Below are 115,343 nucleotides of genomic sequence, written 5' to 3' on the forward strand. Positions count from 1 at the left end.
CGCAGCACGCGGTGAAGAACCGCCGGGCCCGGTGACCATCGCCCGGCCCCGACCCTGACCCAGCCCTGGCCCGGAATGTATGGATGAACCACCCGACAGCCCTCTGCATGGTTGTTTGAATCATCCGCCGATGCCAGGATGGGGCTCCCCCGAGCACGAGCACTCGTAGGAGCCCCATGCGCGTCACCTCTGTCGAGTCGACCGAGCTGTTCGTCGGCACCCCCGAGCAGCCGCATCAGGTGGTGGCGGCCCGGATCGAGCACCTCCCGGGCCGCACGGTCCGCCTCACCGTCGAAGGACCGGGCGTCCGCAGCGTCGGGGAGACGGTCGTCACCGTCGGCGACGACGGCACCGTACGCGCCGAGATACCGGTCGCGGGCGACAGCGGCCCCATGACGGTCATCGCAGCCGACGGTGACCAAGTCGCCGTCCGGACCGGCGAGTTCACCGCCGCCGAGCCCGGCTGGACCATGTTCATGGTCAGCCACTTCCATTACGACCCCGTCTGGTGGAACACCCAGGCCGCCTACACCGAGACCTGGGACGTCGCGGACGACCCCGCCACGACCGGCCTGCCCGCCCGCACCTTCGACTCGCGGGGCCGGTCCGGCATGAGCCTGGTGCGCGCCCACTGCGATCTGGCCCGCCGCGATCCGGCGTACACCTTCGTGCTCGCGGAGGTCGACTACCTCAAGCCCTACTGGGACGCCTTCCCGGAGGAGCGCGCCTTCCTGCGCCAGCTGATCCGCACCGGCCGCGTCGAGATCATGGGCGGCACCTACAACGAGCCCAACACCAACCTGACCGGCGCCGAGGCGACCGTACGCAACGCGCTGTACGGCGACGGCTTCCAGCGCGGGATCATCGGAGCGTCACCGGAGACGGCCTGGCAGCTGGACGCGTTCGGGCACGATCCGCAGTTCCCGGGGCTGATGGCGGACGCGGGGGTCAGCTCCAGTTCGTGGGCGCGCGGCCCCTTCCACCAGTGGGGGCCGACCCTCTCCGTGTTCGGCGAGGAGCCGCGCGACCCGAACCGGATGCAGTTCCCGGCAGAGTTCAGCTGGATCGCCCCGTCCGGGCGCGGGCTGCTGACCGCCTATATGGTCAACCACTACGGCGCCGGCTGGGCGATCGACAACGCGCCGACCCTGCCCGAGGCGGAGGCGGCCGCGTTCAAGCTGTTCAAGGGGCTGAGGCAGGTCGCCCTCACCCGCAATGTGCTGCTGCCGGTCGGCGGTGACTACGCGCCGCCCTGCCGCTGGGTGATGGACATCCACCGGGACTGGAACGCCCGGTACGTCTGGCCGCGCTTCATCAGCGGCATCCCCCGGGACTTCTTCGCCGCCGTGCGAGCGGAGCTGGAGTCCGAGGGCCGCACGGCGTCTCCGCAGACGCGGGACATGAACCCCGTCTACACCGGCAAGGACGTCTCCTACATCGACACCAAGCAGGCCCAGCGCCACGGCGAGACGCTGCTCGCCGACGCGGAGGCCTGGGCGACGCTCGCCTCGCTGGTGACCGGGCACCCGTATCCGGACGCGGCGCTCGACAAGGCCTGGCGGCAGCTGATCTACAGCGCCCATCACGACGCCATCACCGGCTCGGAGTCCGACCAGGTCTACATCGACCTGCTCACCGGCTGGCGCGAGCTGTACGACCTCGCCGAGGCCGTGCACGCCGACGCGACCGACGCCCTGGCCGGCCGGGTCGCCCGACTCCCCGGCGGTACACCGGACCTGGTGGTCTTCAACGCGGCGACCTGGGAGCGCCGGGACGTGCTGGCGGTCGAGGACCCCGGGCTGGTCCCGCTGGACGACACCGGGCTGCCCCTGCCCGCCGTACGGGAGGACGGCGAACTCCGGGTCGTCGTGCCGGAGGTGCCGGGCATGGGTCTCAAGGCACTCCCGCTCGCCGGGGGCACGGTCCCCGAGTGGACGCGCGGCGAGGGCGCCACCATCCGCAACGAGTTCTACGAGGTGACGGTCGACCCCGCGCGCGGAGGCGCCGTCCGCAGTCTGCGAGCGCTGAGCGAAGGCGAGGGCGGCCGGGAACTGCTGCGCCCCGGCGACATCGGCAACGAACTCGTGGTCCAGGAGGAGTACCCGAGGCACCCGCGCTTCGGCGAGGGCCCCTGGCACCTCACCCCCACCGGCACCACGGCCGCCCGCAGCCGGGACGTCACGGCCGACATCGATGTCGAGCACTCCCCCGCCGGATCGCGGATCACCGTCCGCGCGGATCTCGGGTTGTTCCGATACACCCAACAGCTGACCCTCTGGAGGGGCGTCGACCGCCTCGACCTCACCACCACCCTCGACGGCTACGACGGCGCCGACCGCCTCATCCGGGTCCGCTGGCCCTCCGACGTGCGCGGCGGGCTGCCGGTGCACGAGGTGGCCGACGCGGTGATCGGGCGCGGGTTCGGGTTCGTGGAGGTGGACAGCGAGCGGTTCCCGTGGACGCTGGACAATCCGGCCAACACCTGGTTCGGGCTGGGGTCCACCGCGCGGGTCGCGGTGGCCGACGCCTCCGGGCAGCCCCTCGGCGAACGGTCCATCGGTGTCGCCGAGTTGGTGTACGCGTCCTGGGACGACGCCGGTGAACTGGGCACCGCGCTCGCGGCGGCCCTGGTGCGCGTGGGCGTGACGGCGACCTCGACGATCGCCGGGGGCCCGCGCTACGGCGATCTGGAGGTCGACTCCAATCTGCCCGACATCCGGATCGCGGTCGGGGCGCCCGAACACAACTCCGTGGTCGCCGAGGCCCTCGGCTGGGACCCGGCGGCCGGCCGCGAACTGCGCCGGCAGCTCGCCGAACGAGGGGTGGCCGCCGTCTGGGTCGCCCCGCGCGCCTCCCTGCGGGAGGAGTGGGTGCCCGGCGCCGACCTGCGCGACCTGGAGCGGCTGCCGCTGCTGGTGGTGGCGGGCGCCCGCCCCGAGGACGACGCCAAGGCCGTCGACGCGCTGATCGCCGACCTGGACGACGCGGTCCTGCGGGCCACGGCGGCGGGCGGCGGCGAGGCCCTGCCGCCCGGGGACGCGTGGGACGGGCGCAGCTTCGCCGTCCTGAACCGCGGGACGCCGGGCTGTGTGGTGACGTCGTCGGGCGACCTCTACATGTCCCTGATGCGCTCCTGCACGGGCTGGCCCTCCGGCATCTGGGTCGATCCGCCCCGGCGTACCGCGCCCGACGGGTCCGCCTTCCAACTCCAGCGCTGGTCCCACACCTTCGCGTACGCGGTGGTCGCGGGCTCGGGCGACTGGCGGGAGCTGCGGCTGCCGCAGGCCGGGCATGCCTTCAACCATCCGCTGACGGCCCGGCTGCGGCAGACGGCCGCCGAGGATGCCGTACTGCCCCGGAAGGCGGTGCTGCTGGGTCTCGAACCTGCCGGCGAGGTGCTGCTCGACGCGCTCAAGCCGGCCGGGTCGCCGCTCGCTCGGGGCAGCGTGGCAGCGGCGGATCCGGGGAGCGGGGTCGTCGTGCGGATGCACGAGGTGAACGGGCGGCCGGTGCGGGCGCGGGTGCGCGGGCCGCGGGAGTGGACGGACGGGGCGCGGGCGGACGTGCTGGAGAGGCGGGGGGAGCCGCTGACGCCGGACGGGCAGGGGGTGCTGGCGGCCGGGCTGACCGGCTTCGAGGTGGCCACGGTGCCGGCCACGCCCGCCGAGGGCCCGAAGACCTCGCCCGGCGCCGGCATCTGCGCCCACGAACCGGCCCAGCCCGTCCCCACCCGCTACTGGCTCCACAACTCCGGCCCCGCCCCGCGCGGCAACATGCCGGTAGCGGTCTACGTCTCCCCCACCACCCTCACCGTCGCCGACGGCCCCGTCACGGCGACGGTCCGGGTCAGCTCGGAACTGACCGACGCGTCGGCCTCCGGCACGGTCACCCTGCACGTCCCGCCCGCCTGGTCCGTGACGCCCTCCGAACTGCCGTACGCGCTGGGCCCCGGCGGGTTCACGGTCGCCGAGATCACGGTGGCACCCCCGCCCGACGCCGAGCCCGGCCGGCACTGGCTCGCCGCACGACTGGCGTACGGCGGGCAGACGTACGAGGACGTCGTGGCGCTGGACGTAGCGCACGGGCACACCGGTCCCACGCTCGTCACGGCACTCGGAGTCGAGCGGATCAGCGTACGCCGGGGTGAACGGGCCCGAATCCCGGTGACCCTCCGCAACCGGACCCGGGGGCCGGTGAGCGGCGCCCTGTGGGCCGTCTCCTCGTGGGGAACCTGGGCGGGCGTGGCCCCCGGCTGCCAGGGATTCACCGTGGGCGGCGGGGAGCAGACGGAGTGCGCGATCGAGGTGGACGGCGGGTCGGTGCCGCCGGGGTCGTACTGGCTGATGGTCAAGGTCGGCTGGCACGGCTGCGTGGCGTACACGGAGGCCGTGGAGCTGGAGGTGACGCCGTGACGGGGAAATACGCGGCTCGAGTGCTCGGTGAGGTGGTCCCCAGGGAACGTGTGGACGCCTTCCTGGATGCGGTTCCGCCCCGCGACCGCGACACCCGTCCGGAGGCGCTTGCCCGGGCCGAGCGGCAGCGACGCCGTTGGGGGACACAAGTCGTGGTGACCGACGAACTCGCGCGGCGGGCCTGTGCGGAGCGTGGGCTGATCGGACGCGGTCCGGCGACGCCCTCAAGGGGCGCGGGGAACTGCGCGACCAGCCACGACGGCGGCGCACCCGATCGACGGCATATCGCGGCACCCCCCGCGGAGCGCGACGTCGCGGACCTCGGCAGCATCGTCGCCGCCGCCCTCGCCCACTCCCCCGCCGCGCGCCTGCTGCTCGCCGAGCTGGAGAGCGAGCAGCACGTCCCCGAGGCGGCCGTACACGACTACTACGACCGCAACCGCGACCGCTTCCTGACCCCCGACGCACTCAGGCGCGGTGTCGACCCCTTCGGCGCCATCGCCGCGCCCGCGGACTTCCTGCCGTACGAGCACGTCCGCGAGGACATCACGGGCGAGCTGCGCAGGGCGGCCGGGCGGCGGGCCTTCTTCGACTGGCTGGACCGGGCACGGACCGGGGTCGAGTACGCCCCGGGGCACGAGCACCCCGGCGACCCCTCGCACCCGGATCACGAGCACCGGCACTGAGCGCCCCGCACAGGCCCGCGGGACCCAAACGCAACACGGCAAACCATTGACCTCCGATGAATTCTGGTCCACATTTTCATCAATCCGATTCCAAGTTGGTGATTTGAACCAGCCAGGAGGGCAGCACATGCGCGCGAGAAGACTGACCGGATCCCTTGCCTGTCTCGTGGTCCTGACTCTGACGGCCGCGGGATGCGGCCTGTCCGGCGGTTCCGGCAACGGGGAGGCCATGGCCGGCGGCTGCAAGGTGGACAAGGGCAACGTCGGGTCCGGCAGACTCACCGGGGACGTCAAGGGCAAGATCACCTTCCAGACGACCAACTTGAAGAAAGACTTCGGCGGGTTCTTCAACGGGGTGATCAAGTCCTTCGAGAAGGCCCACCCCGGCACCGAGGTCAAGTGGATCGACGACCCGGGCGACAACACCTTCACCACGCGCACCGTCGCCGACGCCCAGGCCTGCACGATGGCGGACGTCATCAACGTCAACGCACCGACGGCGACGGCCCTCACCAAGGCCGGCTACCTGCTCGACGTCGGCACCAAGGACCCCGACGCGTACAAGCCCTTCGTCCCGTCGTTCTGGAAGTCCGGCACCTTCAAGGACGCCTCCGGCAAGTCGGTCCACACCACGCTGCCCTGGTACACCGGAGGGGTCGTCCTGACGTACAACAAGGACCTGCTGAAGAAGGCCGGAATAGACCCGCGGAAGCCGCCGACGAGCATCTTCGGGCTGTTCGCCGACTACGAGAAGATCGCCAAGGCCTCCGACGGAACGTTCTACGCCACGATGGCCAACCCGATCTGGCGCATCCCGTCCGACTTCGACCAGATGGGCATCAAGGTCCTCTCCGCCGACGGCAAGTCCGCCGTCTTCGCCGACGACCCGCGCACCACCCAGTGGGTCGCCTGGATGGCGAAGCTGTACAAGGCGGGCGCGATGCCGAAGGACTCGCTGTCCTCCAGCAACGACCCGTCCACGCTCTACAGCCAGGGCAAGGTCGCGTACGGCTCGACGAACCCGAGCTTCGTGCGGTTCGTCAAGCAGAACAGCCCGTCGGTCTACGACAGGACGGCCGTGGGCCAGCAGCCCTACGACGCGCTCGGCCGCGCCTCCGCCGGTGCCCCGCAGTACATCTCGGTCGCCGCGACCAGCAAGAACGCGTCCACGGCGCTGTCGTTCGCGGAATTCCTCACCAACGCCGAGAACCAGACGGCCTGGTGCCAGGACCCCAACGTGGTGATCTTCCCGACCACCACCCGGTCGCTCAACGACCCGTTCTTCCAGAACGTCACCGGAGACGACCCGTTCTCCCGGGCCCGCAAGCTCGTCGCCGACCAGCTCAAGACGGCCGACACCAACCAGACCAACCTCTCCCCGGCCGTGCAGAACGCCATCGTCTCCCAGGTGCAGCTGGCCATGCAGGGCAAGAAGAGCGCCGCGGACGCGGTGAAGGACGCCCAGGCGAAGGCGGACGAGCTGCTGAAGCAGGGCAGCTGACGGTGACGGCACAGATCACGAAGCCGGTGCCCCTGCCCGGCGCGGAGCGCACAGCCTCCGCGCCGGGCGCGCGCCCCTCCCGCCTGCGCGTACTGCTGCCGGGGCCCGCCGCCGACGCCAACGGGGCGGCCATGTACCGCCGTTGGTGGCTGCCCTGGCTGTGGACCGCGCCCGCGATCGGGTGCGCGGTGGTGTTCGGGGTGTACCCGTTCATCAACACCGTGCTGCTGTCGTTCACCGACGCCAAGCCGCTGGGCGGTGCCGCGGGTTTCGTCGGACTCGACAACTACACGCGGATGCTCCAGGACGACGACTTCTGGCTCGCGACCCGCAACAGCATCCTGTACGCACTGATCGTCGTCCCGCTGATGGTGCTGCTGCCGCTGCTGCTGGCCGTCCTGGTGGAGAAGAACCTGCCCGGCATCGGCTTCTTCCGCTCCGCCTTCTACACGCCGGTGCTGGCCTCCAGCGTCGTCGTCGGCCTGAGCTGGCAGTGGCTGCTCGCGGACGACGGCCTGGTCAACACCTGGCTGGAAAAAGCCCACTTGATCAGGTCGGCGATCCCGTTCCTGTCGGACTCCTGGCTGATCCTGCTGTCCGCGATGGGCCTGACCCTGTGGAAGGGCCTCGGCTGGTACATGGTCTTCTACCTGGCCGCACTCGGGAACGTGCCCAAGGAGCTGCACGAGGCGGCGGCCATGGACGGCGCCGGCGCCGTGCGCCGCTTCTGGCACATCACGGTGCCCGGCGTGCGGCAGGCCATGATGCTCGTCGGCACGCTCACCGGCATCGGCTCGCTGAGGGTGTTCACCGAGATCTACATGCTCGGCAGCTCCACCGGCGGCCCCGGCGGCGCCGACCGCACCCTGCCCTTCTACATCCGGGACGTCGGCCTGGACCCGATCACCGGCAACGCCGGTTACGGCTCGGCCGTCAGCGTGGCCCTGTTCCTGCTGACGCTGGGGCTGACCCTACTGGCGCAGCGCCTGACGAAGGAGGACGAGGCATGACGACGACCGCCGTCGCGCCCAAGGGCCGCCGCCTCATGCCCCGTTGGCGGGACTACGGCCGCCCCCGCGAACTGATCGTCCGCTATCTGCTGCTGTTCCTCGTCCTCGGCCTCACCGTCGGCCCGTTGCTGTGGCAGCTGCTGGCCTCGCTCAAGAGCACGAGCGAGGACGTCTTCGGCGCGAACGCCACCCTGCTCCCGCACGACCCGACCCTGCGCGCCTACCGGACGGTCTTCGACCAGGTGCCGGTGGCCACGTACATCAGGAACAGCCTGATCGTGGTCGTCCTGTCGATCACCAGCCAGCTGGTCTTCTCCACCACGGCCGGCTACATGCTCTCCAAGCCCGGCTGGAAGGGCCGCAAGGCGGTATGGGTGGTCCTGGTCGCCTCCATGATGTTCCCCTTCGAGTCGATCATGGTGTCGCTGTTCCTCAGCGTCCGCGACCTGGGCCTGGTGGACAGCCTGGCCGGCGTGTGGCTGCCCGGCTTCGTCGGCGCCATCAACGTCCTGCTCATGCGCGCCGCGTTCCTCGCGGTCCCGCGTGAGATCGAGGACTCGGCCATGCTCGACGGCGCGAACGAGTGGCAGCGCTTCCGGCACCTCTATCTGCCGTCCGCGTGGGGCGCCGTCCTGGTCGTCGTCATCAACACCTTCATCAGCGCCTGGGACGACTTCCTGTGGCCGCTGATCGTGCTGCGCTCCGAAGGCAACATGACCCTGACGCTCGGTCTGTCGCGGCTGCAGAGCTCGTCGTTCGGCTACGACCAGCGGATGGTGATGGCCGGTTCGGTGATCTCCGTGATCCCGGTGCTGGTGCTGTTCGTGATCACCCAGCGGTGGTTCTACAAGGGCGTGTCGGCGGGGGCCGTCAAGCTCTGAGGTCCAGCGGCAGCGGTACGGCGGTCAGCGCGTCCCGCGACGACCGAGCCACCCTGATCTCCACGACGTCGGCGCCGGCCGGCCGGTCGGCGCCGAGGCGTACCGCGACCGTCCGGCGCTCGCCCGGTGCCAGGCCGACACCCTCGAACGCACACAGTTCGAGGGTGCGCGGCCAGGTGGTCGTGATCAGCCTGCGCAGATACACCTGGACGACGCAACGCCCGTACCGCTCCCCGGTGTTGGCGACGTCGACCTCGACCGTGCGCCCCCGTGCACGTGGCTCGCCGAATGCGAAGCTCGTGTACGACAGCCCGTGCCCGAAGGAGAACTGCGGCTCGGCGCTCTCGTCCACGTATCCGCCGTACTCGGTGTCCTTGTGGTTGTAGTAGACGGGAAGTTGGGACGCCGAGCGCGGGACCGAGAGGGGGAGACGTCCGGTGGGCTCGGCGAGCCCCCACAGCACCTCGGCGATCGCCTCCCCGCCCCACGGGCCGGGATACCAGGCGGTGAGCAGGGCTCCCGCCGTGTCGGGCACGACGTGCGGGCGCCCCTGGATCAGCACGACGGCCGTGGGAGTGCCGGTCGCGACGACCGCATCGAGCAGTGCGTACTGGGCGGCGCCCAGCCGCAGCCCCGCCAGGTCGGCACCCTCGCCGCAGGTCATCTCGGAAACGGTGCTCAGGGCCGCCCCGTTGGCATCGAACTCGGTCTCGGGCGTACGAGCGCTGCTGCCCCCCAGGACGAGCACGGCCAGATCGGAGGCGGCGGCCGCGGCGACCGCCTCGGGGATGTCGGAGAGGTCGCCGCCGGTCAGGGCGCAGCCCCGGGCGTGCCGGATGCCGACGCCGGGCGGGGCGAGTCGCCGCAGGGATTCGAGCACGCTCACACCCTCGCGCTGGGGTGCCGTGTAGTCGCCCGACTGGTGGGCGGTGGTGCCGGATTGGGGGCCGATCACCGCGATGCGGGAGACATGCTCGCCGATGGGCAGCGTTCCGTCGTTGCTCAGGAGCGTGACGGCGGCACGGGCGAGTTCCTTGCTGAGGTCCTTGCCGACGGTCGGCGCGGGTGCGGTGGCCGTCCGCTGCGGGTCGAACAGCCCCAGGCGGAACTTGAGGCGCAGGACGCGGGCGACGGCGGCGTCGAGAGCCGTCTCGCTGACCAGCCCCCGTTCGACCGCCTCCGCCAGGTGCGTGAACCCCTCGTCCCAAAGGCTCAGATCCACACCTGCGTTGAGCGCGAGGGCGCCCGCGGACATCCTGTCGCCGGTGATGCGGGCCAGCCGGTCCACGGCGAGGCCGTCCGCCATGACGATGCCGTCGAAAGCCCACTGCTCGCGCAGCAGTCCCGTGAGGAGGTCACGGTTGCCGGAGCAGGGCATGCCGTCCACCTCGTTGTACGCGGCCATGACGGCGGCGGCTCCGGCACGGATCCCGGCGCGGGCGGCGGGGAGGTGGATCTCGTGCAGCTCCCGCAGGCCGAGTTCGGACTCGGCGGAATTGCGGCCGCCGACGGTGGCGCCCTGTCCGGCGAAGTGCTTGAGGACGACGGGGGCCCTGTCCGGGGCGAAGGAGGCGTCCGCAGGTCCCTGCATTCCCCGGACCAGCGCCTCCGTCAGCCGCGCCGCCAGATGGGGATCCTCGCCGAAGCACTCCTCCGTACGTCCCCATCGGGGGTCGCGGACGATGTCGAGGGCGGAAACGAGGGCGACATGGCCGCCGCGGGCCCGCAGCTCGGCGGCGGCATGCGCGGCGGCACGCTCGTACAGCTCGGGGTCCCAGGTGGCGCCCACGGCCAGGTTGACGGGCAGGACAGTGCCGTCGAGGGCCATGTGGCCGTGCGGCACCTCCTCGACGAAGAGCGCCGGTATGCCGAGCCGGCTGCGCTCGACGACATGCCGCTGCACCAGCTCGGCGAGGGCCGCGCCGTCCTCGGCGCCGGGTCCGTCGGGGTGGTCGACGCCGGACCAGGCGTCGGCGCGCTGGAGTCCGTAGAGGGCGCCGAGCCCTTCGAAGCGGTCGGTCTCGGCGTACAGGGCCTCGGTGAGTTCGAAGCCGCCGTCGGGGGTGCGGCGGTAGGCGTGCCAGCCGTACATCCGCTGGTTGAGCTGGCCGGCCTTCTCACGCAGGGTCATGCGGGGCAGCAGGTCGCGGACGCGGGCGTCCACGGGGGCGGTGGGATCGCGGTAGAGCGGGGTCGGCGGGAGGTCGGCCGGGTGCCGCCGCGCGGCGAGCCCGCTCATCCCTCGTACCCCAGACGGGCCAGGGCGACGGCGCCCCGGCAGCCGTCGGCCACCCGGTCGAGCGTCAGCCCGAGGGGGTGCAGCCGGGCGGTGAGCCGTGCGTTCAGCGGTCCGTCCGGGCCGAGCAGGCCGCCGGTCGCGACGATCCGCTCGCCGGAGCGCGGCTCCAGGGCGCGGAGCGTGGTGGTGAGGTGATCGGCCGCCGCGTCGAGGATCCCGGCGGCGATGACGTCCTTGTCCCGGGCGGCCTCGGTCACCAAGGGCGCGAGGCGGGCGAGGTGGACCGGCGGCTCGGCCATGACGGCCGGGAGCACGTGCATGCGGTAGGCCTCGCGCCGGGCCCGCGTCCAGGACCTCTCGTGGTGCGACGTGCGGGGGCCTTCGGCGTACGACGCGCGAGGGCCTTCGGCGTACGGCCTCGGAGCCTCGCCCGGCAGGACGTCCTCGGGCACGCCCAGCGCCCGCCCGACCGACGCGGCCAGTGCCGTCGGCCCGCCCCGCCCGTCCGCCATACGCAGCGCCACCCGTACCGCCTCGCGTCCGATCCAGAAGCCGCCGCCGTCGTCGCCGAGCAGCCAGCCGTCGCCGCCGGCGGTCGTGGTGCACGCGCGTGCGGTGATGCGCGCCGCGACGGCGCCGGTGCCCGCCACCAGGGCGAGGCCGTCGGCGGGGTGGCCCGGCGCGGAGGCGAACGCGGCCTCGATGTCGCTGTGGATCTCCACCGAGGCGGCGTCGATGCCCAGCCGGCTCAGCGCCACGGTGAGCGCGGCGTGCGCCTTGACGCGGCCCGGCTCGTCCGGAGCGGTCCGCGAGGCGCCGGCGAACCCGCCCGCGACGGCCACGACACGGCTGCGCAGCGCTTCCGGGACGGCGTGGGCGAGAGCCTCGGCGAGGTGCTCGGTGAGCTGGGCGCCGGGCACGGTCAGGGCGTTGCCCGGGCCGCCGACGCCTTCGCCCTCGGGACCGCCGTCGCGCAGCGGCGCCAGGACGGCGCGGGTGCGGGTGCCGCCGGCGTCCAGGCCGACGACGTACAGCGCCGAGGTTTGGTTCAAATCACTATTCATTGGCGCCCATGGTGGTTGATACATTCGCGAAGGACAAGGACCGGACAAGGACCGGACAAGGACCGGACCCGAGGAGGATCCCATCCACACGCTCCGCTTCGGCGTCAACTACACGCCCCGCCACGGCTGGTTCCACTCCTGGCACGACTTCGACCCGGCACGCGCGCGTGCCGACCTCGACCAGATAGCGGGCCTGGGCCTCGACCACGTCCGTGTCTTCCACCTCTGGCCGCTGCTCCAGCCCAACCGCACCCTCGTCCGCACCACCGCCGTCGACCAGCTCGTGCGCCTGGTCGACCTGGCCGGCGAGGCCGGTCTCGACGTCCTCGTGGACGGCGTGCAGGGCCATCTGTCGAGCTTCGACTTCTACCCGGAGTGGACGCGCAGCTGGCACCACCGCAACGTGTTCACCGACCCGGAGGCCATCGACGCCCAGGCCACCCTCCTGCGCACCCTCGGCCGCACCCTCGCGGGCCGCCCCCATCTCATCGGCCTCCAGCTCGGCAACGAGCTCAACAACCTGGTCGAGCACAACCCGGTGACGGCGGACCAGGTCGACCACTACCTCGACACACTGCTGGCCGCCGCCCGGGACGGGCTCGGCGCGGGCCGCGGCCTGGTCACGCACTCGGCGTACGACGCCGCCTGGTACGGCGACGACCACCCCTTCACTCCCGAGGCCTCGGCCCGCAAGGGCGACCTGACCACCGTCCACCCGTGGGTGTTCTCCGGTGACTGCGCCCGCCGCTACGGCCCCCGCTCGCCGCAGGTCCACCATCTCGCCGAGTACGGCACCGAACTGGCCAAGGCGTACGCCACCGACCCCGCACGCCCCGTCTGGGTCCAGGAGACGGGCGCGCCCGAACCGCACATCCCGGCCGCCGACGCGCCGGACTTCGCCCGCGCCACCGTGCGCAACGCGGCCGAGTGCGCCGGGCTGTGGGGCGTGACCTGGTGGTGCTCCCACGACGTGGACCGGTCGCTGGCCGACTTCCCGGAACTGGAGTACACCCTGGGCCTGTTCGACTCCTCCGGCCGGCCCAAGCCGATCGCGGAGGCACTCGCCGAGACCGTCGCCGACCTGCGCGAGGCGAACCGCTCCGCGCCGCCGCGCGAGACCGCCCTGGTCCTGGACTGCACGCCGGGCACCCGGTCGGTGTCCGGTCCGGGCGGGGCGTACTTCGAGGCATGGATGCGATTGCGGGCGGAAGGGGTTCGCCCGGCGGTGGTCCTGGCGGAGCGGGCGCAGGACGCGGAGTACCTGGCGGCGCGAGGAATCAAGGAGGTCGTACGACCGTCCTGAGCGCCGTAGGAACGAGGGCCTCCGGCCTCAGACGCCCGCCAGCGCCTCGGCGACCGCCCGCAGGTTGACGCGCCCGCGCCCGTACGAGCACAGGGCGCCGCCCTCCGGCAGCCCGGTGTCCACCCGGACCGCGTCCGGCCGCCGGGCCAGCAGGCCGTCCCGCAGCCGCGCCTGCCAGGGATGAAGCCCCGCGTCGCAGGTGGCGACGACCAGGGGTGCGGTGCCGCAGTGGCGCAGGATTCCGTCGACGAGGGCGTCCGGATCCGCGCCGCACTCCCCGGTCACCGCCGTCCCCGTCGCCGTGGGGTCGACGGCGCGGACCTCGGTCAGCAGGTCCTCGCCGCCCCAGTTGAGCGCGGGGTGCGGCGGCGGGAAGAGGTCGACGACATGGGCTCCGCGCACGGCGGGCGGCACCCCCCGACTGCGCACGGCGCGCCGCGCGGCCGTGAGACCGGCCTTCGCGTCCCACGCGGCCACCTCGGCGGGCGGCGTCGCATAGCGGGCGGCGAGCCGCCGCACCCGCCCGGCGGCCTCCTCGATGCGCTCCTGGGCGAGCAGCCCACTGCGCAGCGCGTCGAGCACCGCGTCCCGGCAGGCCAGCGTGACCTCCAGGTCGCCCACCGCGACGATGACCTGGTCGGCCCCGGCGGCGAGGGCGATGCGCGCGCCGGCCGCCTCGCCGTACGCGTCGGCGATCGCCTTCATCTCCAGCGCGTCACTGACGAGGACGCCGTCGAAGCCGAGGTCGTGGCGGAGCAGGTCGCCCAGGATGCGGCGGCTGAGGGTGGCGGGACGATTCGGGTCGAGCGCCGGGAAGACGACATGGGCGCTCATCAGCATCGGCACGCCCGCGGCGACGGCCGCGCGGAAGGGTTCGAGGTCGGCGCGGAGCTCGTCGTACGTCCGCGGGTCGACCGCCATGCCGTGATGGCTGTCGGTGACGGTGCCGCCGTGGCCGGGGAAGTGCTTGGCGCACGAGGCTATGCCGCGGGCCTCGGTGGCGGTGATCCAGGCGCGCAGATGGCGGGCGGCGAGCTCGGGGTCGGCGCCGAAGGAGCGGGTGCGCACGATCGGGTTGTCCGGGCGGTGCTGGAGGTCGGCCACGGGGGCGTAGGAGGCGGTGATGCCGAGGGTGGCGAGATGCCCGGCGAGGGCGTCGGCGCAGCGGGCGGTGAGGTTGGGATCGTCGACGACACCGAGGGCGTAGGAGCCGGGGACCTCGGGGGCGCCGGCGCTCACCAGGTGGCCGATGCCGCCGCCCTCGTTGTCGATGGCGACCAGGAGGTCGGGGCGTAGGGAACGCAGCTCGTCCGTGAGACGGCGCACCTGCTCCGCGTCGCGCACGTTGCGCGTGAACAGGATGACCCCGCCCAGGCCGCGGTCGATGAGCTCCTTGAGGGCGTCCGGCACGCTCGCGGCCCCGTCGAACCCGGCGACGAGACAGCGGTGGGCGGCTTCGTCCAGGTCGGCGGGGAGTGCCGCGGTCGCCCGGAGAGAGGCGTGCTCGAAGTGACTCACCCCGGCAATGCTCTGGCTCGGTCAGCCTAAAGTCAACCTTCCGATGGTTGGATGATTCACCACAGGGAAAATCCTTGACCCGCGGACAGCGCATCGAAGCCTGTGCCAGGTTGTGCGCATGACGAACCGGTTGCTCCCCGTTCGCGTGGGTGACGTCGAACTGCTGGTCGAGACCGTGGCCGTGCCCGGCTCCGAGCCCACCTCGAGGATGCGGGACGCGGGACGGCAGGTCGTGGACTCCTTCGACCACGCCCGCGACGCGGTCGTGGAGATCGCGACCTCCGCAGCGCAGGCCGTCGGACGGCTCAGGGAGCGGGCGGCCGCGCCCGAACAGGTCGAGGTCGAGTTCGGGTTGAAGTTTTCGGCCCAGGGGAATGTCATCGTGGCCGGCACCTCTGGAGAGGCCTCGCTGCTGGTGCGCATGACCTACCGCGCTCAGACCGAGGACGCACAGCCGTAGCGCGCCGCAGAACCGAGTCCCGGCCGGGGGTGGGATGAGCCGTTTGTCCAGTCGCTCACGCGTCCCCGGATGCCTGGGGCGGGTCCTCACGCCGGACGGGGCACCCATGGGCACCTGCTTCCAAGTGGCTCCGGCCGTTCTCGTCACCGCCTGGCACGTGCTCGCGGACCTCGGATGCGAGCGAGTCGGCTGCGAGGTGCTGACGGACGCCCTCGACGGTTCGTCGGTCCAGGCTCCTTCGCAGGTCGTGGCCGCCGATGCCGTACGGGATCTGGCAGTGCTGCGCCGTGCCGAGCCCCTGCGGGAGTCCGTCGGCGGGTGGGCTACGTCGGACACCGTGACACCGCTCACCAAGGTGGTGGTCACCGGCGTCGCCGAGGTGGACGACCCCGGGCACGATTACGAGTTCCTGCAGGCCATGGGCGAGTGGCGGGGCGGGACGGTGCGCGACGGCGTGGCCCTGGGCAGACTGGCGTCCCCGGACGTGATGCGCGGCATGAGCGGCGCGCCGGTGGCCCGCTTGGACGACGGGCTCGTACTCGGCGTGGTCTCTGCGCGCTACAACAGCGCGGACAACTGGCTGCGGGACTCGGTCTGGGTCGCCAGGACCGAGGATCTCACCCGGCTGCTCGAGGACCGCGCGGTGGTCCCGGTACGGCGCCGGCTCGTGCTCGGCGACGAGGTCGGCGTCGTCCGGTACGCGGGCAGTGCCGCCGCAGTGCCCGTCGGGCGCACGCCGTCGGGGACGGTCGGTCCCGTGGAAGCGGCCCATGAGGCCCGCCTCGTTCTCAGAGCACTCGACGACTCCTGTCGTGGTGCGGGTGGGCTCGACGATGCCGTGGAGCATCTTGTCTCCCGTGCGTGCGGCACCGGTTGGAACGGGCGCCGGGTCGAGGAGCTGCACCGCAGACTCCGCCTGCGCGGCCTGGAGCCGAGGGTGCTGCTGCCGCGCCTCGCCGGCCACGAGGAGGCCGTCCACCGCTGGTCGGCGCCGCTGCCCGGCACGGACCCGGACCGTGAGGTGTCGGAGGACGCGGCTCGTGTCTTCCTGACCCGCCTGCGCCAGGTCCTCGCGGAGGAGCTGGAGGACGGCGTCCTCGCCGGCCTCTCCCACTCCTGCCGGACCTTTCTGCGCGAGGCCGTCACGGACGGGGACACGATCCCCCTGTCGGGCTTCCTGCACGCGCTGTCGGACCACCTGACACCGCTGCGCTCCGCGTCGGTCGAAGCCGTACCGCTCGCTCCCGCGACCGTCGCGGCACCCACCGGTGGCGAGCGCGAGGACGGCGAGGACCGGAGCTCGTCCCCTCCCAGACCTGTTCCGGGCCGGCCCGAACTCGCCGCCGTCGCCCGGCAGATGTGCCGGTTGCCCGCGGCCGATCCGTGCGTCGCGGGACGCGAGCGGGTCGTCTCGGGCGTCGTCGCCGCCATCGACCGGCACATGACGCGGCACGGCGCGGCGACCGCGTTCCTGTGCGGGCAGCCCGGAGTGGGCACGTCCGTCGTCGCCGTCGAGGCGGCCCGTGCGCTCACGCCCGCCTTCCCCGGGGGAGTCCTGTACGTGGATCTCCACGGCCTGGTCCCGGACTCCTGCCTGAACGCCCGGACAGTGGTACGGGTGGTCTCCGAAGCCCTCGGTCTCGACCTGGGCGCGCAGCCCATGGACGACGCCCGGATGATCGCCTCGCTCAACGCCCTCCTGCACGACCGGCAGGTGCTGCTCGTGCTGGACAACGCCCGGGACGCCGCCCACGTAAGACCGTTCGTCAAGGCTCCGGCGGGCTGCGGCGTCATCGTGACCTCGCGCGACCGCGCCCAGGACTATGCGGACCGAGGACTCGTCTTCGAGGTCGGGCCGCTGGAACGCGGCGCGTCGGTCGAGGTCCTCACCCGCTGCTCCGAAGGGCGCGACCACGCGGCCACGGACGACGGTTTCACGACCGCCCTGCACCGGATGGCGCACCTGTGCGCAGACCTGCCCCTGGCGCTGCGCATCGTCGGGGCGCGCCTCGCACAGCCTTCCGGCCCTCAGCCGTCGTACCTCGTCCAGCTCCTGGAGGAAGAGTCGGCGCGACTGGACGCCCTCTCCTACGGGGATCGCGCCGTCCGGCTGGCGATCCGGCTCAGCCACGACGCCCTGGAGCCGGCCGCGCGCCGGATCCTCCGACTGGTCACCGCGGCGCCGGGGGCTGCGGTGACCGGGGCCGAACTCGGACACTGTCTCAGTGCTCCCGCCCTGCGCCAGGAGCTCCTGCTCAACCGGCTGGTGGACCGCAGCCTTGCCCTCCGGGACATGGTCCGCATGCCGGCCGGGGAGCTGCTCGCGACCTTTCGCCTGTTCGACCTCGTACGACTGTTCGCCCTGGAGAGACTGGACGAGGACGAACCGCCGGACGTCGTGCGCGAGTTCCAGCGCGCCTCGGTGTCGTATCTGTGCGCCCGGCTGACGGAGATCACCAATCTGGAACACGGGGCGCAGCTGTCCGGCGAACTCGATCCCACACGCTTCCACGCCGCCCAGCGGCTCGCGCAGGACAACGAATGGCTGGACCTGGCCGCGGACCTGGCGATCGGCCTGCACGTCCTCTACACGGCGCGCGGCGAACTGGACGCCATCGTCGGTGTCAACGACGACCGCATCGCGCTGCATCTGCGGCAGGGCCGGCCGGAGGAGGCCGTGAAGGCCTGTCTGCTCAACGCCGAGACGCTGCGTTCGGCCCAGGCCGCGGCCCAGGCGGCGGACGCCGCACGCCAAGCCGCCGGGATCGCCCGGGAGTACGGGCTGACCGACCGGGTCGCCGAGGCGGAGTTCATGCTCAGCCTCATCCTGTGGGACGAGGAGAAGTGGGTCGAGTCCCTCGCCGCGGGTGAAAGGGCGGTCACGCTGCTCGCCTCGGCCGGGCAGTCGGCGGCGGCCGTTCCCGTCGCGATCAACAACTGCCGTACTGCTCGCCGGATGGAGGACGTCGCTGCCGCCGTGCGGTGGGGCCGTACGGCCACGGACCTGGCGGAGCACCGGAGCACTCCCGAGGTGCGCGCCATGGCGCTCAACGCACACGGCCTCGCCGAGGAGGAGGCGGGCAACGACGAGACGGCTCTCGTCCTCTACCGCCGCGCCGCGGCCCTGTGGGAAGCGATCGGCAACCACAACAACGCGGCCCTCGATCACGCCAACGCCGCCTACCGGGCCCAGAGCCTCGACGATCCGGCCACCGTGGTCCACCTGTTGCAGCATGCCGCGGAACTGTGGCAGCGGGCAGAGAACCATCCCAGAGCCTTGGAAGCCCTCGTCGATCTGAGTTCCGTGTACGCCGCCGAGGGCTCCCACGAACAGGCCGCACAGGTACTCGCCCGCGCCGAACGCCTCGCCCTGGGCGCCGCCTCGGAGGCCCCCGCCCTCCTGCGCTGCGAAGTCCTCGTACGCAACGCGGCGGTCCTCCTGTACGTGGACGACACGCCCGGAAACGAACTGTCGAGGGCGGACGGCGCGGACGGGGACGTCTCCGTGCTGTCGGAGGTGACGAAGGACGACGAACTGGCCAGGGTCCACGGCGTTCTCGGCCGCCACCGGACGGGCGACGTCACCGTCCGCGAGGCCCGCAAGGAGGTTCTTTCCCTGCTCACCACCCGTGCCCGCCACCAGGCACCGCGCAACGATCCCTGGGTGTACGAGCACCTGGGCGAGGAAGCCCGGGAACGCCCCGCGCTGGGCACCTGAGCGGCGGCACGCGCTTCGCGAGGGCCACTGGATGCGGGGCCGATCCCAGGCGTTCCGGAACGCATGACATCGGTGCGGAAACCCATGCCGGACGCGTGACCTACCGGCCTGGCACGTCGCCCGCCCGCCGACGCCGCTTCCGTTCCCGGACACCACGGCGTCACGTCGACCGGGCACGTTTCCGTCGTCCCCTCCTGCCTCGCCCTCTAGGGGGTGTCTTCTGGATCATGCCGGCGTCGCGGGCCCCGGCACGCACACCTACCGCGTTGTCGTCACTCTCCCCCACGCTCGAACCGAGCTCGCGCCGGGGGGACCCCCATCGCTCCGCGTCGCCTCCCCCCCTCCGCCGCGCAGCTGCACGCACCAGACCCCGCTCGGCCTGGCCACAAGGAGCCGTTCCTTGCAGCCGATCCGATCCAGAAGACACCCCTAGCCGTCCGCCCCGCGTCCGCGCGGGTGGTACGCGGAAGGACGACCGCGCTGTGTCCTCGCTCCCGCTCAGCGATCTCCCCGGACCGCTGCCCGCCACGGCCGCCCCCGCTCCGGCCCACTCCCCCCTCTCGCCCACGCACTGCACCCGCTTCTCCCGCGCCCACCTCACCCGCCACGCGCTGATCCTGCTGCCGCTCCTGCTGGTCGGGGCGTGGGCGGCGGCCGACTGGCGCACCTTCCAGGGCGGGGCCGCGCGGCTCGCCTCCGCCGACCCGTGGTGGCTGCTCGCCGGTCTCTTCTTCACCTGCATGGGCTGGGCGGCCGCCGCGTGCGTCCGCCAAGGGGCCCTCCCGGAACGGCTGCCACCGGGCCTGCTGCTCGCGTCGCAGTTCGCGGCCGGCGCCGCCAACCAGGTGCTGCCGGCGAGCATCGGCGCCCACGCCGTCACCCTGCGCTTTCTCCAGGGCCAGGGCATATCCCTGGCCCGGGGCACCGCCTCACTCGCCCTGTACTCACTGGTCAAGCCGATCGCGAAGACGCTCGTCCTGCTCGGCTTCCTGGTGGCCTTCCCCGACCTGCTGCACCTGGGCGAACTCGTCCCGGACGGGCGGACGTCGCTCCTGGTCGCCGTGGGTGTGGCGGCCACCCTCGGCACGGCGGGCGTCCTCGCGGCGGCCGTACGACCGCTGCGGCGCCCTCTGGTCTGCTTCGTCCGCACCGCCCTGACCGACGCGCGGGCCCTGCACAGCCGGCCCAGCCGCGTCCTCGCCCTGTGGGGCGGGGCCGCCGCCACCCCGCTGCTCCAGGCGAGCGTGATCGCCTCGGTCGGTTTCGCCCTCGGCCTGCCGCTGTCCTGGACGCAGGTGACCCTCGCACTCCTCCTCGCCGGCACCGCGGTGGGCGCCGTGCCGGCACCCGGCGGCATCGGCCCCGTGGACGCGGCCCTGGTCTTCACGATGGTCACCTTCGGTGCCCCGACGGGCCTCGCCGCGGCCACCGTCATCGGCTACCGCGTCCTGACCGTCTGGGTGCCCCTGCTGCCCGGCGCGCTCGTGCTGTCGGTCCTGGTCCAGCGCAAGATCCTCTGACGGGTTCCAACCCCGATCTACGATGAGCTCACGGCCGTTTCCGCCCACCGCGTCGACAACGCTCCTCCCGTGAGTACCGTGAGCTCCGCCCCCAGGGATCCAGCGGACCTCGTGCGGGCCCTCAGCACCGCCGGGATCCGGGACGCACGGCTGCTCGAAGCCGTACGGACCACACCGCGGGCGGCCTTCGTGCCGGCCGAGCACGTCACCGACGCCTACCGGGACGTGCCGGTGGCCATCGGGCAGGGGCAGGTCACCACACAGCCGTCGCTGTCCGCGGTGATGATCGAGAGTCTCGGCCTGACGGGCGGCGAGCACGTCCTGGAGGTCGGCACCGGTCTCGGCTTCCAGACCGCACTGCTGGCCCGCCTGGCCGCCGACGTGGTCAGCATCGAGATACGGCCCGGCATAGCCCGCCGGGCACACGCCAACCTCGCGCGACAACGCATACGGAACGTGGAGCTGCGGGTCGGCGACGGCAGCGGCGGGGTACCGGACCGGGCGCCGTACGACGCGGTCGTCGTGTCGGCCGCGTTCCCCGAGGTGCCCGCCCCGCTGGTCGCGCAGGTCCGGCCGTCCGGCCGCCTGGTGCAGCCGATCGGCCCGGGCGGGCACGAGCGGGTCGTCTGCTTCCTGCGCACCGGGTCGGGGCTGGAACCGTGGCGGACGCTGACGGCGGCCCGGTTCGTCCGGCTGCACGGCCGGCACGGATATCCGCAGGACGAATATCCGCAGGACGAAGACGATCTCCCTTGAGGGACAGGCGCGATCGCGGGACCGGGGATTCCAGGGGGTCACTCGTCGGAGACGCGGACGACCGCCACCGTGATGTTGTCGGGCCCGCCCGCCTCGATGGCGGCCTTCCACAGCTCGAAGGCCGCACGGCCGTCGTCGTGCTCCCGCAGGATTTTGTCCAGTACGTCCGTGGGAACCGGGTCCGTCAGCCCGTCCGAGCAGATCAGGTAGCGCTCCCCCGGTGCCCTGGGCTCGGCGGCGACATGGGGCTCGACGGGGCGGTAGCCGAGCGAGCCGCCCAGGCACTGGGTGACGAGGGACGTGACCTGCCCGGCCGGGTGCGGCGGGCTGTCGTCGACGCTGAGCTGGCGCAGTCCGTCGCCCGGGGACGCGGCGAAGACCCGGCTGTCGCCCACGTTGAACACCAGCACCGAGTCCGGCAGTACGACGACGCCGGCGACCGTCGAGCCCATGCCGGCGAGGTCGCCTCCCTGCTCCCCGCCCGCCGCCTGGTACACGGCGCGGTTGCAGAGGTTCAGGGCGTCACGGACGGCGACCTCGCTGCTCAGGGCGGGACCGAGCGCCGCGAGCCGGCGGACGACGAGGGCACTGGCCACATCACCGCCGGGATGCCCGCCGAGCCCGTCGGCGACGGCGACGGCCAGCGGCGTGCCGAGCGGGAAGATCAGGCTCTGCGGATTCTCGGTCACGGTGGCGCACAGCGTCCACGGCCCGGCGACGAGGCTGTCCTCGTTCCGCTCGCGCAGCAGCCCGGGATGACTGATCGCACTCACTGCGACGTACGGCATGCGGCGCCACCGCCTTCCCGCACCGGGCAGACCACCGGGGCCGGAGCTCCCCTACGAGTCTAGGAACACCGGCATCCGGCATGCCAACGCGGCCGGACCCCGCTCCCGCGGGGCCCCGCCCGGGTCAGCCCTCGTCCGGCGTCAGCCGCAGGGAGATGCTGTTGATGCAGTACCGCTGATCGGTGGGCGTCGGATACCCCTCGCCCTCAAACACGTGACCGAGATGCGACCCGCACCGCGCACACCGCACCTCGGTGCGCACCATGCCGTGCGAGCGGTCCTCGACGAGCTCCACCGCGTCGGTGTCCTTCGGGTCGTAGAAGGACGGCCAGCCGCAGTGCGACTCGAACTTGGTGGTGGAGGTGAAGAGTTCGGCACCGCAGGCACGGCAGGAGTAGACGCCCGTCGTCTTGGTGTTGGTGTACTCACCGGTGAAGGCCGGCTCGGTGGCGGCCTCCCGGAGGACGGCGTACTCGGCCGGGGTCAGCTCCGCGCGCCACTGCTCGTCCGGCTTTTCGACGTCGTACGACATGAGTCCTTGCCCCTCACTTCGCCAGGCGGTCCAGGATGAGCGGGCCGAGGTCGGTGACATCGCCCGCGCCCATGGTGAGAACGAGATCACCGGGCTTCGCCATTCCCGCGATCAGCGAGGGCACCTCGGACTTGTCGTGCACCGCCGTCACCTCCGCGCCCGCCGCCCGCGCCGCCTCGATGACCAGGTCGCTGGTGATCCCGGGGATCGGGTCCTCGCGGGCCGGGTAGATGTCGAGGACCAGGGAGGCGTCCGCGAGCGCGAGGGACTCGCCCATCTCCTTGCCCAGTTCCTGCGTGCGGGAGAAGAGGTGGGGCTGGTAGGCGACCAGGATCCGGGCGTCACCGGCGGCCGCGCGCATGGCCTCCAGGTCGGCCGTCATCTCGGTCGGGTGGTGGGCGTAGGAGTCGATCACCTGGACGCCCGCGGCCTCGCCCTTCAGCTGAAGGCGCCGCTTGACGCCGGTGTAGGCCGCCAGCGCGGGGGCGAGTTCGGCGGCCGGCACACCCAGTGCCGCGCCCGCGGCGAGCGCGGCCACGGCGTTGAGCGCGTAGTGGCGGCCGGGGACCGAGACCGCGAAGGTGAGCTCCTGGCCGTCCAGAACGACGGTGACCTGGCTCTTCAGCCCCTGCGCCAGCACGGACAGGACGCGTACGTCGGCGTCCTGAGCCTCGCCGTACGTCACCGTCCGGACGGTGCCGGCCACCCGGCGGGTCAGTTCCCGCGCGCCCGCCTGGTCCGCCGAGATCACCAGGGTGCCGCCCTCGGTGATGCGGTCCGCGAACTTCTCGAAGGACTCGTAGATCTCGTCCATCGAGGCGTAGTTGGCATGGTGGTCGAGCTCGACGTTCAGGACGATGGCGACGTCCGGTGCGTACTTGTGGAAGCTGCGGTCCGATTCGTCCGCCTCGGCGACGAAGATGTCGCCCTCGCCGTGCAGGGCGTTCGAGCCGGGGGCGTCGAGGTCACCGCCGATGGCGTACGACGGCTCCAGTCCCAGTTCGGTCAGCGAGACCGCCAGCATCGACGTCGTGGTCGTCTTGCCGTGCGTACCGGCGACGGCGATCGGGCGCAGCCCGTTCATCAGCGCGGCCAGCGCGTCGGACCGGTGCACCACGGGGATGCCCAGCTCGGCGGCGCGGACCAGCTCCGGGTTGTCCTTCCGGATCGCCGACGACACGACGACGCAGCTGGCGTCGTCGGCGAGGTGCTCCGCCGCGTGCCCGATGTGCACGGTCGCACCCAGCGCCCGCAACGCCTGAGCGGTCGCGGACTCCTTGGCGTCGCTCCCGGCGACCTTGGCCCCACGCTGAGCCAGGATCTTCGCGATGCCCGACATTCCGGCCCCGCCGATGCCGATGAAGTGCGGTCGGTCCATGGCGGTGGGGATGCCGGGTGCCATGTGTGTCTCCCTGTGCGTGCTGGTGCGGCGGACGTTCGATGCCGACCCTAGTACTTTCCGGCACCCTCTTCGGCACCGCCGGCCGGCTAGGCCTTGCTGTGCGAGAACAGCTTCAGCACGGGCACCCCCACCTTGTGCCGCGCCCTCGACGCCCAGTCCCGGTGGAAGAACTCCTCCACGTAGTGCGGGTCGGTCAGCACGATCACCTCGTCCGCGCCCACCTCGTCGACCACGGCCCTCAGCGCGTCCAGTGGATGATCCTCGATCAGCCGCCCCTGCGCCTCGCCGCCGGAGGAACGCAGCGCGGTCAGCGACACCTCCAGCGCCCGCTGCCCGGTGCTCAGCGCCTCCTCGCCCTCGGGGGTCTTCCCCTCCCGCACCGCCTCGTCCAGCTCGCCCAGCGCGATGTCGTCGATGGCGCGCAACAGCCGGTCGGCCTGCTCACCCCGCGGCTGGAGCAGCACGTGGAAGGAGACCTGCTCGTCCCCGTGCAAAGTGGTGACGAACTCCACGTCGGCGGAGGTCAGGGCCTTCTCGATCATCAGAACGCTTGTGAACACGGGAGCCCCTTCTGCGGAAACCATCCTGCCCCGTGCTCGCACGGGGCTGCGAGATTCAGTGTGCCCGGCGGAAGCCAAGCGGAACGGTTGATTCCGCCGTTTACCGGACCAGCGCCCTCACGACCGCTGGTACCGCCCGAACAGGAAACCGCCCTCCTCCAGCAGGGACACCAGCTGAAACCGTTTCGGGACCGCCACCGAGGGCCCTCCGGCGATGCGCTGGGCGTCGCCGGCGGTGAGCATCGGGGAGATCGTCAGACAGAGCTCGTCGAGCACCCCGGCGGCCACCAGCTGCCCGAGCAGCCGTGGCCCGCCCTCGGTCAGCAGCCGGGTGTGGCCGAGTTCGGCAAGGGCCTGGACGGCACGCACGGGGTCCACGCCGACGCCGTCACCGGCGATCACCACCTGCGCACCGGCCTTCTCGGCGGCCGCGATCCGGTCCGGCGCCGCGGCTGCGCCCGTGAGGATCAGGGTGGGGACGGTGGGCGAGGTGAAGAGCGGAAGGCTGTAGTCCAGCTCCAGGCTCGCGCTCACCACCGCGATGGCCGGCGCGGGCCCCTGCCCGGCGGCCTCGCGCGCCTTTGCGAACTCGGCACGCGCGCGTGCCGGACGGTACCCCTCCAGACGTACCGTTTCGGCACCGACGATCACGACGTCCGCCAGCCCCCGCAGCGTCCCGAAGATCCGCATGTCGGCGGCGCAGGAGATGGGCTGCGAACGCCCGTCGTGCTGGGCGGCCCCGTCCAGCGTGGACACCATGTTGGCCCGCAACCAGGGCTGCCGTCCGTCGGGCCCGGCCTCGGGGTACGCGTAGGCGGCGGCGAGCTCGGCGAGGCTCCACTCCCGGTCGACCAGATCGGCCCCGGGGAACGCGCCCGCCCGCTCGGCCTCCCGTCGTTCGCCACCGGCGCCGGACGGGCCGGAGACGCCGGACGCGCCGACAGTCGGAAGCCCGATCGCCTCGAAGCCGGGAGCACCGGACACAGGCATCGCGGCCCCTTCCTCGGCGCCCACCGGCCCGCCGACCTCGGCCGCCCCGCCCGCCGGCGCGGTCCCGGACGTGGCGGGAGCGGCGCCGCTCGGACGACCGTCCGCCGTGGCCGTCCCGGCGTCCCCGGCATCCCCGGCTCCCTCCCGACGGCCGCCGGCCCGTTCGGCCCGTCCGGCGTCGGGGCCCGCCCCGCGGATTCCCGCACCTGGTTCCCCAGCTGCTTCGCCGGGCCCACCCGGCACGGAGGCTTCACCGGAATCCGCACGCTCCGACTCTCCGCCGGAGGCACGGGCCCCCGGCGCCCCGCGCCCTCGATCAGCGCCCCCCTCCGCCGCATCACCGGCCCCCGGGAAGGCCCCGGCCCCAGAAGGCCCACCATCGGACCCACCGGCCACAAGACCCTCTTCGACAGCTCCCACCCCCTCTTCCCCGGCCGGCCCGCCGGAGGCCCTCGCTGCTGTTTCATCGGTCACAGGGAACAGGCGTCGCATGTCATGGAGTGTGGCACGGCACCCGGGGCCTACCCGGCAGGCCCGACAGGGGTCGCGGGCCCCTGGCACGCCCATCTGCGGCGTTGTCGTCAGTCGCCGGCTCCCCCGTCGGCCCCGGCTCGCCTGCGCTGTGAGGGGAACCGCATCCCTCGGTCCGGTCGGACTGCCGGGCAGGCCCTAGCATGGTGAACCGTGTCGTCCTCCTCCGCCGCGTCCAAGTCGAGCCCGATAGCCGAAGCGAGCCCGCTGTCCCTGTGCGCCCGCGAGCCGCACGTCCCCGCGGACCGGCTGGTCGCCGAGATGGTGCCGCCGCCGCGCTTCGACTCGGTCCGCTTCAGCACCTACATCCCGGACCCGAACCAGCCCAGCCAGACCGAGGCGGTCCGCGTCCTGGAGGGCTTCGCCGGCGGGCTCGGCGGTGCGCACGCCAGCGGTGCCGGGAAGACGGGCCGGCGCGGCTTCCTCGGTTTCGGCAGGTCCAGGGCGCCCAAGGCCCCGGCAGGGCCCCGCGGTGTCTACCTCGACGGCGGCTACGGCGTCGGGAAGACCCACCTGCTGGCCTCCCTCTGGCACGCCACCCCGGCCGAGCCGTCCCTCAAGGCGTTCGGCACCTTTGTGGAGCTGACGAACCTCGTCGGCGCCCTCGGCTTCCAGCAGACGGTGCAGACCCTCTCCGGTCACCGCCTGCTGTGCATCGACGAGTTCGAGCTGGACGACCCGGGCGACACCGTCCTCGTGTCGACGCTGCTCGGCAAGCTCGTCGACGCGGGCGTCGCGCTCGCCGCCACCTCCAACACCCTCCCCGGCAAGCTCGGCGAGGGCCGCTTCGCGGCGGCCGACTTCCTGCGCGAGATCCAGGGCCTGTCGGCGCACTTCCGCCCGCTGCGCATCGACGGCGAGGACTACCGCCACCGCGGCCTGCCCGAGGCGCCGGCGCCGTACTCCGACGAACAGGTGACCAAGGCGGCGTACGCCACCGAGGGCGCCTCGCTCGACGACTTCCCGCACCTGCTGGACCATCTGGCCCGCGTCCACCCCAGCCGCTACGGCGCGCTGACCGACGGCCTGAAAGCGGTGTGCCTCACCGACGTACAGCCCGTTCCGGACCAGTCGACCGCCCTGCGGCTCGTCGTGCTCGCCGACCGGCTCTACGACCGTGAAGTCCCCGTCCTGGCCTCGGGGCTGCCCTTCGACAAGCTCTTCAGCGAGGAGATGCTGAAGGGCGGATACCGCAAGAAGTACTTCCGCGCCATCTCGCGCCTCACCGCCCTGGCCCGCGACGCCAAGGGCCTCGTCACCGCCTGACACCGCCCGCTTGTCAACTCCCCCAGGTCAAGGGGGAGTTCAAGCCATGCCACCCGCGCATTTCAGGCTCTCTTCAGCTCGAAACGCTAAGTTAACCCTGCAAACAACTTTGCCGGGCTAATGTGTTTCTTGACCAACGGTTGACCAAGCGTTGGCTCGCGCAAAAGGTGTGGACTGTCTGGAGGGAGGCGCATGTTCCGAGGTACGACGGCCCGGACCGTGGTTTCGCTCCTCGCCGCCGTCCTGCTCGCCCTCCAGTTCTTCGCACCCACCGCATCCTTCGCACACGCGCACACGGCCAGTCAGGCAGAGGCCAAGGCCTCGCCCGGAATCAAGCTCTCCGGGAAGGCGCTGCGCGACGAAACCCTGACGTCACGTCACTGCATACGGTCGGGCGATGGGGACCCGACCGGTCCACTGCGCACCCGTGACCGTCAGCGCTCTGCCGACTCCGGGACAGCGGCGCCCTACCGGCCCCTGCTCACCCGGGACCCCGCGTCCGGGCACGAGCCGGCCACAGCCGGCGCCTCGCAGGAACGCACGTCGAGACCCCCGGCGTCCCGCACTCCGGCCGCGCTTCAGGTCTTCCGCTGCTGAGAAGCACAGCCTGAGAAGCACAGCAGTTCCCCCCACCTGTCATGTAAACCCCGACGCGCCACAGCCGCGCGCCAGGAGGAGTCACCACACATGCAGCCCCTCATCGACAACGCCCGTACCTTCGGACAGCGCCCTGAGGAGTTCGCCGAACTGGCCGAAGGGCAGTCCCCGCAGGTCCTGTTCATCACCTGCTCCGACTCCCGGGTCGTCCCGGCCCTGATCACGGGCGCCCGCCCCGGCGAGCTCTTCGAGCTGCGCACCGCGGGCAACATCGTCCCGCCGTACGCCTCCGAGCACCCCACCAGCGAGGCGGCCACCATCGAGTACGCCGTGGAGGTCCTCGGCGTCGACGACATCGTGGTCTGCGGCCACTCGCACTGCGGTGCCATCGGTGCGCTGGTGCGCGGCGACGACCTGACCGCCGTACCGGCCGTGCGCGACTGGCTGACGAACGCCGCCGACGAGCCCAAGTGCTCCGACACCGCCGACCCGACCGTCGCCGAAGCCGTCCAGAACCACGTCCTCGCCCAGTTGCTGCGACTGCGGTCGTACCCGTGCATCGACAAGCGCCTGGAGTCGGGCGAACTCCGGCTGCACGGCTGGTACTACGAGGTCCACACCGGGATCGTGCGCACGCACCGCGCGCAGTCCGACACGTTCGAGACGCTCTGAGGGGACCGACGACCATGCTGTCCAAGTTCCCTTATCTGAGGCAGGACTTCCTCGCCTCCATAGTCGTCTTCCTGGTCGCCGTGCCGCTGTGCGTCGGCGTGGCGGTCGCCTCCGGGGTCCCGGCCGAACTCGGCCTGGTCACCGGCATCGTGGGCGGCCTCGTCACCGGATTCATGCGAGGCAGCAGCCTTCAGGTGTCGGGGCCGGCCGCCGGTCTGACCGTGCTGGTCTTCGAGGCCGTCAGCGAGTTCGGGGTGGCCACGCTCGGCCTGATCGTGCTGTGCGCCGGTCTGCTCCAGCTCGCCATGGGCTTCTCGGGGATAGGCCGCTGGTTCCGGGCGATATCCGTCTCCGTCGTCGAGGGCATGCTCTGCGGTATCGGCCTGGTGATCATCGCCGGCCAGATCTACGCGGCGGCGGGCCTGAAGGCGCCGGAGACCGGCATCGGCAAGCTCGCGGGGCTGCCCGGGGCGTTCGCCGACGCGCTCGGCAGCACCGAGGCGCTGACCTCCCTCGCGATCGGCGCGGGCACCATCGCCGTGATCGTGCTGTGGAAGAGGCTGCCGAAGGCCGTGCAGTCCGTGCCCGGCGCCCTCGCGGCGGTGGTCCTGGCCACGATCGTCTCCCTGGCCTTCGGTCTGCCGGTCGCCACCGTCCAGGTGGAGGGCCTGCTCGGCGTCATCCAGCCGCCCGGCGCCGAGGCCTTCGGTGAGCTGGCCAACCCCGCCATCTGGGGGACCATCGTCGCCTTCGCGCTGATCGCCTCCGCGGAGAGCCTGTTCAGCGCCGCGGCCGTGGACCGGCTGCACGACGGTCCGCGCACCGAGTACAACAAGGAGATGATCGCCCAGGGCGTCGGCAACACGGTGTGCGGTGCGCTCGGCGCACTGCCGATGACCGCGGTGATCGTGCGCAGCTCCGCCAACGTGGGCGCGGGCGCGAAGACCAAGGCCTCCCGGGTGCTGCACGGCGTGTGGCTGTTGCTGTTCGCCGTCGCGATGCCGTGGGCTCTGGCGCTGATCCCGATTCCCGCGCTCGCCGGCATCCTGGTGCACGCGGGCTGGAAACTGATCCCGTTCCAGCAGATCACGGCGCTGTGGCGGGCCCACAAGGGCGAGGCGCTGATCCTCGTCGTCACCGCCGCCGCGATCGTCGCGGTGAACATGTTCGAGGGCGTGCTCATCGGCCTGGCCCTGTCGGTCGCCAAGACCGCCTGGGAGGCCTCGCACGTGAAGCTGGAGGTCATCGACAAGGGCGCCGGACCGATCCAGGCGTACCTGTCGGGCAACGCGACCTTCCTCAGGCTGCCGAAGATCCTCGACAGCCTGGAGGCCCTGCCCCAGGACCGTCCGGTGGAGCTGGACCTGTCCGGACTGCACCACCTCGACCACGCCTGCCGTACGGCCCTGGAGAACTGGGCCGAGCGGCACAGTACGGCGGGCACGGAGCCGGTGCGAGTCATGGCGCCCTGACGGGTGTATGACCTGGTCCGGGGCCGGCGTGGCCCCGGACCGGATACCGGGCATATCGTTACAGGAGCATACGCAACGGGCCTCTCCGCGAGGAGGTCGTCATGGTCGAGGAGCTGGTCGGCGCGGCTGTCGGTGTCGGCGTGGCGGGGCTGGTGTATCTCGCGGCCGCCGCACGGGTCGTCAAGCAGTACGAACGCGGTGTGATCCTCCGGCTCGGACGTCTGCGCGGGCAGGTGCGTCAGCCGGGCTTCACCATGATCGTGCCCGCCGTGGACCGGCTCCACAAGGTCAACATGCAGATCGTGACGATGCCCGTGCCGGCCCAGGAGGGCATCACCCGCGACAACGTGACCGTGCGGGTCGACGCGGTCGTGTACTTCAAGGTCGTGGACGCGTCGGCCGCGATCATCAACGTCGAGGACTACCGTTTCGCGGTCTCCCAGATGGCGCAGACGTCGCTGCGCTCGATCATCGGCAAGAGCGACCTGGACGATCTGCTGTCCAACCGCGAGAAGCTCAACCAGGGCCTGGAGCTGATGATCGACAGTCCGGCGGTCGGCTGGGGCGTGCAGATCGACCGCGTCGAGATCAAGGACGTGTCCCTGCCGGAATCGATGAAGCGCTCGATGGCCCGGCAGGCGGAGGCCGACCGCGAGCGGCGGGCCCGGGTCATCAACGCCGACGCCGAGCTCCAGGCCTCCAAGAAGCTGGCCGAGGCCGCGCACCAGATGGCCGACGCGCCCTCCGCCCTCCAGCTGCGCCTGCTGCAGACCGTGATGGCGGTGGCGGCGGAGAAGAACTCCACGCTGGTGCTGCCGATCCCGGTGGAGCTGCTGCGGTTCCTGGAGAGGGGCGCGCAGCACCCTGACTACCGGGCCGTCGATCCGTCCCCGGAACAGCCCGGACTCTCGGAACCCTCCGAACCGTCCGAGCTCCCCGAACCCTCCGAACCCTCCGAGCTCCCCGAACCCTCCGAACCCTCCGAGTTCCCCGAACCCTCCGAGCTCTCCGCCAAGAGCACTGCCGAGAGCGCCGCCGAGGACACCGCGGAGAAGTGACACGTGCTACGCGCGTGGTTCCCGCGACTCGCAGCAGGTGATAGACACAGCGGGGTCACAGTTCCTGTCCGCCAGCAGGAAGGTTGCCTCATGTCCGAGAACATGACCGATGACCGTACGACGCGCCGTCAGGTCCTGGCCCGCACCGGCGCGTTGGGCGTCTCGATCGCCTTCGCCGGAAACCTCACCGAACTCTTCGCGGGCACCGCCGCCGCACAGAACCTCGGCCACACCGGATACGGCCCGCTGGTCCCCGACCCGAAGGGCCTGCTCGACCTGCCGAAAGGTTTCCGCTATCAGGTCCTCTCCCGCGAGGGCGACCGGCTGCGCTCCGGGGAGGGCCTGGTCCCCTCCAACCACGACGGCATGACCGCCATCGTCGGCAGAAAAGGCCGCGTCCACCTGGTACGCAACCACGAGAACCGCACCACCGCGAAGCTGCCCGTGCCAACCGTCGACGGACTCACCTACGACCCGGCGGGCAAGGGCGGCTGTACGGCACTGACGCTGGACTCCGGCAACCGCGTCCTGTCCGAGCGCGTCGCCATCGCCGGTACCGCCGTCAACTGCGCGGGCGGACGGACACCTTGGGGCACCTGGCTGACCTGCGAGGAGACCGAGGACAGGGCGGGCACCAACGGCTACACCAAGGACCACGGCTTCATCTTCGAGGTCGACCCCGAGAACCCGTACCGCTCCGGCGCCGTTGCGCTGACCGCGATGGGGCGCTTCCAGCACGAGGCGATCGCGGTGGACCCGAGAAACGGCATCGTCTACGAGACCGAGGACGCCTTCCTGAAGCCCTTCGGCCTCTTCTACCGCTTCCTCCCCCACGCGCCGCTCGGCGGCCTCGGTTCCCTGCGCGCGGGCGGCCGTCTCCAGGCGATGCGGGTGCCGGGCGTCCCCGACCTCTCCTCCATCCAGGAGCCGGGTGCGACCTTCGAGCACATCGAGTGGGTCGACGTACCGGACCCGTCGGCCGCCCAAACCCCCGTCCGCCTCCAGGACTTCGGCCCCAAGGGCATCACGCACGCCCAGAAACTGGAGGGCTGCTACTGGGGCGGCCGCAACGTCTACTTCGTCTCCTCCTTCGCCCGCAGCGCGGACGGTTCGGCGGCGGACCACTACGGCCAGATCTGGCGCTACGACCCCGCCGCGCGCCGCCTCACCCTGGTGATCGTCTTCGGCCCCGACACGGACGTCCAGCTCCCCGGCGAGTCCCCGGACAACATCTGCCTCGCCCCCAGCGGCGGCCTGATGGTGTGCGAGGACGGCAACGGCGCCCAGCACGTCTTCGGCGTCACCCGACACGGCGAGGTCTACGCGATGGCCCGCGGCCGCCAGAACATCGGCACCCCACAGGAGCCGGAGTGGGGCGAGTTCGCCGGGGTGACCTTCGCGCCCGACGGCGAGACGATGTACGTCAACTGCTACACGCCGGGCACGACGTTCGCGGTGACGGGGCCCTGGCGCAGGTAGCGATCCGGCCCCGCCGGGCGGGTGACACCTGCCCGGCACACCCGCCGACGTGCCGGAACGGCCTGGTGACACCCATACCTTCATGCGGTGATCACTCGTGTACGTATCGTCAGCGCTGTCTGTGTTCTGGCCGCGGCGCTCAGTGCGCTCGCGGCGTGTGCGGGGCCCGAGGAGCCCGCAGTGACCCGCGCTCCGCGGCCGGCGCCCTCGGCCTCCGCCGCCTCGCCCGTCCCGGCGGTCACCAGGCCCCCGACCCTCGCACCCGGGCCCGCCGGACTGACCCCCGTCTTCGAGCACGGTCGCCGGACCGGGGGCAAGGCCGTCGCCCTCACCTTCGATGCGGACATGACCGCCGCTCAGGGGGCGCGGGCGCGGCGGGGGGAGCGGTTCGACAATCCGGGGCTTGTCGCGGCGCTGCGGGCCTTGAAGGTGCCGGCGACCGTGTTCATGACGGGGCGGTGGGCGGAGGAGTATCCGCAGCAGGCCCGGGCCATCGGGCGGGACCCGCTGTTCGAGGTCGCCAACCACTCGTACAGCCACTACGCCTTCACCGACGACTGCTACGGGCTGCCGACCCTCCCGGAGAAGCGGATGCGGGGGGATGTGGAGCGGGCGTACGCCGTGTTCCGGAAGGTGGGGGTGCGGGCTCCGATGCCGTACTTCCGGTTTCCCGGCGGCTGCTACGACCACCGCGCTCTGAAGGCGCTGACGCCGGTCGGTGTCACGGCCGTGCAGTGGGACGTGGTGAGCGCGGACGCGTTCGCGACGGATGCCGGGGCGGTCGCCCGGGAGGTGCTGGACGGGGTCCGGGCGGGGTCCGTGGTCGTCATGCACTGCACGCGCAGCGCCGCTCCGACGACCGAGCGGGCGGTCAGGAGGATCGTGCCCGAGCTGCGCGAGAAGGGCTTCCGGTTCGTGAAGGTGTCCGAGCTGATCGGGGCCGCGGGCGGCCGGGCCTGAGCGGCCTACGCTGGGGGTATGAGCGAGGACTACTGCACGATCGCCGACGCGGTGAAGCCGCCCAAGACCGACGGGCCGCCGTATGCGACGGGGGTCCCCCCGCTCGAGCGCAGTCGAGAGTGGGGGAGTGTGCTGTGCCGGGAGCCGACGGAGTACGCGGAGGCGTACAAGGGGATCACGCTCTGTCCGGTGTGCGAGTGGCAGGAGGCGCAGCGTACGGCCTGTTCGGGGTGACCCGGTGTTCAGGGTGATCTGCGGGACGTGAGCGCGCAGGCCGCGGCGATCGCCGCCGTGGTGAGCAGGGCTGCCGCCGTCAGGGGCAGGACGGGCAGGGGAACCGTGCCGGAGCGGGAGCCCGTGACCAGGCCGCTGACCGCCGCGTGGGCCGGGGAGCCCGTCACCACCACGGACAGCAGCGCCGCGAGCAGCATGGCCGGGACGGCCCGGCCGGTCGAGCGCAGCACCGGCCAGGCGGTGAGCGCGCCGACGGCCGTACCGAGCAGGGCGCAGGCGAGCGTGGCGAGCAGCCCGGCCGCGCCCGCCGGAAGCCGCGGTACCCGCGTCTCGTGGCTCGCGCTCGCCGGGTCACTGATCAGTGTCACGACGACGGTCGCGACCGTGCCCAGCGCTGTCGCGGCGGCGAGGGCCACCAGCAGCGCGGCGAGGTGCGCCCGCCCCGGTCCGACGGCCGCGGCGACGCAACTGCGGGCGGCGGGCGGCTCGTTGGAGACGCAGATCCGCACCAGCCAGGCGGCCACGGGCAGCAGGGCCGCGGCGGCGAAACCCAGTGAGTCGAGGATGGGCTGGCCGCCCTGCACGCCGATGCCGAGGACGGCCGCGTACAGGATGAACGGCGGCAGCCAGCGCTGCGAGCGGACCAGCAGGGCGGCCTGGTAGCGGAGAAGGGCGGTCATCGAAGTCATCGGCGGCTTTCGGCTTCGGCGGCTTCAGAGGATGCGGGGGCTTCGGGGGCTTCAAGGGGTTCGGAAGGGGTGGGGGGTTCCTGGCTCACGCTCACCACGTGCCAAGGCGGTCGGGCGGCCAGGAGGGCGCGCAGCACGACGTCCGAGTGGGAGGCGGGGACTATGAGGCGGTGGGTGCCGGGGGTGGTCTCGTCCGCTGTCGTGGCGACACGGGTCGCCTCGGCGGGCAGGCTCGCGCCGCTCGGGCCGTGGACGACGACGGTCGTGTGCGGGCCGGTGGGCGGTGGAGTCCCCTGGTCGGTACGGAGGTTGAGGCCGCCGTCCCGCACGGTGTACGTCGCGTCGGGTGCCCCGGCCAGGCGGCGCGGGTCGTGGTCGACGAAGACCACCGCGGTGCCGGCGGCGGTGAGTTCGGCGACGGCGCGCTCCAACTCGCCGCGGGCGGCGGCGTCCAGGCCGGTCCACGCCTCGTCGAGGACGAGCAGCTCCGGGTCGGCGAGCAGGGCCTGTGCGACGGCGACCTTCTGGCTGCTGCCCTTGGAGAGCTGTGCCATGGGGGTGCGGGCGTGGGCGGCGGCGCCGAAACGGTCCAGGTACTCGCCTGCGGCGCGGATGGCCGCCGGGCGGGAGAGGCCGTGGACCGTGCCGAGGTGGGTGAGGTAGCCGAGGGCGGTGAAGGGGAGGGCCGTGGGGAAGCGTTCGGGGACGTAGGCGGTTCGGAGACGGCCGGTGATCTTGCCTTCGGTGGGGGCGTCTATGCGGGCCAGGAGGCGGAGGAGGGTGGATTTGCCGGTGCCGTTCGGCCCCTCGATGCGGGTGAGTGTGCCGGGGGGCACGGTGAGGTGGACGCCGCGTAAGACCCATGGGCCGCGTAGGCCGTAGCGGCGGCCCACGTTGTCCAGACGAAGATCGCGATGCATGGGGGACATCTTGTCGTATCGCGGCTGCGGGACCGTGGGGCCGGCCGCGCCCAGGCGGCGGAGCCGCATGTCGACACAGTCGGGCGCCCCTTAGGGTTGGCTGGTGTGAGCCATGATTCGACGTCCTCCGGCGAAAGTCCCTTCCGGTCCGAGCCCAGTGCTCGTGATCACGCTCCGCAGTACGTCCTGCCGCTCGTCGTGCGCATCGAGCGGGACGCTCCTCCGGCCCGCACCGATGCCCTCGAAACCGCCGCCCGCGCTGTACTGATCATGCTCAGCGACGAGCGGTCCCTCGGCGACGGTGAGTGGGCGCAGGCCCTGCGGGACTGGGAGGACGGCCGTATCCGCAAGGTCGTGCGGCGGGCTCGCGGGGCCGAGTGGCGGCGGGCGGAGGGGTTGCCGGGGATCACCGTCACGGGCCGGTCGGCCGAGGTGCGGGTGTTCCCGCCCGTGCGGTTGGACGGGTGGCCCAAGGAGCTGGCGAAGCTCCAGGTGTCGGGCACGCATCTCGGCGATCCGGAGCCGCCCGGGGACGCCGATCCGGCGGCGCCGGTGCTCTGGGTGAATCCGGACCTCGACATGTCGGCCGGCAAGACGATGGCGCAGGCGGGGCACGCGGCGCAGATCGCCTGGTGGGAGTTGTCGGACGAGGAGCGGGGTGCCTGGCGCGAGGCGGGGTTTCCGCTCGCCGTGCGGACGGCGGATCCGGGGCAGTGGCGTGAACTGACCGCCGCCGGGCTGCCGTTGGTGCGTGATGCCGGGTTCACGGAGATCGCGCCCGGGACGACTCTGGTGGTCGAGGGGCATCACCGGGTGAAATCGCTGCCCTCGCAGGTACGACGGCCCCTGAGCTACCGCTGAGCCAGCTGCGCGGAGTTGCCCCGGGGGCCGCTCAGACGCCGGCCGGCCGCCCCGTACACGCGGTCCACGGGAAGCCTGACGACCAGGCGCCGTTCGGTGACCATGGCGCCTCGGAAGCCCTCCCAGTCGGGGTGTTCGCCCCGGAAACCGCGGAAGACCTCGACGAGTTCGTCGGCGACCGCGTCGTGCGGGTCCGTCGTGATGGGCGTCAGTTCCGCCTGGCCCTCGGCGATCATGTAGGCGTAGCCGTTGGGGCTGGTGACGAGGAAGCTGGCGCGCGGATCGCGGCGCAGGTTGCGGGTCTTGGCGCGGTTGTAGGTGACCATGAGCCGGATGAGGCGCGCCGCCGGGTCGTAGGCGTAGCCGACGTTCGACAACTGGGGGCGGCCGTCCCGCTTGAGGGTCACGAGCGTGCCGATCTTTTGCTGACCGAGCAGGTGGAAGAGGGCTTCGTCGCCGGCCTTTTCTGCGGGCTCTGTCATGCGGCGAGCGTACGGGAGCAAGCGGCTGTCCAGGGGAGACGCCGACCTGCGCGCGGGCACGGCTGAGCGGTGCCCTCGCCGCCGACGGGGGATGGAGGCGGCGGGGGCACCGCGGTACCGGGGCCCGGGGTCAGGTGGTCGCCAGCGCCTCCGTGGGCGGCAGCCGGGCGGCACGTACGGCGGGGTAGAACCCGGCGAGGCCGCCGATGACGAGGGTCGCGCCGACGCCGCCCGCCATCGCCCAGGTCGGCACGACCGACGGCCAGCCCTGGTAGGCGGCGTATCCGGAGGTGACGGCGATGCCGAGGACGACGCCGCCCAGCCCGCCGAGCGCGGACAACAGCAGGGCCTCGCACAGGAACTGGGTGCGGATCTGCCCGCGCGTCGCGCCGAGGGAACGGCGCAGGCCGATCTCGGAGCGGCGCTCCAGCACGGAGATCACCATCGTGTTGGCCACGCCCACCCCGCCGACGAGCAGGGCGACCGCGCCGAGCCCGAGGAGCAGGCCGCTCAGCGTGTCGTCGGTGGCCTGCTTCGCCTCCAGGGCGTCCGAGGGCCGCGACACGTTGGCCTCGCTGGGGTTCTCCGGGTTGGCGGTGGGGCCGAGGACGGACTGGACGTCGGTGACGGCCGCTTCCTCGGTGCGGGTGTAGACGGTCGTCGGATGACCGTCGAAGCCCAGTTCCTCCTCCGCGACCGGCCAGCCGACCAGCGCGGCGGAGTCCAGCTCGGGCACCAGGTCGTTGGGCGCGAGCAGGCCCACGACGGTGAACCACTGCTCGCCGAGCCACACCCGGGTGTCGGGGCCGGCCCGGAAGACGCCGAGCTGCTCGGCGGCCTTGGGGCCGAGGACGACGGCGGGGTACCGCGCGTTGGCGGCGTTCAGCCAGCGGCCGTCGACGACCTCGACGCCCGCGCTGCGCGGCAGGTCGGTGCGGGCCGCGGACACCGTGAGCCCGCCGGTCTCCTGCTTGGGGACATGGTCGTTGCGGTAGACCTTGGCGTCGGTCCTGCCGATGGCGGAGACCGCCGTGACGCCGTCGATGTTGCCGATCATGTCGACGGACTCGTCCGGCAGATGGGCGGTGCCGCCCGTGAACGACTGGCCCGCGGTGACCGTGAGCAGGTTGGTGCCCAGCGCCGCGAGCCGCCGGTCGAGGTCCTCGGTGCTGGAGGTGGAGATGCCGACCACGCCGACCATGGCGGCGATGCCGATCGCGATGCCGAGCGCCGACAGGAACACCCGCAGCGGCCTCGACCGCAGCCCCGATCCGCCGACCCGCAGCACGTCGGCGGGGCCCAGCCGGGCGGGCTTCGGGCGGGGGCGCGCGGCGGTGCCCGGCCGGCCCTGTGGCGGGCGCTGAGTCGTCAGGCTCATCGCGTGGCCTCCTCGAGGACCGCGGTCGCGGGCAGTGCGGTGTGCCGGCCGGTGTGTCCGCGTGCGGTGTCGTACTCGATGCCGCCGTCCTTGATGCGCACCTCGCGCGGCAGGGAGGCGGCGATGTCCCGGTCGTGGGTGATCACGACGACCGTGGTGCCCGCCCGGTGCAGTTCGTGGAGCAGGTCGAGCACCACGGCGCCGGAGCGCGAGTCGAGCGCGCCGGTGGGCTCGTCGGCGAGCAGCAGCGGCGGGTCGCCGAGCACCGCGCGGGCGATGGCCACCCGCTGCTTCTCGCCGCCGGAGAGCTGGTGCGGCTCGTGGTAGAGGCGGTGGCCCAACCCCACTCGGCGCAGTGCGCGTTCGGCCAGCCGGCGCCGTTCGCCGCGGGAACGGCCGCTGTAGAGAAGGCCGTCCGCGACGGAGTCCAGCGCCGGTATGCCGGGGGCGAGGTGGAACTGCTGGAAGACGAACCCGATCGTCTGGGCGCGCAGTGCGGACAGTTCCCGGTCGGAGAGGCGGGCCACGTCGTGTCCGTCGATCCGGACGGTGCCGGCGGAGGGTCTGTCGAGGGTGCCCATGATGTTGAGCATCGTGGACTTGCCGGAGCCGGACGGGCCCACGACGGCGAGCAGTTCGCCGCGGTGGATGACGAGGTCGGCGTCCTTCAGGGCGCGGACGTCGCCGTACGCCTTGGAGACCCCGGCGAGTTCGACCACCGGGGCCGGCGTCCCGGTCACCTGGGCACCCCCACGACCGTGCCGTCGGTGAGGCCCTTGCCGGAGATCTCGACCATGCTGTCCGCGAACATGCCGACCTCGACCGGTGTGCGCCGCACCTCGCCGTCGGGCCGGACGACGTCCACGGCGTAGCCTCCGCCCTGGCGTGCCACCAGGGCGTTGATGGGCACGACGAGGACGTTCTCGCGGGTCTCCGCCTTGAGCGAGACGTCGACGGAGGCGGCCTGGTAGCTGCCGAGTTTCTTCTGCTCGGCCACCTTCAACTCGACGGGCAGGGTGGCCTTGTCGTTGCCGCCGGAGCCTCCGTTGCCCGAGCCTTTGCCGGAGGCGCCGGCGTCCTGGCCGGTGGTCGGGGTGCCGACCTCGGTGACCTCGGCCTGCACGGTGGTGTCGTCGGGCAGGGTGACCGTGGCCTTGGTGCCCTTGTGGACCAAGTCCTCGTACTGGGCGTCGAGGTCGACGCTGACGACGCGTTCGGTGCCGGTCCAGGTGAGCACGGCACCGCTGAGGGGCGCCCCGGGCACCGCCCGTACGTCGGCGACGCGCCGGGCGCCTTCGGCGATCACGGCGTCGCCGGGCCGTACCGTGCCGGTCTCCTCGCGGCCGAGGTCGTCCTGCCAGTCGCGTACGGCGTCGGCCGTGCCGGAGGTGTACTCGTCGTCGACGGTGAAGCCCGTGTAGCCGAGCGCGGAGAGGTTCTTCTCCAGCATCTTCACGTCGGCGCCCTCGGTGCCCTCCCGCATCTGCCGGTAGAGGGGGATCGAGCCGTACAGGAGCGGGACCTCCTGCTCGGCGACCCGGTAGACGGCGTCGCCCCGCTCGAGGACGTCGCCCTCGGCGGGCACCCACGTGACGACTCCCCCGCCGCCGCCCTGCGGGCCGGGCGGGGCCTGTACGGCCGACACGTCGCCGTGACCCAGGGTGCCGTCCACGGTCTCGCTGCGGGTGAGCGTCGTGCGCTTCACCTCCGTGGTGCTCGGCGGGGCGTCGGGCGCGGCCGCGTCCGTGCCGCCGCCGTCGCCGCCGAGGACCCCGGCGCTCGCGGCGCCGGCTCCGGCGACGACCGCGATCGCGAGGGCGACCAGTCCCGCGGTGCGCCAGGGGCGGCGCCGGCGGGAGACCGTGCGCGCCGACGCGTCGTCACCGCCGGTCGCTGCGGGTGCGGTGTCCGGTACGGCGGGGTCGGGCTCCGTCCCGGGGCGCGTGGCCACGTCCGGCGTGGTCGAGGACCTCGCCTCCAGGTCCCCGGTGCTCGACGGCGACACCTCGCCCGGCTTGCGCAGTTCCAGCGCCAGGGTGGAGTCCGGGGCGCCGCCGTTGCCCGCTGGGCCGGGCGGGCCGGAGGCGTCGCCGGACGGGCGCGGGACCTCGGTGTCCGCCTCGTGTTCCCGCTCGCGGGTCTCGTCGGGTGCGGTCACTGGCCACCGCCACTGCCGGTCAGACCACCGCCGGGCCACTTGTCCTGGCAGGCCATCCTCGCCTTCTGGAACTCCTCGCCGCCGGGGTTGATGCCGCTGCCCCCGAAGTCGATGCTCATGTTGCCGCCGTTGATCTCCGGGTCGGGGAGGTTCGGCAGGCCGTTCTCCCGCATGCACTTCGCCCAGGCGGCGACCTTCGTGGAGTCGAGCGCGCCGCCGCCTCCCCCGCCGCCGCCGACCTGGCCCTGGGGCATCTTGTCGCGGCAGGCCTGCAACGCCTGCTGGAACTCGGCCGAGTTGGGGTCGATGCCGCTGTCGGGGCTGAGCGCCAGACCGCCGCCGGGCTCCGGGTCGGGGAAGGCGGCCACGCCGTTGTCCCGCATGCACTTCGAGAAGGCCAGGGCCTGGTCCTCGGGGCTGGTCGGTGACGCCTGGGCACCGCCGGACGCCTTCGCCTCGTTCGTCGACGATCCCTCGTCGGAGCAGCCGGCCAGGAGCGCGCCGGTGAGCAGCGCGGATATCGCGAGCACGGTGGAAGCGGTTCGCTTGTGAGTAGTGGACATGGGGCCAAGTTCTACGCGGACGCCGGTCACAGCGCGGACACAACAAACGCCCCGGATACAGGCTCCTGACGCAGGCGTGCACACCGACGGGCGTCTCCGACGGCGCGGCGGCGGACCCGCGTCGCGCCTCCCGGCGACCACCTGGACACGCCGTCGCCCGGGGGCGGCTACGGGCACCGTCCTCCCTTGCGGGCAGGGGCGTCGACGCCGGGTCCACGACACCGGCCTCCCGGTCATGGCCGACCGGCGGCGCGGAGGTGCTGCGGGCAGGCGACGGATGTAGAGGTGCGGCAATGCGGTACCCGCCCACCGCCGCCCCACGGCGGCGCCTCGCGGGCAGACACGACGGGCCCGTTGCCCCGTGCCGCCTACGAGCCGGAGCCTCCCGCGGTCGGCGGGATCGTCGGCGCCGGGGCCACGACACCGGCCTCCCGGTCATGGCCGACCGGCGCCACGGCGGGCGCGGAGTTGCTGCGGGCGCGCGGAGTCGACGTTCGGCAGTGTCGTCCCCGCCACCACCCGGGCATGCCACCACCCCACGGCGACACCTCGCGGGCAGACACGACGGGCCCGTTGCCCCGTGCCGCCTACGAGCCGGAGCCTCCCGCGGTCGGCGGGATCGTCAGCGCCGGGGCCACGACACCGGTCTCCCGGTCATGACCGACCGGCGCCACGGCGGGCGCGGAGTTGCTGCGGGCGCGCGGAGTCGACGTTCGACAGCGCCGTCCCCGCCACCACCCGGGCACGCCACCACCCCACGGCGACACCTCGCGGGCAGACACGACGGACCCGTTGCCCCACGACGATCACGAATGCGGCACCGGGCCGGCAGGGTCGGTGCCGAGCCCGCGGCGCCGGTCTCCCGACGTGGGTGGGCGGTGGGGAAGCTCGCCCGGCGGCCGGGAGGCCGGTCATCGCGGTCCGGCGTGGTCAGGGGGCCGTGCCGTCGGGGCGGTCGTCGGAGAGTTCGCCCACGCCGGCTATGCCCCGTTCGAGGAGGTCGACCAGGGTGTGCCTGCTCTTGCCGCGGGTCTCCGGGCCCGGGCCGTCGCCGTCCGGCTCGGCGAGGTCGTACAGGGCGGTCAGCACGCCGGCGAGCTCTTCGTGGAGCCGGGTGAGGACGTCGGCGACGGCCGCGGCGTTGGACTCCACGATGTCGCCCCACAGCCGTGAGTCGCCGCGGGCGATGCGGGTGACGTCGCGCAGCCCTTGACCGGCGAGGCGGGCCGCCGGCACCGGGCCGTCCCGCAGTCGCGCCGCCATCAGGCTGGCCAGCAGGTGCGGGGCGTGGGAGGTCAGGGCGACCGCGTCGTCGTGCGCGCGGGCCCGCATGACCCGGGGGATGCCGCCGCACAGGGTGATCAGCCCGAGGGCCCGGTCGAAGGCGGGTTTCGTGGTGAACCGCGTGGGCGTGAGCACCCAGGGACGGTCCCGGAACAGCTCCGCGCGGGCCGCGAGGGGGCCCGACCGCTCACGGCCGGCCATGGGATGGCCGCCGACATAGGAGGACGGATCAGGGGCGGTGGCGAGGATCTCGCGCTCCGGGCGGGCCTTCACGCTCGCCACGTCGGTGTAGGTGCGGGCGAGTCCCCGTGCCTGCTGCTGCGCGAGGACCGGGGCTATCTGGCTGGGCGGCACCGCGAGGACCGCCAGGTCGACGGGGTGGGGAGGGAGTTCGGGCCGGCCGGCGCCGCGGGCGGCCGCGGCGCGCAGGGCGGACTCGTCCCGGTCCGCGAGGTAGACGGTCACGCGGTGTCTGCTCGCCGCGAGCGCCACGGAGGTGCCGATGAGGCCGGTGCCGACCACGGCCAGGGTGCGGATGGTCACGGCGCACCACCGGGGAGGGTCTCCCCCGCTCCGTCGTGCCCGGCGATCCGCTCGCCCATCAGCGCGGCCAGCCGGTCCAGCCCCTCCTCGATCCGTTCGGGCGTCAAGGTACTGATGGACAGGCGCAGTTGCCGGTGGCCCGCGGTGGAGCCGTAGAAGTGGTGCATGGGCGTGAAGAGCACGCCGTGCCGGCGGGCCGCGTGGGCGAGCAGGTCGTCGTCGACGGTGAAGGGGACGGTGAGGACGACGAAGAAGCCGCCCGTCGGGGCGTTCCAGGAGATGTCGGTGCGCCCGCCGAAGCGCCGGTCGAGGCCGTCGAGGACCTGGCGCAGGTTGCGGTGGTAGACCTCCGTCTCCCGGCCGTTGGCCTCGGCCATGCTGCAGCCGTGGGCGAGCAGCTTGCCGCCGACGACCGCTTGGGCGATGGGCGCCGTGTTGACCGTGAGCATGCTCTTGAGCTTCGACAGCTCGTCGGCGAGCAGCGAGTCGCCACCGGTCGCTCCGCTGACCCGCTGCGGGGCCACGACGTAGCCGACGCGGGCGCCGGGCATGCCGGTCTTGGCGAACGACCCGAGGTAGACGACGCGTTCGTGCCGGTCGAGCGCCTTCAGGGTGGGCGGCCGCTCGGCTGCGCTGTTCAGCAGTCCGTAGGCGTTGTCCTCCAGCAGTAACAGGTCCTCGGCGACGGCGAGTTCGAGGAGCCGGTGGCGGTCGGCGAGCGACATGCTGACACCGACCGGGTTGGCGAAGTCCGGCGTGACGTAGCAGGCGCGCACGCGGCGGCCCGCGGCCCGTGCCTCGCGCAGCCGGTCCGCGAGGTCGTCGAGGTCGATGCCGTCCGGTCCGGTCCGCACGGGCAGGACGGGCAGGTCGGCGAGGAGCGCGGCCCCGGTCAGGCCGACGTAGGTCGGGCTCGGCGCGAGCAGCATGTCCCGGTCGCCGGCCCGCAGAGCGCGCAGGACCAGGAACATCGCCTCCTGGCAGCCGACGGTGACGACCACGGACGCGGGATCGGCGTCGATGCCCTCATCCGTGGCGAGGCCGCGTGCCACGAGGTCGCGGATGATCCCCTTGGTGTCGCCGTACTGGAAGAGCGTACGCGCGACCTCCGTTTCGCTCATGCCTCGTTCGGTGCTCAGATACCGGCAGAAGATCCGCAGGTATTCGTGGAGCAGGGACACGTCGTAGAAGCCCTCGTAGGGGCGGCCCGCCGCGAAGGAGATCGCATTCGGATAGGTGCCCGCGACCTCGTTGAGCAGGGTCATGGACGCCATCGACACATCACCGAGCGAGGCGTGCAGGGTGGCCGCGGACAACTCGGCCCGGACGATCTCGGATTTCAGGACTTCCATCACCTGAGTCCTTCATCGGGAATTTTTGACAGATGCGGTAATCGGCCGACCTCCGTACGATCGGGGCCGCATCAGAAGTATTCGACCTCGCCGTCCGGCGGTAAAGACGCCCACGGAAATGGAACAGCCAAGTCCGCGTGGCGCATTCGGGCGGTGGTCCGAGGAATTCGAATCCGCACCCTCTCCCCGCACGAGGACTCTCATGACGGATTTACTGACCGATCTCGCCATCGATTACGTCGAGTTGTATGTCGACGACCTCGACCGGGCGGTGTCCGCCTGGGTCGACGGCTATGCCTTCACGGTCGTCGGCACCGGCTCCTTCACCGGCCACCGCGGCATCGCCCTGCGCCAGGGACGCACGACCCTCGTGCTCACCGCGGCGACCTCGGCACAGCACCCCGCGTCCGCCTACGTCGCCACGCACGGCGACGGCGTCGCCGACATCGCCCTGCGCACCGCCGACGTGTCCGCGGCCTTCGCCGCCGCGCTGGCGGGCGGTGCGCAGCCGGTGCGCCGGCCCACCCGGCACGACGGCGACGGGCCGCGTGTCACGGCCGCCGTCTCGGGGTTCGGCGACGTGGTGCACACGCTCGTCGAGCGGGCCCCCGGTGAAGGTCCGGGGCTGCCGGCCGGGTTCGTGCCGGTCCCGGGCGACGCACCGGACACGTCCGGCGGCGAGGTGGGGCTCCTGGACGTCGACCACCTCGCGGTGTGCCTCGACGCGGGCGAGCTCGACACGACGGCCCGGTTCTACCAACGGGCCCTCGGCTTCCGGGAGATCTACCGGGAGCGCATCGTCGTCGGCGCCCAGGCGATGGAGTCCAAGGTGGTGCAGAGCGCCGTCTCCGAGGCCGTCACCCTGACGCTCATCGAGCCCGACCCCGAGGCGCAGCCGGGGCAGATCGACGAGTTCCTGAAGAGCCATCACGGGCCGGGCGTCCAGCACCTGGCGTTCTCCAGCGACGACGCCGTCCGCTCGGTGCGGGCGCTCGGGGTGCGCGGCGTGAAGTTCCTGAGCACTCCGGGGACGTACTACGACCTGCTGGCCGAGCGGATCGGTCTCAAGGCGCACACGCTCGAGGACCTGCGGTCGACGAACCTCCTGGTCGACGAGGACCACGGCGGCCAACTGTTCCAGGTCTTCACCGCCTCCACGCACCCGCGCCGCACCCTCTTCCACGAGGTCATCGAGCGCCAGGGCGCGCAGACCTTCGGCAGCTCCAACATCAAGGCCCTGTACGAGGCCGTGGAGCTGGAACGGGCGGGACGGCGTGCCGCCGACTGAGCGGGGCGGGCCGGGCGAGGCGCGGGGGCCGGGGACCTCCCGGGCCCTCGACGCGGCGCCCGGCCCGCGGGAGTGGCACGACCTGGACGACGTCGAACGCGCCGCGGCGGCCGTGCTGCCCCGCGAGGTGTGGGACTTCGTCGCCGGCGGCAGCGGTCGCGAGCTGACCCTCGCGGCCAACCGCGCGGCCTTCGACCGGGTCTTCGTCACGCCACGGGTGCTGCGGGACGTCTCCGGGTGCACGACGGACACGACGCTGCTCGGGCGGCCGGCGCGGGTGCCGGTGGTGGTCGCGCCGGTCGCCTACCAGCGACTGGTGCACCCCGACGGGGAGTCGGCCACCGCCCGGGCCGCCCGGGACACGGGTGTGCCCTTCACGGTCGCGACGCTGAGCAGCGTGCCCGTGGAGGAGGTGACGGCGGCCGGGGGGCGGGTGTGGTTCCAGCTGTACTGGCTGCGCGAGCGCGGCCGCTCCCTGGACCTGGCCCGCCGGGCCGAGGACGCGGGCTGCGAGGCGCTGGTGCTCACCGTGGACGTGCCGTGGATGGGGCGCCGGCAACGCGATGTGCGCAACCGGTTCGCCCTGCCCGGTCATGTGCGCGCCGCGCATCTGGCCTCCGGCGGGTCCTCGACGGCGCACCGCAGCGCGGGGGACGGTTCCGCGGTCGCCGTGCACACGGCGGAGGCCTTCTCCCCCGGGCTGACCTGGCGTTGCGTGGAGGAGGTGCGGTCGGTGACACGGCTGCCGATCGTCCTGAAGGGGATCCTCGCCCCGGAGGACGCGCTGCGGGCGGCCCGCCTCGGTGTCGACGCCGTGGTGGTGTCCAACCACGGCGGGCGCCAGCTCGACGGCGCGCTGCCCGGTGTCGAGGCGCTGCCCGCGGTGGCCGAGGCGGTCGGGGAATCCTGCGAGGTGCTGCTGGACGGCGGGGTCCGCGGCGGCACGGACGTACTCAAGGCGCTGGCCCTGGGCGCGTCGGGAGTGCTGGTGGGACGGCCGCCGGTGTGGGGGCTCGCAGTGGGCGGTGAGCCCGGGGTACGGCGGGTGCTCGACCTGCTGGCCGAGGAGCTGCGCGATGCGCTGGGGCTCGCCGGGTGTGCCTCGGTGGCCGGTGCGCGGGAGCTGCGGGCGGTGCGGTTGCCCTGAGCCAATACCTCATCCGCGAGTCAATACATCATCCGCGGGTCGGTGTAGTGCTTGAACTCCAGGAGGTTGCCGGTCGGGTCGATCAGGACCAGCGTGCGGTGTTCCTCTACGGTTCCCTCGAAGCGGGACCGCACCTCCTGGAAGACCGGCACCTTCCGCACCTCGACCAGGCGCAGCAGCGCGTCGAAGTCGTCGGGCGAGCGGAACGTCACCCCGAAATGCCGCGGGTACAGCCGGGGCCGGGCCGCGACGGGTTCGTCCGGTGAGTAATGGCAGACGAGTTGGTCGCCGAAGAAGTCGAATGTCACGCGGTCGGCATAGCGGCGGGCGAGCGGACAGCCGAGCAGCTGATTGTAGAACCGTGCGGCGGCGTCCAGATCGTGGGCCGGGACGGCGATGTGAAAGGCGTCTGCGGAATTCCTCACGGGTTCACCCCGCATTCCTCGGTATCCAGCAGCGTGTCGGCGCGCAGGCCGAGCCGTAGTGTTTCCACGGCGATGACGTCGGACAGGGCTACGTTGCCGAGATTGACGTCGCCGCCGACCCGTTTCACGAAATACGTCTGCAGCTTTTTCGTGGGCGCCTCGAAGATGAGCAGATCCGTGGGCACACCGGCGTCGAGCACGTCCTCGACGAGTCCGAACCGCAGCTCTCCGTCGGCCCGGCAGATGCCGCTGGTGCCGCTCTCGCGCGCCTCCAGGATCACCGAGCGTGCCCCCGCGTCCAGGTCGCGCCGTATCCCGGCGATCCACTGGCTCGGCGCGAACAGCTCGGAGCGGTGCGGGTCCTTGAAGCCCACTTCGGAGATCACCTCGAAGTCCGCGGCAAGCCGGGTGATGAACCGGGACTTGTCCTCGGGGGCCAGGTCGATGGTGCCGTCGGACACTTCCACGCGGTCGCAGCCGTGCTCCAGGCACAGGCCGCGGTAGTCCTCGAACCGGCCCCGCAGCACGTACTTCTCGAACAGGGTGCCGCCGAACATGTAGGAGATGCCGTGCTCACGCAGCACCTCCGTCTTGTGTTTGATGCCCGCGGTGACGAGCGCCGTCCCCCAGCCGAACTTGACCAGGTCGATGAGGTCTCCGGCGCTCTCCACGACGTCCTCGAACCAGCGCAGCGGTGCCCCCGGGTCGATGACCATCGTCCGCCCGCGGGTGCGGGGCTTGGGCTCGCGCGCCGGGAGCTCCAGCGGGCGGTGCGCGGCCGGCGGGGTGAGGGGCTGCGAGGTGAAGGACTGCGGTGTGCGGGACTGCGGCATGATCTGCCAACTCCCTTGAGTGGTCTCGGACTTATCGACATCGGAACTCTGCCGCGAGCCGGCTCTTGTGGACCTTGCCCAGAGCGGTGCGCGGCAGGGCCTCGACGACGTGGATCTCCTGCGGCAGCTTGTACGGGGCGAGGCGCCCGGCGAGGAAGGAGACCAGGCCGGCGCGGTCCGGGTCGTCCGCGACGATCCACGCGGCGACGCGCTGCCCGAGCCGGTCGTCGGGCACGCCGACCACCGCCGCCTCCAGCACGGCCGGATGGGCGAGCAGCGCGTCCTCGACCTCGCCCGCGCCGACCCGGTAGCCGCCGCTCTTGATCAGGTCGGTGTCCTTGCGGCCGAGCAGCCGCAGCGATCCGTCCGGCAGCCACTCGCCCAGGTCTCCGGTGCCGAACCAGCCGTCGGCGTCGACCGCGGGGCCGCGCCCCAGGTAGCCGGAGAACAGCCCGCTGCCGCGCACATGGACCTCGCCGCCTACGCCCGGCCCGTCCGTGCCGCCGGTCCCGTCGGTGTCGTCCAGCCGTACCTGCATCCCCGGGACCGGGTGTCCCACCGAGCCCGCCGGCAGGTCCGTGCGCAGGTCCGCCGGGCGCGGGGAGGCGATGACGAGGGTCTCCGTCATGGCGTACCGGTTGAGGATCCGGTGCCCGGAGAGCCGCAGGACGCGCTCCGCGACGGCGCTGGGCAGCCGGTCCGCGCCGGACACCAGCAGCCGGGCCGGACGCAGGTCCGTCAGGTCGGCCGCGCCCAGGGACCCCCACAGGGCCGGCACGCCGAAGTAGATCGTGGCGTGCGGCACGGGGGTGAGGTAGCGGCCGGTGTGCACGAGCGGGGAGCCGATGCGCAGGGGGCCGAGACCGCCGAACACGAGGCCGTGCACATGGGACAGCGGCAGCGCGTGCGTGAGTACGTCGTCCGGGGTCCACTGCCAGAGTGCGGCGAGGGCGTCGAGGCTCGCGGCGATCGCGCGGCGCGGGAGGACGACGCCTTTGGGCGGTCCGGTGGAACCGGAGGTGTACAGGATGAGCGCGGGCGTCCCGTCGGGGGGCGGTTCGGGCGGCAGCGCGTCGCGGCCGGTGAGGTCGGGTTCGTCCAGGACGAGGTCGACCCGGGCGTCACCCAGGACGTGCGCGCGTTCGTGGGCCCCGGCCGTCGGGTGCAGCGGGACCGCGGCGGCCCCGGCCGTCAGGACGCCGGCGACGGCGACGACGGTGGCGACGCTCGGGCGGGCCACCACCGCCACCCTGCGGGCCCCGGCCACGGACCGCGCGAGCGCGCCGACGGCGCCCGTGAGCTCGTCCCCTTCGAGGCGCTGCCCGGCCACGTCGATGCGGGCCCGGCCCTCGCGCAGCGCGGGCAGCAGTCCCGCTGTGCCCGCGCCCGCCATGTCCTCCCCCCGCACGGCCACGGCCTACTCGACGGGGCCGGTGACGAGCGCCGCGACCGCCGCGACGAACTCACCGAAGGTCGGGTTCTCCCAGATGTCGCGCACGCCGCCCAGCTCCACCTGGTACGTCTGCTCGATCGTGGTCATCACGTGCAGCGCCGCCAGCGAATGGCCGCCGAGGGCGAAGAAGTCGTCCTCGTCGGCCACTTCGGGCACCTGCAGGGCCTCGCACCACAGGGGCGCCACGACATCCCGTACGGCCGTCAGGGTCGCCTCCCGCGTACCCGCAGCACCTTGCTCCATCACGCCTCCTCCAAGTCGTCGTCGCCCGGCCGGCCGGGCTCGTGCAGGGTGATCGCGCCGGACGGGCAGCGGTCCGCGGCCGCCCGCACCGCCGGCACCAGGCCGGCCCGGGGTGCGGGGTCGACGAGCAGGACCCGGCCGTCCCGGTCCGACTGGTCGAAGACGGCGGGGACGTGGGCCAGGCACATGCCGGAGCCCACACACCGGTTGCGGTCGACCTCGACGCGCGGTCCGGCCGTTCGGATGTCCGTCTCGCCGAACTCCGTCCTCTCCCCCATCTGCTGCCTCTCTCCGTGTCGTCGCGCCGAATGGTGTGCCGCGCCGCCGCTCATGTGGCCTCCTCCCGCCCGTCGTTCACCAGATGACCGGCAGCCGGTCCACTCCGTGGGCGAGCGCGTGCACCCGGAACGGCACCGTGGCCGCGGGCTCGGCGAGCCGGAGCCCCGGGAAGCGCCCGAACAGGGCCGGATAGCCGACGCCCAGCAGCATGCGGGCGAGGGGCGCGCCCAGGCAGTGGTGGATGCCGTGGCCGAAGCTGACGTGGGCGGTGGGCTCCCGGGTGATGTCGAAGCGGTCCGGTTCGGACAGCAGGGCGGGGTCCCGGTTGGCCATCGGCAGCGAGCACAGGACGTACTCGCCTTCCTTGATCAGCTGCCCGCCGACGGTGACGTCCTCGCGGGCGATGCGGGGGGTCGGTGCGTGCGGCACCGTGAGATGGCGGAGCAGTTCGTCGACCGCGCGGTCCACCGCTCCGGGGTCGTCCCGGACGGCCGCCAGCTGCTCGGGGTGTTCGAGCAGCAGCAGCGTCCCGAGGCCCAGCATGCCGGAGAGGTTGTCGAGGCTGGCCAGCACCAACAGGACGCACACGCCGCGCAGTTCCTTGTCGGTGACGTCGTCGCCGTGCTCGCGCACCAGCATGCCGAGGAAGCCGTCGTCCGGGGCGCGGCGCTGCCGGGCCACCATCGCGGCGATGTACCGGGAGAGGAGTTCGCCCACCGCCGCTCGCCGGCCGCGTCCCTGGCCGGCGGCGAGGAAGCCGTGGGCGCGGCGCAGGAACTCGTCGCGGTCGTCGCGGGGCACCCCGATGAGCTCGCACAGCACGGCGCCGGGTACGGGCAGCGCGAACGCCGGCACCAGGTCGGCGGGCGGGCCGGCCGCCGCCAGCGCGTCGAGGCGTTCACCGACGATCGTGTCGATGCGCGGCCGGAGCCTGCGGATCCTGCGCAGGGTGAACTCCGGGGTGAGGATCTGCCGCAGCCGGGTGTGCTCGGGCGGGTCGTAGTCCATGAGCTGGCCGATCATCGGGTCGGGCCGCACACCGGCGTCACGGCCGGTCACGGTCCTCGACCCGAAGCGGCGCCGGGTGGAGAAGCGCACATGGTCGCCGAGGACCTGCCGGACCTCGGCATAGCCGGTGACCAGCCAGACGGACTTCCCGTCGGTGCCCGGCCCCACCTCGACCCGGGTGACGGGGCCGCGGGCGGCGAGGTCGCGCAGGGCGGCCGCCGGGGCGAACCGGTCCCGGCGCGCGTAGACGAGCTGGGGCTCGGCCGCGCCACGGCCGGCCGCCCGGGGTGCGGCCGGTGTGTTCGCGCCGGGCGTGGCTGCCTGGGACATGGCTCCTCCTGCCAGGTGACGGGCTACCAGGTGACGGGCAGTGTTTCCACGCCGTACGGGGCCTGCGGCCGGAACTGGATCTCCTCCGCGGGGACGGCCAGTTGCAGCGCGGGGAAGCGGCGCAGCACCGCCGGATAGGCGCTGCGCAGTTCCATCCGGACGAGGGACGCGCCGATGCAGTAGTGGATGCCGTGGCCGAGCGCCACGTGGGAGGTGGCGTCCCGGGTGATGTCGAGGCCGTCCGCGGTGCCCTCCGGGGTGCCGCGGTTGGCCGCGATCAGGGAACAGGCCACCCGGTCACCGGCCTTGATCACCTGGCCGCCGAGGGTCACGTCCTCGCGTGCCGTGCGCGGCGTCGCGGTCGGGATCACCGAGAGGTAGCGGATCAGCTCCTCCACCGCGTGGTCGGTCAGCTCCGGCCGGGCGCGGAGCTGTTCGAGCTGGCCCGGGTGTTCCAGGAGGGCGAGGACGCCGAGTCCCAGCATCGCCGCCACGTTCTCGACCCCCGAGCCCATGACGAACGCGCCGAGCCCGACGAGTTCCTCGTCGCTGACGTCCGCGCCGTGCTCGCGCACCACCCTGCCGAGGAGGTCGTCGCCGGGGTCGCGGCGCTTGCGTGCCACGAGCCGGGCCATGTACGCCAGGTAGGCGCCGCCCGCGGTCACCTGCGTGCGCCGGCCGCGGAACGCGGGGCGGCCCACCTTGAGCAGCCGCGCCAGGTCGGCCCGGTCGTCGCGCGGCACACCGAACAGCTCGCACATCACCAGGCCCGGAACGGACCAGGCGACGTGGCGCATGAAGTCGGCGGGCCGCCCGGCCTTCTCCAGGGAGTCCAGGCAGTCCTCGACGATCCGGTCCACGGCGGGTTCGAGGCCCCGCATCCGGCGGACGGTGAACTCGGGGGCGAGCAGTTGCCGCAGCCGGGTGTGCTCGGGCGGGTCGTACTGCACGAGGTTGCCCACCTGGGCGGGCCGCCCGCTGTCGCCGGGCAGCCGGGTGCTGAACCGTTCCGTGTCGCCCAGGACCGCGCGCACCTCGTCGTGCCCGGTGACGAGCCAGCCGGTGCCGGCCGACGGGTCGTCGGAGAGCCGGGTCCGGGTCAGCGGCGCCCGTGCGCTCAGCCGGGTGAGCTCGGGCAGGGGGTCCAGACGGTCACGCCGGTTGTGCATCGAGAGGTCGGTCGGCCGCGCCATGCCCGCATCCCCTCACTCGCCCGCGCCATCGCCGGTGCGCGCCGCCCGGCCCGTCTCCTGCCAGAACATGCCGTCCGCGGACGGCACCAGGCCCCCGCTGAACAGGGGCGCCTCCGGTTCGGCGTCCGCGCCGAGCAGGGCGCGCATCTGGACCTGGCCGCCCTCCTGCATCACCTCGCGCACGACCGACGACTTCATCAGCGGCACCATGCTGTCGTCGGCGTCCCCGGCGAGCGTGCCGACCGCGTCGGCGAACTCCGCGGAGCCCGCCGCGAGCCGCTTGGCGACGACGTCGGCGTCGGTGAGGACCTGGTCGCCCGAGGAGACCCCGCCGATCAGTTCGACGAAGGACTGCAGCTCGGGCCGGTCGGTCCGGGTGACCTTCTTGGCCTGCCAGAAGTAGGAGTCCTCGTCGTGGTGCATCTCGTAGAACGACAGCAGGAACTCGTAGAAGACGCCGTACTCGCGCCGGTAGCGGGCCTCGAACTCCCGCATCGCGCGCGGCTCGTCGACCAGCCCGGCGAGCACGCTGTTGATGGAGCGGGCCGCGAGCAGCGCGCTGTACGTGGCGAGGTGGACGCCGGAGGAGAACACCGGGTCGACGAAGCAGGCGGCGTCGCCGACCAGCACCATGCCGGGGCGGGAGAACGTCGTGTGGTGGTACGAGTAGTCCTTGCGGACGCGCAGTTCGCCGTACGGTCCGCTCGTCACCCGCTGGGCGTCCGCGAGGTACTCGGCGATGAGCGGGCACTCGTCGACCAGCGCCATGAGCGCCTTGTGCCGGTCGCCCTGGATCTTCTCCGCCATCTCGCGGCGTACGACCGCGCCGACGCTGGTGAGGGTGTCGCTGAGGGGGATGTACCAGAACCAGCCGCTCGGGAAGGCGACGGACAGGATGTTGCCGGAGTTGGGTTCGGGCAGCCGCTTGCCGCCCTCGAAGTAGCCGTACAGGGCGAGGCTGCGGAAGAACTCCGAGTACTCGCGGGTGCCGCCCACCCGCTGGTACACGCGGCTCTTGTTGCCGGAGGCGTCGACGACGAACCGGGCGAGCGCCCGGCGTTCGGCTCCGTCGGCGTCGGTGTACCGCACCCCGCGGACCCGCTCGTCGCCGTCGACGACATCGACGACGGCGCAGCCCTCGCGGACGTCGGCGCCCACGCGGCGGGCGTTGTTCAGCAGGATCTCGTCGAAGCGGGCGCGCTCCACCTGGTACGCGTAGGACGTCGGCCCGGACATGCGCGGGGAGACGGAGAAGGAGAAGGTCCACGGCTCCGGGTTGGCGCCCCAGCGGAAGGTGCCGCCGCGCTTGCGCGGGAAGCCCGCCTTCGCCAGCTCCTCCGCTACCCCGGTCATCCGGCACACGCCGTGCACGGTGGACGGCAGCAGCGACTCACCGATCTGGTGGCGGGGGAAGAACTCCTTCTCCAGGACCAGCACCCGGTGTCCCTGCATGGCCACCAGCGCGGCCAGGGTCGATCCGGCAGGTCCTCCGCCGACGACCACCACGTCGAATTCCTCGGATTCCGGCAAGGTCATCCCCCTTCAGCTTTGTTGGCTTTTTCCCGCACCGGGGATTCACCCCTCCCGGCCGTGGAATTCCGACTGCTTGTGCGAGTCTCGTAATGACGGTGTCCGACCGTCAAGCGTGTCCATTTCCGGTGGGACGGCCCGACGGTGGGACCGTTCGACGAGCGAAATCAGCGGCCCGGTGAGGAACGTGGTCACCAGCGCCATCAGCACGAGAATGGTGAAGAGTTCCCGGCCGATGATCCCGGCGTCCAGTGCGACATTGAGGACGATCAGTTCCGTCAGGCCGCGGGTGTTCACCAGGGCGGCGACGAGCGTCGACGCGTGCCGGTCCATGCCGCTGATCCGTGCCGCGCCGTAGGCGGGCAGGACCTTGCCGAGGACGGCCACGGCGAGGACGAGGGCCAGCAGGGCGCCGCCGTCGCCGTCGACGGAGCCGATGTTGAAGGACAGGCCCGTCGTGACGAAGAACAGCGGCAGCAGCAGGCCGGCGCTCTCCTCCATGGGCCGGAGCACGTCGGCGTCGGGCACGCCGTCCCTGCGGGGCATCGCGATGCCGGCGAGCAGGCCGCCGAAGACGGCGTGCAGGCCGAGTTCCGCGGTGGCCCAGCCGCTGCCGAGAGCGAGTGCCAGGGCGAGCGTGCGCTGGTTGGCCCGCAGCGTGCCCGACCGTTCCAGCCACCGCGCCAGCAGCGGCCGTACGACGAGGAAGAGCGCCGCCACGAACACCGCGCTCAGCAGCAGCGTCATCGGCCAGGCGAGCCGCGTCGCGTGGCCGGTGCCGACCAGTGCGACGGCGAGCACGAGCCACGCCACCACGTCCATGAGTCCCGCGGCCGCGGTGGCCACGCTGCCCGCCGGGGTGCCCGCCAGGCCGCGCTCACGCACGATGGCGGCCAGCACGGGCAGCGCGGTGACGGACAGGGCGACCGCCATGAACAGCACGAACGACCGGCCGGCCGCGTCGTCCGGCCGGACCGCGGCGAAGAGCCCCGGAAAGCCTCCCGCCAGCCCGGCCCCGAGGCCCGCCGGGACCAGGAACGCGCACAGCGCCACCGTCGCCGAGGCTCTGCCGCCCCGGCGCAGCTGCCGTGGGTCCATCTCGTACCCCACCACGAACATGAAGAGCACGATGGCGACCTGGGACAGGACGGTGAGGTACGGCAGGACGTCCGGCGGGAAGAGACGGTCGGTCAGGTCGCCGGGCAGCCGCCCGAGCAGGGTGGGCCCGAGGGCGATCCCGGCGACGATCTGCCCGATGACCACGGGCTGCCCCAGGCGGCGTGCCAGGCCGCCGAGGAGCCGCGAGGCGACGACGATGAGAGCGACGTCGCCGATGGCGACGGCCGCGATGGACTCGGTGTCCATCCGCCTCAGCGCATTTCCTCGACCAGGCTCTTGGGCCGCATGTCGGTCCAGTTCTCCTCGATGAACTCAAGGCATTCCCGGCGGCCGGCCTCGCCGTGGGCGACGGTCCAGCCCTCGGGTATTTCCGCGAAATTCGGCCAGAGCGAGTACTGGTTCTCGTCGTTCACCAGGACGACGAATGTGCCGTTCTCGTTGTCGAAGGGATTCGTCATTTCATGAGTCCTTCCTGAGTTTCTCCGTGACGACGCGCACGATCTGCGCCAAGGGCGCGGGCTGCAGCATGTCGTAGTGGTTGACGGCGATCTCGTGCGACTCGATCCGTCCGCCGACGAAGGGCCGCCAGGCGGCGGCCGCGTCCGTCACCGGCAGGTCCTCGGGGCGGTCCTCGGTGGCGACGAAGAGCAGCAGGTCACCGCCGTAGGTCCGCGGGGTGTGCTCGGGCGTGAAGCCGGCCATGTTCCGCAGCACCTTCTCCAGGTTGGCCAGGGACTGCTCGCTCAGGCCGGTCGAGCGGTACAGGTCGGCGATGCCGCCCTCGTCCTGCCGGAGCACGGCGTAGCCGTCCTCGGGTCCGCCCTTCTCGCCGCGCATCCGCGAGCGGGCGGAGCTGCTGGGATAGGCGTCGAGCAGGGCCAGCAGCGCCACCTCTTCGCCCAGTTCCTCCAGCCGGGCGGCCACGGCCTGGGCGAGGGTGCCGCCGATGGACCAGCCGAGCAGCTGGTAGGGGCCGGTGGGCTGTGCGGCACGGATCTCGTCCGCGTAGTCGGCGGCCATCTCCTCGATGCTGCCGGGCAGCGACTCGGGGCGGGCGAGGCCGCGGGCCTGGATGCCGTACACCGGCACGTCCCCCGGGAGGTACGGCAGGAGCGCGGCGTATCCCCAGCTGAGCCCCATGCCGGGGTGGATGCAGAACAGGGGCGGGCGGCTGCCCTCGGGGCGCAGCGGCAGCACCACGTTCAGGTCGCCGCGTCCCGTGCCGGGGCCCCGGCCCGCCCGTCCGCGACGCGTGCCGGGTTCGGCACCGGCCCGCACGGTGAGCCCACCCGTCGCGTCCCACCGCGCCCGGTGCCCGGTACGGAACATCCGCTCCCCCGGCGCCCCGAAGGGACTGGCGACGAACCGCTCACCGGTCAGCCCCGGCCGGCCGAGGTAGCCACGGGCGAGTGATGCACCCGCGAGGTACAGGTCACCGAGGGCGCCGGGGGGCACCGGGCGCAGGAAGTCGTCCAGCACGTAGGCACGGGTGTTGGCCACCTGACGTCCCGCGGGGGCCTTTCCACCGGACACGGGGGAAGACTGCTCGCCGGTCGCGGGAGAGGGCTGCCCACCAGTTGTGGGGGAAGGCTGCCCACCGGTCGCGGGGGAAGGCTGCCCACCGGTCGCGGGGGAAGGCTGCCCACCGGTCGCGGGAGAGAGCTGCCCACCAGTTGTGGGGGAAGGCTGCCCACCGGTCGCGGGAGATGGCTGCTCGCCGCTCACGACGAAGGGGTTGTCGCCGGGCGCGACGGAAGCCTCCAAGCCGCTCACGGAGGAGGGCTGGTCGCCTGGCACGACGGAAAGCTCCTCGCCGGGTGCAACCGAAGTCCCCCCGCCAGGCACGCCGGGAAGGTCCTCGCCCAGCGCAACCGAAGTCCCCCCGCCGGGCACGGCCGAAAGCTCCTCACCCAGCGCAACCGAAGAGTCCTCGCCGGACACGACGGAAAGCTCCTCACCCAGCGCAACCGAAGTCCCCCCGCCAGGCACGACGGAAAGCTCCTCACCCAGCGCAACCGAAGTCCCCCCGCCAGGCACGACGGAAAGCTCCTCACCCAGCGCAACCGAAGACTCCTCGCCGGACACGACGGAAAGCTCCTCACCCAGCGCAACCGAAGTCCCCCCGCCAGGCACGACGGAAAGCTCCTCACCCAGCGCAGCCGAAGACTCCTCGCCGGGCGCGACGGAAAGCTCCTCGCCGGTCGTGGACGTTTCGGGGTCGCCGTCGTGTTCCAGCCACAGGCCGCCCAGTTCCGCGGCGGTCTGGCCGGTGCCGGGCGGTGTCGTCCGTGCCGTGCCCAGGGTCACCTGGCCTCCCGAGCACAGCGTCGCGAGCAGCGGTGTCACGAGGTCGGCGGCCGGGGCGCGGCTGTCCAGCCGCAGCAGGTCCGCGGCCGGTGCGGTCCGCGCTCGGTGCGTCAGTTGGTTGACCAGGGCGCGGTGGGAGACGACCGCCGCGGCGCCGGGGTGTGTGGCACTGTCCAGCACCATGGCGGGGTGGTCCGGGCGCAGGAGCCGTTCGGTGCCGTTCGGGTCCGTCCGACTCCCTTGGTGGGAGAGGGAGTCGGGCTCGTTCGACGGCGGCCGGTCCTCGTCCGTCCCGTCCGTCACCGGGTCGTCCATGAGGACGACGGGGACGCCCGCGTCCTCCGGTACGGGTCCGGCGGCGTCGCACAGCAGGGCGGCGGGCCGGTCGTGGTCGTCGCCCTCCCAGGGCCGGGACGGGTCGGCGAAGCGGCAGGCGGCCCCCGACTTCAGGACCCCGAGCAGCGCGATCACCAGCATGAGGGTGGGCGGTATCGCCACGACGACGACGCGCTCGGGTCCCGCTCCGGCCGCCACCAGACGCGCGGCCACCTCGTCGGAGAGGGCGTCCAGCGTCTCGTACGTCATGGACGCCTCGTACATGCCGGGGATCCGCTGGTCGAGGACGGCCAGGGCGGCCGGGGTGCGTGCGGCCTGCGCGGTGAACAGCTCCACCGCGGTGGTCTCGGGGAGCGGCGCCGCGGTCGCGTTGCCGAGGTCCAGCGCACGCCGGCGCTCGTCCTCGTCGAGGAAGACGTCCAGCCCGCTCAGCCGCACCTGCGGGTCGGCGGCGGCCTGTTCCAGGACGCGGGTCAGTCGGTGGGCGAGAGCCGCGACGGTGGATTCGTCGAACAGGTCTGCCGCGTAGCGGACCTGGCCGTCGATGCCGCCGAAGTCGCCGTCGGCCAGATAGCGTTCCGCGAGGTCGAGCGAGAGGTCGGTCTCGATGGCCCGGGGTCCCGTCTCCAGGCGGACGGTGCGCAGACCCGGCAGCTCCCAGGGGTCCCAGGCGTCGGCGATGTCGTCCCGGACGTCGAGCATGACCTGGAAGACCGGGTGGCGGGCCAGCGAGGGCGGCAGGCCGAGGACGTCGACCAGCCGCTCGAAGGGCACGTCCCGGTGCGCGGCCGCCTCCTGGTACGTCTCCCGGGCCCGGGCGAGCAGATCCGTGAAGGTGGGGTCGCCCGAGGCGTCGCCGCGCAGGGCGAGGGGGCCGGCGAAGGGGCCGACCACCCCTTCGAGGGCCGGGTCGTCGCGGCGCGGGATCAGCGTGCCGACGGTGATGTCGTCGCCGGCGCCGAGCCGGGCGAGCAGGGCCACGAGCGCGGCGTGCAGCACGGTGAACGGCGTCGCGCCTGCGGATTCGGCGAGGTCGGCGAGGCGGGCGTGCAGGTCGGCGTCGAGGCTCAGCGGGACGGCGCCCGTGCGGTGGGAGGCGACCTGCGGGCGCGGCCGGTCGGCGGGCAGCGCCAGTTCGGCGTCGATGCCGGCGAGGGTGTTCTTCCAGTAGTCGAGCTGGTCGCCGGCCAGGCTTTCCCTGGCCTGCTCGCCCTGGAGCAGTTCCCGTTCCCAGCGGGCGTGGTCGGCGAACTGGGCGGGCAGCGGGGCCCGTTCGGGCACGCGGCCCTCGCGGCGGGCGGTGTAGGCGGTGGCCAGGTCGCGCAGCAGGACCTCCACCGAGGCCTCGTCGGCCGCGATCCGGTGCACGACGAGGAGCAGCACATGGTCGGTGTCCGAGAGGGCGAACAGGTGCCGGGTCCAGGGGATGTGGCGGGAGAGGTCGAAGGGGCGGCGCGTGCGTTCGGCGAGGACTGCGGCCAACTCCTTCTCGTCGACCGGTTCCTCGGCCAGAGAGTCGGTGGGCAGGGCTTCTTCGACGGTGAGGATGCGCTGGTGCAGGTCTGTGCCGCGGGTGCCGGGGAAGACCGTGCGCAGGACGGCGTGGCGGGCGGCGAGGTCGGTCAGGGACGAGCGCAGCGCCTGCTTGTCGAGGTCGCCGGTGAGCCGTAGGGCCACCGGGATGCGGTCCACGCCCGCCTCGTCGTCGAGCGCGGACGTCAGCCAGGTCTGCAGCTGGCCTGCGGTGACGGGCACGTTCGTGCCGTCCGCCCCGTCGGCGTCGGGTCCCGCGGCGCCGAGGACGGGGCGGGCGCGGGTGGCGAGGAGGCGGGCGACCCCGGCGGGAGTGGGCGAGCCGAAGAACTGCCGGATGGGCAGTTCGGCGTCGAACTCCTCACGGATCCGGCCGGCGAGCCGCATGGCGAGGCCGGAGTCCCCGCCCAGCTCGAAGAAGTTGTCGTCGGAACCCACGCGTTCCAGGTCGAGCACCTCGGCGAAGAGGCGGCACAGCCGCTCCTCGGCCGCCGTGCGCGGCCCGCGTCCGGTGACGCGGGCGGCGAAGTCCGGGGCGGGCAGCGCCTTGTGGTCGACCTTGCCGTTGCGGGTCACCGGAAGGGCGCCCAGGGCGAGGACGGCGGCCGGAACCATGTAGTCGGGCAGGCGCCGGGCGACGTACTCCCGTATCGCGTCGGGGTCCACGGCCTCCGCGGCGGCCGGGACGACGTAGCCGACGAGGCGCCGGCCGCCGGGACCGTCGTCGCGGGCGACGGCCACGGCCTGGGCGACGGACGGGTGGGCGGTCAGGGCGGCCTCGACCTCGCCGAGTTCCACGCGGAAGCCGCGGATCTTCACCTGCGCGTCCGCGCGGCCGGCGAACTCCAGCTCGCCGTCGTCCGTCCAGCGGGCCAGGTCGCCCGTACGGTACATCCGTTCGCCGGGCAGGAACGGGCACGCCACGAACCGCTCAGCGGTCCGCCCGGGGGCGGCCCAGTAGCCGTGGGCCAGGGCCGCGCCCGCCAGGTACAGCTCACCGGTCGCCCCGGGCGGCACCGGCTGGAGGAAGGCGTCGAGCACGTACGCCCGGCGGCCGGGCAGCGGACGGCCCACCGGCAGCACGGCGAGGTCCTCGTCCCCGGGCCGCACGGGGTGCCAGGTGAAGCACAGGGTGGTCTCCGTGGGCCCGTACAGATGCCGTACGGCCACCTCGGGGCACTCGGCGCGCACCCGCGCCACGGCGTCGACGGGCACCACGTCACCGCCGGTCAGGACTTCCCGCAGCCCGGTGAAGCACTGGGGTGTCTCAGCGGCGAGCACCCGGAAGGTGCCCGCGGTGAGGTGCAGCGTCGTGACGCCGTCGGCCACATACCGGCGCACCTCCCGGGCGTCGACCACACCGGGCCCGGCGACGACGACGCGGGCGCCCACGGTGAGCGGCACCCACGCCTCGAACAGGAAGGCGTCGAAGGCGTGCGGGGCGTGCAGCAGCACCGCGTCGTCCGGCCCGAGCCGCCAGCCGGGTTCACCGACCAGCGCGGCCACACTCCCGTGCGGGACCGCGACACCCTTGGGCTCCCCGGTCGAGCCGGAGGTGTACATCACGTACGCCACGTCGTGCGCGGTGACGGGGAGGACGGCCGGGGCGGCCCCGTGCGCGGGCACGCCCTCCCGCACCGCCGACTCGGCCTCATGCGCAAGCACGCCATCGCGCACGGCCGACGCGGCCCCGCGCGCGAGCACACGCTCCTGCACCGCCGGGTCGTCGAGCGCCACGACACCCGTCGCGCTCTCCGGCACCACCGCGCGGGTCGCGTCCGTGCACAGCACCGCCGAGGCGCCGCAGTCCGCGAGGACCGCCGCCACCCGCTCCGCGGGGTTCCCGGGGTCCACCGGTACCTGGACGGCCCCGGCCCGCCACAGGGCCAGCAGTGCCACCACGACGTCCGCGGACCGTTCGAGCACCACCGCGACGCGGTCGCCCCGGGCCACGCCCGCGTCCGCCAGGCAGGCCGCGAGCCGTCCTGCGGCGGCCCACAACTCGCCGTAGGTGAGGGTCTGTTCCCCGGCCACGAGGGCGACGGTGTCCGGGGCGGCGGCGACGCGCTCGGCGATCAGTTCGGGCACCGTGCGGGCCGGTGTGGTGCCGGGCTCGGCGCTTGCGTCGGGGAGCGCCGGTGGGGTGACGCGGATGCGGCCCACCGGTACGGCCGGGTCGGCCACCAACTGCTCCAGGATCCCGGTCAGGGAGGTGAGGAGGGACTCGGCGGCGGCTCGGTCGAACAGGTCGGGCCGGTACTCGAGCCTGAACCGGGTGCGCTCGCCCGGGGCGACCACGAGGGTCAGCGGGTAGTGCGCTGCCTCGCGGGCGAAGCCCTCGGGCCGGATCACCGGGGTGTCGGACGCGGTGGCGGTCCGGCCCGCGCGGCCGGCGGACTGCCGGGGGAAGTTCTCGTAGATCACGAGCGTGTCGAACATCGCGCCCGGACCGGCGAGTTGCTGCACCGCCGGCAGGCCGAGGTGCTGGTGGCTCATCAGTGCGGACTGCCGCTTCTGCAGGTCCCGCAGCAGATCGGCGGCCGGCCGGTCGCCGTCGAGCCGCACCCGCACCGGCAGGGTGTTGATGAGCAGCCCGACCATCGTCTCCACGCCGGGCAGCTCCGCGGGACGCCCGGCCGCCGTGGCGCCGAACACGACGTCCGTGCGCCCGGCCAGGCGGGCGAGGATCAGCGCCCAGGCGCCCTGGACCACGGTGTTGACGGTCAGTTCGCGGGTGCGGGCCAGCTCGGTCAACGCGCGGCCGAGCGGGTCGGGCAGGTCGCGGTCGACGTGGTCGGGGAAGACGGGCTGGCGGTCGGGGGCGGCCGGTGCGACCAGGGTCGGCTCGTCGGCCCCGGCCAGCTCCTCCCGCCATGCGGTCCGTGCCGCTTCCTTGTCCTGCTTGCCCAGCCACAGCAGGTAGTCCCGGTACGACGTCGTACGGGGCAGCAGCGAGGCGTCGCCCCCGTTCGCGTACAGGGCGGCGAGCTCGCCGATCAGCACGGGTGCGGACCAGCCGTCCATGAGGATGTGGTGGCTGGTGATCACCAGGCGGTGGCGGTGCTCGGCGAGCCGGACGAGCAGGACCCGCAGCAGCGGTGCGGCCGCCAGGTCGAAGCGCTCGGCGCGCTCACGCTCGGCGAGGCGCTCCGCGGCGGCGCCGGCCTCGGGCTCGGGCAGGTGCGAGACGTCCTCGGTGCGCCAGGGCAGGGTCACGGTGCGCGCGATGACCTGCACCATCTGCGCTCCGCTGACCTGCCGGAAGCAGGCGCGCAACGCGGCGTGCCGGTCCAGCAGCGCCGTCCAGGACGCGCGAAGGCGTGCTTCGTCCAGAGGACCGTCGACGGCGAGAGCCGACTGCACGGTGTAGACGTCGGGCCCCTGGTCGTCGAAGGCGGCGTGGAAGAGCAGGCCTTCCTGCAGCGGCGACAGCGGCCACACGTCCTCGACTGCGGATCGGGTCATCGCTTCTCTCCTCGGCAGGGCGGGGGTACTGGTCCAGGGCCAGGCCTTCGGCCGGCTACGGCTGGTCGTCGGCGAATCCGGCTTCGAGTTCCTCGATCTGGCTCTGTGCCAGGTCCAGGAGGGGGAAGTCGGACGGGGTGTGCCCACCGGCGGCGGGGCCGGCGGTGTGGGCGGCAAGACCGCGGAGCATGTCCAGCCAGGTCTGCCCGAGCCGTCGGGCGGCGGCGTCGTCGAGCACGCCGGAGGGCCAGCCGAGGGACAGGGTGAGCTCGGGTCCGTCAGCAGTGTCCACCACGACGGCGCCGGCCTCCAGCGTGTGCGTGGACGGCATGTCCGGGTCGGCGCCGCCGCCGATCTCTCCGGTCAACTGCCAGTCCGTGGACAGCCCTTGGCGGTTTCCCGCGGTGAAGCGGCCGAGGTAGTTGAAGCCGATCTGGGGTGCCGGCAGGGCGGCCAGGGACGGTCCGGTGTCCGGGTTGAGGTGTCGCAGCAGTCCGTGGCCGAGCCCGTCGCCGGGCACGGTCCGCGCCTGCTCCTTCACCGCCTTGAGCAGGGATCCGCCGGCCGGGCCTCCGGTGCGGGCGTCGTCCAGGTCGATGCCGCCGATGTCGAGGCGCACCGGGTGGGTACGGGTGAACCAGCCCACCGTGCGGGACAGGTCGACGCCGTCGACCGGTTCCCGGCCGTGGCCCTCGACGTCGACCAGCAGGAGGCGGTCGCCGTCCGCCCGGCCGGATGCCACGGCCGCCGCGAGTCCGGCGAGCAGCACCTCGTGCACACCGCAGTGGAACAGGACGGGTGTGGTGGCGGTCAGGGTGGCCGCCTCCGGGGCGGGCACCGTCCACGAGGCGTGGTGCACGGTGGCCCCCGTGTCGACCGCCGGGTCCAGAGCGCGCTCACCGATGAGCGGTTCGGCGACGTCGAGGAGCCGCGTCCACTGCGGCAGTTCAGCGGTCCGGGCGGGGGTGACGGCCTGCTCGGCCAGCAGGGTCGCCCAGCGCCGGAACGAGGTGACCGCCGGGTCGAGCACGGGCTCCCCTCCGGCCGCGGCGGTCCGACAGGCCTGGGCGAGGTCGGGGACGAGCACCCGCCAGGACACCCCGTCGACGGCGAGGTGGTGGACGGCGAGCACGACACGTCCGCTCCGCCCGGGCCCGGCTTCCAGCCACACCGCCTGGAGCATCACGCCGACGGCGGGATCGAGCCGCCCCACGGCCTCGCGTGCCGCGCGGGCCGCGAGCGCGTCGAGGCCGTCCGTCGCCGCGTCCCGTGCGTCGACCCGGACGACGAGGGCCTCCGGGTCCACGGACCCGGCCTCGCCGACCACGAGCCGGCCGCCCTCGGCGACCCGGGCCCGCAGCATGGCGTGTGTGGTCAGCAGGGCTCCGGTACCGGCCACGAGGACCTCGTGGGTGAGGTCCGGCGGGGCCCCGAGGACCACCCATTGGGCGAACCGGGGGCTGACGACGCGCTCGCCGAGTTCCCGCATGACCGGGGTCCACGGCACCTCGCCGACGGCGACGTCCTCGGCGTCGGATCCGGCCGGGCCGGTCGCGTCGGCGACGACGGCGAGGCGTTCGGGGGTCTTCTCCTCGAAGACCTGCCGTGGTGTCACCCCCAGTCCGGCCTGCCGGGCGCGGGAGGACAGCTGCATCGACGAGATGGAGTCGCCGCCCAGCTCGAAGAAGCTGTCGTCGGCCCCGACCCGGTCCAGGCCGAGGACATCGGCGAACAGTTCGCACAGGATCGTCTCGGCGGGCGTACGCGGCTCGCGTCCCCGTGCCCGTCCGGCGTAGTCCGGGGCGGGCAGCGCGGCGCGGTCGAGCTTCCCGTTCGCGGTGCGGGGCAGGTCGCCGAGCGGCACGAAGGCGGTCGGCAGCATGTACTCCGGCAGCCGCGCTGCGGCGAAGTCCCGCACCTCGGTGGCAAGTTCATCGGTCCAGGGCACGCTCCGGCCGGTGCCGCCCGGCTGGGAACTCTGCCCGGTGCCGCCCGGCTCGGCGCCGGGAGCCCCGCCTTCCGCGCCGGGCGCCCGCGTGACGACGTAGGCGACGAGACGCTGGTCGCCCGGGCGGTCCGCGCGGGCCACCACCACCGCCTGCGCGACGGCGGGGTGCGCGGTCAGGGCGCTCTCCACCTCCGCGGGTTCGATGCGGTGGCCGCGCACCTTCACCTGGCCGTCCGCGCGCCCCACGAAGACCAGCTCACCGGTGTCGGTCCAGCGGACGAGGTCCCCGGTGCGGTACATGCGCGCGCCCGGTGCGAAGGGGCAGGCGACGAAGCGCTCCGCGGTCGGTCCGGGACGCCCGCCGTACCCGCGGGCCAGTCCCGGGCCCGCGACGTACAGTTCGCCGACCGCTCCCGGGGGCAGCGGCTGGAGGAAGGCGTCCAGGACGTAGACGCGTACGTTCGCCGGGGGGCCGCCGATGGGGACGGTGGCGGCGCCGGGGGTGAGCGGTCGGCTCATCGCCGCGCACACGGTCACCTCCGTGGGGCCGTACGCGTTCACCATCCGCCGGTCGGCGGCCCACCGGTCCACGAGTGCCGGCGGGCAGGGCTCGCCGGCCACCACCAGCGTCCTGAGGGAGGCGGGCAGGCGCTCCTCGGTGGCGAGCACGCTGGGCGGCACGGTGACGTGGGTGGCGCCCCACTCCCGCACGGCCTCGGCGAGCGTCACGTGCGGTGGCAGTCCGTCCTGGTCCGGCACCACGAGCGCGGCGCCGGACAGCAGGGTCATGCACAGTTCGGACACGGCGGCGTCGAAGCTCGGCGAAGCGAACTGCAGGACCCGTGCGTCCGGTCGCACCGCGAACCGCTCGATCTGCGCCCGGGCGAGGTGGGCGAGTCCGGTGTGGGTGACGACCACGCCCTTCGGTGTGCCGGTCGACCCGGAGGTGTAGATCACGTACGCGGCGTTCTCCGGGCGCAGGGCCGCGCGCCGCTCCCCGTCGTCGAGGGGACCGCCCGCCCGGCGGGCCACGCCCGCGGTGACGTCCGGGTCGTCGAGGACGACGATCCGTCCCCGGAACCCGTCGGGCACCGCGGCCCGGGTCCGCCGGGTGCACACCACGGCCGCGGGGTCGGCGTCCCGCAGCAGGAACGCCACCCGGTCCGCGGGGTGCCCGGCATCCACCGGGACGAAGGCCCCGCCCGCCATGGACACGGCGAGCACGGACACGACCATCGTCTCCGAGCGGGGCACCAGCACCGCGACGCGGACCTCCGGCCCCACGCCCGCGTCGACGAGGTAGCGGGCCAGACGGCCGGCGGCCGTCTCCAGCTGCGTGTACGTCAGGGTCCGGTGGCCGGCATCGCGGTCACCCGTAGTGCCCGGCGCGGCCGTCACGGCAGCGGCGGCCGCCTCGCCGTCGCGCGACACCAACGCCACCGCGTCCGGGGAGCGCCGTACCTGACGCCGGAACAGGTCCGGCAGCGGGGCGGCCTCGACCGGCTCTCGCGTGCCGCTCCACGTGTCCACCACCAGCGCGCGCCGGGCCGGGCCCAGCACGCCGACCTGCGCGACAGGGGCCTGCGGATCCGCCGTCAGCTGTTCGAGGACGTGACCGAGCGAGGCGGTCACCTGCTCCGCCCAGTCGGGTCCGAACACCTCGGGCCGGTAGATGAGTTCGCCGTGCAGCCGGTCCCCGGGCACCGCGATCAGGGTGAGCGGATAGTGGCCGGTGTCCTCCGGCCTGCCTCCTGGGCGGATGACCAGGGTGTCGGGCGAGGGCTCGGCCAGGCGGGGGCGGGGATAGTTCTCGTACACGAAGAGCGCGTCGAAGACCGCGCCCGGACCGGCGAGCTGCCTGATCTCGGGCATCCCGATGTGCTGGTGCGCCATCAGCGCGACCTGCCGCCGCTGGAGGTCCTGGAGGAGTTCGGCGACCGGCCGGTCACCGCCCAGCCGCACCCGCACCGGCAGCGTGTTGATGAAGAGCCCGATCATGGACTCCACGCGCGGCAGCTCGGCCGGCCGTCCCGCGACCGTCGCACCGAACACCACGTCGGTCCTACCGGCGAGCCGGGCGAGGAGCAGGGCCCAGGCGCCCTGCACCACGGTGTTCACGGTCAGCCCGCGATCACGCGCCAACTCGGCCACCGCGGCGGTGAGTTCCTCCGTGAACTCGAAGGCCACCCGGGCCGGAACCGTGGGCACCCTGCCCTGTTCCTCCGGTGCGACGAGCGTCGGTCCGTCCGCGCCCGCGAACTCGGCCCGCCAGGCCTCCCGTGCCGCTTCCTTGTCCTGTGTGCCGAGCCAGGCCAGGTACTCCCGGTACGACGTCGCCGGGGGCAGCGCCCTGGCGTCACCGCCCGCCGCGTAGATCGCGGACACCTCGCCGATGAGGACGGGCAGGGACCAGCCGTCGGTGACGATGTGGTGGCTGGTGACGATCTGGACGTGGCGCCGCTCGCCGAGCCGGACGAGGGTCAGGCGCAGCAGCGGGGCCTGTGTCACGTCGAGGCGGCGCGACCGCTCGTCCTGCACGAGCCGGTCGAGCCCGGCCCGCTCCTCGGCCTCGGACAGTCCCGTCAAGTCGGCTTCGTGCCACGGGAGTTGCACATCCCGGGCGACGACCTGGACGGCCCCGCCGGAGTCCTGCTGGTGGAAGCTCGCCCGCAGGACCGGGTGCCGGTGCAGCAGGGCGCGCCACGAGGCCCGCAGCCGCTCCACGTCCAGGGGCCCGTCCAGAGCCAGGATGCGCTGCCCTTCGTAGAGGTCGGGGCCCTGGTCGTCGTATGCCGCGTGGAACAGCAGCCCCTGCTGCAGCGGTGACAGCGGCCAGACGTCCACCAGGCCGGGCACCCGGGCTTCCAGGTCCTCCACGCTCCGCTGGGTCAGGGCGAGGAGGGGGAAGTCGGAGGGGGTGTGCCCGCCGACGGCCGTCTCACCGGCAGATGTCTCGCCGGCCGCCGTGCCGCCGAGCGGCGCGCTCGGTGAGACGTGGGTGGCGAGACCGACGAGGGTCTCCCGCCAGATCCGGCCCAGCCCCTCCGCCGCCGTCTCGTCCAGGAGCGCCGCCGGCCAGCTGAGCGTGATGGTCAACTCGGGTCCGTCGGCGCGGTCCTGGACGGTCGCGGCCGCTTCCAGGGGGTGCAGGGCGGGCATGTCCGGGCCGGCGGAGCCGCCGATCGCGGTCTGTCCGCTCAGCTGCCAGGGCGTCACCTCCTCGGTGGAGGTCCCCGTGGTGAAGCGGCCCAGGTAGTTGAAGCCGATCTGCGCGGCGGGGAGTGCGGACAGAGTGGTGCTCGTCCGCGGGTTGAGGTACCGCAGCAGCCCATAGCCCAGGCCGCCGTCACCGCCGGGCACCGACCGCACCTGCTCCTTGACCGCCTTCAGCAGGGCACCGGCCGCCGCACCGCCCTCCAGGACCTCGTCCAGGTCCACGCCGGTGGCATCCAGGCGCAGCGGGTGGCTGCTGGTGAACCAGCCGACCGTGCGCGACAGATCCGTACCGGCAAGAGGCTCACGGCCGTGTCCCTCCACGTCCACGAGCACCCCGCCCGCGATCTCCGGCCGCCAGCGTGCCACCGCACCCGCCAGCGCGGCGAGCAGCACCTCGTGCACACCACAGTGGAAGAGTGCCGGCGCCGTGTTCACCAGCTGGGCGGCGGCCCGTGCCGGGAGCGTCCAGGACCGTTGCGTCATGGTGGCCGCGGTGTCGATCGACGGGTCCAACGGCCGCTTGCCGAGGGCCACTTCGGGGACGCGCATCAGCTCGGCCCAGGCGTCCGGTTCCCCGGTCAGCGCCGGATCACCCGCCCGTTCCGCGAGCAGCCCGGCCCAGCCCCGGAACGACGTGGCCACGGGGTCGAGTTCAGGTGTCCGGCCTGCGGCGACGGCCTCGCAGGCGGCCTGCAGATCCGGCAGCAGGATCCGCCACGACACCCCGTCCACCACCAGGTGATGCACGACCAGCGCCAACCGGCCCATCCGCTCCGGACCGGCGTCCACCCACACCGCCTGCACCATCACACCGGCCGACGGATCCAGCCGCCGCACCGCCTCACGCGCCACCCGGCCCGCAACCTCGTCCAGCTCACCCGCCGCCGCATCCAGGGCATCCACCCGCACGACCAGCGCCCGCACGTCCACCGAACCGGGCTCACCGACCACCAAGGTGGACTGCTCCCCCACCCGCGCCCGCAACACCGCATGCGCATCCAGTACGGCGCCCAGACCGGCGGCCAGCACCTCCACCCCGAGCCCGGGCGGCGCACCCACCACCGCCCACTGCGCAAACTCGGGAGAAACCGCATGCTCCCCCAGCGTCCGCATCACCGGCGTCCACGGCACCACACCCACACCCGCGTCGGACTCGACCGCGTCCGCGTCGTCGTCGGCCGTCCCTGCCAGTGCCGCAAGGCCTGCCGGGGTCGCCTGGGCGAAGACGTCCTGCACCTTCAGCACCAGACCCGCGCGCCGGGCGCGTGCCACCAGCTGCATCGACATGATCGAGTCGCCGCCCAGCTCGAAGAAGCTGTCGTCGACCCCGACCCGCTCCAACCCCAGCAACTCCGCGAACACCCCGCACAGGACCGCCTCCGCCTCCGTCTGCGGCTCGCGTCCGGGTGCCTTCCCGGCGGCTTCGGGGGCGGGCAGGGCCGCGCGGTCGAGCTTCCCGTTCCTTGTCACCGGGAAGGCGTCGAGCGCGAGGACGGCGGTGGGGACCATGTAGTCCGGCAGCCGTGTGGCGACGTGCGCGCGCACCTGGTCGGGGTCAACGGCGTTCGGGCCGTCGGGGATGACGTATCCGGTCAGGCGGAGCTCTCCCGTGTGATCGCTCCGCGCCGTCACCACGGCCTGGGTCACCGTCGGATGCGCGGCGAGGGCCGCCTCCACCTCGCCCAACTCCACCCGGAACCCGCGGATCTTCACCTGCGCGTCCGCACGGCCGACGAACTCCAGCGTCCCGTCATCGGTCCACCGGACCAGGTCGCCCGTCCGGTACATCCGCTCGCCCGGCACGAACGGACACGCCACGAACCGCTCCGCCGACAGACCCGGCTGCGCCCAGTACCCGAGAGCCAGCCCCTCACCGCCTGCGTAGAGCTCGCCGGTCACGCCCGTCGGCACCGGCTGGAGGAAGGGGTCCAGCACATAGGTACGACGGCCCGGCATGGGCCCGCCGATGGGCAGCGCGGAGAGCGGCGGCTCGTCGGGGCGCACCTGGTGCCAGGTCACGCACATGGTCACCTCGGTCGGGCCGTAGCAGTTGCGGACCGCCACCTCCGGGCAGGCCTGCCGCACCCTGGCAACCGACGCGGCGGGCACCACGTCGCCGCCGCTCAGCACCTCGCGCAGGCCCGAAAAGCACTCCGGAGCCTCTTCGGCCAGGGCCCGGAACAGGCCCGCCGTGACGAAGGCGGCGGTGACGCCGTCGGCCACGTACGCCTGCATCCGCGTGCCGTCCAGGATGCCGGGCTCGGCGATCAGCACCCGGCCGCCCGCGGCCAACGGCACCCACAACTCGTACAGGGAGGCGTCGAAGGCGTGCGGCGCGTACATGAGCACCGTGTCGTCGGGGCCCACGTGCCACTCGGGCTCACCGACCAGCGCGGCGGCACTCCCGTGCGGCACCGCCACGCCCTTCGGGACTCCCGTCGACCCCGACGTGTACATCACGTACGCCACATCGGCCGGACCGACGCGCACCGTCGGCGCGTCTCCGCAGGCGGCCGGCTCGTCCACGACGCCGGGCTCGTCCACGACCACGACCCGCACGCCGGTGCCGTCGGACACCACGGCACGCGTCGCCTCCGAGCACACCACCACCGCCGGAGCACAGTCCGCCAACACCAGCGCCACCCGCTCCACCGGAGAGCCGACATCCACGGGAACGTAGGCCGCCCCCGCACGCCACACCCCCAACAGCGCCACGACCAGATCCGCGGACCGCTCCATCACCACCGCGACCCGATCACCGCGGACCACCCCGGCGCCCACCAGGTACGACGCCACACGCCCCGACGCGACCCACAACTCCCCGTACGACAGCGACCGGTTGCCCTCCTTCAGCGCGACGGCACCCGGCGCCACCCGCACGCGCTCGGCGATCATCTCCGGCACGGAAAGCGCAGAAGGCACGGACGGCGCGGAAGGCACCGACGGCATGGAACCGTTCCAGGCGCCGCTCGCCGCCGCGCTCGAACCGGCCAGCACGGCCGCACGTTCCGCCGCGCCCAGCACACCCACCCGGCCCAGCGGCGCGAGCGGGTTCCGCAGCATCTCCTCCAGGACCCACACCACGCGCCGGGCGATCAGGCCGGCCTGCTCCCGGTCGAACAGGTCCGGCCGGTAGGTCACCACCACGCGGAGCCGGTCGGTGGGGACGACGCCCACCGCCAGGGGGTAGTGGGTGCCCGCCACGGTGTGCAGGCGGGTGATCGTCACCTCGTCGGCCGACCGGTCGGAACCGGAGAGCGCGACGGAACCGCGCGGGTAGTTCTCGAACATGAGCATGGTGTCGAACGTCGCGCCGGGCCCGGCGAGTTGCTGGATGCCCGGCAGACCGAGGTGCTGGTGGGCGATCAGTGCCGCCTGCCGTTCCTGGAGGTCGGTGAGCATCCGCACGACGGGCTGGTCGGCGTCGAGTCGTACGCGTACGGGGAGGGTGTTGATGAACAGGCCGACCATCGACTCGACGCCCGGCAGCTCGGCCGGGCGGCCCGCCACCGTGCCGCCGAAGACGACATCCGTACGGCCGGCCAGCCGGGACAGCACCAGCGCCCAGGCGCCCTGCACCACCGTGTTCACGGTCAGGCCCCGAGAGCGCGCCCACTCGGTGAGCTCCGCGGTCCGCTCCAGGGACCACTCCTCCCAGACCACGTCCGACGTCACCGGCGAGCTGCCCGCGGCGGCGGGGGCGACCAGCGTCGGCTCGTCCGCACCGGCCAGTTCCCGCTGCCATGCGGCGCGCGCGGCCTCCTTGTCCTGACGGCCGAGCCACACCAGGTAGTCCCGGTAGGAAGCCGCCCGCTTCAGGGTCGGGGTGTCACGGCCCTCCGCGTAGACGGCCGACACCTCGTTCAGCACGACCGGCATCGACCAGCCGTCCAGCAGGATGTGGTGACAGGTGATGGCGAGGCGGTGCCGGTTGTCGCCCAGGCGGACCAGCAGCAGCCGCACAAGCGGTGGCCGCGTCAGGTCGAAGCGCCGCGTCAGGTCGCGCCGGGCCAGCCGCTCGGCCTCGGCGAGGGCCTCGGGCTCCGGAAGCCCGGAGAGGTCGGCCTCGTGCCACGGGAGTGCCACGTTCCGGGCGACGACCTGGACCGCACCGCCGGAGTCCGGCTCGTGGAAGCCGGCCCGCAGGGCGGGGTGCCGGGCAAGGACCGCTTCCCAGGACGCGCGCAGGCGTGCCGCGTCGAGCGGGCCGTCGAGGGCCAGCAGGCGCTGTGTCTGATAGACGTCCGGCCCCTCGTCGTCGAAGGCGGCGTGGAAGAGCATGCCTTCGTGCAGCGGCGACAGCGGCCAGATGTCGGCCAGGTCGGGCACCCTGGCTTCCAGTTCCGCCACGCTGTGCGGGGTGAGGCGGACGAGGGGGAAGTCGGAGGGGGTGTGGCCGCCTGCCGCGGGGCTGGTCGTGTGCGCGGCCAGCGCGCCGAGCACGCGTGTCCAGGCCTCGCCCAGCTCCTGCGCGGCCGCCTCGTCGAGCAGGCCGACCGGCCAGCTGAGCGTGATGGTCAACGCGGGTCCGTCGGCGCGGTCCTGGACGGTCGCGGCCGCTTCGAGGGTGTGCTGGGCGGGTGTCCGCGGTGCGATCGAGCCGCCGATCGCGGTCTGCCCGCTCAGCTGCCAGGGCGTCACCTCCTCGGTGGACGTCCGCGTGGTGAAGCGGCCCAGGTAGTTGAAGCCGATCTGCGCGGCGGGGAGTGCGGACAGAGTGGTGCTCGTCCGCGGGTTGAGGTACCGCAGCAGGCCGTATCCCAGGCCGCCGTCACCGCCGGGCACCGACCGCACCTGCTCCTTGACCGTCTTCAGCAGGGCACCGGCCGCCGCACCACCCTCCAGGACCTCGTCCAGGGCTATGTCGGTGACATCCAGGCGCACCGGGTGGCTGCTGGTGAACCAGCCGACCGTGCGCGACAGATCCGTACCGGCAAGAGGCTCACGGCCGTGTCCCTCCACGTCCACGAGCACCCCGCCCGCGATCTCCGGCCGCCAGGACACCACCGCACCGGCCAGACCCGCCAACAGCACCTCGTGCACACCACAGTGGAAGAGCGTCGGCGCCGCGTTCACCAACTGGGCCGCGTCCCGCGCCGGAACGGTCCACGACCGGTGCGTCATGGTCCCGGCCGTGTCCGCCTCCGGGTCCAACTCGCGCTCGCCCAGCAGGACATCGGGGACCTGCGACAGTTCTGCCCAGGCGTCCGACTCTGCGACTCGGCTGTCTTGGGCGGCCTGGTCGGTCAGGAGGTTGGCCCAATGCTTGAACGACGTGGCCACGGGGTCGAGTTCAGGTGTCCGGCCTGCGGCGACGGCCTCGCAGGCGGCCTGCAGATCCGGCAGCAGGATCCGCCACGACACCCCGTCCACCACCAGGTGATGCACGACCAGCGCCAACCGGCCCACCCGCTCCGGACCGGCGTCCACCCACACCGCCTGCACCATCACACCGGCCGACGGATCCAGCCGCCGCACCGCCTCACGCGCCACCCGGCCCGCAACCTCGTCCAGCTCACCCGCCGCCGCATCCAGGGCATCCACCCGCACGACCAGCGCCCGCACGTCCACCGAACCGGGCTCACCGACCACCAAGGTGGACTGCTCCCCCACCCGCGCCCGCAACACCGCATGCGCATCCAGTACGGCGCCCAGACCGGCGGCCAGCACCTCCACCCCGAGCCCGGGCGGCGCACCCACCACCGCCCACTGCGCAAACTCGGGAGAAACCGCATGCTCCCCCAACGCCCGCATCACCGGCGTCCACGGCACCACACCCACACCCGCGTCCGCGTCCACCTCGACGCGCCCGTCCCCCACCGCGCCGACCACCGCCGCCAGGCCCGCGGGAGTCTCGTACTCGAAGACGTCCTGCACCTTCAGCACCAGACCCGCACGCTGAGCCCGCGCCACCAACTGCATCGACATGATCGAATCGCCGCCCAGCTCGAAGAAGCTGTCGTCGACCCCGACCCGCTCCAACCCCAGCAGCTCCGCGAACACCCCGCACAGGAGCACCTCGGCCTCCGTCTCCGGTTCGCGCCCGGAGACCCGGCCCGCGAAGTCCGGCGCGGGCAATGCCGTGCGATCCACCTTGCCGTGACGCGTCACCGGCAAGGCGTCGAGCGCGAGGACGGCGACGGGGACCATGTAGTCCGGCAGCCGCAGGGCGGCATGCGCACGCACATCGTCGGTCTCCACGCCGTCCGGGCCCTCGGGCACGACATAGCCGACGAGACGACGCTCACCCGGCGTGTCCTCGCGAACCGTCACGACAGCCTGGGCCACCGACGGATGCGCGGCGAGGGCCGCCTCCACCTCACCCAACTCCACCCGGAACCCGCGGATCTTCACCTGCTCGTCCGCACGGCCGACGAACTCCAGCGTGCCGTCGTGCGCCCACCGGACCAGGTCGCCCGTCCGGTACATCCGCTCACCCGGCACGAACGGACACGCCACGAACCGCTCCGCCGACAGACCCGGCTGCGCCCAGTAGCCGCGCGCCAGGCCCGCCCCGGCGACATACAGCTCGCCGGTCACCCCGGGCGGCACCGGCTGAAGAAAGGCATCGAGAACATACGTCCGCCGCATGGGCAGCGGGCGCCCGATCGGCAGCGCTGAGCCGGCGCGGTCCTGGGGGCGTATCAGGTGCCAGGTCGCGCACAGGGTGGTCTCGGTCGGCCCGTACAAGTGACGCACCGTCACCTCCGGGCACGCCTCCCGCACCCGCGCCACCGACGCGGCAGGCACCACGTCCCCACCCGTCAGCACCTCACGCAACCCCGCGAAACACTCCGGAGCCTCCCCCGCCAGCACCCGGAACGACCCCGCCGTCACATGAACCGACGTCACACCGTCCGCGACATACGCCCGCATCCGCCCGGCATCCACCACACCCGGCCCGGCCACCACCACCCGCGCACCGGCGGCCAACGGCACCCACACCTCGAACAACGACACATCGAACGCATGCGGCGCATGCATCAACACCGCGTCATCCGACCCCACATGCCACTCGGACTCACCCACCAGCGCCGCCACACTCCCGTGCGGCACCGCCACCCCCTTCGGCACCCCCGTCGACCCCGACGTGTACATCACATACGCCACATCACCCGCAGCCACCGGCACCCGGCAGCCGTCGGCGCACTGCGCCATCTCGGCGGCCGTCACGGGCTCGTCCACGACCACAACCCGTGCCGCAGCGTCCTCCGACACCACCGCACGCGTCGCCTGCGAGCACACCACCACCGCCGGAGCGCAGTCCGCCGACACCAGCGCCACCCGCTCCACCGGCGAGCCGGCATCCACGGGCACGTAGGCGGCCCCTGCACGCCACACCCCCAGCAGCGCCACGACCAGATCCGCGGACCGCTCCATCACCACCGCGACCCGATCACCCCGTCGCACCCCGGTACTCACCAGGTACGACGCCAGCCGCCCCGACGCCGCCCACAACTCCCCGTACGACAGCGACCGGTCACCGTCCACGAGCGCCACCGCACCCGGCGCCACCCGCACCCGCTCCGCGATCAACTCGGGCACGGAACCGTTCACGGCCCCACTGGCCGCCGTACTCGACCCGACCAGCACGGCCGCGCGGTCCGCCGGGCCCAGCAGACCCACCCGGCCGACCGGCACCGACGGATCCCGCACCACCTGTTCCAGGACCTCGAAGAACCTGGTGAGCACCGACTCGGCGGTGTCCCTGTCGAACAGGTCCGGTCGGTAGTCGAGTTTGCAGCGCATCGGAGTGCCCGGGGACACGACGAGGGTGTAGGGGTAGTGCGCCGTCTCCTCGCCGGCGATGACCCGCAGGTCGAAGGTGTCCTGGTCTGCTGCCCGGGCCGGGGTGCGGGGGTAGTTCTCGTAGACGAGGAGGGTGTCGAAGGTCGCTCCGGGGCCGGTGAGTTGCTGAATCTCGGACAGGCCGAGGTGCTGGTGGCCGATCAGGTTCTTCTGGCTGTCCTGGAGTCCGGCGAGCATCCGCACCACCGGCTGCGCACCGTCGAGGCGCACCCGCACGGGAACGGTGTTGATGAACAGGCCGACCATCGACTCCACGCCGGGCAGCTCCGCCGGCCGCCCCGCCACGGTCGCGCCGAACACCACGTCCGTGCGGTCGGCCAGCCGGGCCAGCACCAGCGCCCAGGCGCCCTGCACCACCGTGTTCACCGTCAGACCGTGCCGACGGGCGCAGGCCGTCACGTCCTCGGCCAGGCGTGCGGGTACCTCGCGGGTGAGGATCTCCGGCGCCACCGGAGCCCTTCCCGGGGCGGCCGGAGCCACCAGGGTCGGTTCTTCCGCGCCCGCGAGTTCCTGCCGCCATACGTCGCGTGCGGCCTCCTTGTCCTGACGGGCGAGCCACACCAGGTAGTCCCGGTACGACGCGGGCGCCGGCAGGACGCCGGAGTCGCCGTCGGCCGCGTACAGCGCCCTCATCTCCCGCAGCAGGACGGGCAGGGACCAGCCGTCGATGAGGACGTGGTGGCTGGTGAGCACCAGGCGGTGCCGCCCCTCACCGAGCTTGATCAGCAGCAGCCTGAGCAGCGGCGGAGCCGCGGGCTGGAACCGCTCCGCCCGTTCGGCCTCGGCCAGTTTGTCCAGGGCGGCCGCCCTTTCGGCCTCGGGGAGCCCGGACAGATCGGCTTCGCGCCACGGCAGGACGACGTCCCGGGCGATGACCTGCATCGCCTCTCCGGACTTGCGTCGCCGGAAGCCCGCCCGCAGCGCCGGGTGGCGGGCCAGGAGCGTCTCCCACGCCGTCCGCAGCCGTGCCGCGTCCAGCGGTCCGGTCAGGTCGAACAGCCGCTGTCCCTGGTAGACGTCGGGTCCCTGGTCGTCGAAGGCGGCGTGGAACAACAGCCCCTCCTGAAGCGGAGACAGGGGCCACACGTCCTCGACTGCGGATCGGGTCATCGCTTCACTCCTCAAGGGGTGGGGGTCCGGTCAGGAGACGCCGCCGGTGAATCCGGCTTCGAGCTCGTCCACTTCGTCCTGCGCCAGGTCGACGAGCGGGAAGTCGGACGACGTGTGGCCGCCCGCCGCGGGGTTGGTCGTGTGCGCGGCGAGTCCGGCGAGCAGGGCCAGCCATGCCCGGGCCAGGTCCTCGACGGCCGCCTCGTCCAGGACGGCCGTCGGCCGGCTCAACGTGAGCTTCAGCTCGCAGCCGCCGGCACCGTCGTGTACGGCTGCGCCCGCTTCCAGGGTGTGCAGGGCGGGCATGTGCGGCGCGGCCGAGCCGCCGATGGCGTTCGCGCCGCTCAGCTGCCAGGGCGTCACCGCCTCGGCGGAGGTTCCCGTGGTGAAGCGGCCCAGGTAGTTGAAGCCGATCTGCGGGGCCGGCAAGCCCGACAGAACCGCGCCCGTCCGAGGGTTGAGGTACCGCAGCAGCCCATGGCCCAGGCCGTCTCCGCCGGGCACCGACCGCACCTGTTCCTTGACCGCCTTCAGCAGGGCACCGGCCGCCGCACCACCGGCCAGGACCTCGTCCAGGTCCACGCCGGTGACGTCCAGGCGCACCGGGTGGCTGCTGGTGAACCAGCCGACCGTGCGCGACAGATCCGTACCGGCAAGAGGCTCACGGCCGTGCCCCTCGACCTCGACGAGCAGCCCGCCGCCGGTCTCCGGCCGCCAGCGTGCCACCGCACCCGCCAGCGCGGCGAGCAGCACCTCGTGCACACCACAGTGGAAGAGCGCCGGCACCTCGCCGACCAGCGTCTGCGCCTGCGCCGGGGGCACGGTCCAGGTCCGGTGGACCAGGCTCGCCACCGTGTCACGCTTCGGGTCGAACTCGCTGGTGCCCAGCGGCGGTTCGGGATCACCGAGCCGGTCGGTCCATCCCTCCAGCTCTGATACACGGCTGTCTTGGGTGGCCTGGTCGGTCAGGAGGTTGGCCCAATGCTTGAACGACGTTGCCACGGGGTCGAGTTCAGGTGTCCGGCCCGCGGCGACGGCCTCGCAGGCGGCCTGCAGATCCGGCAGCAGGATCCGCCACGACACCCCGTCCACCACCAGATGATGCACGACCAGCGCCAACCGGCCCACCCGCTCCGGACCGGCGTCCACCCACACCGCCTGCACCATCACACCGGCCGACGGATCCAGCCGCCGCACCGCCTCACGCGCCACCCGGCCCGCAACCTCGTCCAGCTCACCCGCCGCCGCATCCAGGGCATCCACCCGCACGACCAGCGCCCGCACGTCCACCGAACCGGGCTCACCGACCACCAGAGTCGATGCCTCACCCACCCGCGCCCGCAACACCGCATGCGTCTCCAGTACGGCGCCCAGACCGGCGCCCAGCACCCCCACCCCCAGCCCGGGCGGCGCACCCACCACCGCCCACTGCGCAAACTCCGGAGAAACCGCATGCTCCCCCAACGCCCGCATCACCGGCGTCCACGGCACCACACCCACACCCGCGTCCGCGTCCACCTCGACGCGCCCGTCCCCCACCGCGCCGACCACCGCCGCCAGGCCCGCGGGAGTCTCGTACTCGAAGACGTCCTGCACCTTCAGCACCAGACCCGCACGCTGAGCCCGCGCCACCAACTGCATCGACATGATCGAATCGCCGCCCAGCTCGAAGAAGCTGTCGTCGACCCCCACCCGCTCCAACCCCAGCAACTCCGCGAACAGGCGGCACAGGAGCGCCTCGGCCTCCGTCTCCGGATCCCGCGCGGAGACCCGGCCCGCGAAGTCCGGCGCGGGCAGCGCCCCGCGATCCACCTTCCCGTGACGCGTCACCGGCAAGGCGTCCAGGACCACCACCACGGCCGGCACCAGGTACTCCGGCAACATCCGCGCCACGTACTCCCGCAGCTGCCGGCCGTCCACCGACGGCCCGTCGGGGACGACGTAACCGATCAGCCGCCGCTCCCCCGGCCGCTCCTGTGGAGCGGTCACGACGGCCTGGGCCACCGAGGGATGCGCGGCGAGGGCCGCCTCCACCTCACCCAACTCCACCCGGAACCCACGGATCTTCACCTGCGCGTCCGCACGCCCCACGAACACCAGCGCACCGTCATCGGTCCACCGGACCAGGTCGCCCGTCCGGTACATCCGCTCACCCGGCACGAACGGACACGCCACGAACCGCTCCGCCGACAGACCCGGCTGCGCCCAGTACCCGAGAGCCAGCCCCTCACCCGCCACGTACAGCTCGCCGGTCACGCCTGGCGGCACCGGCTGGAGAAAGGCATCCAGGACGTACACCTGCCGACACGGCAGCGGACGTCCGATGGGCAGGACCGAGCCCACCGCCTCGCCCGGGCGCCAGAGCCGCCAGGTCGCGCACAGGGTGGTCTCGGTCGGCCCGTACAGGTGACGTACCGTCACCTCCGGGCACGCCTCCCGCACCCGCGCCACCGACGCGGCAGGCACCACGTCCCCACCCGTCAGCACCTCACGCAACCCCGCGAAACACTCCGGAGCCTCCCCCGCCAGCACCCGGAACGACCCCGCCGTCACATGAACCGACGTCACACCGTCCGCGACATACGCCCGCATCCGCCCGGCATCCACCACACCCGGCCCGGCCACCACCACCCGCGCACCGGCGGCCAACGGCACCCACACCTCGAACAACGACACATCGAACGCATGCGGCGCATGCATCAACACCGCGTCATCCGACCCCACATGCCACTCGGACTCACCCACCAGCGCCGCCACACTCCCGTGCGGCACCGCCACCCCCTTCGGCACCCCCGTCGACCCCGACGTGTACATCACATACGCCACATCGGCCGGACCGACGCGCACCGCAGGGGCATCCGCGGAAGCCGCCACCTCACCCATGACGGCGGGCTCGTCCACCACCAGGATCCGTAGACCGGCGATTTCCGGCACCACCGCACGCGTCGCCCGCGAGCACACCACCACCGCCGGGCCACAGTCCGCCGACACCAGCGCCACCCGATCCACCGGCGAGCCGGCGTCCACGGGGACATACGCCGCTCCGGCGCGCCAGACGCCCAGCAACGTCACGACCAGATCCGCGGACCGCTCCATCACCACCGCGACCCGATCACCCCGTCGCACCCCGGTACTCACCAGGTACGACGCCAGCCGCCCCGACGCCGCCCACAACTCCCCGTACGACAGCGACCGGTCACCGTCCACGAGCGCCACCGCACCCGGCGCCACCCGCACCCGCTCCGCGATCAACTCCGGCACCGGACCGGCCGGAACCCCACCCGCCGTGGCCCCCCAGCCCTCCAGCACCAGACCACGCTCAGGGCCGGCCAGCACGCCCAACCGGCCCACCAGCACGGACGGGTCCTCGACCAGCTGCTCAAGGACCCGGGCGAGGACGCCGCCCAGTGCCTCGCCGAGTTGCTCGTCGACGAGGCCGGGGTGGTAGGTCACGTCGACGCGGAGGCGTTCGTCGGGGGCGATGCCGACCGACAGCGGGTAGTGCGTGGCCTGGCGTGCCTCGACGGAGGCGAAGGTGACGGTGTCGGGGGCGGGCTGCTGCCTGCCGGTGCGCGGGTAGTTCTCGTAGACGAGGAGGGTGTCGAAGGTCGCTCCGGGGCCGGCCGCGTTCTGGATGTCCGTCAGGCCCAGGTGCTGATGGGGCATCAGTGCCGTGTGGTGTTCCTGGAGTTCGGCGAGCATCCGCAGCACCGGCTGCGCGCCGTCAAGGCGCACCCGCACGGGGACGGTGTTGATGAACAGGCCGATCGCGGACTCGGCCCCCGGCAGTTCCGGTGGACGGCCGGCCACGGTCGCGCCGAAGACCACGTCCGTGCGGCCGGCCAGCCGGGCCAGCACCAGCGCCCAGGCGCCCTGGACAACGGTGTTCAGGGTGAGGCCGTGGGTGCGTGCCAGGTCGGTGAGGGCGGCGGTGGTCTCCGTGGAGAGGTGGACGGACCGCCGTGTCGGTGTGGCGGTGCCGGGGGCGGAGGCCGGTGCCGCGGCGACGAGCGTGGGCTCCTCGGCGCCGGCGAGTTCGGTGCGCCAGGCGGTGCGCGCGGCGTCCTTGTCCTGGCGGGCCAGCCACGCCAGGTAGTCGCGGTACGACGTGACCGGGGCGAGGGAGGATGTGTCGCCGTTCGCCTCGTAAACAGTGGTGAGTTCGTCCAGCAGGACGGGCAGGGACCAGCCGTCGAGCAGGATGTGATGGCTCGTCAGGACGAGGCGGTGGCGGCGTGCTCCGAGGCGTACGAGGAGCAGGCGCAGCAGCGGGGCGACCGCCGGGTCGATCCGGCGGGCCCGCTCGTCCCGCACGAGGCGGTCCAGCTCGGCTTCCGCGGCGGCCTCCGGGTGGTCCGACAGGTCGGCCTCGGTCCACGGCAGGGTCACCTCCCGCATGACGAGCTGCACGGCTTCGCCGGAGCCACGCCGGTGGAAGCTCGCCCGGAGGGCGGGGTGGCGGGCGACGAGCGCCTGCCACGACGCCCGCAGCAGGGCCGCGTCCAGTGGGCCGTCGACGGAGAGGACGGACTGGACGGTGTAGATGTCGGGGTGGTCCTGCCCGTCGAAGTCGGCGTGGAAGAGCAGGCCCTGCTGCAACGGCGACAGCGGCCATACCTCCGCGAGGGCGGACCTCTGGACAGCGGATCCTTGACCGGCCGTGGGAGCCTTCACAGCGACCGTCCTCCTTCGAGTCCTTCGAATCCCTGGATTCCTTCAAGTCCTTCGAGCGGTCCGGGCGGGCCGCCGGGCGCGGCGAGTCGGGCCGCGATCGCCTCGAACTCCTCGACCTCGTCCTGGGCGAGGTCGACGAGGGAGAAGTCGGACGGGGTGTGTCCGCCCGCGGTGGGGTCGGCGGTGTGGCCGGCCAGGGCGGTGAGCAGGTCCAGCCAGGTGCGGCCGAGCCGGTCGGCCGTCGCGTCGTCGAGGACCGCCCCGGGCCAGCTGAGTGTGAGGCCGAGCTCGGGTCCGTCGGGGGTGTCGCGGACGGCTGCCGCGGCTTCGACGACGTGGGCCGCGGGCAGGTCGGGGGCGGCCGAGCCGCCGATGGGTGTCCGTCCTGCCAGCTGCCAGGGGTCCACGGCCCCGGTGCCGGGGGCGGTGGCGAACCGGCCCAGGTAGTTGAAGCCGACCTGGGGGCCGGGCAGTGCGGCCAGGATGGGGGCGGTCTCGGGGCCGAGGTGGCGCAGCAGGCCGTAGCCGAGGCCGTCGCCCGGTATCGCCCGGGCCTGCTCCTTGACCGCCTTCAGGAGGGCGCCGACGGCCGGTCCGCCGGCCAGTGCCTGGTCGAGGTCGACGCGTGCGAGGTCGAGGCGAACGGGGTGCACGCTGGTGAACCAGCCCACGGTGCGCAGGAGGTCGGCGCCGCCGAGTGAGTGGCGTCCGTGGCCCTCCACGTCGACGAGGACGATGCCGGTCCCGTCGCCGGGGTGCCGTGCGGCGTCCGCGGCCGCGTCGGCGGCGGGGTGGGGGCGGACGAGGCGCACCGCGCCCGCCAGGGTGGACAGCAGCACCTCGTGGACACCGCAGTGGAACAGGAGCGGCGTCTCGGCGACCAGGGTGCGGGCCTGCCGTGCGGGCACCGTCCACCTGGCGCGGCGCACGGTGGCCGCGGTGTCCCGGAGCGGGTCGAGGTTCCGCCTGCCCAAGGGGGGTTCGGCGTGGGCCACCACGGCGCCCCAGCCTTCGAGTTCGGCGGTGCGCTCCGGCTCGCTCGCCTGTCCGGCGAGGAGGCTGGCCCAGCGTCGGAACGACGTCCCCACCGGGTCCAGGGCAGGCTTGCGGCCGGCCGCGGCGGCCTCGCAGGCCGACCGCAGATCGGGGACGAGGATCCGCCAGGACACGCCGTCCACGGCCAAGTGGTGCACGGCCAGGACCAGTCGGCCGGTGCGTGCGGGCCCGGCGTCCAGCCAGACCGCCCGGACCATCACGCCGGACGACGGGTCCAGGCGCCGTACCGCCTCGCGTGCGGCCCGGTCCGCGGCCTCGTCCAGGTCCGGCTCGGCCACCTGGGTCGCGTCGGTCCTGGTGACGAGCTCCGCCGCGGACACCGCTCCCTTCTCGCGTACGACGAGGCGGGTTTCCGGCCCGGTTCCGTCGGTGCGGGCGCGCAGCATGTCGTGGGTGTCGAGCAGGGCGCGCAGGCCCGCCGTCAGCGTCCCGGCGCCCAGTGCGGCCGGTGCGCCGAGGGTCACCCACTGGGCGAAGCCCGTGCCGGTGACGCGCTCGCCGAGAGCCCGCATCACCGGTGTCCACGGCACTTCGCCGACGCCGATGTCCCAGGCGGGCTCCTGTCCGGTGCCGAGCCGGGCGACGGGTGCGAGGTCCGCCGCCGTCGGGCGTTCGAAGACGTCCTGTGCGGTGAAGGAGACACCGGCCCCGCGCGCACGGCTGACCAGTTGCATGGAGGTGATGGAGTCGCCGCCGAGGGTGAAGAAGTTGTCGTCGGCGCCGACCCGTTGAAGGCCCAGCACCTCGGCGAACAGGGTGCAGAGGATCTCCTCCGCCGCGCCCTTCGGGGCACGTCCCACGGCGCGTTCGGCGAAGTCCGGGGCGGGCAGGGCCGTGAGGTCGGTCTTGCCGTTGGGGGTGACCGGCAGGGTGTCCAGCACCACGACCGCCGCGGGCACCATGGGGGCGGGCAGGAGGCCGGCGACGGCCTCGCGGACCGACTCGCCGTCCAGGAGCTGTCGTTCGGACGGCGCGGAGGCGGCGGCGTCCGGGACCGGGGTGACGTACCCGACCAGGCGCCCCTCGCCCCTGCCGTCCCGCCGCAGTGCCACCGCGGCGCGGCCGACGCCGGGGTGTGCGGCGAGGACGGCCTCGATCTCGCCGGGTTCCACGCGATGCCCGCGCACCTTCACCTGTGCGTCGGCCCGCCCCTCGTGGACGAGGTCTCCGGTGCGCGTCCGGCGTACCAGGTCGCCGGTGCGGTACATGCGCTCGCCGGGTGCGAACGGGCAGGCCACGAACCGCTGGGCGGTCAGTCCCGGCCGGTCGAGGTAGCCGCGGGCCAGGCCCGCGCCGGCGAGATACAGCTCGCCGACCGTGTCGGGCCCGACCGGCTGCAGGAAGCCGTCCAGCACGTACGCGGCGGTGCGGTCGATCGGGCGGCCCGTCGTGGGCGGGTCCTCGGCGTGCAGCGGGCGGCTCACCGTCGAGGTGACCGCGGCCTCGGTGACCCCGTACTCGCTGTGCACGTCACGGCCGGTGACGGTCCAGCGGCGGCGCAGGTCGTCGGGCGCGGCCTCGCCGCCGATGATCAGCACGCGCAGTGCGGGCAGGTGCGTGGGCGGGAGCTGCGCGAGCATCGTCGGGGTCATCGCCACGTGGGTCACGCGAGCGGCGCGCATCAGGCGGACGAGTTCCTCCCCGGTCGCGTGCCGCCGCACGGGCGGGGCGAGCACCAGGCGCCCGCCCGCGCACAGCACCGGCCAGATGTCCGCCATCGACACGTCGAAGCTGGGCGAGACGAGTTGCAGGACCCGGCTGGAGGCGTCCATCGCATAGCGGCGGGCGTGGTCGGTGACGAGGTTGCGCAGGGCGCCGTGCGGGACGACCACGCCCTTGGGGGTGCCGGTCGAACCGGACGTGTAGATCGTGTACGCGGCGTGCGCGGCCCGCAGCGGCGCCCGTCGGTCCCGGTCGGTCACGGGTCCGTCGGCGTGCCCGGCGATCGCCCGGGCCGTGCCGGGGTCGTCGAGGACCACGACGTGGCCCGGGTACTGCGGGGGTACGGCGTCCCGTGTGGCGCGGGTGCACACCACGACCGGCGGAGCGACGTCGTCGAGCATCAGGCGCAGCCGCGCCGGGGGGTGGCCGGGGTCGAGCGGTACGTGGACGCCGCCCGCCAGCGACACGGCCAGCAGCGCCACGATCAGCTCGGCGGAGCGGTCGGCCAGGACGGCGACCCGGCACTCCGGTCCCACGTCCGCGCCGATGAGGTGCCGGGCGAGGCGGGCCGACGCGGCGGCGAGCTCGGCGTAGGTGAGGGTCCGTCCGTCCACCTCCAGGGCCACTTCGGGGGCCGCTTCGACGGCCCGGCGTGTGAAGGCGTCGGGTACCAGGGCGTCGTCGTGCGTGCCGGACGGGCCGGTCTGCTCCGCCGCGCGGGCGCGCGCCAGGGCGAGGGCGCGCTCGCCGGTGCCGAGGACGGCGACGCGGCCCAGCGGCTGCGCCGGGTCGGCCGTCATCTGCTCCAGAACCCGGGTCAGTTGGCGGACCAGTTCGGCGACGCGTTCGGGGGCGATCACGTCCGGGCGGCCGACGAGATGTCCGCGCAGCCGCTCGTCGGGCACCACGATCAGCGCCAGCGGGTAGTGGCCCCGGTCCTGGGGTTCCCCGACGGGCCGCATGGTGAGCGCGTTCTCCCGGGCGGCGGGCGGGGCCGGGGTCTCGGGCAGGTTCTCGAACACGACGAGGGTGTCGAAGACCGCGCCGTCGCCGGCGGTCCTGCGGATCTCCTGCAGGCCCATGTGCTGGTGGGGCATGAGGGACACGTGGTGGTCCCGCAGATCGGTCAGCAGCTCGGCGACCGGACGGTCCGGCGCCAGGTCGGCGCGGACGGGCACGGTGTTGATGAACGGTCCGACGATCGACTCGATGCCCGGCAGGTCGGCGTGGCGGCCGGCCACCGTCGTGCCGAAGACGACGTCCGTGCGTCCCACGAGCCGGGCCAGGACCAGCGCCCACGCGGCCTGGAGCACGGTGTTGACGGTCACGCCCCGGTCGCGCGCCGACGTGCTCACGGCGTCCGTGAGTTCGTCGCTGAACTCGAACGACACCGGGCGGGGCACGACCGCTGCCCGGACGGCCTCCTCCGGCACCACCAGGGTGGGCTCCTCGGCGCCCGCGAGCGCCGACCGCCAGGCGTGGCGTGCCGACTCCCGGTCCTGCCGGGCCAGCCAGGCGAGGTAGGCGCGGTACGAGGTCGCGGCGGGCAGCGTTCGCCCGTCGCCGCCGGCGGCGTACACCTCGGCCAGTTCGGCGAAGACGACCGACATGGACCAGCCGTCGAGGAGGGTGTGGTGGCTGGTGATGACCTGGTGGTGACGGTGTTCGTCGAGCCGGATCAGGAGCAGCCGCAGCAGCGGGGGCGCGGCGAGGTCGAACCGTTCGGCCTTCTCGGCCTCGGCGAGCCGTGCGGCCTCGGCCTGCGCCGCGGGACCGGGCAGCGCCGACACGTCGGCCTCGCGCCAGGGCAGCGGCACGTCCCGTACGACGGCCAGCACCTGTTCGCCGGAGGCGCGCTGGGCGAAGGAGGCGCGCAGGACCGGGTGGCGGTCGAGGAGCACCTGCCAGGACGCGCGCAGCCGCGCCACGTCCAGCGGCCCGTCGAGGGCCAGGACGCGCTGGCTGGCGTACACGTCGGGGCCGGCGTGGTCGAACGTCGCGTGGAAGAGCATGCCTTCCTGGAGCGGTGACAGCGGCCAGACGTCCACGAGTGAGGGCCGCTCGGCGCGCAGCCGGGCGAGTTCGTCGGGCGTCAGGTCCGTGAGGAGCAGTTCGGTGTCCGGGTCGCCGGTCTCCTCCCGGCCGGCCGTCCGGGCCGTACCGGTGAAGGTGGCCACCGCCGCCAGGGCCGCCGGTGTCTCGTTCTCGAACACGTCCTGCGCGGTGCAGAGCACGCCCGCGCGGCGCGCCTGCGCGGCCAGTTGCATCGCCATGATCGAGTCGCCGCCCAGGGCGAAGAAGCTGTCGTCGGCGCCGACCTCGTCCAGTTTCAGTACGGCGGCGAACAGCTCGCACAGCGCGGCCTCGGCGGGTGTCCGGGGCGCGCGCCCGGTGACCTTGCCCGCGAAGTCCGGGGCGGGCAGGGCGGCGCGGTCGATCTTGCCGTTGCGGGTGACGGGCAGGGCGTCCAGGGCGCACACCGCGGCCGGCACCATCGGTTCGGGCAGCAGTCCCGCGACGTGGGCGCGTACGGCGTCGGCGTCCACGCCGTCCGGGCCATCGGGCACGACATAGCCGACGAGACGGCGCTCACCCGGGGCGTCCTCGCGTACGGCGGCCACGGCCTGGGCCACCGACGGATGCGCGGCGAGGGCCGCCTCCACCTCACCCAGTTCCACCCGGAACCCGCGGATCTTCACCTGCGCGTCCGCCCGGCCGACGAAGACCAGCACACCGTCGTCCGTCCACCGCACCAGGTCGCCCGTCCGGTACATCCGCCCACCCGGCACGAACGGACACGCCACGAACCGCTCCGCCGACAGGCCGGGCTGCGCCCAGTAGCCGTGCGCGAGGCCCGCCCCGGCGACGTACAACTCCCCGACCAGGCCCGGCTCCACCGGCCGCAGGAAGGCGTCGAGGACGAAGGTGTGCCGCCCCGGCAGGGCGCGCCCTATGGGCAGCACCGGGCCTGTCGGCTCGCCCGGCCGTAACAGGTGCCAGGTCGCGCACAGGGTGGCCTCGGTAGGCCCGTACAGATGGCGCACCGTCAGGTCCGGGCAGGCTTCCCGCACCCGGGCGACCGAGGCGGCGGGCACGACGTCGCCGCCCGTCAGCACCTCGCGCAGCCCGGTGAGGCTCTCCGGCTCCTGGTCCGCGAGGACGCGGAACGAGCCCGCCGTCAGATGCAGCCGCGTGACGCCCTCGGAGACGTATGCGCGGACGCGGTGCGCGTCGACGGGTCCCGGCCCGGCGACGACGACCCGGGCGCCCGCGGCGAGCGGAACCCACACCTCGTACAGGGAGGCGTCGAAGGCGTGCGGCGCGTGCATCAGCACCGCGTCGCCGGGGGCCGTCCGCCAGCCGGGCTCGCCGACCAGCGCGGCCACGCCGGCATGGGGTACGGCCACGCCCTTCGGTGCGCCGGTCGACCCCGAGGTGTACATCACGTAGGCCACGTCGTGCGGGCCGGCCGGGGTGGAGGGAGCGCCGTCGTCGGCGGCCGGCTCCCCGAGGGTGGCAGGGCCGTCGAGCATCACCACCCGGGCGCCGCTCTCCGGCACCGTCGCACGCGTCGTGTGCGCGCACACCACCACGGACGCGGCGCAGTCGGTGAGGACCCGCGCCACCCGTTCGGCCGGATGGCCGGGGTCCACGGGGACGTAGGCGGCCCCGGCCCGCCACACCCCGAGCAGCGCCACCACCAGGTCCGCGGACCGCTCCATCACCACGGCGACCCGATCGCCGCGGCCCACGCCCGCGCCCACCAGATGCCGGGCGACCTGCCCGGCCCTGCGCCACATCTCGCCGTACGTCAGGGAGCCCGCGCCGTCGGTGAGCGCCACCGCGTCGGGCCGGCGCAGCGCCTGACCGGCGATCAGCTCCGGCACCAGCGGTGCGCGCACCGGCTCGGGCGCCGGAAAGGCGACGGGGCGGGGGCGGGCCGCCGCGTCGATGCGGCCGATCGGCGCGGCCGGGTCCGCCACGAGGCGTTCCAGGAAGCGCAGCAGGGACCGGTGGCTGCCCTGCACCCAGTCCTGGTCGTACTGCGCGGGGTTGGCCTCCAGGGAGACGGCCATGCCCTGGTCGTCCGACCAGCCGCCCACCACCACGCTGAGCTCCTCGACACGGCGGTTGGACAGGTCCCGGACGATGCCCCGGCAGTCGCCGAAGCGCAGGTTCTCGCCGAGGGGCAGGATGTTGACGAAGGGGCCGAAGTGCCAGCGGCCGCCGTCCGGCCAGGCCAGTTCGCGGCGCAGCCGCTCGCCGCGGAACCGCTGGTGCCCCAGCAGGCCGGCGGTTTCCGGCCCGGCCGCGCGGGCCAGGTCGTCGAGGCTCATGGCCGGGCCGGCGGGCAGCCGGAAGGGCAGGACGTTCGCCATCGTGCAGGGGGTGCGCCGGCCCTGGGCCGTCAGGCGGGCGGCGACCGGCAGGCTCAGTACGGCCTCGTCGGCGCCCGTCATCCGGCAGGAGAACGCGCCGACCGCCGCGACGACCAGCCGGGGCCAGCTCACCCTGGCGCGGGCCGCGGCCTCGTGCAGGGCGCGCACGGCGGGCGGCGGCAGGTGACCGGCGGCCAGTACGGGGCCGTCGGGGGTGGCGGGGCGGTGGCCCGGGACGGCGGCGAGTTCCGGGCGGTCCGCGAAGTGGTCGTGCCAGTAGCGGCGGTCCCGCGTGTACTCCTCGGACTCGCGGTACGCCGACTCCTGCGCGAGCAGCTCCCGCAGCGGCGCGTGGCCCGCGGGCCGGGCCGGGTCCCCACGCAGCGCCGCCGTGTACAGCTCGGCGACGCGGCGGGCCATGAGCGAGCAGCCGAAGCCGTCCATCAGGAGGTGGTCGTAGCGCTGGTACCAGACGTGCCGCCCGGGTGCGAGGGCGAGCAGCGCGTACGCGAACAGGCCGCCGTCGGCGGAGTGTGCCGTGCGGCGCAGCTCCGCGCGCATCCATGCCTCGGCGGCGGACCACGGGTCCTCGTGCGCGGTGAGGTCGACCGTCGTCAGGCTCCACTGCGGCGCCGGGCCGACCAGCTGGGCCACGCCGCCGCCGGGTTCCTCCACGAACCGCACGCGCAGGATCTCGGTCTCCTCCACGGCCCGGCGCAGCGCGTCCTCGAAGGCCCCGGTGTGCAGCGGCCCGAGGATCTCGACGTGCTGGCCGATGGTGTAGAAGCCGCGCGAGCCCTCGATGCGCCGGGCCAGCCAGATCCCCTCCTGGCTCTCGGACAAGGGCAGGGTGGAATCCGCTTCGTTGCTCATCGCTCTCCCTTCAGCGGCGCGACGGTGCGGTCTCATGGGTTGGGGGGACAACGCCCCAAAGGGGCGCGGGGAACTGCGCGACCAGCCACGACGGACCCGCAGCCACCCGACGACACATAGCGGCACTTCCGACGGCGCATCGCGACCCACGCAGCCGAGCGCTACTCGTCCGGCTCGCCCCGGCGGCGCACCCTGTACTCGCCCCCACCGCCTCCCGGTGGCATGCCGCCCCCCAGCACGAGCCCGTCGGCCCCGGGCATCGGCCCCGTCCCGAGCATTGGGCCGCCGCCCAGCAGGGGCCCGTCCCCTAGAGTCATGACCTGCGGCCGCCCGCGAACCCCGGGGCGTCCGTCTTCATCCGCGGCCGGCGGCCCCGCGCCCGGCCGGTCGAACTGGGTGCGGTAGAGGTCCGCGTACAGTTCCCCGGCCGCCAGGAGCTCCTCGTGCGTGCCGCGTTCACGCACCCGGCCCCCGTCGATGACGAGGATCTGGTCGGCCTCGCGGATGGTGGACAGGCGGTGCGCGATGACCAGGGACGTCCGATCGCGCAGCGCGGTGGTCAGCGCCCGCTGGACGGCCGCCTCCGACTCGGAGTCCAGGTGGGCGGTGGCCTCGTCCAGGATGACGACGGAGGGCGCCTTGAGCATGAGCCTGGCCAGGGCGAGCCGCTGCTTCTCGCCGCCCGAGAGGCGGTAGCCGCGGTCACCGACGACGGTGTCGAGACCGCTGGGCAGCGAGCGGATCAACTCCCCGATCTGCGCCGCGTCACAGGCCTGCATGAGGTCCTGCTCGGTGGCGTCGGGGCGGGCGTACAACAGGTTCGCTCGGATGGTGTCGTGGTAGAAGTGCGCGTCCTGGGTGACCACTCCGACGGTGTCGCGCAGGGAGTCGAGGGTGACGTCCCGCAGGTCGTGTCCGTCCATGCGGACGGTGCCCGAGGTGGGGTCGTACAGGCGGGACACCAGATGCGTGATGGTCGTCTTGCCGCCGCCCGACAGTCCGACGAGAGCGGTGAGCCGGCCGGACGGCAGCTCGAAGGACAGCTCGTGCAGCACCTGCGGACCGGCCTTCGAACGTGCCTCGGGAGACTGTGTGTTGGCCTCCAGCGACGCCAGGGACACCTCGCTCGCGGGCGGGTAGCGGAAGGACACCCGGTCGAACTCGACGCGCGGCGCGGGGCCGGTCCCCGGCGGCGGCAGGGCGGTCGCGCCGGGCTTCTCCTCGATGAGCGGCTTGAGGTCGAGCAGTTCGAAGAGGCGGTCGAAGCTGACCAGCGCGGTCAGGGCGTTCGCCTGCATGCCCGACAGCTGGGTGATGGGGCCGTACAGCCTGCCGAGGAGTACGGCGAGGGCGACGAGGGTGCCGATCTGGAACACGTCGTCCAGGACCAGGGCGCCGCCGGCGCCGTACACCAGCGCCGTGGCGAGCGCGGCGAGCAGGCCCATGGAGATGAAGGAAAGCCGGCTGAACACGGTCCACTGCACGCCGATGTCACGCACCTTTCCGGCGCGGGCCGAAAAGGCGGCGGCCTCCGCGCGCGGGCGGCCGTACAGCTTGGCGAGCATCGCGCCGCTGACGTTGAACCGCTCCTGGACGACACCCGCCAACTCCGCGTTGGACTGCATCTGTTCCCTGGAGTAGCGCTGCAGGCGTCGGCCGACCCAGATGCCCGGCACGGTGAACAGCGGCAGCAGTGCCACGGCGATGAGGGTGATGAGCCAGGACAGGTAGAACATCTCGGCGAGGACCAGGAGCACCGTCAGCACACTGGTCGCCGAGGTCAGCAGCAGACCGAGGGCCTGCTGGGCCAGCATGACGTCCGCGTTGAGCCTGCTGGTGAGCAGGCCCGTCTGGGTGCGGGTGAAGAACGCCATGGGCTGACGCTGGACGTGGGTGAAGGTCTGGACCCGCAGATCGTGGCTGACGCCCTGGCCGATGCGGCCGGAGAAATAGCTCTGCCCGAGCTGCATCACCGCGTCGACCACGGCGAGTCCGGCGGCGGTGAGGGCCAGGGCCGTGACCAGCCCCAGGTCGTCCTTGAGGATTCCCTCGTCGACGATCTCCTTGAGCAGCAGCGGCGTCGCCACGATGACGAGCGAGTCGACCACGGTGGTGAGCAGCAGGAACAGCAGGGAACGCCGGTGCGGGCGCACATAGGTGAGAGCGCGGCGCGCCGTGCCCGGGCGCAGGGAGTCCCTCTTGCTCTTGGTGTCGGACGAGTTCGGGTCTCCGACGGTAATTCCACCAGGACCTTGGCTGATTAACACGCGACGGAAACCTCCTGGGATCACGTAATTCCATCGGCTTCACACGTATGAGGACACTACCGTTCTCGATTTACCTCGAACAGGCCCACCAATAGGCAATCCGAACAGCCACGGAAAACTCGAAAGAGGCATGCGTGAATTCCCGGGGACTCGAAAATCCCCGGGTCTGTGAATTCTCCGGAAAGGGGTCAGGGCTGGGCCGCGAGGGGTTCTCCCGTACGGCCCGGCTGTCCGACCGGGCGAATTGGCCGGTTGGACACCCTCGGGCGCGCTAGGCCGTTTCGGCGACCTTCCGCTGCACCCGTACCGCGAACTCCGCCCACATCTCGGCGCATTCCTTGGCGAGGTGGGCGACGGCCACGCCGCAGTGCGGCGGGACCCGGTCGGCGATCCTCTCCCATTCCTCCGTGTCGAGGGTGTGGAGGTTCAGCAGCCGCAGCAGGGTGCGCCCGGTCTCGCTGAACCGCAGCGCCGGATCCGCTGTGAGCCGTTCCACGAGCGCGGCCCGGTCCTGGGCCGAGGCGCGCGGGGCCACGCCGACGGGGCCGAGGGGAGCGCGGTTGACGCCCTCGGCGCCCTGCGTCTGCCTTCGGCCCTGCGGTTGCGGGTCCTCTCCGCGCATCATGCGGTTGCGTACGTCCCGGACCGTCTCGGGCGAGATACGGGCCGCCCGGGCCACCTGCCGCAGCGACAGGCTCGGGTTCTCGGCGATGATCTCGCTGGCCAGCCTGCGGCCCTCGGCGCCGCTGACCGGGCGGACCCGGCCGTCCTGGCCGATCCTGCTCGTCCGCCCCGCGTCACCGTGCTGGGACTGCCGGCGTATCTCGGCCACGGTCCCCGGCGCGATACCGGTGACCGAGGCGATCATGCGGTCCGACCACTGCGGATGCGTGCCGATGATCCGGCCCGCGGCGCGCTTGCGGTCCGCGGTCGTCAGCGGCAGTCCGTGCGCGATGTTGGACTCCACGGCCAGCACGAAGGCGTCGGCCGCGTCGCCGTCGAAGAACCTGGCGGCGATCTTGCTCTGGCCGCGCAGCTCCGCGGCACGTACTCGGTGCAGCCCGTCGATGACCCGCATCGTCGGGCGGTGCACGGTGATCGGCGGCAGCGGTGTCTGCACCGCCGCCAGGGCTTGAACGTGTTCCTGATCCGCTCCGGAGAGCCTCGGCGAGTCGGACGTCGACAGAGAGCTGATCTCGACTTCGACGACCATGAGTCGATCGAGGCGCGGGTGCCCAGGTATCGCCAACTCAATTCCCCCTAGTGACTCGGTCCCGCCGCACGCGCATGCGCAGACGCACGGGGGCTCACACCGTTCGCAGTGGAACGTTTCGCCGAGTCCTTAAAACCTGCTGGTGCCCAATTTCCACTTCCCCGTCTGCGTTATCCGGCCGAAAACGTCTTGGCGCGTCTTCCCGCTGGCCGAACACGATGACCCTAACAACGACTTTCCGGGCTTGGACACCCCTATCCACCCCTAGGGAGTCATTCCTGCCGGGTGGCCGCCGGGGAGTCATTCCCGTCCGGTCGTCGTCACACCCGGGTGAGGGCGGGGACCACGGCGTCCTTCCGCAGCGGGAAGGCGACCTCGACGACCAGTCCGCCACCCGGCCGCGCGCGGGCGGTGAGCTGGGCGTCGTGGGCGACGGCGATGGTGCGCACGATGGACAGTCCCAGCCCGTGATGGCGCTCGTCGGCGGTGCGGCCGAGCCGCTGGAAGGGCTCGAAGAGCCGCTCGACCTGGTCCGGCGGCACCTCGGGTCCCGTGTTGACGACGGTCACCACCGCGTGCCGGCCCCGCGTGGCCGTGGTGATCTCCACGCGTCCGCCGGGCACGTTGTAGTCCACGGCGTTGTCGACGAGATTGGCCACCAGGCGCTCGACGAGCGCGGCGTCGCCCGCGACGGGAGCGGGCGCCGTCCTGAGCTCCAGGTCGAGATCGCGTCGGCCGGCCTGCGGGCGCGGGATGCCGACCGCCTGCTCGGCGGCGTCGGCCAGGTCGACCGCGTCACGACGGTCCAGGCCGCGCTCACTGCTGGACAGGGTGAGCAGCGACTCGAGCAGCCGCGCCTGCTGCTGACTGATCGCCAGCAGCCGCTGCATGTTCGCGCGGTACGACTCCACGGTGGCGTCGCGGTCCATGAGCGACTCCTCCACCAGCGCGTGCTCCAGGGTGAGCGGCGTACGCAGTTCGTGCGCGGCGTTGGCGACGAAACGCCGGTGGGAGTCGAGGGCGACCTCCAGCCGGCCGAGGAGTCCGTCGACGGTGTCGGCGAGGTCCTTCAGCTCGTCGGCGGGTCCGGCCACGGCGAGGCGCTCGTGCACGTTGCGTGCGGAGATACGGCGGATGGTGCCGGTCATCGTGCGCAGCGGCCGCAGGACCCGCCCGGCGACCAGCCAGCCCAGCGCGATCGAGATCACCGCCATGATGGCGAGGGCGATGCCGCCCTGCGCCAGCAGGTTCTCCAGCCCCTGCTGGTGCTGGCGGTAGGCGTGTTCCCGCAGGTTGTCCATGCCCATGTCCGGGCTGATCGGGGTGCCGTCGGTCAGGCCGAGGGAGGGGCCGGAGCCCGGGTCGCGGGTCAGGCGGGACACATCGCCGCCCTCCCTGCCGACGATGACGTTCGACGAGGCGTGCATGACGAGCAGGTAGGTGATCGCGAGCAGCACCGCGCCGGAGGCGACGAAGAGCACCCCGTACAGCAGCGTGAGACGCATCCGGACCCTACGGGGCGTCAGACGGCGTACGGTCGCGGCGAGAAGGCGGGCGGCGCCGGCGAGCGGCGCCGCCGTGGGCTTCGGCAGTCGCATCGTGCCTCAAATCCGGTAGCCGCCCCGGGGGACGGTCTCGATCAACGGCGGGTCGCCGAGCTTGGGACGCAGCCGGTTGATGGTCGCCTTGACGGTGGTGGTGAAGGGGTCGGCCGCCTCGTCCCACACCCGTTCCAGCAACTCCTCCGCCGACACCACCCGCCCCTGGGCGGCGAGCAGGTACTCCAGGACCGCGAGTTCCTTCGGGGTGAGCGCGAGCCGCCGTGAGGCACGCGTCGCGATCCGTCGCGCCGGGTCGAGGCGCAGATCGCCGTGGACCAGGACCGGCGGCACGGCCGGCTGCGAGCGCCGGCCCAGCGCGCGGATGCGGGCGACCAGTTCGGCGTACGCGAAGGGCTTGGGCAGGTAGTCGTCCGCGCCGAGGCTCAGGCCCTCGACCCGGTCGGCGATGGTGCTGGACGCGGTCAGCATCAGCACCCGGGCGTGGACGGGCTCGTCGGCCAGCCGGCTGCACACCTCGTCGCCGTGCACGCCGGGCAGATCCCGGTCCAGGACGACGACGTCGTACTCGACGACCGCAGTGCGTTCGAGCGCGTCCGCGCCGTCGTACACCACGTCGACCGCCATGCCCTCACGGCGCAGCACCCGCGCGACGGACTGCGCGAGTTCGACGTGGTCCTCGACCACCAGCACCCTCATCGACCCCTCCTGGCGTCGGGCCGGGCCGGGCGGCCCGCCGGATCACGCCGCACGACACTGCCCGATCCCCCGTCACGCACCGGTCACAGTCCGCTGCCCGGTTCTGCCCGGATCCCCGATCGCAGGGTACCTACGCGAACTCCCCGTCCACAGGCCCGGATCAGGGCACATCCGTCTCCGTCCGGACCCCTGTGCCCCACCGACCCCTGTGACCCGCGCGCGCTTTCGGACCGCGCTGTGACCGCCCGCCCCGTAGAACAACCGGAGCGGAACCGACCGTACGCCCGCCCGGCAGGGAGTCGTGACCTCGCAGATGACCGAAGGACCCCGCTTCTCGGACTTGGCACACCGGGTGTCGGCGGACCTGTCACGCCGGGTGGCGGGCCGCGCGATGACGGCGCTTGGAGCGCTGACCCGGGCCCTCGGCGGAGGTGATCTTGGCCATCAGGTCCGTGCGGCGCTGGACGTCCAGTTTGCGGTACGCGCGCGTCAGGTGCTGTTCGACCGTGCTCACCGTGATGAACAGCTTGTCGGCGATCTCCCGGTTGGTCAGTCCGCGGGCGGCGAGCGTCGCGACGCGCAGCTCCGCGTCACTGAGTTCGACGGGGTGCTGCCGCGGCCGAGCCGCCTGCGTGCCGTCCTGGGCGGAGGACGCGCCGGTCTCGGCCGGCGGCGCCTCAGGGGCCGGCACTCCGCATTCGCCGGCCAGCTGGCGCGCTCTGCGGGCCAGGGCGCGGGCCTGTCCGGCGTCGCCGAGCTCGCGGTGGGCGCGGGCCAGTTCGTCGGTGGCACGGACGAGTTCGAGCCGGTGCCCGGTCTCCCGCAGGATCTCCACGGCCTCCCCCAGCAGCGGCAGCCGGCGCGCGGGGCCGAGGGTCCGGGCCAGGACCCGCAGCGACACCCCGCGCGTCCACGCGGCGCCGGGTCCGACCAGCGCGAGCTGTTCCTCCGCGAGGGCGCGGGCGCGGCGCTGGTCGCCGAGCGCCAGGTGGGCGAGGGCGGCGTCGGTGCGCCAGGGGACCAGGGCGGGCAGGTCGAGGCCCCAGCCGGTCATGGTGTCGCCGCAGGCGCGGAAGTCGTCGAGCGCCGCGTAGGGGCGGCCGGCCGCGAGGTAGTAGCAGCCGCGTGCCCACAGATAGAGCAGTCCGTCGGGGGTCTGGAACGCCGCTTCGGTCACGGGCACGGCGAGATGGCCGGCCGCCTCGCCGAGCCGGCCCATGGCCGTCTTCACGTACACGGCGACGGCGACGAGCGACGCCAGGGCGACGCCCCAGCCTTCGGCGGGTACGAGTGCGTCGGCCGTGCGCACGGACTCCTCGGCGGCGGCAAGTCCGCCCAGCCGCACCTCTGTGCGGGCCTTCACGGCGGCGAACCGTGCCTGCCACATGGGGGCGCCGCGCTCGGTGGCCTCCTTGAACAGCGTCTCGCACCAGTACGCCGCCTCGTCGAGGTGGTCGGCGAGCACGAGGGAGTCCAGGGTGGCGACGAGCAGGGGGACCGTGTGGTCGTCGAGGCGGGTGCCCTGGAGGATCTGTTCCGCCCGCACGACGACGTCGTCCCTGCTGGGGTCGGACGCCGCCTGCGCCAGGGTCGCCACCCGGTCATGGATGCTGCGCGCGGCCGAGGGCGCCCGGAGCACGGCACCGTTCGCGTCGGACCGGTCGGCGCCGGGCAGGCCCGGGTAGGTGCGGTCCATCCACAGCCGGATGTCGTCGAGCCGGTGGCGCAGGCCCGTACCCGTGTCGCCGCGCCCGGCGGTGTGCAGGACGGCGAGTGCCTGGTCGACCTGGCCGAACCACAGGAGGTGCCCGGCCAGTTCGGCGGACTGGTGGTGTCCGAGGCGGCCCGTGAGGGCGGCGGCCGTGAGCTCGGGCAGGTAGCGGGCGCCGACGGCCGGGTTGACCCGCCAGGCGGCCCGGGTCAGCGCGGCCCTGATGTCCAGGGACCGCCCCTCGTCCGTGCAGAGGTCGCGGGCGGCGCGCAGGCAGGACAGCGCCAGGGCGACGTCGTCGTCGGTCAGGGCCCGGTCGGCCGCTTCGATCAGGGTCGGCAGCGCCCACGCGCCGTCGATGCGCTCCGCGCGCATCAGATGCCGTGCGACCACGGTCGCGGCCCTGCCGTGCTCGTGCAGCACCGTGGCGACGCGGGCCTCCAGGTGGGACCGGTGCGCGGGCTCCATGGTGTGCAGCACCGCGGTCCGGCCCGCCTCGTGCCGGAACCAGCCGGAGCCGAGCAGCCCCATCGCGCCGAGGGCGGTCAGGCCGCGGTGCACCGCATCGCGGCCGACGCCGAGGACTTCGGCCAGTTCGGCCGGCGAGGCCTGCGGGCCGAGGACGGCGAGCGCCCGGGCGATGTGCTGCTGCGCGGGGTCGACGCGGTAGAGGCACGCGGTGACGGCACGCTCGAAGGCCTCGCCCGGCATGCAGGCGTCGAGGCCGCTCTCGTCGCCGTCGGCGAGCGACGCGGCGGTGTCTTCCAGGAGCGCCTTCGTCAGCAGGGGGTTGCCGCCGCCGGTCCGGTGCAGGTGCGTGACGAGCGGGCGCGTCCGCCACCGTTCCCCGCCGTAGGCGTCGGCCATGTCGCCCACGCCATGTCGGGTCAGCGGACCGAGCCGGATATTCCGGCAGCCCGGAAGGCGCAGGAAATCAACCTGGAAGCGGGTGTTGTCGGATAACTCGGTGCAGCTTTCCGCGAGGATCATCAGAATACGGTTTCTGTTGACCCTTCGCGCCAGATAGAGCAGGCATTCGAGAGAATCCTGATCCACGTGATGCACATCGTCCACGACGACCATCACGGGCCTTTCCCGCGCCTTTTCCAGGACAATCCCGCACTGCTCGGCGACCACCGCGGCGGGAAGCGTCACCCGAGCCCGCCCTCCCGATCCGGCCAGCACCCTTCCACCCGGCGACCACGGCGCGCCGGCCATGCCCGCATCGGACGAGCCGACTCCGAGCAGCAGTTGCCCCATCACTCCGAGGGGTATGTCGCGTTCCGCGTCCGACGCCGTGGCCTGCAGTAACAGCGCTCCGGTGGCACCCGCCCGCTCTGCGCAGGCACGCAGCAGCGCACTCTTCCCGCTCGCGACCGCGCCGCTCACCAACAGCACGCCGCCGTGTCCGGCCGAGGCGGCGTCGAACATGCCCTCCATGACCGACAGTTCCTTGTCCCGCTCCACCAAGTTCATGAGCCGACTTATCCCCCAGTCCCGACGGCTGATTCTTGCGCGGTACGGGCGGCCGATCAGATGCAGCCTTTCGGACGAGACCGCCCTCCCCTGTGAAGATTCTCCCATAAGGAAAAATCAACTACCAGCCCGATTCACTGCGGAGACTTCGGGACAACACTGAATTCACGCCATTCAACCCGCAAACGGACCCCTCAATTCCGAATTCAATGGCACTTCTTGCGTGGTTTTCAGATGGCCAAAATCAACTGACCATTCGGTCGGCCGGTGGCCAGAATCCATCTGACCTGGCACGCTCGCCGGCCCGGGCGCCCTCGGACGGTCGATCCGCCGGCTCGGGCGCACCGGCCGTGCTGGTGTAGACCTCCGGAAGGAACGCTTTCTGTCGGCTTTCGGTCAGCCTCGCTTGAACGCCCCCGGCGGCACGCGCGTACGACCTGGAGGGCGCGGGCCCCAACCTCAAATGTTGCTCTGAAGGTCCCCGCCCGGGGGTTCGGGCGCAGCCCCTGGGGCCATACCCCCGTCACGTCCGGACGTCCGGCACGACGTCGAAGGAGACGGGACAGCGGGCAGGGCAGAGGCCGAGGAGGGGACGATGCAGCGACTGGGCACGGGGATCGGGTGGCGACCGGAGATCGCGGACGCCGTGGAGCGCATGCCGGGCATCGACTGGGTCGAGACCGTCGCCGAGAACATCTGTCCCGGGCACCTTCCGGAGTCTCTCGTACGCCTGCGGGAGCGCGGCGTGACCGTGATCCCGCACGGCGTCTCGCTCGGCCTGGGCGGCGCGGACCGACCCGACGCCGGCAGGCTGGCCGCGCTCGCCGAGCGGGCGGAAGCGCTGGGGTCGCCGCTGGTCACCGAGCACATCGCGTTCGTACGCGCGGGCGGACCGCTGACCGCGTCCCCGCGTCTGGAAGCGGGGCATCTCCTGCCGGTCCCCCGCACCCGGGACGCCCTCGACGTGCTGTGCGAGAACGTTCGTGTCGCCCGGTCCGCGCTCCCCGTGCCGCTTGCCGTGGAGAACATCGCCGCGCTCATCTCCTGGCCGGGCGAGGAGATGACCGAGGGCCAGTTCCTGTACGACCTCGCCGACCGCACGGGCGTCCGCCTCCTCATCGACGTCGCCAACCTCCACACCAACCACGTCAACCGCGGCGAGGACCCGGCCAAGGCGCTCGCCGAGCTGCCGCTGGAAGCCATCGCGTACGTCCATGTCGCGGGCGGCTTCGAACGCGACGGCGTCTGGCACGACAGCCACGCCCACCCGGTCCCCCAGCCGGTCCTCGACATCCTGACCGACCTCGCCTCCCGCGTGTCCCCGCCGGGGGTGCTGCTGGAGAGGGACGAGAACTTCCCGGAACCGGCGGAGCTGGAGCGGGAGTTGGGGGCGATTCGAGGGGCGTTGGAGAAGGGGGATGCGGAGCGGGGGGTGCCCTCGGCGAGCAGGTCCGCAGCAGCACCCGTGACGGGCACACTTCAGGAGGCCGCGGGCGAACGGAGCACCACGGCAGAGCGGGACGCCGCGGCCGAGCCGAGCACCACGGCCAAGCCGAGCACCACGGGCGAGCCGAGCACCACGGCCAAGCCGAGCGCCGCGGCCGAGCAAAACACCACAAACGAGTGGGCCGCGACGCGCGAGCGCAAGGCGGCACGCGAGCGAGGAGCAGCGCTGGACGCGGCACGCGAAGAAGACGCTGCGGGAGAGCAGGGGCGGACGCCCGAGCACGAGTCGGCACGCCGGCGAACGGCAGCACGGGACGCGGCACGCGAAGAAGACGCCACGAACGGACCGGAACCGAGGCCCGAGCACGAGGCGGCACCCGAGCAACCGCCGACCCAAGACACCGCACGCCAAGAAGACACCGTGGGAAAGCAGGGACGGACGCCCGAGCACGAGGCGGCACACCAGCGAGCGGCAGCGCAAGGCACCGCACGCGGAAAGGACGCCACGAACGAGCCGGAGCCGGAGCGCGAGCAGCGCACCGTGGCCGCGGCACCCGGTATCGAGCACGCTCGGCAGCGGCTCGCTCTCGCGCAGGCCGCGCTGCTGTCCGCGCTCGTCGCCGGGACGCCCGTGCCAGAGGGGTTCGACCGGGTGCGGCTCGGGGTGCAGGCGCGGGCGCTCGCCGGGAAGCGGGCGGAGGTCGTGGCGAAGGTCGCGCCCGAGTTGCCGGTGATCCTCGGGGAGGGGTATCGGCGGGCTTTCCTGACGTACACGCACGGGCACCCGATGACCGACGGCTACCGGCGCGACGCGCTGGACTTCGCCGGGTACCTGCTGGCCGAGGGGCGGCTCGAAGACGCGCGGGTGCGGGCGGAGGTGCGCGAGTGGTGGCTGGAGCGTTCGGGGCCGCGGCCGCGATCGCGACGCCCGGGGGTACGGCTGGCCCGGGCCACGCGCCGGGTGCTGCTACGGCGGTGAGCGGGCCGCGGGGACGGGCAGTGATGCTTCGACGGTGAGCGGCAGCGACGCGGGCGAGCGGCTACCCCCTCCCCGGCGGCACCCCCTGCACCGTCACCCCACCCGCAACCTCCAACCCCCACCACCCGACGGACCCCGCATACGCCACCCCCCGCTCCCCTCCTAGGCGCCGCCACCTCCACCGAGTGTGCCGGGGTTAACACCCCAGCCCCGTAATGCGATCACCGCACCCGCTTCATCCCCATCTGCTCCGGTACGCCCCTCACCCTCACTCCCCCATACGCCCGTATCGACCCCCGTTGCAACCATTCGCCCCCGTACGGCAGTTGGCGTAGACCCAGGGGTACCCCGAAGTAATATGCCAACCCAACCCTTGAAGCGCACTAACGTGCGGTGCCGCAACAGGAGGCACCATGCGACCGCGTCCCCCCATCAACGGCCGAGGCATCTTCAGCGGCACCGGGCTCATCATCACGGGCCTGACGGCGACGCTGCTGGCGATGATCTTCCCGATCTGGTCGTACGCCGACCGGTCCGGGACGGGTCTGGACGTGCTCAACGCCGAGACGGTCTCGACCGAGTACGGGCCGCTGTCCGGCCTCGACCGCGAGTTCGTCACGAAGGTCCGGCTGGCCGGGCTGTGGGAGCTGCCCGCAGGTCAGCAGGCGCGGCAGAAGGGCACCACACCCGCCGTACGCACCGCCGGTCAGCACCTCATCCAGGGGCACACGTTCCTGGACGAGCGGGTGCGTGACATCGCCGCACGGCTCCGCCTGGAGCTGCCCAACGAGCCCACCGAGCAGCAGCAGGAGTGGCTGGCGACCCTGGACTCCGCCCAAGGCGTCGAGTACGACCGGCAGTTCGCCAACATCCTGCGGCTGGCCCACGGCAAGGTGTTCTCCGTCGTCGCCCAGGTACGGGCCAGTACGCGCAACTCACTCGTCCGTGAACTCGCCGACGACGCCAACACCACCGTGCTGGACCACATCAAGGTGCTGGAAGCCACCGGGTACGTCGACTGGGACGCCCTCGCCAGGGACATGGTCGCCGGCAGCACTCCCCCGATCACCCCGTCCCCCGCCCCGCCCGGCCCCACCACCGACCCGGCCCCGGCCGTCCCGATGACGCCGTCCCCGTCCCCCACTCCGACCACGACCTACACCCTGCCGCCGGCCGCCACCAGCCCCCCACCTAACAGTTCCGGCAACCCCTGAAAACCAGTTCCTGTCCGGCGGCCCCCGGCGGGTCGCCGATCTGACCCGCGTCTCCATGGCCCGGCAGCGGCGGCTGCTGCTCGCGCACACCGGCTGGGCGACGGTCGTCGATCCACGGGGCCGGGACGAGTGGAGCGCTCGGTGATAGGGGCCATCGGGCCGGAGGGCCAGTCCCGGATCGAGCCGGTGCGGGACGCCGCGGCGGTCGTCCTGGCGCTGGGGGCGATCGCCCTGCTGACGCCCGCTCAGTCGGACATGCCGGCGCATCTGGTCGCCCTCTGGTTCGCGCTCCCCTTCGTGCTCCCCCTGAGCTGCCTCGCCATCGCCCGGGTCGAGATCCACCCGTACGCGCAGTGGGCCTCCCCGGCCGGGCAGCGGCTCCTCGGCGCCCTGGTCCAGCACCCGACCGGCGGGGACGACCGTGCCCACCTCACTTCCGTCGCCGTACGGGGCGTGCGCGCGATCGGCGAGCCGGAACTGCGCCAGGCCTTCGGCCACCGCGGCCCGGTGACGCATCGGGGGCATTGACGCCGACACCGGCAGGACGGTGCTTGCCTTCGCCAACAGACGAACGAAATATCCCTTTTGTTGCTGCCGTGCACTGAAGGGACACGCGATGAGAGTTCCCGCCCTCTACCCGGTCGCCGGAGCGCTGCTCCTGACCGCCCTCTCCACCGCCCCGGCCGGCAGCACCGGGGCCCCGGTCCCGGGTGCGGCCGAGAAGTACGGCGTGACGGTGGCCGCCGCGCGTGCCAAGGCGGCCGGCATCCCCTTCGCCGGCTGCCCCAAGCAGCTGGACCTGCCCGCCCAGGTGAAGTGCGGCACGGTGGCCGTCCCGCTCGACTACGCGCATCCCGGCGGCAAGCAGATCAAACTCACGGTCAGCCGGATCCAGGCCACGCACAAGGACCCGCACAACAGCAAGCGCCGGGTGCCCCGGCAGGGCGCCCTGGTCTACAACCCGGGTGGACCGGGCGCCTCCGGCGTGCACTTCCCGCTGATCGGTGTCCTGCCCGCATGGAAGCGGCTGGCGGGCGCCTACGACCTGGTCGGCTACGCCCCACGCGGAGTGCGGCCGTCCGCGCCGGTGTCCTGCCAGGACCCCAAGCAGGTCGCCAAGGGGCCCGCCGACGCGCCGACGCACCCGTCGGAGGCCTACAAGCGGGAGCGCATCGCCCGGGCCAAGGCCTACGCGCGCGGCTGCGCCGAGCGCACCGGCAGCGCGCTGCGGCACTACAACTCCCTCAACAACGCCCGGGACCTGGACGTCCTGCGTGCCGCGCTGGGCGAGCGGAAGCTGACGTTCATGGGTGCGTCGTACGGCACCTACTTCGGCGCGCTGTACGCGACCCTCTTCCCCTCCCACGTGCGGCGGATGGTGTTCGACTCGGCGGTGAACCCGGACCCGGCGCAGATCTGGTACCGCAGCAATCTGCTGCAGTCGGCCGCGTTCGAGGGGCGGTGGGCGGACTTCCGGGAGTGGGTCGCCAAGCACCACGACGTCTACGGCCTCGGTGACACCGCCGACGAGGTGCTGCGCCGCTACGACAAGGTGCGGGCGCGCCTCGCCGTGAAGCCGGCGGGCGGGAAGGTCGGGCCCGAGGAGTTGCAGGAGGCGTTCCTGCAGGCCGGGTACTACGACGACTACTGGCCCGCGCGGGCGCAGGCGCTGTCGGCGTATCTGAAGGGCGACGAGAAGCCGTTGGTCGCGCTGGCCGCGCCGGCGACGGAGGCGGCGGCCGAGAAGGAGAACTCGAACGCGGTCTACACGGCCGTGGAGTGCAACGACGCGCCCTGGCCGACGGACTGGGCGGTCTGGGACCGGGACAACACCCAGCTCGCGCAGGTCGCGCCGTTCGAGACCTGGGACAACGTGTGGATGAACCTGCCGTGCGCCTACTGGCAGGCGCCCCGGCAGCAGCCCCTCGACGTGCGGACCGCGCCGGGTGAGGTGCCGCCCCTGCTGATCCTGGCCGCCGAGCGGGATGCCGCCACGCCGTACGACGGGGCGCTGGAGATGCACCGGCGGCTGTCGGGCTCGGTCCTGGTGACCGAGCGGGACGCCGGCACGCACGGCATCGCCTACGGCCCGAACGCCTGCGTCAACGGCCACATCGACGCCTACCTGCTGGAGGGCCGCCTCCCCGCCCGGCAGGCGGCATGCGAAGGTCACCCCGAGCCCAAGCCGGAGCGCCTGAACCGCAAGTCGCCGAAGCCGGCCGACCGGACCGCGACGAAACCGGGCGGCCGCCCCGGCAAGGCCGCGGCCGCCCGGCTCCCGCACTGATCAGGCGAGGCCCGCGACCAGCTCCGCGACGTCCTTGCGGCGGCCCGTGAAGAACGGCACCTCTTCGCGGACGTGCATCCGGGCCTCCGAGGCCCGCAGGTGGCGCATGAGGTCGACGATGCGGTACAGCTCGTCGGCCTCGAAGGCCAGGAGCCACTCGTAGTCGCCCAGCGAGAACGAGGCGACCGTGTTGGCACGGACGTCCGGGTAGCCGCGGGCCATCTTGCCGTGGTCGGCGAGCATGCGGCGGCGGTCCTCGTCGGGGAGGAGATACCAGTCGTAGCTGCGCACGAAAGGGTAGACGCTGACGTAGTTGCGCGGCGTCTCGTCGGCGAGGAACGCCGGGATGTGCGAGCGGTTGAACTCGGCGGGGCGGTGCAGCGCCATGTTCGACCAGACCGGCGTCAGCGCGCGGCCCAGCTTGGTGCGGCGGAAGAGGTTGTACGCCTCCTGCAGCTGGTCGCTGGTCTCGGCGTGCCACCAGATCATGAGGTCGGCGTCGGCGCGCAGCCCGGACACGTCGTAGGTGCCGCGGACCGTCACGTCCTTGGCGGCGAGCTGGTCGAACAGCTCCTGGACCTCGTCGGCGTAACCCGCGCGGTCCTCGGGGAGTACGTCCTTCAGCTTGAAGACGGACCAGAGGGTGTAGCGGATGACCTCGTTGAGGTCCTTGGCCAGCTTGCCCTTGTTCGGGATCCTGCCGGACTCGGTGGTGGAGGCGTCGTCACTCATGTCCCCTATTCTCCCGCTCCGCCGTGCAGACTCTGCACCGGGTGGGCGGTGAGCTCCTCCACACCACTCAGGTCTCCGTCCAGCTGATCCACCGCGGCGTACGCGCTCGCGATGCACGCCGGGATGCCCACACCGTCGTACTGCGCGCCGCACACCGCGAGGCCGGGCAGCTCGGCGATGTGCTCGCGGATGCGGGCCACGCGCGCGTGGTGACCGACCGGGTACTGGGGCAGGCCGTCGGTCCAGCGGGTGACGCGCGTTTCGACGGGGGTGGCAGTGAGTCCGGTCGCCGCTTCGAGGTCGCGGCGGGAGACGTCGACGAGGTGGTCGTCGTCGCGCCGCAGGATCTCCGTCTCGCCGTACCGCCCGACGGATGTGCGCAGGACGACCACGTCCGGGCTCTCGTCGGCGATCCAGCCCCACTTCTGGGAGGCGAACGTCGACGCCTTGATGGTGCGCCCGTCGACCGGCGGTACGAGGAAGCCGCTGCCGGCGGGGAGGTCGGTGCCGGCGCGGCGGAAGGCGAGCGTGATCAGGGCCATGGAGGCGTACTCGACGGTGGCGAGCTCCGTCGCGGCGGCGGGGGCCTCGGCGCGCAGGAGGGCGGCGGCGGCCGGGGCGGGCAGGGCGACGATCACGGCGTCGGCGCGCCAGACGCGGTCTCCGGCGACGACGCGCCAGAGGGCGTTCGACTCGGCCGGGCCCGGCGCGGGCCGGCCGCCCACCCCGGCGTGCCCGACCCTGCGCAGCTCGGTCACGGGCGCCCCGGTCACGATCTCGCCGCCCCGCGCGCGGACCGACTCCGCGACCGCGAGGGGGAGGGTGCCGACGCCGCCCTCGATGCCCATGAAGACCGGCCCCGTCTGCTGGGCCGCGGCCGCCTTGGCCTGGATCTCCCGAACGGCCTCCGTCAGGGAGTCGTGCGTCTTGGCGGCCTGGTAGAGCTGCGGGACGGCCGAGCGCATCGAGATGCGGTACGCGTCGCCCGCGTAGACGCCGCCGAGCAGGGGTTCGACGAGCCGGTCGACGACCTCGCGGCCCAGGCGGGCCGCCACATACTCCCCCACCGCCACGTCGTCGCCGACCTCCGTGCGGGGCAGGTCGGCGTCGCGCTCGATGCGGGCCAGCCCCTCGTCGGACAGGACGCCGGAGAGCGCGGACGCGGTACCGGGGACGCCCATGACATGTCCCTTGGGCATGGGGCGCAGGGCGCCGCGGGTCCAGATCGAGGCCGTCGCGGTGGCGGGCGGCTGGAGCCGGCCGGCGAGACCCACCTCGCGCGCGAGGGCGACGGCCTCGGGGCGGCGCGCCAGCATCGACTCGGCGCCGAGGTCCACGCGCGCGCCCGCGATCTCACCGGGCAGCAGCTTGCCGCCGACCCGGTCCGACGCCTCCAGGACGGTCACCCGCCGGCCGGCGGCCAGCAGCCGGTGGGCCGCGGCGAGCCCGGCGATCCCGCCTCCGATGACGACGACCCGGCCCCGGCCCGTACGAGTCTGAACTTCGCGCATGTCCACAGCCTCTCAGACCCCACTGACAGGCCGTCCCCGCCCCGGTGTCCTTCACGAGTCCCGACCGTGACCGCATCGGGACCGTTCCCCGCCAACGTCCCGCCCCCTCCAGGCGTCGAAGAAGCGTCAGTCGTCACGACGACCCTCGGGGGTACGCCCACATGCGCACACGACGCTCCACCCGCTCCATTCGATCCGTACGACCGGTTCAGGCCCTCGCCGGCCTCCTGCTGGCCACGGCCCTCGCGCTCACCGGCTGCAGCGCCTCGGACGACTCGGGCGGCAGCAGCGCAGCCGGGGACAAGGCCGCGAAGGCGGAGTCCCAGGCGGACGCGAAGGAGGGCGCCCCGGGCGGCGGCTACGGCTCCGACGCCGGCAAGGCCACCGCGCCGCCCAAGGTCACCGCGAACCGCATCATCCGTACGGCTTCGCTGACCGTGCAGGTCAAGGACGTACCGAAAGCTTTGGACGAGGCACGCACCACCACCGAGGACGCGGGTGGCTACGTCGGCAACGAGACCACGACCCGGGACGAGGAGGGCCACGAGCACACCCGCGTCGTGCTCCGCGTTCCCGTCGACCGGTACGCCGACGTCCTCGCGGACCTGCAGGGCGCGGGCAAGCTGATCGAGCGCAGCGCCAAGGCGCAGGACGTCACCGACCAGGTCGTCGACGTGGAGAGCCGCATCAAGTCGCAGCGCACCAGCGTGGCCCGGATCCGTGAGCTGATGGACCGGGCGACGAAGCTCAGTGACGTGGTGACGCTGGAGGGCGAGCTCAGCAGCAGGCAGGCCGACCTGGAGGCGCTCCTGGCCCAGCAGGCGTCCCTGAAGGACCGCACGAGCCTGGCGACCATCACCCTCTCCCTGTCGGAGACGCCGGTGAAGAAGGCCGCGCGGGACGACGACCCCGGCTTCCTGGACGCGCTCGCGGGCGGCTGGGACGCGTTCGTGACGATGCTGCGCTGGCTCGCGGTGGCGTTCGGCGCCGTGCTGCCCTTCGCCGCGGTGGCGGTGCTGATCGTGCTGCTGTGGCTGAAGGTGCTGCGTCCCCGGCTGTCGCGCCGCCCGGGCACGGCACCCGCGACGACGGCCCTGGGCCCGCTGCCGACGGCCTACCCGGCACCGGGGCCCACGCGCGCGGGGGACGGGCGCGGCGGCGAACAGGGCGGCGGGCAGGACTGAAATGCCCGGTGCTCGTAGCGTGTTCGCATGAGCATGAGCGCTGCGAGGGGTGTGCCGGGTACGCGAGAGCGGCTGGTTGTGATCGGCGGCGACGCCGCGGGGATGTCCGCGGCGTCACAGGCACGGCGATCGAGGAGCGCCGGGGAACTGGAGATCGTGGCCTTCGAACGCGGCCACTTCACCTCCTTCTCGGCCTGCGGGATCCCGTACTGGGTGGGCGGCGACGTCCTCGACCGCGACCAGCTGATCGCGCGGACGCCCGAGGAGCACCGCGCGCGGGAGATCGACCTGCGCATGCGGACGGAGGTCACGGAGATCGACGTGGCCGGCGGCCGGGTACGCGCGCGTGACGTCGATTCCGGCGCCGAGTCCTGGACGTCGTACGACAAACTCGTGATCGCGACCGGCGCCCGCCCGATCCGCCCCGACATGCCCGGCGCCGACGCCCCCGGCGTCCACGGTGTGCAGACCCTCGACGACGGCCAGGCCCTCATCGACACGCTGGCACGCACGCGTGGCCGCCGCGCGGTGGTGGTCGGCGCCGGCTACATCGGCGTCGAGATGGCCGAAGCGCTCATCAACCGCGGCTACGAGGTGACCGTCGTCAACCGCGGCAGCGAGCCCATGTCGACGCTCGACCCGGACATGGGCCGCCTGGTGCACGCGGCCATGGAGGGCCTCGGCATCACCATGGTCAACGACACCGAGGTCACCAAGATCCTCACCGGCGAGGACGGCCGGGTCCGCGCGGTGGCCACCGAGGACGCCGAGTACCCCGCGGACGTGGTCGTCCTGGGTATCGGCGTCCGCCCCGAGACGACCCTCGCCCGGGCCGCCGGCCTGCCTCTCGGCGACCACGGCGGCCTGCTGACCGACCTGGCGATGCGCGTGCGCGGCCACGAGAACATCTGGGCGGGCGGCGACTGCGTGGAGGTCCTCGACCTGGTCTCCGGCCAGGAACGCCACATCGCCCTCGGCACCCACGCCAACAAACACGGCCAGGTCATCGGCACGAACGCCGCCGGCGGCTACGCCACGTTCCCCGGCGTGGTCGGCACGGCCGTCAGCAAGGTCTGCGACCTGGAGATCGCCCGCACGGGCCTGCGCGAGAAGGACGCGCGCAGGGCGGGCCTGCAATACGTCACGGCCATGATCGAGTCCACCAGCCGCGCGGGTTACTACCCGAACGCCTCCCCCATGACGGTCAAGATGCTCGCGGAACGCCGCACGGGCCGACTGCTGGGCGTCCAGATCGTGGGCAGGGAAGGCGCGGGGAAGCGGGTGGACATCGCGGCGGTGGCTCTGACGGCGGGGATGACGGTGGAACAGATGGTGTCCCTGGACCTCGGATACGCTCCGCCGTTCTCCCCGGTGTGGGACCCGGTACTGGTGGCGGCCCGCAAGGCGGCAAAGGCTGTTAATGCGGGTGCCTAGTAGGGGGCGGCGCCGACAACGCCCTCAGGGGCGCGGGGAACTGCGCGACCAGCCACAACGAACCCGCAGCCGCCGACCGACCCACACCCCTACGGCGCTTACGCGGATCCGTTGATCCTCTCGATCGCCTGCCGAGCCTGCTCAGCAGGCGGCCGCGACGGCAACGACGACACAGACGCACTCACACTCGGCGGCATGGCGGCAGCCGGCTGTTCCCCCGCCGGCTTCGCATGTGCCGCCCCCGGCCGAGCCGACCGCAACCGATGGCTCACGGCCTCATCCAACGTCACCGGCCGCTGCATCTGCGTCGCCAGCCGTCCGGCCTCCTGCCCCAGCCGGGCGACGTCTTCCCACGGCAACCGCACCACCAGGGCAAGTTCGGCCTCCCCGTCGGGCAACGCGTGAATAGGAGGAGTAACTCGGTCGTTCATCGCCTGTTCCTCACGTCGGTTGCCGGGACATACGCACGCGGCGACAGCCCCGTTCACCGATTCGCCGGACGTATCCCGGGCAGATACCTCTCGTGGTCATCCCTGTCCATGACGTGAACCCCGTCCGCCGCACCCCCTGGGTGACGTACGGGCTGATCGTCGCGAACGTCCTGGTCTTCCTGTCCACGCCCGGCATAGCCGGCTCCGTGGCCGGTGAGAGCAGCCTGGCCCAGCTGTGCCATCTGCACGCTTTCCTGGACCACTACGCGGCCGTGCCACGGGAGCTGATCCACGACCAGCTGCCGAGGGTGGTCCCGACGGGCGAGGTCGCGCTCGGCACGCAGGGCCCGGGCTGTGTGATCGGCCCGCCGGGCTACGACAAGTCCCCGGTGCTGTCCGTCTTCACCGCGATGTTCCTGCACGGCAGCTGGCTGCACCTGCTCGGCAACATGCTGTTCCTGCTGATCTTCGGCAACAACATCGAGGACCGCATGGGCCATGTGCGGTACGCGCTGTTCTACGTCGCCTGCGGCTACGCGGCGTCGTACGGCTTCGCGCTCCTCAACGACGAGTCGGCCGACCCGCTGATCGGCGCGTCGGGGGCGATCGCGGGCGTGCTGGGCGCCTATCTGGTGCTGTATCCGAGGGCCCGCGTCTGGGTCCTCGTCCCGTTCCTGGTCTTCCTGCCGCTGCGGCTGCCGGCCTGGCTGGTCCTAGGCTTCTGGTTCGGGCTGCAGGCGGTGTACTCGTCCGGCGAGGGCGTCTCCGACGCGGGCACCGTGGCGTACGCGGCGCACGTCGTCGGCTTCCTCGCCGGCATGGCGCTCGCCTGGCCGCTCAAGCCGGGCACGCCACCACCGCCGGAACCGCGCGGCCTGCTGTTCGGCAGGCGGGCCCGGCCCCGGCACACGTGGTGAGCACAGGCCCTAGCGGGCGGTGTGCGTGTGGACGTACTCCACGAGCCGGGTCAGCGCGTCCGGGTCGGTGGAGGGCATGACGCCGTGGCCGAGGTTGAAGACGTGTCCCTCCAGGCCGGCCGCGGCGTCGAGGACCTCGCGGGTCTTGGTCTCGACCGCCTCCGGCGTGGAGAACAGGACGGTCGGGTCGAGGTTGCCCTGAAGGGCCTTGCCGGGGCCGACCCGGCGGGCGGCCTCGTCGAGCGGGACGCGCCAGTCGACGCCGACGACGTCCGCGCCGGCCTCGCCCATGAGCTTCAGCAGCTCACCGGTGCCGACGCCGAAGTGGATGCGGGGGACGCCGTATCCGGCGACGGCGTCGAAGACCTTCGCGGAGGCGGGCATCACCGAGCGCCGGTAGTCGGCGGGGGCGAGTGAGCCGACCCAGGAGTCGAAGAGCTGGATCGCGGAGGCGCCGGCCTCGATCTGCACCTTGAGGAAGGCGGCCGTGATGTCGGCGAGGCGGTCGAGCAGGTCGGCCCACAGCTCGGGGTCGCCGTACATCATCGCCTTGGCGTTCTCGTACGTGCGGGACGGGCCGCCCTCGACGAGGTAGCTCGCGAGGGTGAAAGGCGCGCCGGCGAAACCGATGAGCGGGGTCGAGCCGAGCTCGCGGGTGAGCAGGCCGATGGCCTCGGTGACGTAGGAGACGTCCTCGGGGGTCAGGTCACGCAGCCGATCCAGGTCGGCGCGGGTACGGATGGGGTGCTCGACGACCGGGCCGACGCCCGGCTTGATGTCGAGGTCGATGCCGATGGCCTTGAGCGGGACGACGATGTCGCTGAAGAAGATCGCCGCGTCCACGTCGTGCCGGCGCACCGGCTGCAGGGTGATCTCGGTGACCAGCTCGGGCCGCATGCACGACTCGAGCATCGGGATGCCCTCGCGCACCTTGCGGTATTCCGGCAGGGAGCGCCCGGCCTGCCGCATGAACCACACCGGCGTGTGCGGCACGGGTTCGCGCCTGCACGCCTTGAGGAAGGCTGAGTCGTAGGTGGCGGGCGGCGGCGTCGGCTGCGTGTTGGCACTCACGGTGGCAAGTCTCGCACGACGCCGGTCCGCGTCGTTCGGCCCGTCCGGCGCCGACACCGGGAACGGGGTGTCTAGCCCAGCGCGAAGCCCCGGTTCCCCTTAACCTTCCGGCATGGCTGCGGCTCAGGGAAGACTGTCGGACGGTACTGGCGGCATGGATGAAGCGAGGGACACCGGGGAGGCGGACCGGCATGCGCGCAACTCGGCTCCCGCGGCTTTCCGTGCCGCGGTCGAGGCCCTGCGCGGCAGTCGGCTGCGGCCGCAGATCGAGGTCGAGCAGACCAAGGCGCCCCAGCGCCTCGCCCCGTACGCGTACGCGCTGGAGGCCGCTGTCGTCGACGGCGACGACGACCTGGCCGACGGCCGCCTGGTGCTGCTGCACGACCCGGCGGGGCACGACGCCTGGCGGGGCACCTTCCGGCTGGTGACGCTGGTGCGCGCGGAACTGGAGCCGGAGATGGCCGCCGATCCGCTGCTGCCCGACGTGTGCTGGTCGTGGCTGACCGGTGCGCTCCAGGCGCGCGGACTGTCGTACGGCGAACCGAGCGGCACCGTCACGCGCGCGAGTTCGCACTACTTCGGCGGTCTGGCCGAGCGCCCGGCGGCCTCGCAGATCGAGATCCGGGCCTCGTGGACGCCCCGCGAGGGCCTGGGCGGCGTTCCGGACACCGCGGCCCACCTGGCGTCCTGGTGCGACCTGCTGGCCCAGGTCGCGGGCCTGCCCCCGGCGGGGCCGGGCGACGCGTCGGTGGTGACGCTTCCGCAGCGCCGTGATCCACAGTCCCGCTGACCGCCACCGACTTGACCGTCACTTTGTCGATACGGCCACCTTCGGTCAGGAACGGGCCTTGATCGAGCCGATTTGCTCACCGAACGATCGACCGTGTGTCCGAATTGCCCCGATTGTTACTCACTAAATCGTGATCTTTCCCTAAAGGGCCACGGGTTTGGTGCCGAAGACGACTGTGACCTTGAAAGCCGTCCCCGCACCCAGGAGGCCTGGTGTCCGTTCTCCTCGAGCAGCCCGCAAGCCTGGTCGCCTACCGCCCGAACAAGCCGACCGCCATGGTGGTCGTGGCCGATCCCCGCGTCCGCTCCACCGTCACCCGCCACCTCTGGGCGCTCGGTGTGCGCGATGTCATCGAGGCCTCGTCCATCGCGGAGGCCCGTCCCCGCATCGGCAACCCCCGCGACATCTGCGTCGCCGACGTCCACCTGCCCGACGGCTCCGGCCTCACTCTGCTCTCGGAGACCCGTGCCGCGGGCTGGCCCAACGGCCTCGCCCTCTCCGCCGCCGACGACATCGGCGCCGTACGCAACGCCCTCGCGGGCGGTGTGAAGGGCTACGTCGTCACCGGCACCCGCACCAACGTCGGGCTCCCCACCCGGCCCGGTGCCGCTCCCATCGGCGCTGCCGCCGCCCGTATGCACCGTCGCCACCCGGGTGCTCCGAGCCACCCGGGCGGCTACCGCGAGCTCTCCGGTCGTGAGGTCGAGGTGCTGCGGCTGGTGGCGGAGGGCCAGTCGAACAAGGCGATCGGCGTCTCGATGGGCCTGTCCGCACTGACCGTCAAGAGCCACCTCGCCCGCATCGCCCGCAAGCTGGGCACCGGGGACCGCGCCGGCATGGTCGCCGTGGCCCTGCGCACCGGCATCATCCACTAACCCCTTGCCCGTTTGATCATTCACCTGCTCGACCACTCGCCGACGTGATCGGGATCGGCCGCTGATCCCCGCCCGCGTCCCACACCTGTCGTGAACCGGTGTCTTCCCTCACCCGACTGGTTGACGGCCCTCAGGCGCCCGCCGACGGAACGTTCCGTCGGCGGGCGCTGTCCATGCAGGTGAAGATCGCTCGCGGGCAGGAGCGGGAGGATGTGAAGACCGGTCGAGCGGGCAGAGCGGGCTGATAGACATGCGCACCGACGAGTGTCATCTTCCGGCGCTCGCGATCATCCTGCCCCGAACGGAGCCCGTTATGCCCAAGTCCTCCACCTCTTTGGCCTCCTGGAGCCTCGCCGCCGCAGCCGCCGCCGCGCTGCTGGTGGGCTGCTCGTCGGAGGCCAAGCTGTCCAAGGACGAGGTGGCGAACACGATGGCCGAGAAGCTCGCCGCGCAGACGGGGCAGCCGAAGCCGGACATCACGTGCCCGGAGGACCTCGTCGGCAAGGTCGGCGCCTCGCTGCGCTGCACGCTCACCGGGAGCGACGGCGTCTCCCTCGGCGTGACCGCCAAGGTCACCTCCGTCGACGGCGACACGGTCGACTACGACATCAAGGTCGACGAGAAGCCCTCCTGAGGGGCTGCTGCCGGGCGGGCACGTGGGAGATGTGTGAGCACGAAGTGCTGATTGTGATGGACCCCCAGGGGGTTGGGACCGGCGAAGGGCCCCAGGGGATGCTGACACCATGAGTGGAATCGAAGCAGTCCTGATCCTGCTGTGGTTCGGCGCCATCGCGGCGCTCGTCGTGTGGGTGAACCGGCGCAAGGCCCGCAAGAAGCGCGAGGAGCAAGAGGCGTACGTTCAGCTGCGGTCGTTCGCCGAGAGCCGCGGGTGGACGTACGAGGAGTTGGCGCCGAGCCTCGTCGACGCGTACCAGGGGTCAGAGCCGCTCCCCATCAAGGCCAGCGGCATCCCGGGCGACAACGTCATCAGTGGCACTCACCGCGGATACGGCTTCCGCGCCTTCGAGTACCGCTACTACAACAGGGACATCGACACGACCACGACGAACGTCGTCGTCCACTCCGTCTGGGCCCTGAACCTGGGCACAGAGGTTCCGGACCTGCGCATCTACCGGGACGGCTGGCTCGACACCGTCCAGCGGGGACGGGCCATGAAGGTGGGAATCCCGCAGCTCGACGAGGACTTCCACATCGTCTCCCGCGACGAGGAGCGCGCCCGGCCCCTTGTGCTCGGCGGTCTGGCGGAGTTCCTCACGTCCGACCCCCGCGCCCGTGAGATGCCGCTCCGTCTCCACGACGGTCAGCTGATCACCTGGCGCGAGGGGACCGCCCTGAGGAGTGAGACGTTCGACGAGCCCCTCGAGTATCTCGCCGACGCCGTCGGCCACTTGGGAATCATGTCGCCCACCCGGCCTCCGCAGGCGTCGTAGCACAGCCGCTTCCACCCGCTGCCCTCCTGAGACGCACGATTTGGTCGCACTATGAAACTTCCCGGTAGGGATCATGGTGATGTCCAGGGCCGATGTCGTTGCGTCCGCGCGTTGAGAGATCCTCTTGAGGTTTTCAACGATCAGGGTGTGGCCGTGCGTTCGCACCCGCTCGGACGGAGAGGGGGGAGCGGATGGGCCAGTTCGATGTGGAGCCGTCCGAACTGCGGTCGGCTTCCAAGAAGATCAAGGACTCCGTGGGCAGGAGCGACAAGGTGAAGCTCGACGAACTCGGGGACGACGGCGGCGACTTCGGCCACGGCGACGCGGCCGAGGAGTTCGGCAGTCTGATGGCCACCTGGATGGAGGCCATCAAGAGCCCGATGAAGGAGGACGGGGAGAACTCGGCGGACAAGCTGGACGAGAACGCCGCGTCCTACGAGCGCGCCGAGCAGGAATCCCAGAACCACTTCACCGGGCCCGCGGTCGCCGCCGGCCCGAGCCACTGACGGGGAAGCAATGGCAGCACGACTCGGCTCCACCCAGGACCCGCGCGAACTCATCCCGGGAAACCCGTCGAAGCTCACGGGTGACGCGGACAAGCTCGACGGCCATGCGAAGACCCTCGACGGCATCGGGGACGAGCTCGGCTCCGTCCGCATCCCCAGCTGGCACGGAGAGGCCAGCAACGCCTTCTGGGAGGACTTCTCGGGCCAGAAGCAGAAGTGGTACCGCGGCTCGGACTCGCTCGGCGCGGCCGCGGCAGCGCTGCGGGACTACGCCCGAGCCCTCGAGTGGGCCCAGGGGCAGGCGGAAGAGGCCATCCGGCTGTACGACGGGGGCGACGAGAGCGCCGGCGAGCAGCTGCTGGAGGCAGCGCGCGCCCATGTCGAGGCCGAGGGCGACGCGGCGGCGAAGAAGTTCAAGGCGCAGGGCGGTGAGGGCGACAACGCGCCCGACTGGCTGTTCTGGGCCTCCGAGGCGGCGCAGGACGACACCGGCGCGACGTCCAAGCAGCTCGGCGAGCTGGAACGGGCACGCGAT

At 72.9% G+C, this 115,343-nt stretch carries 73 protein-coding genes and 2 pseudogenes (2 of these 75 running past the window's edge); 35 read left to right on the forward strand and 40 right to left on the reverse strand.

Features of this window, described 5'->3' with window-relative positions:
- The 6 genes from ACIBU0_RS12745 to ACIBU0_RS12770 form a co-directional block, all read left to right on the forward strand.
- Positions 1-35: the 3' end of a MurR/RpiR family transcriptional regulator gene (locus ACIBU0_RS12745; protein WP_398815967.1), read on the forward strand. Its footprint begins 850 nt before the window's first position; only the last 35 of its 885 coding nucleotides appear in the window; the start codon falls outside the window, past its left edge; it ends in the stop codon at positions 33-35.
- A gap of 141 nt (positions 36-176) precedes the next feature.
- Positions 177-4,412, forward strand: a complete 4,236-nt coding sequence (locus ACIBU0_RS12750; RefSeq protein WP_398815970.1) for an NEW3 domain-containing protein — start codon at positions 177-179, stop codon at positions 4,410-4,412.
- On the forward strand, positions 4,409-5,098 hold the full coding sequence (locus ACIBU0_RS12755) for a peptidyl-prolyl cis-trans isomerase (protein ID WP_398815973.1): 690 nt from the start codon (positions 4,409-4,411) through the stop codon (positions 5,096-5,098). Before ACIBU0_RS12750 ends, ACIBU0_RS12755 begins: the two co-directional genes overlap by 4 nt.
- Positions 5,099-5,225: 127 nt before the next feature.
- On the forward strand, positions 5,226-6,599 hold the full coding sequence (locus tag ACIBU0_RS12760; protein ID WP_398815976.1) for an extracellular solute-binding protein: 1,374 nt from the start codon (positions 5,226-5,228) through the stop codon (positions 6,597-6,599).
- A 2-nt stretch (positions 6,600-6,601) separates the two neighbouring features.
- Entirely contained in the window at positions 6,602-7,609 is a 1,008-nt protein-coding gene (locus ACIBU0_RS12765; protein WP_398815978.1) for a carbohydrate ABC transporter permease, read from the forward strand.
- Positions 7,606-8,490: a carbohydrate ABC transporter permease gene (locus ACIBU0_RS12770; protein ID WP_398815981.1), complete on the forward strand. Its 885-nt coding sequence runs from the start codon at positions 7,606-7,608 to the stop codon at positions 8,488-8,490. The genes ACIBU0_RS12765 and ACIBU0_RS12770 overlap by 4 nt, the downstream gene beginning before the upstream one ends.
- On the opposite strand, the gene ACIBU0_RS12775 is transcribed toward ACIBU0_RS12770, so the two are convergent.
- The gene (locus tag ACIBU0_RS12775) at positions 8,480-10,729 is read right to left on the reverse strand and encodes a glycoside hydrolase family 3 N-terminal domain-containing protein (RefSeq protein WP_398815985.1); all 2,250 of its coding nucleotides are present in this window, start codon (positions 10,727-10,729) and stop codon (positions 8,480-8,482) included. The two genes, ACIBU0_RS12770 and ACIBU0_RS12775, sit on opposite strands and share 11 nt — an antisense overlap.
- Complete coding sequence (locus tag ACIBU0_RS12780; RefSeq protein ID WP_398815988.1) at positions 10,726-11,793, reverse strand: BadF/BadG/BcrA/BcrD ATPase family protein; 1,068 nt, start codon at positions 11,791-11,793, stop codon at positions 10,726-10,728. The genes ACIBU0_RS12775 and ACIBU0_RS12780 overlap by 4 nt, the downstream gene beginning before the upstream one ends.
- A gap of 8 nt (positions 11,794-11,801) precedes the next feature.
- Between ACIBU0_RS12780 and ACIBU0_RS12785 the strand changes: the two are divergent.
- Positions 11,802-13,096 (forward strand): annotated as a pseudogene (locus ACIBU0_RS12785) (glycosyl hydrolase).
- A gap of 27 nt (positions 13,097-13,123) precedes the next feature.
- On the opposite strand, the gene ACIBU0_RS12790 reads toward ACIBU0_RS12785, so the two are convergent.
- Positions 13,124-14,614: a glycoside hydrolase family 3 N-terminal domain-containing protein gene (locus ACIBU0_RS12790; RefSeq protein WP_398815991.1), complete on the reverse strand. Its 1,491-nt coding sequence runs from the start codon at positions 14,612-14,614 to the stop codon at positions 13,124-13,126.
- A 118-nt stretch (positions 14,615-14,732) separates the two neighbouring features.
- Between ACIBU0_RS12790 and ACIBU0_RS12795 the strand changes: the two genes are divergently transcribed.
- From ACIBU0_RS12795 to ACIBU0_RS12810, 4 genes are all read left to right on the forward strand, one after another.
- The gene (locus ACIBU0_RS12795) at positions 14,733-15,074 is read left to right on the forward strand and encodes a CU044_2847 family protein (RefSeq protein ID WP_398815993.1); all 342 of its coding nucleotides are present in this window, start codon (positions 14,733-14,735) and stop codon (positions 15,072-15,074) included.
- A gap of 106 nt (positions 15,075-15,180) precedes the next feature.
- Positions 15,181-18,792 carry an NB-ARC domain-containing protein gene (locus tag ACIBU0_RS12800; protein ID WP_398815996.1) on the forward strand — a complete coding sequence of 1,204 codons (3,612 nt, stop codon included), beginning with the start codon at positions 15,181-15,183 and terminating at the stop codon, positions 18,790-18,792.
- 482 nt (positions 18,793-19,274) lie between these two features.
- On the forward strand, positions 19,275-20,312 hold the full coding sequence (locus ACIBU0_RS12805) for a YbhN family protein (protein ID WP_398816000.1): 1,038 nt from the start codon (positions 19,275-19,277) through the stop codon (positions 20,310-20,312).
- Between the two features lie 69 nt (positions 20,313-20,381).
- Positions 20,382-21,068, forward strand: coding sequence for a protein-L-isoaspartate O-methyltransferase (locus tag ACIBU0_RS12810; RefSeq protein ID WP_398816003.1), 687 nt, complete (start codon positions 20,382-20,384; stop codon positions 21,066-21,068).
- Between the two features lie 38 nt (positions 21,069-21,106).
- Here the strand turns inward: ACIBU0_RS12810 and ACIBU0_RS12815 are convergent, their stop codons facing one another.
- The 5 genes from ACIBU0_RS12815 to ACIBU0_RS12835 form a co-directional block, all read right to left on the reverse strand.
- A complete protein-coding gene (locus ACIBU0_RS12815; protein WP_398816005.1) occupies positions 21,107-21,856 on the reverse strand; it encodes a PP2C family protein-serine/threonine phosphatase in 750 nt (249 codons plus the stop codon).
- Between the two features lie 124 nt (positions 21,857-21,980).
- A complete protein-coding gene (gene msrB / locus ACIBU0_RS12820) occupies positions 21,981-22,388 on the reverse strand; it encodes a peptide-methionine (R)-S-oxide reductase MsrB (RefSeq protein WP_398816008.1) in 408 nt (135 codons plus the stop codon).
- A 13-nt stretch (positions 22,389-22,401) separates the two neighbouring features.
- A complete protein-coding gene (gene murC, locus ACIBU0_RS12825; RefSeq protein WP_398816012.1) occupies positions 22,402-23,790 on the reverse strand; it encodes a UDP-N-acetylmuramate--L-alanine ligase in 1,389 nt (462 codons plus the stop codon).
- Positions 23,791-23,876: 86 nt separating this feature from the next.
- Positions 23,877-24,350, reverse strand: a complete 474-nt coding sequence (locus tag ACIBU0_RS12830; protein ID WP_398816015.1) for an indole-3-glycerol phosphate synthase — start codon at positions 24,348-24,350, stop codon at positions 23,877-23,879.
- 117 nt (positions 24,351-24,467) lie between these two features.
- Entirely contained in the window at positions 24,468-25,340 is an 873-nt protein-coding gene (locus ACIBU0_RS12835; protein ID WP_398816018.1) for a pyrimidine reductase family protein, read from the reverse strand.
- 684 nt (positions 25,341-26,024) lie between these two features.
- Here ACIBU0_RS12835 and zapE point away from each other — a divergent pair.
- The 8 genes from zapE (at position 26,025) to ACIBU0_RS12875 (ending at position 33,609) form a co-directional block, all read left to right on the forward strand.
- Positions 26,025-27,137, forward strand: coding sequence for a cell division protein ZapE (gene zapE, locus ACIBU0_RS12840; RefSeq protein WP_398816020.1), 1,113 nt, complete (start codon positions 26,025-26,027; stop codon positions 27,135-27,137).
- A 192-nt stretch (positions 27,138-27,329) separates the two neighbouring features.
- Positions 27,330-27,734 (forward strand): hypothetical protein, encoded by a 405-nt coding sequence (locus tag ACIBU0_RS12845; RefSeq protein WP_398816022.1) that lies wholly within the window; start codon positions 27,330-27,332, stop codon positions 27,732-27,734.
- 90 nt (positions 27,735-27,824) lie between these two features.
- On the forward strand, positions 27,825-28,406 hold the full coding sequence (locus tag ACIBU0_RS12850) for a carbonic anhydrase (RefSeq protein ID WP_398816025.1): 582 nt from the start codon (positions 27,825-27,827) through the stop codon (positions 28,404-28,406).
- Between the two features lie 14 nt (positions 28,407-28,420).
- Positions 28,421-29,878 carry a SulP family inorganic anion transporter gene (locus tag ACIBU0_RS12855; RefSeq protein ID WP_398816028.1) on the forward strand — a complete coding sequence of 486 codons (1,458 nt, stop codon included), beginning with the start codon at positions 28,421-28,423 and terminating at the stop codon, positions 29,876-29,878.
- Positions 29,879-29,979: 101 nt separating this feature from the next.
- On the forward strand, positions 29,980-30,936 hold the full coding sequence (locus ACIBU0_RS12860; protein WP_398816031.1) for an SPFH domain-containing protein: 957 nt from the start codon (positions 29,980-29,982) through the stop codon (positions 30,934-30,936).
- Positions 30,937-31,026: 90 nt separating this feature from the next.
- Positions 31,027-32,415, forward strand: a complete 1,389-nt coding sequence (locus tag ACIBU0_RS12865; RefSeq protein ID WP_398816034.1) for an alkaline phosphatase PhoX — start codon at positions 31,027-31,029, stop codon at positions 32,413-32,415.
- A gap of 87 nt (positions 32,416-32,502) precedes the next feature.
- Positions 32,503-33,375, forward strand: a complete 873-nt coding sequence (locus ACIBU0_RS12870) for a polysaccharide deacetylase family protein (protein ID WP_398816037.1) — start codon at positions 32,503-32,505, stop codon at positions 33,373-33,375.
- A gap of 18 nt (positions 33,376-33,393) precedes the next feature.
- A complete protein-coding gene (locus ACIBU0_RS12875) occupies positions 33,394-33,609 on the forward strand; it encodes a hypothetical protein (RefSeq protein ID WP_398816040.1) in 216 nt (71 codons plus the stop codon).
- A gap of 8 nt (positions 33,610-33,617) precedes the next feature.
- Here the strand turns inward: ACIBU0_RS12875 and ACIBU0_RS12880 are convergent, their stop codons facing one another.
- Positions 33,618-34,289 (reverse strand): ABC transporter, encoded by a 672-nt coding sequence (locus ACIBU0_RS12880; RefSeq protein ID WP_398816043.1) that lies wholly within the window; start codon positions 34,287-34,289, stop codon positions 33,618-33,620.
- A gap of 5 nt (positions 34,290-34,294) precedes the next feature.
- Positions 34,295-35,218: an ATP-binding cassette domain-containing protein gene (locus tag ACIBU0_RS12885; RefSeq protein ID WP_398816900.1), complete on the reverse strand. Its 924-nt coding sequence runs from the start codon at positions 35,216-35,218 to the stop codon at positions 34,295-34,297.
- Between the two features lie 105 nt (positions 35,219-35,323).
- Here ACIBU0_RS12885 and ACIBU0_RS12890 point away from each other — a divergent pair, with 105 nt between their 5' ends.
- Positions 35,324-36,079, forward strand: a complete 756-nt coding sequence (locus ACIBU0_RS12890; protein WP_398816046.1) for an aminoacyl-tRNA hydrolase — start codon at positions 35,324-35,326, stop codon at positions 36,077-36,079.
- Here the strand turns inward: ACIBU0_RS12890 and ACIBU0_RS12895 are convergent.
- The 7 genes from ACIBU0_RS12895 to ACIBU0_RS12925 all read right to left on the reverse strand — a co-directional run bounded on the left by ACIBU0_RS12895 (position 36,070) and on the right by ACIBU0_RS12925 (position 43,839).
- On the reverse strand, positions 36,070-36,561 hold the full coding sequence (locus ACIBU0_RS12895; RefSeq protein WP_398816049.1) for a PPOX class F420-dependent oxidoreductase: 492 nt from the start codon (positions 36,559-36,561) through the stop codon (positions 36,070-36,072). The two genes, ACIBU0_RS12890 and ACIBU0_RS12895, sit on opposite strands and share 10 nt — an antisense overlap.
- 130 nt (positions 36,562-36,691) lie before the next feature.
- A complete protein-coding gene (locus ACIBU0_RS12900; protein WP_398816051.1) occupies positions 36,692-37,939 on the reverse strand; it encodes an ABC transporter permease in 1,248 nt (415 codons plus the stop codon).
- Positions 37,936-38,679 (reverse strand): ABC transporter ATP-binding protein, encoded by a 744-nt coding sequence (locus ACIBU0_RS12905; protein ID WP_398816054.1) that lies wholly within the window; start codon positions 38,677-38,679, stop codon positions 37,936-37,938. The genes ACIBU0_RS12900 and ACIBU0_RS12905 overlap by 4 nt, the downstream gene beginning before the upstream one ends.
- On the reverse strand, positions 38,676-40,097 hold the full coding sequence (locus ACIBU0_RS12910) for a peptidoglycan-binding protein (RefSeq protein WP_398816057.1): 1,422 nt from the start codon (positions 40,095-40,097) through the stop codon (positions 38,676-38,678). Before ACIBU0_RS12910 ends, ACIBU0_RS12905 begins: the two co-directional genes overlap by 4 nt.
- Positions 40,094-40,660: a hypothetical protein gene (locus ACIBU0_RS12915; RefSeq protein ID WP_398816060.1), complete on the reverse strand. Its 567-nt coding sequence runs from the start codon at positions 40,658-40,660 to the stop codon at positions 40,094-40,096. The genes ACIBU0_RS12910 and ACIBU0_RS12915 overlap by 4 nt, the downstream gene beginning before the upstream one ends.
- A gap of 930 nt (positions 40,661-41,590) precedes the next feature.
- Complete coding sequence (locus ACIBU0_RS12920; protein ID WP_398816063.1) at positions 41,591-42,487, reverse strand: prephenate dehydrogenase; 897 nt, start codon at positions 42,485-42,487, stop codon at positions 41,591-41,593.
- Positions 42,484-43,839 carry a PLP-dependent aminotransferase family protein gene (locus ACIBU0_RS12925; protein WP_398816066.1) on the reverse strand — a complete coding sequence of 452 codons (1,356 nt, stop codon included), beginning with the start codon at positions 43,837-43,839 and terminating at the stop codon, positions 42,484-42,486. The genes ACIBU0_RS12920 and ACIBU0_RS12925 overlap by 4 nt, the downstream gene beginning before the upstream one ends.
- Positions 43,840-44,041: 202 nt before the next feature.
- On the opposite strand from ACIBU0_RS12925, the gene hppD reads away from it, so the two are divergent.
- Together hppD and ACIBU0_RS12935 are read left to right on the forward strand one after the other, a co-directional pair.
- Positions 44,042-45,127: a 4-hydroxyphenylpyruvate dioxygenase gene (gene hppD / locus ACIBU0_RS12930; protein WP_398816070.1), complete on the forward strand. Its 1,086-nt coding sequence runs from the start codon at positions 44,042-44,044 to the stop codon at positions 45,125-45,127.
- Positions 45,128-45,209: 82 nt separating this feature from the next.
- Positions 45,210-46,274: an alpha-hydroxy acid oxidase gene (locus ACIBU0_RS12935; protein WP_398816903.1), complete on the forward strand. Its 1,065-nt coding sequence runs from the start codon at positions 45,210-45,212 to the stop codon at positions 46,272-46,274.
- 20 nt (positions 46,275-46,294) lie between these two features.
- Here ACIBU0_RS12935 and ACIBU0_RS12940 read toward each other — a convergent pair whose 3' ends face one another.
- The 19 genes from ACIBU0_RS12940 to ACIBU0_RS13030 all read right to left on the reverse strand — a co-directional run bounded on the left by ACIBU0_RS12940 (position 46,295) and on the right by ACIBU0_RS13030 (position 97,980).
- The gene (locus tag ACIBU0_RS12940; RefSeq protein ID WP_398816073.1) at positions 46,295-46,699 is read right to left on the reverse strand and encodes a VOC family protein; all 405 of its coding nucleotides are present in this window, start codon (positions 46,697-46,699) and stop codon (positions 46,295-46,297) included.
- Entirely contained in the window at positions 46,696-47,532 is an 837-nt protein-coding gene (locus ACIBU0_RS12945) for a phosphosulfolactate synthase (protein ID WP_398816076.1), read from the reverse strand. The genes ACIBU0_RS12940 and ACIBU0_RS12945 overlap by 4 nt, the downstream gene beginning before the upstream one ends.
- A 31-nt stretch (positions 47,533-47,563) precedes the next feature.
- Entirely contained in the window at positions 47,564-48,946 is a 1,383-nt protein-coding gene (locus ACIBU0_RS12950; protein ID WP_398816079.1) for an AMP-binding protein, read from the reverse strand.
- 3 nt (positions 48,947-48,949) lie between these two features.
- Positions 48,950-49,228: a phosphopantetheine-binding protein gene (locus ACIBU0_RS12955; protein ID WP_398816082.1), complete on the reverse strand. Its 279-nt coding sequence runs from the start codon at positions 49,226-49,228 to the stop codon at positions 48,950-48,952.
- Complete coding sequence (locus ACIBU0_RS12960; protein ID WP_398816085.1) at positions 49,228-49,506, reverse strand: ferredoxin; 279 nt, start codon at positions 49,504-49,506, stop codon at positions 49,228-49,230. Before ACIBU0_RS12960 ends, ACIBU0_RS12955 begins: the two co-directional genes overlap by 1 nt.
- Before the next feature lie 76 nt (positions 49,507-49,582).
- Entirely contained in the window at positions 49,583-50,845 is a 1,263-nt protein-coding gene (locus tag ACIBU0_RS12965; RefSeq protein ID WP_398816088.1) for a cytochrome P450, read from the reverse strand.
- 23 nt (positions 50,846-50,868) lie between these two features.
- Entirely contained in the window at positions 50,869-52,038 is a 1,170-nt protein-coding gene (locus ACIBU0_RS12970) for a cytochrome P450 (RefSeq protein WP_398816091.1), read from the reverse strand.
- Between the two features lie 12 nt (positions 52,039-52,050).
- Complete coding sequence (locus tag ACIBU0_RS12975) at positions 52,051-53,574, reverse strand: tryptophan 7-halogenase (protein ID WP_398816094.1); 1,524 nt, start codon at positions 53,572-53,574, stop codon at positions 52,051-52,053.
- 39 nt (positions 53,575-53,613) lie between these two features.
- A complete protein-coding gene (locus ACIBU0_RS12980) occupies positions 53,614-54,933 on the reverse strand; it encodes a cation:proton antiporter (protein WP_398816097.1) in 1,320 nt (439 codons plus the stop codon).
- A gap of 5 nt (positions 54,934-54,938) precedes the next feature.
- Complete coding sequence (locus tag ACIBU0_RS12985) at positions 54,939-55,145, reverse strand: MbtH family protein (RefSeq protein WP_398816100.1); 207 nt, start codon at positions 55,143-55,145, stop codon at positions 54,939-54,941.
- Between the two features lies 1 nt (position 55,146).
- Positions 55,147-62,328 carry an amino acid adenylation domain-containing protein gene (locus tag ACIBU0_RS12990; protein ID WP_398816103.1) on the reverse strand — a complete coding sequence of 2,394 codons (7,182 nt, stop codon included), beginning with the start codon at positions 62,326-62,328 and terminating at the stop codon, positions 55,147-55,149.
- 55 nt (positions 62,329-62,383) lie between these two features.
- On the reverse strand, positions 62,384-76,411 hold the full coding sequence (locus ACIBU0_RS12995) for an amino acid adenylation domain-containing protein (RefSeq protein WP_398816106.1): 14,028 nt from the start codon (positions 76,409-76,411) through the stop codon (positions 62,384-62,386).
- Between the two features lie 30 nt (positions 76,412-76,441).
- Positions 76,442-81,085: an amino acid adenylation domain-containing protein gene (locus ACIBU0_RS13000; protein ID WP_398816109.1), complete on the reverse strand. Its 4,644-nt coding sequence runs from the start codon at positions 81,083-81,085 to the stop codon at positions 76,442-76,444.
- Complete coding sequence (locus ACIBU0_RS13005) at positions 81,082-89,055, reverse strand: amino acid adenylation domain-containing protein (RefSeq protein WP_398816112.1); 7,974 nt, start codon at positions 89,053-89,055, stop codon at positions 81,082-81,084. The genes ACIBU0_RS13000 and ACIBU0_RS13005 overlap by 4 nt, the downstream gene beginning before the upstream one ends.
- 161 nt (positions 89,056-89,216) lie before the next feature.
- Positions 89,217-91,322: an ABC transporter ATP-binding protein gene (locus ACIBU0_RS13010; protein ID WP_398816115.1), complete on the reverse strand. Its 2,106-nt coding sequence runs from the start codon at positions 91,320-91,322 to the stop codon at positions 89,217-89,219.
- A 271-nt stretch (positions 91,323-91,593) separates the two neighbouring features.
- On the reverse strand, positions 91,594-92,535 hold the full coding sequence (locus tag ACIBU0_RS13015) for a ParB N-terminal domain-containing protein (protein WP_398816118.1): 942 nt from the start codon (positions 92,533-92,535) through the stop codon (positions 91,594-91,596).
- A gap of 320 nt (positions 92,536-92,855) precedes the next feature.
- Positions 92,856-94,133 carry a sensor histidine kinase gene (locus ACIBU0_RS13020; RefSeq protein ID WP_398816121.1) on the reverse strand — a complete coding sequence of 426 codons (1,278 nt, stop codon included), beginning with the start codon at positions 94,131-94,133 and terminating at the stop codon, positions 92,856-92,858.
- A gap of 6 nt (positions 94,134-94,139) precedes the next feature.
- Positions 94,140-94,793 (reverse strand): response regulator transcription factor, encoded by a 654-nt coding sequence (locus ACIBU0_RS13025; protein WP_031480381.1) that lies wholly within the window; start codon positions 94,791-94,793, stop codon positions 94,140-94,142.
- Between the two features lie 367 nt (positions 94,794-95,160).
- The gene (locus ACIBU0_RS13030) at positions 95,161-97,980 is read right to left on the reverse strand and encodes an AAA family ATPase (RefSeq protein WP_398816125.1); all 2,820 of its coding nucleotides are present in this window, start codon (positions 97,978-97,980) and stop codon (positions 95,161-95,163) included.
- Between the two features lie 595 nt (positions 97,981-98,575).
- Between ACIBU0_RS13030 and ACIBU0_RS13035 the strand changes: the two genes are divergently transcribed.
- From ACIBU0_RS13035 to ACIBU0_RS13050, 4 genes and pseudogenes are all read left to right on the forward strand, one after another.
- Positions 98,576-100,405, forward strand: coding sequence for a DUF692 family multinuclear iron-containing protein (locus ACIBU0_RS13035; protein WP_398816128.1), 1,830 nt, complete (start codon positions 98,576-98,578; stop codon positions 100,403-100,405).
- A gap of 413 nt (positions 100,406-100,818) precedes the next feature.
- Complete coding sequence (locus tag ACIBU0_RS13040) at positions 100,819-101,619, forward strand: DUF4142 domain-containing protein (RefSeq protein WP_398816131.1); 801 nt, start codon at positions 100,819-100,821, stop codon at positions 101,617-101,619.
- Positions 101,618-102,147, forward strand: a pseudogene (locus tag ACIBU0_RS13045) (TIGR04222 domain-containing membrane protein); the annotation flags it as partial. The gene ACIBU0_RS13040 and the pseudogene ACIBU0_RS13045, both read left to right, overlap by 2 nt.
- A gap of 88 nt (positions 102,148-102,235) precedes the next feature.
- Positions 102,236-103,906, forward strand: coding sequence for an alpha/beta hydrolase (locus tag ACIBU0_RS13050; RefSeq protein ID WP_398816134.1), 1,671 nt, complete (start codon positions 102,236-102,238; stop codon positions 103,904-103,906).
- Here ACIBU0_RS13050 and hemQ read toward each other — a convergent pair whose 3' ends face one another.
- On the reverse strand, positions 103,907-104,638 hold the full coding sequence (gene hemQ, locus ACIBU0_RS13055) for a hydrogen peroxide-dependent heme synthase (RefSeq protein ID WP_398816136.1): 732 nt from the start codon (positions 104,636-104,638) through the stop codon (positions 103,907-103,909).
- 5 nt (positions 104,639-104,643) lie between these two features.
- Positions 104,644-106,149, reverse strand: a complete 1,506-nt coding sequence (gene hemG, locus ACIBU0_RS13060) for a protoporphyrinogen oxidase (RefSeq protein WP_398816139.1) — start codon at positions 106,147-106,149, stop codon at positions 104,644-104,646.
- A gap of 161 nt (positions 106,150-106,310) precedes the next feature.
- Between hemG and ACIBU0_RS13065 the strand changes: the two genes are divergently transcribed.
- A complete protein-coding gene (locus ACIBU0_RS13065; protein WP_398816142.1) occupies positions 106,311-107,333 on the forward strand; it encodes a DUF4349 domain-containing protein in 1,023 nt (340 codons plus the stop codon).
- Positions 107,334-107,360: 27 nt separating this feature from the next.
- Complete coding sequence (locus ACIBU0_RS13070) at positions 107,361-108,767, forward strand: FAD-dependent oxidoreductase (RefSeq protein WP_398816145.1); 1,407 nt, start codon at positions 107,361-107,363, stop codon at positions 108,765-108,767.
- Between the two features lie 98 nt (positions 108,768-108,865).
- Here ACIBU0_RS13070 and ACIBU0_RS13075 read toward each other — a convergent pair whose 3' ends face one another.
- The gene (locus ACIBU0_RS13075; RefSeq protein ID WP_398816148.1) at positions 108,866-109,198 is read right to left on the reverse strand and encodes a hypothetical protein; all 333 of its coding nucleotides are present in this window, start codon (positions 109,196-109,198) and stop codon (positions 108,866-108,868) included.
- Between the two features lie 92 nt (positions 109,199-109,290).
- Here ACIBU0_RS13075 and ACIBU0_RS13080 point away from each other — a divergent pair, with 92 nt between their 5' ends.
- Positions 109,291-110,115 carry a rhomboid family intramembrane serine protease gene (locus tag ACIBU0_RS13080; protein WP_398816151.1) on the forward strand — a complete coding sequence of 275 codons (825 nt, stop codon included), beginning with the start codon at positions 109,291-109,293 and terminating at the stop codon, positions 110,113-110,115.
- A 9-nt stretch (positions 110,116-110,124) separates the two neighbouring features.
- Here ACIBU0_RS13080 and hemE read toward each other — a convergent pair whose 3' ends face one another.
- Positions 110,125-111,186 carry a uroporphyrinogen decarboxylase gene (hemE, locus tag ACIBU0_RS13085; RefSeq protein WP_398816154.1) on the reverse strand — a complete coding sequence of 354 codons (1,062 nt, stop codon included), beginning with the start codon at positions 111,184-111,186 and terminating at the stop codon, positions 110,125-110,127.
- Positions 111,187-111,298: 112 nt separating this feature from the next.
- On the opposite strand from hemE, the gene ACIBU0_RS13090 reads away from it, so the two are divergent.
- The 6 genes from ACIBU0_RS13090 to ACIBU0_RS13115 form a co-directional block, all read left to right on the forward strand.
- On the forward strand, positions 111,299-111,976 hold the full coding sequence (locus ACIBU0_RS13090) for a DUF3000 domain-containing protein (RefSeq protein ID WP_398816157.1): 678 nt from the start codon (positions 111,299-111,301) through the stop codon (positions 111,974-111,976).
- 212 nt (positions 111,977-112,188) lie between these two features.
- Positions 112,189-112,851: a response regulator transcription factor gene (locus ACIBU0_RS13095; RefSeq protein ID WP_003997051.1), complete on the forward strand. Its 663-nt coding sequence runs from the start codon at positions 112,189-112,191 to the stop codon at positions 112,849-112,851.
- A 313-nt stretch (positions 112,852-113,164) separates the two neighbouring features.
- Entirely contained in the window at positions 113,165-113,485 is a 321-nt protein-coding gene (locus tag ACIBU0_RS13100; protein ID WP_398816161.1) for a DUF4333 domain-containing protein, read from the forward strand.
- A gap of 109 nt (positions 113,486-113,594) precedes the next feature.
- Positions 113,595-114,302, forward strand: a complete 708-nt coding sequence (locus ACIBU0_RS13105; RefSeq protein ID WP_398816164.1) for a hypothetical protein — start codon at positions 113,595-113,597, stop codon at positions 114,300-114,302.
- Positions 114,303-114,493: 191 nt separating this feature from the next.
- Positions 114,494-114,808 carry a hypothetical protein gene (locus ACIBU0_RS13110; protein WP_398816167.1) on the forward strand — a complete coding sequence of 105 codons (315 nt, stop codon included), beginning with the start codon at positions 114,494-114,496 and terminating at the stop codon, positions 114,806-114,808.
- Positions 114,809-114,818: 10 nt separating this feature from the next.
- Positions 114,819-115,343 carry the start of a putative T7SS-secreted protein gene (locus ACIBU0_RS13115; protein ID WP_398816170.1) on the forward strand. 675 nt of this gene lie beyond the right edge of the window, so 525 of the gene's 1,200 nt are visible here — the first part of the coding sequence; the start codon lies at positions 114,819-114,821; its stop codon lies off the right edge, out of view.

This window comes from Streptomyces sp. NPDC049627 (genome assembly GCF_044465645.1).
Classification (GTDB): Bacteria; Actinomycetota; Actinomycetes; order Streptomycetales; family Streptomycetaceae; genus Streptomyces.

Coding starts and splice junctions, on each gene's coding strand:
- ACIBU0_RS12945 (WP_398816076.1), bottom strand. CDS start 47,532: ATGCCGCAGTCCCGCACACCGCAGTCCTTCACCTCGCAGCCCCTCACC.
- ACIBU0_RS12850 (WP_398816025.1), top strand. CDS start 27,825: ATGCAGCCCCTCATCGACAACGCCCGTACCTTCGGACAGCGCCCTGAG.
- ACIBU0_RS13005 (WP_398816112.1), bottom strand. CDS start 89,055: ATGAGCAACGAAGCGGATTCCACCCTGCCCTTGTCCGAGAGCCAGGAG.
- ACIBU0_RS12845 (WP_398816022.1), top strand. CDS start 27,330: ATGTTCCGAGGTACGACGGCCCGGACCGTGGTTTCGCTCCTCGCCGCC.
- ACIBU0_RS12885 (WP_398816900.1), bottom strand. CDS start 35,218: ATGCATCGCGATCTTCGTCTGGACAACGTGGGCCGCCGCTACGGCCTA.
- ACIBU0_RS13025 (WP_031480381.1), bottom strand. CDS start 94,793: ATGAGGGTGCTGGTGGTCGAGGACCACGTCGAACTCGCGCAGTCCGTC.
- ACIBU0_RS13105 (WP_398816164.1), top strand. CDS start 113,595: ATGAGTGGAATCGAAGCAGTCCTGATCCTGCTGTGGTTCGGCGCCATC.
- hemG (WP_398816139.1), bottom strand. CDS start 106,149: ATGCGCGAAGTTCAGACTCGTACGGGCCGGGGCCGGGTCGTCGTCATC.
- ACIBU0_RS12750 (WP_398815970.1), top strand. CDS start 177: ATGCGCGTCACCTCTGTCGAGTCGACCGAGCTGTTCGTCGGCACCCCC.
- ACIBU0_RS12795 (WP_398815993.1), top strand. CDS start 14,733: ATGACGAACCGGTTGCTCCCCGTTCGCGTGGGTGACGTCGAACTGCTG.
- murC (WP_398816012.1), bottom strand. CDS start 23,790: ATGGCACCCGGCATCCCCACCGCCATGGACCGACCGCACTTCATCGGC.
- ACIBU0_RS12925 (WP_398816066.1), bottom strand. CDS start 43,839: ATGGAAGTCCTGAAATCCGAGATCGTCCGGGCCGAGTTGTCCGCGGCC.
- ACIBU0_RS12860 (WP_398816031.1), top strand. CDS start 29,980: ATGGTCGAGGAGCTGGTCGGCGCGGCTGTCGGTGTCGGCGTGGCGGGG.
- ACIBU0_RS12775 (WP_398815985.1), bottom strand. CDS start 10,729: ATGAGCGGGCTCGCCGCGCGGCGGCACCCGGCCGACCTCCCGCCGACC.
- ACIBU0_RS12955 (WP_398816082.1), bottom strand. CDS start 49,228: ATGGAGCAAGGTGCTGCGGGTACGCGGGAGGCGACCCTGACGGCCGTA.
- ACIBU0_RS13040 (WP_398816131.1), top strand. CDS start 100,819: ATGCGACCGCGTCCCCCCATCAACGGCCGAGGCATCTTCAGCGGCACC.
- ACIBU0_RS12995 (WP_398816106.1), bottom strand. CDS start 76,411: ATGACCCGATCCGCAGTCGAGGACGTGTGGCCCCTGTCTCCGCTTCAG.
- ACIBU0_RS13070 (WP_398816145.1), top strand. CDS start 107,361: ATGAGCATGAGCGCTGCGAGGGGTGTGCCGGGTACGCGAGAGCGGCTG.
- ACIBU0_RS12975 (WP_398816094.1), bottom strand. CDS start 53,574: ATGACCTTGCCGGAATCCGAGGAATTCGACGTGGTGGTCGTCGGCGGA.
- ACIBU0_RS13035 (WP_398816128.1), top strand. CDS start 98,576: ATGCAGCGACTGGGCACGGGGATCGGGTGGCGACCGGAGATCGCGGAC.
- ACIBU0_RS12900 (WP_398816051.1), bottom strand. CDS start 37,939: ATGAGCCTGACGACTCAGCGCCCGCCACAGGGCCGGCCGGGCACCGCC.
- hemQ (WP_398816136.1), bottom strand. CDS start 104,638: ATGAGTGACGACGCCTCCACCACCGAGTCCGGCAGGATCCCGAACAAG.
- ACIBU0_RS12915 (WP_398816060.1), bottom strand. CDS start 40,660: ATGTCCACTACTCACAAGCGAACCGCTTCCACCGTGCTCGCGATATCC.
- ACIBU0_RS12990 (WP_398816103.1), bottom strand. CDS start 62,328: ATGACCCGATCCGCAGTCGAGGACGTGTGGCCGCTGTCGCCGCTGCAG.
- ACIBU0_RS12960 (WP_398816085.1), bottom strand. CDS start 49,506: ATGGGGGAGAGGACGGAGTTCGGCGAGACGGACATCCGAACGGCCGGA.
- ACIBU0_RS13065 (WP_398816142.1), top strand. CDS start 106,311: ATGCGCACACGACGCTCCACCCGCTCCATTCGATCCGTACGACCGGTT.
- ACIBU0_RS12880 (WP_398816043.1), bottom strand. CDS start 34,289: ATGACCGCCCTTCTCCGCTACCAGGCCGCCCTGCTGGTCCGCTCGCAG.
- ACIBU0_RS12980 (WP_398816097.1), bottom strand. CDS start 54,933: ATGGACACCGAGTCCATCGCGGCCGTCGCCATCGGCGACGTCGCTCTC.
- ACIBU0_RS13050 (WP_398816134.1), top strand. CDS start 102,236: ATGAGAGTTCCCGCCCTCTACCCGGTCGCCGGAGCGCTGCTCCTGACC.
- ACIBU0_RS13015 (WP_398816118.1), bottom strand. CDS start 92,535: ATGGTCGTCGAAGTCGAGATCAGCTCTCTGTCGACGTCCGACTCGCCG.
- ACIBU0_RS12875 (WP_398816040.1), top strand. CDS start 33,394: ATGAGCGAGGACTACTGCACGATCGCCGACGCGGTGAAGCCGCCCAAG.
- ACIBU0_RS12760 (WP_398815976.1), top strand. CDS start 5,226: ATGCGCGCGAGAAGACTGACCGGATCCCTTGCCTGTCTCGTGGTCCTG.
- msrB (WP_398816008.1), bottom strand. CDS start 22,388: ATGTCGTACGACGTCGAAAAGCCGGACGAGCAGTGGCGCGCGGAGCTG.
- ACIBU0_RS13090 (WP_398816157.1), top strand. CDS start 111,299: ATGGCTGCGGCTCAGGGAAGACTGTCGGACGGTACTGGCGGCATGGAT.
- ACIBU0_RS13020 (WP_398816121.1), bottom strand. CDS start 94,133: ATGCGACTGCCGAAGCCCACGGCGGCGCCGCTCGCCGGCGCCGCCCGC.
- ACIBU0_RS13075 (WP_398816148.1), bottom strand. CDS start 109,198: ATGAACGACCGAGTTACTCCTCCTATTCACGCGTTGCCCGACGGGGAG.
- ACIBU0_RS12770 (WP_398815981.1), top strand. CDS start 7,606: ATGACGACGACCGCCGTCGCGCCCAAGGGCCGCCGCCTCATGCCCCGT.
- ACIBU0_RS12780 (WP_398815988.1), bottom strand. CDS start 11,793: ATGAATAGTGATTTGAACCAAACCTCGGCGCTGTACGTCGTCGGCCTG.
- hppD (WP_398816070.1), top strand. CDS start 44,042: ATGACGGATTTACTGACCGATCTCGCCATCGATTACGTCGAGTTGTAT.
- ACIBU0_RS12970 (WP_398816091.1), bottom strand. CDS start 52,038: ATGGCGCGGCCGACCGACCTCTCGATGCACAACCGGCGTGACCGTCTG.
- ACIBU0_RS12835 (WP_398816018.1), bottom strand. CDS start 25,340: ATGCCTGTGTCCGGTGCTCCCGGCTTCGAGGCGATCGGGCTTCCGACT.
- ACIBU0_RS13100 (WP_398816161.1), top strand. CDS start 113,165: ATGCCCAAGTCCTCCACCTCTTTGGCCTCCTGGAGCCTCGCCGCCGCA.
- ACIBU0_RS12815 (WP_398816005.1), bottom strand. CDS start 21,856: ATGCCGTACGTCGCAGTGAGTGCGATCAGTCATCCCGGGCTGCTGCGC.
- ACIBU0_RS12985 (WP_398816100.1), bottom strand. CDS start 55,145: ATGACGAATCCCTTCGACAACGAGAACGGCACATTCGTCGTCCTGGTG.
- ACIBU0_RS13110 (WP_398816167.1), top strand. CDS start 114,494: ATGGGCCAGTTCGATGTGGAGCCGTCCGAACTGCGGTCGGCTTCCAAG.
- ACIBU0_RS13030 (WP_398816125.1), bottom strand. CDS start 97,980: ATGAACTTGGTGGAGCGGGACAAGGAACTGTCGGTCATGGAGGGCATG.
- ACIBU0_RS12800 (WP_398815996.1), top strand. CDS start 15,181: ATGGGCACCTGCTTCCAAGTGGCTCCGGCCGTTCTCGTCACCGCCTGG.
- ACIBU0_RS12855 (WP_398816028.1), top strand. CDS start 28,421: ATGCTGTCCAAGTTCCCTTATCTGAGGCAGGACTTCCTCGCCTCCATA.
- ACIBU0_RS12965 (WP_398816088.1), bottom strand. CDS start 50,845: ATGTCCCAGGCAGCCACGCCCGGCGCGAACACACCGGCCGCACCCCGG.
- ACIBU0_RS12895 (WP_398816049.1), bottom strand. CDS start 36,561: ATGACAGAGCCCGCAGAAAAGGCCGGCGACGAAGCCCTCTTCCACCTG.
- ACIBU0_RS12865 (WP_398816034.1), top strand. CDS start 31,027: ATGTCCGAGAACATGACCGATGACCGTACGACGCGCCGTCAGGTCCTG.